Origin of the sequence: Streptomyces sp. 35G-GA-8, from assembly GCF_023534745.1 — a bacterium.
Classification (GTDB): domain Bacteria; phylum Actinomycetota; class Actinomycetes; order Streptomycetales; family Streptomycetaceae; genus Streptomyces.
Genome location: NZ_JAMHJQ010000002.1, coordinates 129432 through 244284 on the forward strand (window position 1 = coordinate 129432; position 114853 = coordinate 244284).

107 protein-coding genes and 1 pseudogene (2 of these 108 only partly in view) are annotated in these 114853 nt (G+C 69.6%); 50 read left to right on the top strand and 58 right to left on the bottom strand.

Translation table 11 applies throughout. The features are described 5' to 3' along the window. From M1203_RS03680 to ychF, 3 genes are all read right to left on the bottom strand, one after another. Positions 1-794, bottom strand: the 5' portion of a protein-coding gene (locus M1203_RS03680; RefSeq protein ID WP_249948498.1) for a restriction endonuclease subunit S. Its footprint begins 682 nt before the window's first position; 794 of the gene's 1476 nt are visible here — the first part of the coding sequence; the start codon lies at positions 792-794; its stop codon lies beyond the left edge, outside the window. Positions 795-802: 8 nt separating this feature from the next. Further along, positions 803-4405, bottom strand: coding sequence for a DEAD/DEAH box helicase family protein (locus M1203_RS03685; RefSeq protein ID WP_249948029.1), 3603 nt, complete (start codon positions 4403-4405; stop codon positions 803-805). Positions 4406-4756: 351 nt separating this feature from the next. Then, the gene (ychF, locus tag M1203_RS03690; protein ID WP_249948030.1) at positions 4757-5845 is read right to left on the bottom strand and encodes a redox-regulated ATPase YchF; all 1089 of its coding nucleotides are present in this window, start codon (positions 5843-5845) and stop codon (positions 4757-4759) included. A 308-nt stretch (positions 5846-6153) separates the two neighbouring features. On the opposite strand from ychF, the gene M1203_RS03695 reads away from it, so the two are divergent. Then, the gene (locus tag M1203_RS03695) at positions 6154-6732 is read left to right on the top strand and encodes a DUF6542 domain-containing protein (RefSeq protein ID WP_249948031.1); all 579 of its coding nucleotides are present in this window, start codon (positions 6154-6156) and stop codon (positions 6730-6732) included. A gap of 47 nt (positions 6733-6779) precedes the next feature. Here M1203_RS03695 and ppgK read toward each other — a convergent pair whose 3' ends face one another. Further along, positions 6780-7517, bottom strand: coding sequence for a polyphosphate--glucose phosphotransferase (ppgK, locus tag M1203_RS03700; protein ID WP_249948032.1), 738 nt, complete (start codon positions 7515-7517; stop codon positions 6780-6782). A gap of 102 nt (positions 7518-7619) precedes the next feature. After that, complete coding sequence (locus tag M1203_RS03705; protein WP_249948033.1) at positions 7620-8648, bottom strand: 4-hydroxy-3-methylbut-2-enyl diphosphate reductase; 1029 nt, start codon at positions 8646-8648, stop codon at positions 7620-7622. A 98-nt stretch (positions 8649-8746) separates the two neighbouring features. On the opposite strand from M1203_RS03705, the gene M1203_RS03710 reads away from it, so the two are divergent. The 4 genes from M1203_RS03710 to M1203_RS03725 all read left to right on the top strand — a co-directional run bounded on the left by M1203_RS03710 (position 8747) and on the right by M1203_RS03725 (position 12710). Next, on the top strand, positions 8747-10240 hold the full coding sequence (locus M1203_RS03710; protein WP_249948034.1) for an APC family permease: 1494 nt from the start codon (positions 8747-8749) through the stop codon (positions 10238-10240). Between the two features lie 183 nt (positions 10241-10423). After that, entirely contained in the window at positions 10424-11632 is a 1209-nt protein-coding gene (xseA, locus tag M1203_RS03715) for an exodeoxyribonuclease VII large subunit (protein ID WP_249948035.1), read from the top strand. 78 nt (positions 11633-11710) lie between these two features. Further along, positions 11711-11968, top strand: a complete 258-nt coding sequence (locus tag M1203_RS03720) for an exodeoxyribonuclease VII small subunit (protein WP_249948036.1) — start codon at positions 11711-11713, stop codon at positions 11966-11968. Between the two features lie 154 nt (positions 11969-12122). After that, the gene (locus M1203_RS03725) at positions 12123-12710 is read left to right on the top strand and encodes a malonic semialdehyde reductase (RefSeq protein ID WP_249948037.1); all 588 of its coding nucleotides are present in this window, start codon (positions 12123-12125) and stop codon (positions 12708-12710) included. A 107-nt stretch (positions 12711-12817) separates the two neighbouring features. On the opposite strand, the gene M1203_RS03730 is transcribed toward M1203_RS03725, so the two are convergent. After that, positions 12818-13402 carry a DUF4245 domain-containing protein gene (locus M1203_RS03730; protein ID WP_249948038.1) on the bottom strand — a complete coding sequence of 195 codons (585 nt, stop codon included), beginning with the start codon at positions 13400-13402 and terminating at the stop codon, positions 12818-12820. A gap of 123 nt (positions 13403-13525) precedes the next feature. On the opposite strand from M1203_RS03730, the gene glpX reads away from it, so the two are divergent. Then, positions 13526-14557, top strand: coding sequence for a class II fructose-bisphosphatase (gene glpX, locus M1203_RS03735; RefSeq protein ID WP_249948039.1), 1032 nt, complete (start codon positions 13526-13528; stop codon positions 14555-14557). Between the two features lie 119 nt (positions 14558-14676). Here the strand turns inward: glpX and M1203_RS03740 are convergent, their stop codons facing one another. Beyond that, complete coding sequence (locus M1203_RS03740; protein WP_129770557.1) at positions 14677-15051, bottom strand: WhiB family transcriptional regulator; 375 nt, start codon at positions 15049-15051, stop codon at positions 14677-14679. A 184-nt stretch (positions 15052-15235) separates the two neighbouring features. Next, positions 15236-15934 (bottom strand): DUF1707 domain-containing protein, encoded by a 699-nt coding sequence (locus M1203_RS03745; protein WP_249948040.1) that lies wholly within the window; start codon positions 15932-15934, stop codon positions 15236-15238. 198 nt (positions 15935-16132) lie between these two features. On the opposite strand from M1203_RS03745, the gene M1203_RS03750 reads away from it, so the two are divergent. From M1203_RS03750 to M1203_RS03770, 5 genes are all read left to right on the top strand, one after another. After that, positions 16133-17812, top strand: a complete 1680-nt coding sequence (locus tag M1203_RS03750) for a fumarate hydratase (protein WP_283958172.1) — start codon at positions 16133-16135, stop codon at positions 17810-17812. Between the two features lie 156 nt (positions 17813-17968). After that, a complete protein-coding gene (locus M1203_RS03755) occupies positions 17969-19366 on the top strand; it encodes an aspartate ammonia-lyase (protein ID WP_249948042.1) in 1398 nt (465 codons plus the stop codon). A 51-nt stretch (positions 19367-19417) separates the two neighbouring features. Continuing rightward, positions 19418-20092: a DUF402 domain-containing protein gene (locus M1203_RS03760; protein ID WP_249948043.1), complete on the top strand. Its 675-nt coding sequence runs from the start codon at positions 19418-19420 to the stop codon at positions 20090-20092. Between the two features lie 377 nt (positions 20093-20469). Beyond that, on the top strand, positions 20470-22347 hold the full coding sequence (locus M1203_RS03765) for an ATP-binding SpoIIE family protein phosphatase (RefSeq protein WP_249948044.1): 1878 nt from the start codon (positions 20470-20472) through the stop codon (positions 22345-22347). A 184-nt stretch (positions 22348-22531) separates the two neighbouring features. Next, a complete protein-coding gene (locus M1203_RS03770; RefSeq protein ID WP_249948045.1) occupies positions 22532-23995 on the top strand; it encodes a catalase in 1464 nt (487 codons plus the stop codon). Between the two features lie 62 nt (positions 23996-24057). Here M1203_RS03770 and M1203_RS03775 read toward each other — a convergent pair whose 3' ends face one another. Then, the gene (locus tag M1203_RS03775; RefSeq protein ID WP_249948046.1) at positions 24058-26316 is read right to left on the bottom strand and encodes a transglycosylase domain-containing protein; all 2259 of its coding nucleotides are present in this window, start codon (positions 26314-26316) and stop codon (positions 24058-24060) included. Between the two features lie 252 nt (positions 26317-26568). Here M1203_RS03775 and M1203_RS03780 point away from each other — a divergent pair, with 252 nt between their 5' ends. The 3 genes and pseudogenes from M1203_RS03780 to M1203_RS03790 all read left to right on the top strand — a co-directional run. Then, positions 26569-27516 carry an SPFH domain-containing protein gene (locus tag M1203_RS03780; protein WP_249948047.1) on the top strand — a complete coding sequence of 316 codons (948 nt, stop codon included), beginning with the start codon at positions 26569-26571 and terminating at the stop codon, positions 27514-27516. Beyond that, positions 27462-27779, top strand: a complete 318-nt coding sequence (locus M1203_RS03785; protein WP_249948499.1) for a hypothetical protein — start codon at positions 27462-27464, stop codon at positions 27777-27779. Before M1203_RS03780 ends, M1203_RS03785 begins: the two co-directional genes overlap by 55 nt. 39 nt (positions 27780-27818) lie before the next feature. After that, a pseudogene (locus M1203_RS03790) lies at positions 27819-28230 on the top strand (transposase); the annotation flags it as partial. Between the two features lie 81 nt (positions 28231-28311). Here M1203_RS03790 and M1203_RS03795 read toward each other — a convergent pair. The 5 genes from M1203_RS03795 to M1203_RS03810 form a co-directional block, all read right to left on the bottom strand. Continuing rightward, positions 28312-28881, bottom strand: coding sequence for a hypothetical protein (locus M1203_RS03795; protein WP_249948048.1), 570 nt, complete (start codon positions 28879-28881; stop codon positions 28312-28314). Between the two features lie 136 nt (positions 28882-29017). Next, on the bottom strand, positions 29018-29422 hold the full coding sequence (locus M1203_RS03800) for a hypothetical protein (protein WP_249948049.1): 405 nt from the start codon (positions 29420-29422) through the stop codon (positions 29018-29020). A 66-nt stretch (positions 29423-29488) separates the two neighbouring features. Beyond that, positions 29489-29623 carry a hypothetical protein gene (locus M1203_RS38645; protein WP_283958173.1) on the bottom strand — a complete coding sequence of 45 codons (135 nt, stop codon included), beginning with the start codon at positions 29621-29623 and terminating at the stop codon, positions 29489-29491. A 228-nt stretch (positions 29624-29851) separates the two neighbouring features. Then, positions 29852-30163: a hypothetical protein gene (locus M1203_RS03805; protein ID WP_249948050.1), complete on the bottom strand. Its 312-nt coding sequence runs from the start codon at positions 30161-30163 to the stop codon at positions 29852-29854. Positions 30164-30330: 167 nt separating this feature from the next. Continuing rightward, a complete protein-coding gene (locus tag M1203_RS03810; protein WP_308404831.1) occupies positions 30331-30771 on the bottom strand; it encodes an ATP-binding protein in 441 nt (146 codons plus the stop codon). A gap of 338 nt (positions 30772-31109) precedes the next feature. Between M1203_RS03810 and M1203_RS03815 the strand changes: the two genes are divergently transcribed. From M1203_RS03815 to M1203_RS03840, 6 genes are all read left to right on the top strand, one after another. Then, complete coding sequence (locus M1203_RS03815) at positions 31110-32438, top strand: hypothetical protein (protein WP_249948051.1); 1329 nt, start codon at positions 31110-31112, stop codon at positions 32436-32438. Positions 32439-32587: 149 nt separating this feature from the next. Then, positions 32588-33145, top strand: a complete 558-nt coding sequence (locus M1203_RS03820; protein WP_249948052.1) for a GNAT family N-acetyltransferase — start codon at positions 32588-32590, stop codon at positions 33143-33145. Positions 33146-33163: 18 nt separating this feature from the next. Then, positions 33164-33832: a YdcF family protein gene (locus tag M1203_RS03825; RefSeq protein WP_249948053.1), complete on the top strand. Its 669-nt coding sequence runs from the start codon at positions 33164-33166 to the stop codon at positions 33830-33832. Between the two features lie 152 nt (positions 33833-33984). Next, entirely contained in the window at positions 33985-34509 is a 525-nt protein-coding gene (locus M1203_RS03830; protein ID WP_249948054.1) for a PadR family transcriptional regulator, read from the top strand. Further along, on the top strand, positions 34506-35192 hold the full coding sequence (locus M1203_RS03835) for an ABC transporter ATP-binding protein (protein ID WP_249948055.1): 687 nt from the start codon (positions 34506-34508) through the stop codon (positions 35190-35192). The genes M1203_RS03830 and M1203_RS03835 overlap by 4 nt, the downstream gene beginning before the upstream one ends. Further along, positions 35189-37594, top strand: a complete 2406-nt coding sequence (locus M1203_RS03840; RefSeq protein WP_249948056.1) for an FtsX-like permease family protein — start codon at positions 35189-35191, stop codon at positions 37592-37594. Before M1203_RS03835 ends, M1203_RS03840 begins: the two co-directional genes overlap by 4 nt. Positions 37595-37625: 31 nt before the next feature. Here the strand turns inward: M1203_RS03840 and M1203_RS03845 are convergent, their stop codons facing one another. Next, positions 37626-38624, bottom strand: coding sequence for a hydrogen peroxide-inducible genes activator (locus M1203_RS03845; protein ID WP_249948057.1), 999 nt, complete (start codon positions 38622-38624; stop codon positions 37626-37628). Positions 38625-38780: 156 nt separating this feature from the next. Between M1203_RS03845 and M1203_RS03850 the strand changes: the two genes are divergently transcribed. Together M1203_RS03850 and M1203_RS03855 are read left to right on the top strand one after the other, a co-directional pair. Beyond that, complete coding sequence (locus tag M1203_RS03850; RefSeq protein ID WP_030352998.1) at positions 38781-39335, top strand: peroxiredoxin; 555 nt, start codon at positions 38781-38783, stop codon at positions 39333-39335. A 6-nt stretch (positions 39336-39341) separates the two neighbouring features. Further along, positions 39342-39890, top strand: a complete 549-nt coding sequence (locus M1203_RS03855; protein WP_249948058.1) for an alkyl hydroperoxide reductase — start codon at positions 39342-39344, stop codon at positions 39888-39890. Positions 39891-39997: 107 nt separating this feature from the next. Here M1203_RS03855 and M1203_RS03860 read toward each other — a convergent pair whose 3' ends face one another. From M1203_RS03860 to M1203_RS03880, 5 genes are all read right to left on the bottom strand, one after another. Continuing rightward, positions 39998-40759 carry a hypothetical protein gene (locus M1203_RS03860; RefSeq protein ID WP_249948059.1) on the bottom strand — a complete coding sequence of 254 codons (762 nt, stop codon included), beginning with the start codon at positions 40757-40759 and terminating at the stop codon, positions 39998-40000. Then, positions 40756-42177: an AI-2E family transporter gene (locus M1203_RS03865; RefSeq protein ID WP_249948060.1), complete on the bottom strand. Its 1422-nt coding sequence runs from the start codon at positions 42175-42177 to the stop codon at positions 40756-40758. The genes M1203_RS03860 and M1203_RS03865 overlap by 4 nt, the downstream gene beginning before the upstream one ends. A 156-nt stretch (positions 42178-42333) precedes the next feature. Next, positions 42334-43044 (bottom strand): transglycosylase SLT domain-containing protein, encoded by a 711-nt coding sequence (locus M1203_RS03870; protein WP_249948061.1) that lies wholly within the window; start codon positions 43042-43044, stop codon positions 42334-42336. A 388-nt stretch (positions 43045-43432) separates the two neighbouring features. Further along, a complete protein-coding gene (locus M1203_RS03875) occupies positions 43433-44767 on the bottom strand; it encodes a PhoH family protein (RefSeq protein WP_249948062.1) in 1335 nt (444 codons plus the stop codon). A gap of 374 nt (positions 44768-45141) precedes the next feature. After that, on the bottom strand, positions 45142-45903 hold the full coding sequence (locus M1203_RS03880; protein WP_249948501.1) for an isoprenyl transferase: 762 nt from the start codon (positions 45901-45903) through the stop codon (positions 45142-45144). A 149-nt stretch (positions 45904-46052) separates the two neighbouring features. Here M1203_RS03880 and mgrA point away from each other — a divergent pair, with 149 nt between their 5' ends. Further along, the gene (gene mgrA / locus M1203_RS03885; protein WP_308404832.1) at positions 46053-47090 is read left to right on the top strand and encodes an L-glyceraldehyde 3-phosphate reductase; all 1038 of its coding nucleotides are present in this window, start codon (positions 46053-46055) and stop codon (positions 47088-47090) included. Between the two features lie 313 nt (positions 47091-47403). On the opposite strand, the gene M1203_RS03890 is transcribed toward mgrA, so the two are convergent. Together M1203_RS03890 and M1203_RS03895 are read right to left on the bottom strand one after the other, a co-directional pair. After that, positions 47404-48228: a class I SAM-dependent methyltransferase gene (locus M1203_RS03890; protein WP_249948063.1), complete on the bottom strand. Its 825-nt coding sequence runs from the start codon at positions 48226-48228 to the stop codon at positions 47404-47406. A 71-nt stretch (positions 48229-48299) separates the two neighbouring features. After that, positions 48300-49277, bottom strand: coding sequence for an A24 family peptidase (locus M1203_RS03895; protein ID WP_249948064.1), 978 nt, complete (start codon positions 49275-49277; stop codon positions 48300-48302). 125 nt (positions 49278-49402) lie between these two features. On the opposite strand from M1203_RS03895, the gene M1203_RS03900 reads away from it, so the two are divergent. Continuing rightward, entirely contained in the window at positions 49403-49786 is a 384-nt protein-coding gene (locus M1203_RS03900; protein WP_249948065.1) for a DUF192 domain-containing protein, read from the top strand. Positions 49787-49827: 41 nt separating this feature from the next. Here M1203_RS03900 and M1203_RS03905 read toward each other — a convergent pair whose 3' ends face one another. From M1203_RS03905 to M1203_RS03920, 4 genes are all read right to left on the bottom strand, one after another. Then, complete coding sequence (locus tag M1203_RS03905; RefSeq protein WP_249948066.1) at positions 49828-50691, bottom strand: hypothetical protein; 864 nt, start codon at positions 50689-50691, stop codon at positions 49828-49830. A gap of 11 nt (positions 50692-50702) precedes the next feature. Further along, positions 50703-51230, bottom strand: a complete 528-nt coding sequence (locus tag M1203_RS03910; protein ID WP_249948067.1) for a hypothetical protein — start codon at positions 51228-51230, stop codon at positions 50703-50705. A gap of 232 nt (positions 51231-51462) precedes the next feature. Next, positions 51463-51975: a hypothetical protein gene (locus M1203_RS03915; RefSeq protein ID WP_249948068.1), complete on the bottom strand. Its 513-nt coding sequence runs from the start codon at positions 51973-51975 to the stop codon at positions 51463-51465. 49 nt (positions 51976-52024) lie between these two features. Next, positions 52025-53635 (bottom strand): polymorphic toxin-type HINT domain-containing protein, encoded by a 1611-nt coding sequence (locus tag M1203_RS03920; RefSeq protein WP_249948069.1) that lies wholly within the window; start codon positions 53633-53635, stop codon positions 52025-52027. A gap of 246 nt (positions 53636-53881) precedes the next feature. Here M1203_RS03920 and M1203_RS03925 point away from each other — a divergent pair, with 246 nt between their 5' ends. From M1203_RS03925 to M1203_RS03935, 3 genes are read left to right on the top strand one after another with little or no spacing between them, the layout of a single operon-like run. After that, the gene (locus M1203_RS03925; RefSeq protein ID WP_249948070.1) at positions 53882-54331 is read left to right on the top strand and encodes a hypothetical protein; all 450 of its coding nucleotides are present in this window, start codon (positions 53882-53884) and stop codon (positions 54329-54331) included. Further along, a complete protein-coding gene (locus M1203_RS03930; RefSeq protein WP_249948071.1) occupies positions 54328-56223 on the top strand; it encodes an alpha/beta hydrolase in 1896 nt (631 codons plus the stop codon). Before M1203_RS03925 ends, M1203_RS03930 begins: the two co-directional genes overlap by 4 nt. Next, on the top strand, positions 56220-56834 hold the full coding sequence (locus M1203_RS03935) for a hypothetical protein (protein ID WP_249948072.1): 615 nt from the start codon (positions 56220-56222) through the stop codon (positions 56832-56834). The genes M1203_RS03930 and M1203_RS03935 overlap by 4 nt, the downstream gene beginning before the upstream one ends. 60 nt (positions 56835-56894) lie before the next feature. Here M1203_RS03935 and M1203_RS03940 read toward each other — a convergent pair whose 3' ends face one another. Beyond that, positions 56895-57419: an ATP-binding protein gene (locus tag M1203_RS03940; protein ID WP_249948073.1), complete on the bottom strand. Its 525-nt coding sequence runs from the start codon at positions 57417-57419 to the stop codon at positions 56895-56897. Positions 57420-57694: 275 nt separating this feature from the next. Between M1203_RS03940 and M1203_RS03945 the strand changes: the two genes are divergently transcribed. Next, positions 57695-58546, top strand: a complete 852-nt coding sequence (locus M1203_RS03945) for a helix-turn-helix transcriptional regulator (RefSeq protein ID WP_249948074.1) — start codon at positions 57695-57697, stop codon at positions 58544-58546. 11 nt (positions 58547-58557) lie between these two features. Continuing rightward, positions 58558-58749, top strand: coding sequence for a hypothetical protein (locus tag M1203_RS03950; protein WP_249948075.1), 192 nt, complete (start codon positions 58558-58560; stop codon positions 58747-58749). A gap of 88 nt (positions 58750-58837) precedes the next feature. Here the strand turns inward: M1203_RS03950 and M1203_RS03955 are convergent, their stop codons facing one another. The 15 genes from M1203_RS03955 to M1203_RS04025 all read right to left on the bottom strand — a co-directional run bounded on the left by M1203_RS03955 (position 58838) and on the right by M1203_RS04025 (position 72497). Next, entirely contained in the window at positions 58838-59905 is a 1068-nt protein-coding gene (locus M1203_RS03955; RefSeq protein WP_249948076.1) for a hypothetical protein, read from the bottom strand. Between the two features lie 256 nt (positions 59906-60161). Further along, positions 60162-60818, bottom strand: coding sequence for an OmpA family protein (locus M1203_RS03960; RefSeq protein WP_374401779.1), 657 nt, complete (start codon positions 60816-60818; stop codon positions 60162-60164). Further along, a complete protein-coding gene (locus M1203_RS03965; protein ID WP_249948077.1) occupies positions 60818-61414 on the bottom strand; it encodes a hypothetical protein in 597 nt (198 codons plus the stop codon). Before M1203_RS03965 ends, M1203_RS03960 begins: the two co-directional genes overlap by 1 nt. A gap of 29 nt (positions 61415-61443) precedes the next feature. Continuing rightward, the gene (locus M1203_RS03970) at positions 61444-62100 is read right to left on the bottom strand and encodes a pilus assembly protein TadG-related protein (RefSeq protein WP_249948078.1); all 657 of its coding nucleotides are present in this window, start codon (positions 62098-62100) and stop codon (positions 61444-61446) included. Then, positions 62097-62336 carry a hypothetical protein gene (locus M1203_RS03975; RefSeq protein WP_249948079.1) on the bottom strand — a complete coding sequence of 80 codons (240 nt, stop codon included), beginning with the start codon at positions 62334-62336 and terminating at the stop codon, positions 62097-62099. The genes M1203_RS03970 and M1203_RS03975 overlap by 4 nt, the downstream gene beginning before the upstream one ends. A gap of 236 nt (positions 62337-62572) precedes the next feature. Continuing rightward, positions 62573-63667, bottom strand: coding sequence for a response regulator transcription factor (locus M1203_RS03980; protein ID WP_249948080.1), 1095 nt, complete (start codon positions 63665-63667; stop codon positions 62573-62575). Between the two features lie 68 nt (positions 63668-63735). After that, the gene (locus M1203_RS03985) at positions 63736-65085 is read right to left on the bottom strand and encodes a sensor histidine kinase (protein WP_249948081.1); all 1350 of its coding nucleotides are present in this window, start codon (positions 65083-65085) and stop codon (positions 63736-63738) included. Positions 65086-65162: 77 nt separating this feature from the next. Continuing rightward, on the bottom strand, positions 65163-66050 hold the full coding sequence (locus tag M1203_RS03990; RefSeq protein ID WP_249948504.1) for a DUF5936 domain-containing protein: 888 nt from the start codon (positions 66048-66050) through the stop codon (positions 65163-65165). 18 nt (positions 66051-66068) lie between these two features. After that, positions 66069-67010 (bottom strand): type II secretion system F family protein, encoded by a 942-nt coding sequence (locus M1203_RS03995; protein WP_249948082.1) that lies wholly within the window; start codon positions 67008-67010, stop codon positions 66069-66071. Positions 67011-67107: 97 nt separating this feature from the next. Further along, positions 67108-68448, bottom strand: a complete 1341-nt coding sequence (locus M1203_RS04000) for a CpaF family protein (RefSeq protein WP_249948083.1) — start codon at positions 68446-68448, stop codon at positions 67108-67110. 89 nt (positions 68449-68537) lie between these two features. Next, on the bottom strand, positions 68538-68909 hold the full coding sequence (locus tag M1203_RS04005; RefSeq protein ID WP_249948084.1) for a TadE/TadG family type IV pilus assembly protein: 372 nt from the start codon (positions 68907-68909) through the stop codon (positions 68538-68540). A 2-nt stretch (positions 68910-68911) separates the two neighbouring features. Beyond that, positions 68912-69319: a TadE family protein gene (locus M1203_RS04010; protein ID WP_249948085.1), complete on the bottom strand. Its 408-nt coding sequence runs from the start codon at positions 69317-69319 to the stop codon at positions 68912-68914. A 38-nt stretch (positions 69320-69357) separates the two neighbouring features. Further along, complete coding sequence (locus tag M1203_RS04015) at positions 69358-70614, bottom strand: AAA family ATPase (protein WP_249948086.1); 1257 nt, start codon at positions 70612-70614, stop codon at positions 69358-69360. Between the two features lie 4 nt (positions 70615-70618). Then, positions 70619-71329 carry a Flp pilus assembly protein CpaB gene (gene cpaB, locus M1203_RS04020; RefSeq protein ID WP_249948087.1) on the bottom strand — a complete coding sequence of 237 codons (711 nt, stop codon included), beginning with the start codon at positions 71327-71329 and terminating at the stop codon, positions 70619-70621. A 298-nt stretch (positions 71330-71627) separates the two neighbouring features. Next, the gene (locus M1203_RS04025) at positions 71628-72497 is read right to left on the bottom strand and encodes a hypothetical protein (RefSeq protein ID WP_249948088.1); all 870 of its coding nucleotides are present in this window, start codon (positions 72495-72497) and stop codon (positions 71628-71630) included. A gap of 393 nt (positions 72498-72890) precedes the next feature. Here M1203_RS04025 and M1203_RS04030 point away from each other — a divergent pair, with 393 nt between their 5' ends. The 5 genes from M1203_RS04030 to M1203_RS04050 all read left to right on the top strand — a co-directional run bounded on the left by M1203_RS04030 (position 72891) and on the right by M1203_RS04050 (position 77987). Next, complete coding sequence (locus M1203_RS04030; protein WP_249948089.1) at positions 72891-74438, top strand: hypothetical protein; 1548 nt, start codon at positions 72891-72893, stop codon at positions 74436-74438. Positions 74439-74481: 43 nt separating this feature from the next. Beyond that, entirely contained in the window at positions 74482-75123 is a 642-nt protein-coding gene (locus tag M1203_RS04035; RefSeq protein WP_249948090.1) for a hypothetical protein, read from the top strand. Positions 75124-75132: 9 nt separating this feature from the next. Continuing rightward, a complete protein-coding gene (locus M1203_RS04040; protein WP_249948091.1) occupies positions 75133-75555 on the top strand; it encodes a DUF3592 domain-containing protein in 423 nt (140 codons plus the stop codon). 116 nt (positions 75556-75671) lie between these two features. Continuing rightward, complete coding sequence (locus M1203_RS04045; protein ID WP_249948092.1) at positions 75672-76115, top strand: hypothetical protein; 444 nt, start codon at positions 75672-75674, stop codon at positions 76113-76115. Between the two features lie 156 nt (positions 76116-76271). Continuing rightward, on the top strand, positions 76272-77987 hold the full coding sequence (locus M1203_RS04050) for a glycoside hydrolase family 18 protein (protein WP_308404833.1): 1716 nt from the start codon (positions 76272-76274) through the stop codon (positions 77985-77987). A gap of 154 nt (positions 77988-78141) precedes the next feature. Here M1203_RS04050 and M1203_RS04055 read toward each other — a convergent pair whose 3' ends face one another. The 5 genes from M1203_RS04055 to M1203_RS04075 all read right to left on the bottom strand — a co-directional run bounded on the left by M1203_RS04055 (position 78142) and on the right by M1203_RS04075 (position 83511). After that, positions 78142-79455: an Nramp family divalent metal transporter gene (locus M1203_RS04055; RefSeq protein ID WP_249948093.1), complete on the bottom strand. Its 1314-nt coding sequence runs from the start codon at positions 79453-79455 to the stop codon at positions 78142-78144. A gap of 109 nt (positions 79456-79564) precedes the next feature. Next, a complete protein-coding gene (locus tag M1203_RS04060) occupies positions 79565-81037 on the bottom strand; it encodes a GntP family permease (protein WP_249948094.1) in 1473 nt (490 codons plus the stop codon). A gap of 196 nt (positions 81038-81233) precedes the next feature. Beyond that, on the bottom strand, positions 81234-81644 hold the full coding sequence (locus M1203_RS04065) for a RidA family protein (protein WP_249948095.1): 411 nt from the start codon (positions 81642-81644) through the stop codon (positions 81234-81236). Then, entirely contained in the window at positions 81641-82405 is a 765-nt protein-coding gene (locus tag M1203_RS04070; RefSeq protein ID WP_249948096.1) for an IclR family transcriptional regulator, read from the bottom strand. Before M1203_RS04070 ends, M1203_RS04065 begins: the two co-directional genes overlap by 4 nt. Further along, a complete protein-coding gene (locus M1203_RS04075; RefSeq protein WP_249948506.1) occupies positions 82402-83511 on the bottom strand; it encodes a sugar kinase in 1110 nt (369 codons plus the stop codon). Before M1203_RS04075 ends, M1203_RS04070 begins: the two co-directional genes overlap by 4 nt. Positions 83512-83679: 168 nt before the next feature. Here M1203_RS04075 and M1203_RS04080 point away from each other — a divergent pair, with 168 nt between their 5' ends. Further along, complete coding sequence (locus tag M1203_RS04080; protein ID WP_249948097.1) at positions 83680-85041, top strand: amino acid deaminase; 1362 nt, start codon at positions 83680-83682, stop codon at positions 85039-85041. Positions 85042-85051: 10 nt separating this feature from the next. After that, complete coding sequence (locus tag M1203_RS04085; RefSeq protein WP_249948098.1) at positions 85052-86644, top strand: amidohydrolase family protein; 1593 nt, start codon at positions 85052-85054, stop codon at positions 86642-86644. A gap of 26 nt (positions 86645-86670) precedes the next feature. Here M1203_RS04085 and M1203_RS04090 read toward each other — a convergent pair whose 3' ends face one another. Together M1203_RS04090 and M1203_RS04095 are read right to left on the bottom strand one after the other, a co-directional pair. Further along, on the bottom strand, positions 86671-87048 hold the full coding sequence (locus M1203_RS04090) for a DNA-binding protein (protein WP_249948099.1): 378 nt from the start codon (positions 87046-87048) through the stop codon (positions 86671-86673). A gap of 341 nt (positions 87049-87389) precedes the next feature. Next, entirely contained in the window at positions 87390-87737 is a 348-nt protein-coding gene (locus M1203_RS04095; protein ID WP_249948100.1) for a DoxX family protein, read from the bottom strand. A 222-nt stretch (positions 87738-87959) separates the two neighbouring features. Here M1203_RS04095 and M1203_RS04100 point away from each other — a divergent pair, with 222 nt between their 5' ends. The 8 genes from M1203_RS04100 to M1203_RS04135 all read left to right on the top strand — a co-directional run bounded on the left by M1203_RS04100 (position 87960) and on the right by M1203_RS04135 (position 95259). Beyond that, on the top strand, positions 87960-88211 hold the full coding sequence (locus M1203_RS04100; RefSeq protein ID WP_249948101.1) for a type II toxin-antitoxin system Phd/YefM family antitoxin: 252 nt from the start codon (positions 87960-87962) through the stop codon (positions 88209-88211). Continuing rightward, positions 88199-88603 (top strand): PIN domain-containing protein, encoded by a 405-nt coding sequence (locus M1203_RS04105; protein WP_249948102.1) that lies wholly within the window; start codon positions 88199-88201, stop codon positions 88601-88603. The genes M1203_RS04100 and M1203_RS04105 overlap by 13 nt, the downstream gene beginning before the upstream one ends. 151 nt (positions 88604-88754) lie before the next feature. Beyond that, positions 88755-89966, top strand: a complete 1212-nt coding sequence (locus M1203_RS04110; RefSeq protein ID WP_249948507.1) for a pyridoxal phosphate-dependent aminotransferase — start codon at positions 88755-88757, stop codon at positions 89964-89966. Positions 89967-90047: 81 nt separating this feature from the next. Continuing rightward, positions 90048-90473, top strand: a complete 426-nt coding sequence (locus M1203_RS04115; RefSeq protein WP_249948103.1) for a hypothetical protein — start codon at positions 90048-90050, stop codon at positions 90471-90473. A gap of 192 nt (positions 90474-90665) precedes the next feature. After that, on the top strand, positions 90666-91784 hold the full coding sequence (locus M1203_RS04120) for a substrate-binding domain-containing protein (RefSeq protein ID WP_249948508.1): 1119 nt from the start codon (positions 90666-90668) through the stop codon (positions 91782-91784). 37 nt (positions 91785-91821) lie between these two features. After that, positions 91822-93012: a toxic anion resistance protein gene (locus tag M1203_RS04125; protein WP_249948104.1), complete on the top strand. Its 1191-nt coding sequence runs from the start codon at positions 91822-91824 to the stop codon at positions 93010-93012. Next, on the top strand, positions 93009-94667 hold the full coding sequence (locus M1203_RS04130; protein ID WP_374401801.1) for an extracellular solute-binding protein: 1659 nt from the start codon (positions 93009-93011) through the stop codon (positions 94665-94667). Before M1203_RS04125 ends, M1203_RS04130 begins: the two co-directional genes overlap by 4 nt. Further along, positions 94654-95259, top strand: coding sequence for a hypothetical protein (locus tag M1203_RS04135; protein WP_249948105.1), 606 nt, complete (start codon positions 94654-94656; stop codon positions 95257-95259). Before M1203_RS04130 ends, M1203_RS04135 begins: the two co-directional genes overlap by 14 nt. A gap of 123 nt (positions 95260-95382) precedes the next feature. On the opposite strand, the gene M1203_RS04140 is transcribed toward M1203_RS04135, so the two are convergent. Continuing rightward, positions 95383-97218, bottom strand: a complete 1836-nt coding sequence (locus tag M1203_RS04140) for a phosphoenolpyruvate carboxykinase (GTP) (protein WP_249948106.1) — start codon at positions 97216-97218, stop codon at positions 95383-95385. A 251-nt stretch (positions 97219-97469) separates the two neighbouring features. Here M1203_RS04140 and M1203_RS04145 point away from each other — a divergent pair, with 251 nt between their 5' ends. From M1203_RS04145 to M1203_RS04170, 6 genes are all read left to right on the top strand, one after another. Then, a complete protein-coding gene (locus M1203_RS04145) occupies positions 97470-98207 on the top strand; it encodes a hemolysin III family protein (RefSeq protein ID WP_249948107.1) in 738 nt (245 codons plus the stop codon). Between the two features lie 60 nt (positions 98208-98267). Beyond that, positions 98268-98891 (top strand): TetR/AcrR family transcriptional regulator, encoded by a 624-nt coding sequence (locus M1203_RS04150; RefSeq protein WP_249948108.1) that lies wholly within the window; start codon positions 98268-98270, stop codon positions 98889-98891. Between the two features lie 131 nt (positions 98892-99022). Further along, the gene (locus tag M1203_RS04155; RefSeq protein WP_249948109.1) at positions 99023-100501 is read left to right on the top strand and encodes a hypothetical protein; all 1479 of its coding nucleotides are present in this window, start codon (positions 99023-99025) and stop codon (positions 100499-100501) included. Next, the gene (locus M1203_RS04160; protein ID WP_249948110.1) at positions 100501-101679 is read left to right on the top strand and encodes a hypothetical protein; all 1179 of its coding nucleotides are present in this window, start codon (positions 100501-100503) and stop codon (positions 101677-101679) included. The genes M1203_RS04155 and M1203_RS04160 overlap by 1 nt, the downstream gene beginning before the upstream one ends. Beyond that, a complete protein-coding gene (locus M1203_RS04165; RefSeq protein ID WP_249948111.1) occupies positions 101679-103487 on the top strand; it encodes a lipopolysaccharide assembly protein LapB in 1809 nt (602 codons plus the stop codon). The genes M1203_RS04160 and M1203_RS04165 overlap by 1 nt, the downstream gene beginning before the upstream one ends. Continuing rightward, positions 103481-104749 (top strand): CHAT domain-containing protein, encoded by a 1269-nt coding sequence (locus M1203_RS04170; RefSeq protein WP_249948112.1) that lies wholly within the window; start codon positions 103481-103483, stop codon positions 104747-104749. Before M1203_RS04165 ends, M1203_RS04170 begins: the two co-directional genes overlap by 7 nt. Positions 104750-104790: 41 nt before the next feature. On the opposite strand, the gene M1203_RS04175 is transcribed toward M1203_RS04170, so the two are convergent. The 8 genes from M1203_RS04175 to M1203_RS04210 form a co-directional block, all read right to left on the bottom strand. Further along, positions 104791-106191: an aldehyde dehydrogenase family protein gene (locus M1203_RS04175; RefSeq protein ID WP_249948113.1), complete on the bottom strand. Its 1401-nt coding sequence runs from the start codon at positions 106189-106191 to the stop codon at positions 104791-104793. 11 nt (positions 106192-106202) lie between these two features. Continuing rightward, complete coding sequence (locus tag M1203_RS04180; protein ID WP_249948114.1) at positions 106203-107963, bottom strand: asparagine synthetase B; 1761 nt, start codon at positions 107961-107963, stop codon at positions 106203-106205. Between the two features lie 114 nt (positions 107964-108077). Then, positions 108078-108611: a hypothetical protein gene (locus M1203_RS04185; RefSeq protein WP_249948115.1), complete on the bottom strand. Its 534-nt coding sequence runs from the start codon at positions 108609-108611 to the stop codon at positions 108078-108080. Beyond that, positions 108574-109482, bottom strand: coding sequence for a hypothetical protein (locus M1203_RS04190; protein WP_249948116.1), 909 nt, complete (start codon positions 109480-109482; stop codon positions 108574-108576). The genes M1203_RS04185 and M1203_RS04190 overlap by 38 nt, the downstream gene beginning before the upstream one ends. Continuing rightward, positions 109479-110519 carry a hypothetical protein gene (locus M1203_RS04195; protein ID WP_249948117.1) on the bottom strand — a complete coding sequence of 347 codons (1041 nt, stop codon included), beginning with the start codon at positions 110517-110519 and terminating at the stop codon, positions 109479-109481. The genes M1203_RS04190 and M1203_RS04195 overlap by 4 nt, the downstream gene beginning before the upstream one ends. Beyond that, positions 110516-111265 (bottom strand): cupin domain-containing protein, encoded by a 750-nt coding sequence (locus tag M1203_RS04200; protein WP_249948118.1) that lies wholly within the window; start codon positions 111263-111265, stop codon positions 110516-110518. The genes M1203_RS04195 and M1203_RS04200 overlap by 4 nt, the downstream gene beginning before the upstream one ends. A gap of 178 nt (positions 111266-111443) precedes the next feature. Then, positions 111444-113921 (bottom strand): galactose oxidase early set domain-containing protein, encoded by a 2478-nt coding sequence (locus M1203_RS04205; protein WP_249948119.1) that lies wholly within the window; start codon positions 113919-113921, stop codon positions 111444-111446. Beyond that, positions 113918-114853 carry the 3' portion of a glycosyltransferase family 2 protein gene (locus M1203_RS04210; RefSeq protein WP_249948120.1) on the bottom strand. The gene runs 309 nt beyond the window's last position, so the window shows 936 of its 1245 coding nt (coding positions 310-1245); its start codon lies off the right edge, out of view; the stop codon is at positions 113918-113920. Before M1203_RS04210 ends, M1203_RS04205 begins: the two co-directional genes overlap by 4 nt.

Genomic DNA, 114853 nt, shown 5'->3' on the forward strand with positions numbered 1-114853 from the left:
TGCACGTTCGCGACCCGAAGATAGGGGACTTCGGTGAGGTCTGGATCAAGCTGCTTCTTCTTGTCCTTAGTTACACCACCCACGACCTCGGCGATATCGCCGAGCCGCTCCCAGGACCAGCCGTATGGAATCCTGGGCAGGTTCCGGTCGATTGCGTCTGCCTCGCGTGGAAGGGGTGCGGTGGGCTGATCCGCCGGAACAGCCCTAGCGATAGCAAAGTTCGTCACGCGGGCGGCCAGAGCGCGAATGCGTGCATGATTCACCCGGAGCACTCGCTCAGCCGCGTCGAGCCGGGAGAGCTGCTCTTCGAGGGCCTCGACGATGCGGTGCTGTTCGGCGAGCGGGGGCACAGGAATCGGCCATTGCTTGAGCACGCTCTGGCTGATGTTTTGCTGCGTTCCACCCTTTCCGGAGGAAATGAGCCGTTCACGTTGGCTGCGCAAGTACCAGAACAGGTACTTCGCATCCAACACCTCGCGAAAAGGAACCGCATGTGCGATCGCCTGATTCGATGTGATCGGAATCCCGGCGATCGCCAACTTCCCGATCGAGCCGTACATTGCGATGAGAATGGCGCCTTCGGGAATCCACTTCGCGGCACTGGCAGCCAGACCGGCATCCGTGATGGTCTGCGCCGTCTCGCGAAGCACGCCATCATCCATGTCGCCAATCACTGCCCAGGGAATGGTGCCGCCGTAGTAGTCCGGAGCCTTAGCCTTCGGTGTCCCTCCACTTCCCCACTGAGCAACGTCTCCGAGCCGAGCCCAAGCCCACCCCTCCGGCAACCCGCCCATTCCCTCGCTCAAGCCAATTCCCGATTCAGCTCGTCCAACAGTTCCAGCGCCTGGTTCCTGCCACCGAAGGCGTTGGCGAAGCCCGGACCGCCGCCCTTTTCGGAGAACGGCATATGGCCGAAGTCCTCGCGTTCCATGCCCAGGTCGACCACGATCGCGTCCTTGATCCGGTGCAGCCACCACAGTTGGCCATCTGTGAATTCCGCACCGGCCTGGCTCTGCCGCAGCAGCCAACCTTCGAAGCGCTCCTCGACCACCGTACGATACGGGCGAAGCTGGTCGTCCGCGCCGAGCGTGTAGCGGACGAGGTTCATGAGATCGCCCAGGCCGGCCGTCTTCGACAACGACTCGGTCGCCTCACCGACCAGCTCGTAGTGGTCCCAGATGACCTTCGGTGTCCAGGTCCGCTTGGTCGCCTTAATAGAAGCCATCAGTTCCTTCAGGTGGGCCCGCGCCTCTTGCGGCCGGACCCGAGATCCGCTGCCGAGGATCACCTGGAGGGCGATCGCCTCCGCCGCCGCCTCGTCGCGCTTGCGGCTGTCCAGGAGCTGGCGCCATTCTGCCAGCTCCTTCGCCGCCCGCTCCTCCCTTGGGACCTCGTTCACCTTCAGCGTGACCTCGGTCGTCGCGTCGTACGTGAGGTCGTGCTGCTGTTTGATGCCGATGATCAGCTTCCGCAGTTCCGGGTGGGTGGTCAGGGTCTCGACCGAGTCGTGGACCAATCGCCGCGCGTGGTCCGCGCCGCCTTCCCGGTATGCCCGGTCCTGGGTGTCGACGTCCACCGCGTTGGTGATCTTCCGGACCATGTACGCCAGTGGCACCCCACCCGACGCCTGCTCGATCCGCTCCCGTTCCTCCTTGGTGAGCTTGCGGTCGAGCCGGGCCAGCCGGCGCCCGAGCGTCTCGGCCTGCTCGGCCGTCAGCGAGCGGCTGCCCGCCTTGTCCATCAGCTTGGCCAGGCTAAGACTGCCGCCGTCCGGTGGCAGCATCGGGCGGGTATCGACCAGCGGCGAGGCGGTGACGCCTACTGCGTCGACCAGGACGAAACGGTCCTTGGCAAGGTCGGCGGCCGGGTCCGGGGTGACCGCCTTCAGGTCGTCGGCGTCGATCGTGCGGGCGCCGCGTCCCTTCATCTGCTCGAAGAGGACGGGGCTGCGAACGGCCCGCAGGAATATCACGCACTCCAGGGCCTTGACGTCCGTACCCGTGGCGATCATGTCGACCGTGACGGCGACCCGCAGCATCGGCGAGTTCCGCAGGTCATTGACGAGCTGCTCGGGGTCGTCACCTTTGTCCCGGGAGCGGTAAGTGATCTTCTTGGCAAAGGCGTCTCCGCGCCCGAAGACCTCCTTGACCTGCTTGAGCACTTCGTCCGCGTGGTCATCGCTCGCCGCGAAGACCAGCGTCTTGGGCAGTTCGGTCCGGCCCGGGAACCAGCGCTGCCAGTTGTTCTTGTACGCCGTGAGGACGGCCCGGATCTCGTCCTCGGCGATCACTGTGCGGCCGATCTGGCCGACCGTGTACGTGAAGTCCTCGTCCAGCTCCTCATAACGCTGGGCGCGGGTTTTGCGGTCGCGGATACGGACCGTCGTCCCCTTGTCGATCTTCGCGCCGCCGTCCTCCCGTATCGAGGAGTCCATGGTGACAACGTCGAAGTCGACGTTGACGCCGTCGGCGACGGCCTGTTCGTAGGTGTACTCGGAGACCATGTTGCCGTCGAAAAACCCCTTGGTCTGCCGGGTCGGGGTGGCGGTGAGGCCGACCAGGTGGGCGTCGAAGTAGTCCAGGACGCCGCGCCACAGCCCGTAGATGGAGCGGTGGCACTCGTCGATGACGATCAAGTCGAAGGACTCGATCGGGACGGCCGGGTTGTACTCGACAGTGACCGGGCGATCGGTCATGTAGTTCTCGTCGAGGGTGGAGGAGTCCTCGCGGTCCTCTGCCTCGGTAGTGTCCTCCAGCGGCTCACCCTTGAGGAGCGCGTACATGCGCTGGATGGTGGAGACGACGACGGAGGACGTCTCCTGGAGACCGGACCGGCCGAGCGAGTCGACGTTGTAGAGGTCGGTGAACTTGCGATTCTCGTCCGGCGTCTTGTAGCGGTCGAACTCGGCCTTGGCCTGGCGGCCGAGGTTGTTGCGGTCGACGAGGAAGAGGATGCGGCGCGCACGCGCATGCTTGAGCAGCCGGTACGACTCGGTGACTGCGGTGTAGGTCTTGCCCGCGCCGGTCGCCATCTGGATCAGCGCGCGCGGCTTGTCCTGGGCGAGTGAACTCTCCAGGCCGACGACCGCCTCTTCCTGCGCGGTACGCAGGTCGTGCGACTCCAACACCGGCAGCGCGGTGCGCAGGGCGGCCCGGAAGGTGGGGGTGCCCGGGTGCTCAGTGGCGCGCTTCATCCAGGCCGCGAAGGACTCCGGGCGGTGGAAGGCAAAGACCGGGCGGGAGCGGGCGTGCGGGTCGAGGCGGTTGAGGAAGAACGTCTCGGCGCCGGTGGTGGCGTAGCGAAAGGCGAACGGTTCCTGCTCACGCCAGACCGCCATGGAGTGTTCCTTGAGAACGCCGCCCGCGTACCGCTCGTTCTGCGCGAGGGCGCCGGCCAGGGCGGTGCCCTCGCGCTTGGCCTCGATAACGCCAACGATCATGCCATCGACGTAGAGGACATAGTCTGCGCGACCGGTGGCCAGGCTGAACTCGCGTACCGCGACGCCCTGCGAGGCGAGCGGGTTGAGGTCGCCGTAGTTCTGGACCGTCCAGCCCGCCTGGGTGAGCATCTCGTCGATACGGACGCGGGCCTGCACTTCGTTGAGCGGTTCGGGCCGCTGGGCGCGCTCAACGATCGCCTCACGAGCATTGACGGTGACCGACCGGGGCTTGAGGCGCTCCTGGTCGTAACGGTCCTGGTAGGCGCGCCGGAGCCGCTCGATCTCATCCCGGTGGCGGGCCACCTCCGCCTCGGACTCGGCACGGGCCCGCTCAGCCGCCTCGGTCAGCCTCTCGGCCTCCTCCCGGCCACGCCGCTCGGCCTCCAGCCGGTCACCGACCTCGCTGAGGCGGGTTCGGGACTCGGCGAGGGTGCGCTGGTAGTGACCGAGCGCCTCGCGGAGCTCGGTCAGCTCGGCGGATCCGCCCGCCACCTCACTCGGCAGCTGGGGCGGCACGAACGCGGCAATCTCCCGTACGTTGTCGATCGCGCGGGAGAAGAACAGGCCGAGCTGGAAGCAGAGCTCGACGGCTTTGAGGGCCTTGCTGGTGTCGAAGAGATGGTTGTGCGCGGCGTCGTTGCGCCCCCGCCGGAGCGTGTCGAAGGCGTCTCTGGTGCGACCAGGGAGCAGGCCGGCGCGCTGGAGTCCGGCCAGCCGGTCGATCTGCCGGGTTCCCTCGACGCGCACCCCGGCCCGCTGCACCAACTCTGCAGCGAGCAACTCGCCGAACTGGCCCGAGGCGACGTACGAGACATTGGGGTTGGTGAACACGGACTGCTCGGCCTGCGCGCCGTAGATAGCCAACAGGGGCTGCATCGCGTAGAGCCGCCCGAAGTTGGGCGACTTCCGAGCCGCTGTCTTCAGCTGCTCCGGGACTTGCTCACGACGCCGTGCCTGCCCACTCATACGCTGCCGCTCCTCGACCAGGCCACGTCCGGCCCTCACCTGTGACAAGACCTCTCAGCCTATGTCCAACCAAGCGCTCCGCTCTGGCAAATGAACCGATCACGACAAAATCGACGGCCCCGCAACCGCCCACCCTCAAGGGTTCGTGTGCGTTCGGAATTCCAGCACGGGACAGCATCCCGGGGGTGGCCACAAGTGCCGACAGGTGCTCCGATCCGGCCCGCTGGGGCAGCGTCCAGCGCCCATTACACCGTCCGACCCTCGTCGGGGCCGCAGAAGGGCCCGTCTTGTATTGACGGGCCCCTCGTGACCTGCACCTTTACAGAGCGGGAATTTTGATTGAGCTTTCAATTAAACATTGAAGCGGAACTCGACTACGTCGCCGTCCTGCATCACGTACTCCTTGCCCTCCATACGGGCCTTGCCCGCCGCGCGGGCCTCCGCCACCGAGCCCGTTTCGACCAGGTCGGCGAAGGAGATGACCTCCGCCTTGATGAAGCCCTTCTGGAAGTCGGTGTGGATCACACCGGCCGCCTCGGGGGCCGTCGCGCCCTTCTTGATCGTCCAGGCGCGGGTTTCCTTGGGGCCCGCCGTCAGGTAGGTCCCCAGGCCCAGGGTGCGGAAGCCGACGTGGGCGAGGGTGGCGAGGCCCGGTTCTTCCTGGCCTACCGACTGGAGGAGTTCCAGGGCCTCGTCGTCGGCCAGTTCGGCGAGGTCGGACTCCAGCTTGGCGTTGAGGAAGATCGCCTCGGCGGGGGCGACCAGGGCGCGCTGCTCGTCCTTGAAGGTGTCGTCCGTCAGCTCGTCCTCGTCGACGTTGAAGACGTAGAGGAAGGGCTTCGTGGTGAGCAGGTGCAGCTCGCGCAGGGGTTCGGCCTTCTCGGTGCCCTGGAGGATGCCGGCCGAGAAGAGGGTCTCGCCGGTCTCCAGGATGGCCTGGGCCTCCTCGATGGCCTTGACCTGCGCCACGACATCCTTCTTGATGCGCGACTCGCGCTGGAGGCGGGGGAGGACCTTCTCGATGGTCTGGAGGTCGGCGAGGATCAGCTCGGTGTTGATCGTCTCGATGTCGTCCTTGGGCGAGACCTTGCCGTCGACATGGACGACGTTCTCGTCCTTGAAGGCCCGGATGACCTGGCAGATCGCGTCCGATTCACGGATGTTCGCCAGGAACTTGTTGCCCAGGCCCTCACCCTCGGAGGCGCCGCGCACGATGCCGGCGATGTCGACGAAGTCGACCGTGGCCGGGAGGATCTTCTGCGAGCCGAAGATCTCCGCGAGCTTGTCCAGACGCGGGTCCGGCACGCCGACCACGCCGACGTTCGGCTCAATGGTGGCGAACGGGTAGTTGGCCGCCAGCACGTCGTTCTTGGTCAGGGCGTTGAACAGGGTCGACTTGCCGACATTCGGCAGACCGACGATTCCGATCGTGAGCGACACGTTGGCGACTTCCTGAAGTGAGGACTGGCTGATGGCCGTGGCCGGCCCAGGGCGGGCCGATCTCCCAGTTTACGGGCGGGCCGCAGCCGCTTCGACGGGCGCCGGGCGGCTCGGTCCGGTCGCCCGGCGTCGAACTCAACGCCAAGCTCGCCCAAAGGGCGTGTCCAACGCCTGCATCGTCGTCCCGGGCCACCTACGTTGGTCCGGTGGAGCAGCACAGGACACGTCAACCTCAGCAGCGTCGACAGCGCCCCCCGAGCCCCCGCACAGGAACGGGCGCCAGGACCGCCGGCGGCTACCGCGTCCCGGTGGCGCCCCGGCCCCGGGTGCCGCCGTTGGCGCAGCGGCTGCGCAGACTGCCCAATCCCCGGTTCACCGGGCTCGGCGCGGGCCTGTTCGCCACCGCGACGATGCTGGGCATCGGCTTTCTGGACCGGCTGCTCCTGGACGGCGCGCCGCTGGTCTACGGGGTGCTGTTCCTGCCGGTCAGCGTGGTGACCGCGCTCTGGGTACGTACCGCCGACCTGGTCACTGCGCCGATCAGCGTGCCGATCGCCTTCGCCGTCGGCGCGTATCCGATCGCCGACGGCAACGGCGGCTTCGGCGGGCAGGCGATGTCGCTCGTCACCACCCTGGCCGTGCACGCGGGCTGGCTGTACGGCGGCACGCTCATCGCCGGGCTCATCGCGTCCGTACGGAAGGTACGGCAGATGGCCCGCCGCCAGAACGCCCGGGAGGCGGCGGTCCGAGCCGGGGCGATCCGGGCCGGGGCCACGGCGTACCGGGCGGCGGGCCCCCGCCCCAGCGCCAGCCCCAGCCCCCGACCCGGCGCCCGGAGCAGGGCTCCCGGACCCACCGTGCCCAGGGCCGTACGGCGCGGCGGCTAGGGCGTGTATCGAAAGCAGCGCCGTCCGGTCGGGTCAGGCCCCTCCCCTCACCTTCCCGCCGCCGTCATCGCCGCTCCCACGATCCCCGCGTTGTTCTGAAGCTCCGCCGGCAGTATCTCGGCCCTGATCCCCTCGATGAGAGGGATGAACTTGTCGGCCTTACGGCTCACCCCGCCGCCGATGATGAAGAGATCGGGCGAGAACAGCATCTCCAGATGGGCCAGATACTTCTGGACCCGGTGCGCCCAGTGGTGCCAGCTCAGGTCCCCGTCCTCCTTGACCTTCGTCGACGCCCGCTTCTCCGCCTCGTGGCCGTCCAGCTCCAGATGTCCCAGCTCGGTGTTGGGCACCAGCTTGCCGTCCATGAAGAGCGCGCTGCCGATACCCGTACCGAAGGTCAGCAGGAACACCACGCCCTTGCGGCCTCTGCCCGCGCCGAAGGCCATCTCGGCCACGCCCGCCGCGTCGGCGTCGTTGAGGAGGGTGGTCCGCAGGCCCAGCCGCTCGCCGAGCAGCTGCCCCGCGTCCGTATCGATCCAGGCCTTGTCGACATTGGCCGCGGTACGGATCACCGAGCCCGTGACCACCCCCGGGAACGTGATGCCGACCGGGCCCGACCAGCCGAAGTGCCGTACGACCTCCACCACGCCGTCGGCGACGCTCTCGGGCGTCGCCGGGTGCGGGGTCAGCACCTTGTACCGCGGCTCGACCAGATCACCGCGCTCCAGGTCCACGGGCGCACCCTTGATGCCCGACCCACCGATGTCCACTCCGAAGACGTTCATGGACACAACGTTACGGGCAGATGCTGACAGCGACTTCCCGGACGGTCGCTTTGGCCCTGCCCGTAGCCCGAGCAGTCATCCAGGCCCGGGCCCCTACTTCTCCTACTTCTCCGAGAGGGCCGCCGCCTCGGCGCGCAGGTCGCGGCGCAGCTCCTTCGGCAGCGAGAACGTGATCGACTCCTCCGCCGCCTTGACGATCTCGACATCCTCGAAGCCGCGCTGTGACAGCCACTCCAGCACGCCTTCGACCAGGATCTCCGGGACGGACGCGCCCGAGGTGACACCGACCGTGGAGACGCCGTCGAGCCAGGACTCCTCGATCTCCTCGGCGCCGTCCACCAGATGGGAGGCGCCCGCGCCCGCGCCGAGGGCGACCTCGACCAGCCGGACCGAGTTGGAGGAGTTCTTGGAGCCGACGACGATCACGAGATCGGCGTCGGCGCCCATCTGCTTGACCGCGATCTGGCGGTTCTGGGTGGCGTAGCAGATGTCGTCGCTCGGCGGCGAGATCAGCTGCGGGAACTTCTCCTTGAGCGCCCCGACCGTCTCCATCGTCTCGTCCACCGACAGCGTGGTCTGCGAGAGCCAGACGACCTTCGACTCGTCGCGCACCTCGACGTTGGCGACATCGTCCGGGCCGTCGACCAGCGTGATGTGGTCCGGGGCCTCGCCCGACGTACCGATGACCTCTTCGTGTCCGTCGTGGCCGATGAGGAGGATGTCGTAGTCCTCGTTCGCGAACCGGACGGCTTCCTTGTGCACCTTGGTGACCAGCGGGCAGGTCGCGTCGATGGTGGCGAGCTTGCGGTCCGCCGCCTCCTGGTGCACGACGGGCGCGACGCCGTGGGCCGAGAACATGACGATCGAGCCCTCGGGGACCTCCGCCGTCTCCTCGACGAAGATCGCGCCCTTCTTCTCCAGGGTTCTGACGACGTACTTGTTGTGGACGATCTCGTGACGGACGTAGATCGGCGCCCCGTACTGCTCCAGCGCTTTCTCCACGGCGATCACGGCGCGGTCGACACCGGCGCAGTAACCGCGGGGAGCGGCGAGCAGGACGCGTTTGCCGGCGCGGCGCGCGGCGTCTCCACTCGGGGTGGTGGCGGGCGACGGGCGGGACGTGTCAGTCATGGGTCCCATCGTAAGGCCGTCCAGAAGAGGCGGGACGGCGGGCGGCGGCCCGAGACTGGGCCTACGCGATCGACGGAGGGAATCGACGGAGGGACGCGATGGCCGAGACCGGCGCCGGTTCGGACGGGCCGTCAGACCGGCCGTCGAACGGGCCACCGTCGGACCGGCCGTCGTCGGACCGGTCTCCGTACGGGCCGTCGTCGGACCGGGCTCCGCACGGGCCGCCACCGGACCGGCCGTCCCAGGGCGGCGGGCTGCGGCGGACGCTCGGCTTCCGCGATCTCGTCGTCTACGGGCTCCTCTTCATCGCTCCCATGGCGCCCGTCGGAGTCTTCGGCACGCTCGACGCCAAGTCCCATGGCGCCGTGGCCCTGGTCTATGTCGTGGCGACCGTCGCGATGGCGTTCACCGCCTTCAGTTACGCGCAGATGGTGCGGGTCGCCCCGCAGGCCGGCTCGGTCTTCGCGTACGCGCGCAAAGGGCTCGGCGAAGGGGCCGGATTCATCGCCGGGTGGCTGGCGATGCTCGACTATCTGCTGATCCCGGCGGTCGCCTATCTCTTCGCCGGGATCGCGATGGAGGCGCTGGTCCCGTCCGTCGACCGGTGGGTGTGGACCGCGATCGCCGTCGTCATCACCACCCTGCTCAACCTCTGGGGGGTACGGGCCGCGGCCCAGGTCGGGATGGCGGTGCTCGCCCTGGAGATCGTCGTCCTGCTGGTGTTCGTCGTGTCGGCCGTCGCGGTGCTCGTGCGGAACGGTGGGACGCGCGGCTGGTCCACCCCGTTCACAAGCGATGTGGGCTTCTCCCTGGCCGCCGTACTGGGCGGGGTTTCGGTGGCCGTGCTGTCCTATCTGGGCTTCGACGCGATCGCGTCGTTCGCCGAGGAGGTGACGGGCGGATCGCGGCAGGTGGCGCGCGCCGTGCTGTCCTGCCTGGTGCTGGCGGGCGCGCTGTTCATCGCGCAGACCTATCTGGTGGCGCTGCTCGAACCGATGTCCTCGGCGGAGCTGGCCGCCGACCCGGCCGCGCAGGGCTCCGCGTTTTATGACGCGGTGGACACCTCGGTCGGCGCCTGGCTGCATGACCTGGTGGCGGCCAGCAAGGCGATCGGCGCGGCGTTCGCGGCGCTGGCCGCGCAGGCGGCGGCCGGACGGCTGCTCTTCGCCATGGGACGCGAGCGCCGGCTGCCGCATGTGCTCTCGCGTACGGACTCGGGCGTGCCCCGGGTGGCGTTGCTGCTGGCCGCCGTGGTGACGCTGTCGACGGCCGTGTGGGCGGCCCGGCGCGGCGACGGGCTCGACCGGCTGGTCTCGGTGGTGGACGTCGGGGCGCTGTCGGCGTTCGTGCTGCTGCACGCGTCGGTGGTGGGGTGGTTCGCGGTACGGCGCGGGGACGGGCCGGTGCGCCCGTTCCGGCATGTGGTGCTGCCGCTGATCGGCGCGGGGATCCTGATCGCGGTGATCGTGGCGGCGGCGGGCTCGGCGCGGATCGCGGGCGCGATCTGGCTGGCCGTGGGTCTGCTGGTGCTGCTGGTACAGCGGGGGCGGGGGCGGGGGCCAGGGCCCGGGGCCGCAAGAACGTGGCCGTAGGGCCTGCCCATCGAGCCTGCCCGTCGGGCTGCCGCCCGGCCCATCGAGCCTGCGACCCGGCCCGTGCCCACCGAACCACCGAACCACCGAACCACCGAACCACCGAACCACCGAACCGCTGAGCCGCTGAGCCGCTGAGCCGCTTTCGGGGCGATGTCAGAGGCGGCCGATACGCTCCCGTGTATGGCTCTCACTACATCCGCGGAGGCCCCGCTGCCCGTCGGCGAGGTGTCGCGGCTCATCGGCGGGTGGATCGACCGGCTCGGTGCCATCTGGGTCGAGGGACAGATCACCCAGCTCTCGCGCAGGCCGGGGGCGGGCGTCGTCTTTCTGACGCTGCGCGATCCGTCGTACGACATCTCGGTGAGCGTGACCTGCTACCGCCAGGTCTTCGACGCGATCGCGGACGTGGTCTCCGAGGGCGCGCGGGTCGTGGTGCGGGCCAAGCCCGAGTGGTACGCGCCGCGCGGGCAGCTGTCGCTGCGGGCCACGGAGATACGGCCCGTCGGCATCGGTGAACTGCTCGTGCGGCTGGAGCTGTTGAAGAAGTCCCTGGGGGCCGAGGGGCTGTTCGCCGCCGACCGCAAGAAGCCGCTGCCCTTTCTGCCGCAGCTGATCGGGCTGGTGTGCGGACGGGCCTCGGCGGCCGAGCGCGATGTGCTGGAGAACGCGCGGCGGCGGTGGCCCGCGGTGCGCTTCGAGGTCCGCAACACCGCGGTGCAGGGGGTCAACGCGGTGGCGCAGGTCGTCCAGGCGGTCAAGGAGCTGGACGCGCTGCCGGAGGTGGATGTGATCGTCGTGGCGCGGGGCGGCGGCAGCGTGGAGGATCTGCTGCCGTTCTCGGACGAGCAGCTGGTACGGGCGGTGGCGGCGTGCCGTACGCCCGTGGTCTCCGCGATCGGCCATGAGCCGGACGCGCCGCTGCTGGACCTGGTCGCGGACGTACGGGCCTCCACCCCGACCGACGCCGCGAAGCGGATCGTGCCGGACGTCGGGGAGGAACAGGACCGCGTACAGGCCCTGCGGGACCGGGCCCTGCGGACGGTACGGGGGCTGCTCGACCGGGAGGAGCGCGGTCTCGCCCACGCGCTGGCCAGGCCCGTGATGGAACGGCCGCACCGGATGGTGGACGAGCGCGCGGCCGAGGTGGACGCGCTCGCCGACCGGAGCCGGCGGGTGCTGCGGCATCTGCTGGACCGCGCGGACTCCGAGCTGTCGCACACCCGCGCCCGGGTGGTCGCGCTGTCCCCGGCGGCGACGCTGGAGCGCGGTTACGCGGTGCTCCAGCGGCCGGACGGGACGGTCGTACGCTCGCCGGGCGAGGTCACCGCGGCCGAGGAGCTGCGGGCCAGGGTGGCGGAGGGTGAGTTCACGGTACGGGTCGCCGAATGAGGGCTGACGCGATCGTTGTCCGACCGCGCCACCGGCGCGCATCCAAGAAGGTCAAGAAGGTCTGAGAAGGTGGATCACATGGCCAGGACGGACGAGCACGCGACGCTCGGTTACGAGCAGGCGCGGGATGAGTTGATCGAGGTCGTACGGCGGCTGGAGGCAGGCGGCACTTCTCTGGAGGACTCGCTGGCGCTGTGGGAGCGGGGCGAGGAGCTGGCGAAGGTCTGCCGCCGCTGGCTGGACGGTGCCAGGGCGCGGCTCGACGCGTCCCTCGCGGACGAGGCCCCGGAACAGGACGGCCGGAACGGCGGCGAGGCGGAAGCGCCCCTGGCCTGACTCCCCTGTCGTGACCTGCGGGGTCGTTGCGAGTCGAGTCACCCCATGTTGTGAGTCGAGTCACCCCATCGGCGATTTTTGTTGAAGGTTCACACATCCACTTGTACGGTGAATGCTGTTTACCGGATCCATCGCGCCCCCGGAAGGTACTTCCATGTCCCTCGTTCTCGACTCCACCGCTCAGGACCTCCTCTTCCGTGAGGCACGTACGGCCAATACGTTCTCCGACGAGCCGGTGACCGAGGAGCAGGTGCAGGCCATCTACGACCTCGTCAAGTACGGCCCCACCTCGATGAACCAGTCGCCGCTGCGCGTCGTCCTGGTCCGTTCCGCCGAGGCCCGCGAACGCCTCGTACCGCTCATGTCCGAGGGCAACCAGGCCAAGACCGCCACCGCGCCGCTCGTCGCGATCCTGGCCGCGGACAACGAGTTCCACGAGGAGCTGCCCCAGCTCTTCCCGCACTTCCCGCAGGCGAAGGACTTCTTCGGTGACCGTTCGGTCCGCGAGCACACCGCCGCGCTGAACGCCACTCTCCAGGCCGGCTACTTCATCGTCGGCGTCCGGGCCGCCGGGCTCGCCGCGGGCCCGATGTCAGGCTTCGACTCGGCGGGCGTCCAGAAGGAGTTCCTGGACGACGACCACACCCCGCTGATGATCATCAACATCGGCAAGCCCGGCGACAACGCCTGGCACCCGCGCTCCCCGCGCCTCTCCTACGACGAGGCCGTCACCACCGTCTGAGCCCGCACACGTAACGAGGCCGAGGACCCGTGCGGGTCCCCGGCCTCGTTACATGTGGTCAGGGTTGTGCCTGGTCAGGGGTTACCTGTGGGCAGGGTTACGTGCGGTCAGGACGCCGCGACTCCGGCCGTCTCGGCCTCCGGCTTCCCCGACTCCGGGCCCCCGGCCTCCTGCGCGTCGGCCTCCAGCGCGGCGGCCATCTCGGCCAGCCGCTCGAAGGACGCCGTACCCGTCACCACCGTCGTCGCGTCCCCGTCCGTCCGGACCAGGGCGTCGTACTTCGGCCCCTCCCAGCGCTGCCAGGTCTCACCCGCCACCTGCTGCGTCTTACCGGTGTCCGCGGCCTGCCTGCTGACCTCCGCGGCGTACTTCTCGGGAGCCCCCGTCGACTGCTCGACCGCGACGTACTGGCCGTCCGGGGCCAGATACCCGAGGTGCCAGGCGTTGTCGCTCTCACGCTTGTACGAGACGGACGTCGGCTTCCATGTCTCCGCCAGGCCCGCCGGCGCCAGCACCGGGTACGGCGCCGCGCGCCGCGCGGTCAGCAGCTCGACCCGGTAGTCGACCGCCTTGACCGGGATGGGCTCGTCGTCATGCGGGATGAACAGATAGATCCCGGCGACGACGACTCCGATGACCGCCATCGACAGGAAGAGGTCCCGCACCGTCTGTTTGCCTCGCGTACTCGCCACCGCACCATCGTCGCATCACACCCCGGCGCTCATACGTGGGGCCCTCTGCTCAATCTGTCGATGTACGGATAGAGTCGTATCACCCTCTTTTCCGGCCGTCGCCGTACAGAAAGGTGCGCTCCGATGACCGAGCATCAACTACCGCCTCCCCTTGAGGTGTCTCCCGAGGCACCCGACCGCAACCTGGCCCTGGAACTGGTCCGGGTCACCGAGGCAGCCGCGATGGCGGCCGGCCGGTGGGTCGGGCGCGGGGACAAGATCGGCGCGGACGGCGCCGCGGTGAACGCCATGCGTACGCTCGTCTCCACCGTGTCGATGAACGGCGTGGTCGTCATCGGTGAGGGCGAGAAGGACGAAGCCCCGATGCTGTTCAACGGCGAGCATGTCGGTGACGGCACCGGCGCCGAGGTCGACATCGCCGTGGACCCCATCGACGGCACCACCCTGAACGCCAAGGGCATGCCGAACGCGATCGCCGTCCTGGCCGCCGCCGACCGCGGGGCCATGTTCGACCCGTCCGCGGTCTTCTACATGGACAAGCTCGTCACCGGCCCCGAGGCGGCCGACTTCGTCGACATCAACGCGCCCGTCGCGGTCAATATCCGCCGGGTCGCCAAGGCCAAGCACTCGACGCCCGACGATGTCACCGTCGTCATCCTCGACCGCCCCCGCCACGAGGGCATCGTCAAGGAGATCAGGGAGACCGGCGCCCGGATCAAGTTCATCTCCGACGGCGATGTGGCCGGTTCGATCATGGCCGCCCGCGAAGGCACCGGCATCGACCTGCTGATGGGCGTCGGCGGCACCCCCGAGGGCATCATCTCGGCGTGCGCCATAAAGTGCCTCGGCGGTGTCATCCAGGGCAAGCTGTGGCCCAAGGACGAGGCCGAGCGGCGGCGCGCGATCGACGCCGGGCACGATCTGGACCGCGTCCTGTCCACCGATGATCTGGTCAGTGGCGACAATGTCTTCTTCGTCGCCACCGGCATCACGGACGGCGAACTGCTGCGCGGGGTGCGCTACCGCTCGGAGACCGCGACCACTCAGTCCCTGGTCATGCGCTCGAAGTCGGGCACGATCCGGCAGATCGACTCGACCCATCGGCTCTCGAAGCTCCGGGCCTACAGCACGATCGACTTCGACCGCGCCAAGTAGCCCTCGCCGTCACCGTCGCCAACGGACCGACACAACGGACCGGCGCATACGCAGAGGGCGCCCCAGCTGTGCGGCGGGGCGCCCCCTCCGTATCCGTACCGCCCGCGAACCAATCCGCTTCAACCAGCGGCTGCGATCCGGTCACCCGCCGCGGCGGCCTTCCGCAACTCCACCTCGCGCCGCCGACGACGGGCCAGCACCACCCGGCGCTCGGCCGCGGTCAGCCCGCCCCACACCCCGTACGGCTCGGGCTGGAGCAGGGCATGCTCCCGGCAGTCGACCATGACCGGACAGCGGGCACAGACGCGCTTCGCGGCCTCCTCCCGCGCCAGTCTCGCGGCTGTCGGCTCCTTCGAGGGGGCGAAGAACAATCCGGCTTCGTCCCGGCGGCACACCGCCTCCGAATGCCAGGGCCCGGCCTGATCCTCCCGAGCGGGACTCCGCTGGGGCGGTACGGCGGCGACCTGCAGGGGCTGATGCGGCAGTTGCAGCACGGTCTACTCCTGACGACGGCTTCGCGAGCGAGAGACGATGAAGCTTTCCCTACCCGCTGTACGCACGCCTATGCACTGAGTGGCAGCCAGTTCGGAGTCCGGAACGCGGTACGGAATTCCGGACGCGCCCCCACAACAGGACGCCTTTGGCCGGAAGTAGCCGAAAAGGCCCGGGTCGGGCGAGTCAGTGACCGAGGTGCTTACGGAGCTGATTGCGGAGATCGGCGATGAACTTGCCGCGCTTCGGCTTGGCCTCCACATTGCCGAACACCGAGTAACCGTTCACGACGACGGTCGGCGCGTCCTGCTCCTCGGCCTCCAGCGTGACCACCTCGAAATTGCCGAAGATTCCGGTGCCGTTGCCGCGCAGCGAGATGTTCTGGGGGACCGTGATCTCGACATTGCCGAAAATGGACGTCGCGTTGATCACGGTGGTGCGCTGCCCGAAGAGCGCCTCGGTCAGGTCGATCTCGATATTGCCGAAGAGCGAGAAGGCGTTGGTCCTGCTGCCGATGCGCCAGCGGCCCCTGCGCGTCGAGCTGCTGAAGATCGCGACAAGGTTCTCGGCCGGGGCGTCGGGGTCCTCCGGACCGTATCCGTATGAGGACGACGCGGACGCCGTCGGCCTGACCGGGCGGCCGTCGGCCCCGGTGGCCGGCAAGTCGCGTACCAGCGGCTCCAGTTCGGCGACCGTCTTGGCCCGGTAGACGGAGTCGATCCGCTCGGCATGCTCCTCGGCGTCCAGCCGGCCCTCCGCGAGGGCCTCCCGAAGGATGTCCGCGATCCGGTCACGGTCGGCGTCGGAGGCCCGGATGGCCGGAGGCTCCGCCGGCGCGACCGGCTGCTGCGCGACCGGCTTCTGAGGGTGCTTTTCGAGGTCCACGGGCCCAGGGTAGCGAAACGCGATAGATCGCGACTAGGGGCAGACCCGCCAGGCGTGTACCGGGGTCATCCCAAGCCCGTGACAAAACGACGACCACTGAGCCTTACCTCACAGCATCGCCGTCCGTGCCGCGCCCTACGCTGGAGAGCGCGTAGCGCGTCGCCAATGGAGGCCACGCCGCTGTCTGTCGAGTGAGGAATGGCCGTAATGCCGGAGTTTGCGTACTCGGATCTGCTTCCGCTGGGAGAGGACACCACGCCGTACCGGCTGGTGACCGCAGAAGGTGTCTCCACCTTCGAGGCCGACGGCCGTACGTTCCTCAAGGTCGAGCCGGAGGCCCTGCGGGCGCTCGCCGCCGAGGCGATGCACGACATCTCGCACTATCTGCGCCCGGCCCATCTCGCCCAGCTGCGCAGGATCGTGGACGACCCCGAGGCGTCCGCGAACGACAAGTTCGTCGCGCTCGACCTCCTCAAGAACGCGAATATCGCGGCCGCGGGCGTCCTGCCCATGTGCCAGGACACCGGCACGGCGATCGTGATGGGCAAGCGCGGGCAGCACGTACTGACGAGCGGCGGCGACGAGGAAGCCCTTTCGCACGGAATCTACGACGCGTACACGAAGCTGAATCTGCGCTATTCGCAGATGGCTCCGCTCACCATGTGGGAGGAGAAGAACACCGGCTCGAACCTGCCCGCGCAGATCGAGCTGTACGCCACCGACGGCGGCGCGTACAAGTTCCTCTTCATGGCGAAGGGCGGCGGCTCCGCCAACAAGTCGTTCCTCTACCAGGAGACCAAGGCGGTACTCAACGAGTCCTCCATGATGAAGTTCCTGGAGGAGAAGATCCGCTCGCTCGGTACGGCCGCGTGCCCGCCGTACCACCTCGCGATCGTGGTGGGCGGTACGTCCGCCGAGTTCGCGCTCAAGACCGCGAAGTACGCCTCCGCGCACTACCTGGACGAGCTGCCGTCCGAGGGCTCCCCGACCGGCCACGGCTTCCGTGACAAGGAGCTGGAGCAGAAGGTCTTCGAGCTGACGCAGAAGATCGGTATCGGCGCGCAGTTCGGCGGCAAGTACTTCTGCCATGACGTACGGGTGGTGCGACTGCCGCGGCACGGCGCCTCGCTGCCGGTCGCGATCGCCGTCTCCTGCTCGGCCGACCGGCAGGCCGTCGCGAAGATCACCGCCGAGGGCGTCTTCCTGGAGCAGTTGGAGAAGGACCCGGCGCGCTTCCTCCCGGAGACCACCGACGAACACCTCGACGAGGGAGAGGGACAGGTCGTCCGGATCGACCTCAACCGTCCGATGGACGACATCCTCGCCGAGTTGACGAAGTATCCGGTCAAGACGCGGCTCTCGCTCACCGGACCGCTCGTGGTGGCCCGCGACATCGCGCACGCCAAGATCAAGGAACGGCTCGACGCGGGCGAGGAGATGCCTCAGTACCTGAAGGACCACCCGGTCTACTACGCGGGTCCGGCGAAGACGCCCGAGGGGTACGCCTCCGGTTCCTTCGGCCCGACGACCGCCGGCCGGATGGACTCGTACGTGGAGCAGTTCCAGGCGGCGGGCGGCTCGAAGGTCATGCTCGCCAAGGGCAACCGCTCGAAGCAGGTCACCGACGCCTGCGGTACCCACGGCGGCTTCTATCTCGGCTCGATCGGCGGCCCGGCCGCCCGGCTCGCCCAGGACTGCATCAAGAAGGTCGAGGTCGTCGAGTACGAGGAGCTGGGCATGGAGGCGGTCTGGAAGATCGAGGTGGAGGACTTCCCCGCGTTCATCGTCGTGGACGACAAGGGGAACGACTTCTTCACCGAGCCGGCCCCCGCGCCCACGTTCACCAGCATTCCGGTGCGCGGCCCTGGTCTCGCCTGACGCCCTCGCCACGCGGGCCGCGCACGGCCCCCTCGACGCGCCCTCCCCGGCCTTCCTCCGGGGAGGGCGTTCCCGTCTCCACGACACTCACGGGGAACACAACGGGGAACACATCGGATCAGCCGGACGCTCACCCTCTCAGGAGGTACGACGACGATGACGACCGACGAGAACCAGTACCGGACCGAGTACGACTCCATGGGTGAGGTACGGGTCCCCGCGCACGCCAAGTGGCGTGCCCAGACGCAGCGCGCGGTGGAGAACTTCCCCGTCTCCGGACAGCGGCTGGAACGCGCCCATATCGAGGCCCTGGCCCGGATCAAGTCCGCCGCCGCCAAGGTCAACGCCGGTCTCGGCGTGATCGACAAGGACATCGCTGGCGCCATCCAGGACGCCGCGGCCGAGGTCGCGGACGGCCGCTGGGACGAGCACTTCCCGGTGGATGTCTTCCAGACGGGTTCGGGTACCTCCTCGAACATGAACACCAACGAGGTGATCGCCACGCTCGCCACCGAGCGTCTCGGCCGTGCGGTCCACCCGAACGACCATGTGAACGCCTCGCAGAGCTCCAACGACGTCTTCCCGTCGAGCATCCATATCGCCGCGACCGCCGCCGTCACCGGTGAGCTGATGCCGGCGCTCGACCATCTCGCCGCCGCCCTGGAGCGCAAGGCGGAGGAGTTCCGGGACGTCGTGAAGTCGGGCCGTACGCATCTGATGGACGCCACGCCCGTCACCCTGGGCCAGGAGTTCGGCGGCTACGCCGCGCAGATCCGCTACGCCCGCGAGCGGCTGACCGCCTCGCTCCCCCGGCTCGCCGAGCTGCCCCTCGGCGGTACGGCGGTGGGCACCGGCATCAACACGCCGCCCGGCTTCTCCGCGGCCGTCATCGCGGAGGTGGCCCGCGCGACCGGGCTGCCGCTGACGGAGGCCCGTAACCACTTCGAGGCGCAGGGCGCCCGCGACGGGCTCGTGGAGACCTCGGGGCAGCTCCGTACGCTCGCGGTCTCCCTCACCAAGATCGCCAACGATCTGCGCTGGATGGCGTCGGGCCCGCGCACCGGACTGGCCGAGATCAGCCTCCCGGATCTCCAGCCCGGCTCCTCGATCATGCCCGGCAAGGTCAATCCGGTGATCCCGGAGGCTGTGCTGATGGTGGCCGCGCAGGTCACGGGCAATGACGCCACGGTCGCGACGGCCGGCGCCGCCGGGAACTTCGAGCTGAACGTGATGCTCCCCGTGATCGCCAAGAACCTCCTGGAGTCCGTACGGCTGCTCACGAACGTCTCCCGGCTCCTCGCGGACCGTACGGTCGACGGCATCACGGCCCATGTCGAGCGGGCCCGTGAGTACGCCGAGTCGTCGCCGTCCGTGGTCACCCCGCTGAACAAGTACCTCGGGTACGAGGAGGCCGCGAAGGTCGCCAAGAGGTCGCTCGCCGAGCACCTGACGATCCGCGAGACGGTACTGGCGGGCGGCTATGTGGAGCGCGGGGATCTCACCCTGGAGCAGCTCGACGAGGCGCTGGATGTGCTGCGGATGACGCGTCCGTGAATGCGTGAGGTGTGCCGTGGCGCCCCGAACGACAGGCCCTAAGATCTGCGCATGACAGCGACGGTGAGGGCGACGAACGGGCAGCACTGGGCGCCCGGCACACAGATCTTGTGGCGGTACCGGGAGAACGCCGGGGACCGCGTGCACATCTGCCGTCCTGTCACGGTCGTGCAGGACACCGACGACCTGCTCGCGGCCTGGCTCGCGCCGGACACCCCGTGTGTGCGTCCGGCGCTCGCGGACGGCACCCCGGTCCACCGCGAGCCGCTGGCCACCCGCTACACCAAGCCGCGCACGGTGGTGCGCGACCGGTGGTACGGAATGGGCGTGCTGAAGCTGGCCAGACCGGGCGAGCCCTGGTCGGTGTGGCTGTGGTGGGAGCGCGGCTGGCGGTTCCAGAACTGGTACGTGAACCTGGAGGAGCCGCGTACGCGATGGGCCGGGGGCGTCGACTCCGAGGACCATTTCCTCGATATCGACGTCTATCCGGACCGCAGTTGGCGCTGGCGCGACGAGGACGAGTTCGCGCAGGCACAGCAGGACGGCCTGATGGCCCCGGAGCAGGCGCGCCGCGTCCGGGAGGCCGGGCGCGCGGCGGTCGAGGTGATCAGCGCCTGGGACGCCCCGTTCAGCGGCGGCTGGGAGCACTGGCGGCCCGAGCCGCACTGGCCGGTGCCCGAGCTGCCCGCGGACTGGGACCGTACGGCGGCGCGGTCGAGACCCTGAGGGACGTCACGGCCGGAGCGGACCCGGGCCGCCGTGAAGTGACCGATTCACGTCCGGGAACGCGCTCGGACGCATACGGCGTCGTGAGATCCTTGATACGCCCCCGGGGTTGAAACGTAGGATCGTCCTCCGGAAGACCGGAGCGGGGCAACAGACCGGTACGGAAAGCCAACTGACCTTTGGTCACACCGCACCCGGACACCACAGGTCACACTGTTCGCCCGCAACGACCGCACAACAAACGACCGTGAGCCACTACGAGGGGGTGGAGCCGTGCGTAAGGGCTGCCGCCCTGTCGACGCCGCCTGCCGCGCGGTAGTTTCGCCAGTCGAAACGATCGCATCGCACCCCCGGCCCGGACGGACGGAATCCCACGCGTGACGGAGCATCCCCCCTCCCACGAAGGCCGGCAGCCCCTGGTTGCCCGGCCGCAGGAACGCACCAGGCCGCGGCAGGAGGCCGGTGCCTCCGCCGTGCCGCAGCCCGCGGTGCCGGCGCCGGCGCCCGACCCCGTGGCGACGGCGCGGCGCGAGGGCGACCGGCTGCGCTTCGTGGGGGCCGCGACCCGGCGGATCGCCCGCGGCATAGACCTGGACGAGATCGTGCTCGGGCTGTGCCGGGCGACGGTACCGACGTTCTCCGACGCCATACTGGTCTATCTGCGCGACCCACTCCCCGTCGGTGACGAGCGCCCGGTCTCGCCGTTCGTGCTGCGGCTGCGGCGTACGGACCGGCTGCGGCTGACCGACGACGACACGGAGGGCAGCGGCGGTATCCCGCTCCAGTTCAGCGATGGCCTGCGGCTGCCGATCCTCGACCCGCAGTCGGATGTGATGCCGGCCGCCGAGCTGTGCGAGGTGCGCTCCGGCGGCGCGCTCTCCGAGGTGCTGCGGGGCGTGCGTCCGGTCTTCGGCGACTCGGCCGCGGCCCGCGCCGCGCTGCCCGAGCTGCTCGGCGCCGACCGCGCCGTACCGTCCGGGCACCGCGCGATCCTCGCGCCGCTGCGCGGCAGGCGGCGGGTCATCGGTGCCGCGGTCTTCCTGCGCAGACCGGACCGCGCCGCCTTCGAGCCGAACGATCTGCTGGTCGCGGCGCAGCTGGCGACGCATACGGCGCTGGGCATCGACAAGGCGGTGCTGTACGGCCGCGAGGCGTATATCGCGGACGAGCTCCAGCGCACGATGCTGCCGGAGAATCTGCCCCAGCCGACCGGCGTACGGCTGGCCTCCCGCTATCTGCCGGCCGCAGAGACCGCGCGGGTGGGCGGTGACTGGTACGACGCGATTCCGCTGCCGGGCAGCCGGGTCGCGCTGGTCGTCGGCGATGTCATGGGCCACTCCATGACCTCCGCGGCGATCATGGGCCAGCTGCGGACGACCGCGCAGACCCTCGCCGGTCTCGATCTGCCGCCGCAGGAGGTGCTGCACCATCTGGACGAGCAGGCCCAGCGGCTGGGCACGGACCGGATGGCGACCTGCCTCTACGCGGTGTACGACCCGGTCTCGCACCGGATCACGATCGCCAACGCCGGTCATCCGCCGCCCATACTGCTGCACCTGGGCGGCCGGGCGGAGGTGCTACGGGTGCCGCCGGGCGCGCCGATCGGGGTCGGCGGGGTGGACTTCGAGGCGGTCGAGCTGGACGCGCCCGCCGGGGCGACCCTGCTCCTCTACACGGACGGGCTCGTCGAGTCCCGGCTGCGTGATGTGTGGACGGGGATCGAGCAGCTGCGGGAACGCCTCGCGGCCACCGCGCAGCTGACCGGGCCCGACCATTCGCCGCCGCTGGAGGCGCTTTGCGACGATGTCCTCGATGTTCTGGGTCCCGGCGACCGGGACGATGACATCGCGCTGCTCGCGGCCCGTTTCGACGGGATCGCGCCCAGTGATGTCGCGTACTGGTTCCTGGAACCGGAGGACGCGGCTCCGGGCCGGGCGCGGCGGCTGGCCAGGCGGGCGCTGTCCCGCTGGGACCTGGAGGAGCTGAGCGATTCCGTCGAGCTGCTGATCAGCGAGGTCGTGACCAATGCCGTGCGGTACGCGGAGCGCCCGGTGACGCTGCGGCTGCTCCGTACGGACGTACTGCGCTGTGAGGTCGGGGACGATTCGCCGCAGCTGCCCCGGCAGCGGCGGGCCCGTGACACCGACGAGGGCGGCCGGGGATTGTTCCTGGTCAACCGGCTGGCGCGGCGCTGGGGAGCGACCCGGCTCTCCACCGGAAAGGTGGTCTGGTTCGAGATCCCCACACGGGCCTGACATCGAGCGGAACAAACTCGGCGAAATGGACCGAAACGTACATGTTGCCGACAAGGTGTCGTAGAGGTTAGCTGGGGCAGGCGGCCGTAGTGACCGCTGCCCCAGCCCGGGACAGGGCCTGTGATCACTCGCTGGTGACCTGGCCCTCCCCTCTCCCGGGCTCTCCATCGACGGGAGGCCGCTCGTGTCCGGGTCCACCCCCAAGACTCCTTACACGACCAACAACGCCGGCATTCCGGTGGAGAGCGACGAGCACTCGCTCTCCATCAGCCCCGACGGCCCCATCCTGATGCAGGACCACTACCTCATCGAGAAAATGGCCCAGTTCAACCGGGAACGGGTCCCCGAGCGAGTGGTCCACGCCAAGGGCGCTGGTGCCTACGGATTCTTCGAAGTGACCAATGACGTCAGCCAGTTCACCAAGGCCGACCTCTTCCAGCCGGGCAGACGCACCGACATGCTGGCCCGGTTCTCCACGGTCGCGGGCGAGCTCGGCTCGCCCGACACCTGGCGCGACCCCCGTGGCTTCGCGCTGAAGTTCTACACCGAACACGGCAATTACGACATGGTCGGCAACAACACGCCGATCTTCTTCGTACGCGACCCGATGAAGTTCCAGGACTTCATCCGCTCCCAGAAGCGCCACCCGGCCACCGGGCTGCGCAACAACGACATGCAGTGGGACTTCTGGACGCTCTCCCCCGAGTCCGCGCACATGGTCACCTGGCTGATGGGCGACCGGGGCATCCCGAAGTCATTCCGGCACATGAACGGCTACAGCTCGCACACCTATATGTGGGTGAACGGCGCCGGTGAGCGGTTCTGGGTGAAGTACCACTTCAAGACCGACCAGGGCATCGGCTGTCTCACCCAGGCCGACGCCGACGAGATGGCGGGCTCGGACGGTGACCACCACCGCCGTGATCTGTACGAGTCGATCGAGTCCGGGAACGCGCCGACCTGGAGCCTGAAGGTCCAGATCATGCCGTTCGAGGACGCCGCAGACTACCGCTTCAATCCGTTCGATCTGACGAAGGTGTGGCCGCACGGCGACTACCCCCTGATCGATGTCGGCCGGATGACGCTCGACAAGAATCCGGACAACTTCTTCATCCATATCGAGCAGGCCGCGTTCGAACCCTCGAATCTGGTGCCGGGCATCGGCCCGTCCCCGGACAAGATGCTGCTCGGCCGGCTCTTCTCGTACCCGGACACGCACCGCTACCGGATCGGCCCGAACTACGCCCAGCTGCCGCCCAACCGGGCGCGCTCGCAGGTGAATTCGTACGCCAAGGACGGTCCGATGCGCTACGAGGCGGCGAACGCGGCGAGGCCGTACGCGCCGAACTCGTACGGTGGCCCCGCGGCCGACGTGGACCGGTTCGGCGACCCGGCGGGCTGGGCCGCGGCCGGTGAGATGGTGCGCGAGGCGTACAAGCTGCACCGCGAGGACGACGACTGGGGCCAGGCGGGCACCCAGGTCCGTCAGGTGCTGGACGACGCGGCGCGCGACCGGCTGGTGTCGAATGTCTCCGGGCATCTGGCGCAGGGCGTGTCCCGTCCCGTGCTGGACCGGGCGCTCCAGTACTGGCGCAACATCGACAAGGAGATCGGCGACCGGATCGCCCACAAGGCGAACGGCGGCTGACGTACGGACGCGTACGGACGCGGTCGCCGGGCGCACTGATCGCAGTGCGCCCGGCGACCGGGTCAGGGAACGTTCAGCGCCGGCCCATTGCCGAGACCATTGGGGCCGTTGGGGCCGTTGGGGCCGTCATGGCCGGGCGAGGCGCCGCTCGACTCACTGGATCCCGGTCCGCTCGGGTCTCCTCCGCCGGGCTCCGTGCTCGGTGAGCTCTCCCCCGACGACTCGGAAGGGGACGGGGCCGATGCCGAGTCGGACGGGGCGGGCTCCGAGGGTGTCGGCTGCGAGGGGTCCGTGGACGGGGTGTTCTCCGGGCTGCTCTGTTCCACCGGCGCCGACGGTGTCTCCCGCACGGGTACCGGGATGTCCAGGTCGAACGTGGCGTCGGAGCCGCCGTTCAGCGCGTCGAGGGTGTAGTCGGCCCAGATCCGGGCGGGGAAGCCGCCGCCGTTGGCCCGGCCGGAGTTGGCGGTGCCGGTGAGCGTGACCTGCCCGCCGCCGTCCTTGGTGGACTCACCGAACAGCGCGACGACCGTGGTGAGCTGCGGGGTGTAGGCCGCGAACCACGCCGACTTGTTGTTCTCGGAGGTACCGGTCTTGCCCGCCGCGTCATAGGCCGAGGTGTCGGCCTCGTACCCCGAGCCGTTGTCGACGACGCCCTGGAGGACGCTGGTGACGGTGTCGGCCGTCTCCCGGCTGATCACCTGATTCCCGATCGGGTCGGGGAGCTCGACCGTACGGTCCTTGTGCTCGGCGGACTTCACGATCGTCGGCGTGATCTTCCTGCCGTGGTTGTCGAGGGTCGCGTACACCCCGGCCATGTCCCAGGTCGAGGCGTTCATCGTGCCGAGGGTGATCGCGGGCCGTTCGGGGAAGCCCTTGTCCCGCATCCCCAGGTCCAGGGCGGTCTTCTTGACCTCGGGCGGGCCGACGTCCACGACCATCTGCGCGAAGACGGAGTTGATGGACTTGTTCATCGCGTTCTGGACGCTGACCCTGCCGTAGGAGCGGTCGTCCTCGTTCTCGGGGGCGAACGGGGTGTCACTGCCCTCGACGGGCCGCTTGCTGGTGCCGTCGTACCGGGTATTGACGCCGATCTTCCGGCCGTCCTGGGTCTCGGCGCCGTTCTCCAGCGCGGAGGCGAGCACGACCGGCTTGAAGGTCGAGGCGGGCTGGTAGTCGGTGCGGGTGGCGTTGGATATCCAGTGCTCGGTGGCGCCCGTACCGCCGTAGAGCGCGACCACCTTGCCGGTCTTCGGGTCGACGGAGGTGGCGCCGGCCTGCACCGTCGCGTCCGTCTTGTTGTTCTTGCGGTCGAGCTTGCTCTCCAGCTGCCTGTCGACGGACCGGACGAGCTCCTGCTGCCGCTTCTTGTCGATATTGAGGGTGATCGTCCAGCCGCCCTTGGCGATCTCCGCCTTGTCGACGCCCTGGCGCTCCAGCTCGTCATTGGCGGCCTCGACGAGATAGCCGGCCTGGCCCTCCATCCCGGGGGCGGCCTTCGGTGCCTGGGGCACCGGGAACTTCAGCCCCGAGCGGGTGGTGGAATCCAGCCAGTTCTGCTCGACCATGTTGTCGAGGACATAGTTCCAGCGCTCGGTGACCAGCTTCTTGCCGGTGTCGGTGGCCGCCGCCCAGTCGTACTGGCTGGGGGCCTGGAGCAGCGCGGCGAGATACGCGCCCTGGGCGAGGTTCAGCGCGGAGGCGTCGATCCCGTAGTACGCCTGGGCCGCGGCCTGGATGCCGTACGCGCCGCGGCCGTAGTAGCTGGTGTTCATGTACCCGGCCAGGATCTCGCTCTTGCTCGTGTTCCGGTCCACCTTGAGGGAGATCACCAGCTCCTTGAGCTTGCGGGTGATCGTCTGGTCCTGATTGAGGTAGTAGTTCTTCACGTACTGCTGGGTGATGGTCGAGCCACCCTGCTTGCCCTTGCCGGAGAGGGTGTTGATCAGACCGCGGGTCGTGCCTTTGATGTCGACGCCGGAGTCCTGGTAAAAGGACTTGTTCTCGGCGGCGACGAAGGTGTGCTGGACGTCCTTGGGGATCTTCTCCAGGCCGACGATCTCGCGGTTGATCTCGCCGGTGCGGGTGAGGATCGTGCCGTCGCTGTACTTGTAGACGTTGCTCTGCATCTCGGCCTGCGCGTTGGCGCTCGGCACAGGGACCAGCAGATAGAGCACGAACAGCCCGCCGAGGGCGAGCAGACAGAGCCCGAAGAACGTACCGAGCAGTCTTTTCAGCGTGAAGAAGCGGCGTATGCCGCCCGGTTTCGCGGCGCGGCGCGCACCGCGCCGGCTCGCCCGTCTGGCTTCCGCTCGGCCCATCGCCGTCTCGCTCCGCTCTCCTGTTCGTCAGGACTCGTCCGTGGCTGCTCACGCACCGGAATCAGCTCAGCAAGCTAACACCGCTCCCTGTGACAAAGGGCAACCGATCAGGTCTTTTAGGACGTGACAATCAGCACCTATCCCACCTGAATCGACTCACGGGAGCGCCGGAAGGTTGCGTGAGGCATAATGTGTAATCACAATGCTAGCTACCGCCGATCGGCGGAAGCGGACCGGAAACGGGGATGGATCATGGCCTCCACCAGCACCACCGTCAGCACACCCGCGTCGGACGACATACCCGAGATGCCCGCGCCACGGGTCCGGGAGAACCCCGCCCACAGCATCGGCGGCGGGCTCGCCCTGCTGCTCGGACTGCTCGGTCTCGTCGCCGGCGTCGCCCTGATCGCCCTGGGCGCCACGGTCGGGTCGGCCGGACTGAAGGCGGCGCTGATCGTGATCGGCGTACTCGTCGGCATCGCCGCGATCTTCGCGATGTGCGGACTGAACATGGTGGCGCCGGGCGAGGCCCGGGTCGTCCAGCTCTTCGGGCGCTACCGCGGCACGATCCGTACGGACGGACTGCGCTGGGTGAACCCGCTCACCTCCCGCACCAAGATCTCGACGCGCGTACGGAACCACGAGACGGCCGTCCTCAAGGTCAATGACGCCTACGGCAACCCGATCGAGCTGGCCGCGGTCGTGGTCTGGAAGGTCGAGGACACCGCGCAGGCGATGTTCGAGGTGGACGACTTCCTGGAGTTCGTCTCCACGCAGACCGAGGCGGCCGTACGGCATATCGCCATCGAGTACCCGTACGACGCCCACGAGGAGTCCGGTCTCTCGCTGCGCGGCAACGCCGAGGAGATCACCGAGAAGCTCGCCATCGAACTGCACGCGCGGGTGGAGGCGGCCGGTGTCCACATCATCGAGTCCCGCTTCACGCATCTCGCCTACGCGCCGGAGATCGCCTCGGCGATGCTCCAGCGCCAGCAGGCGGGCGCCGTCGTCGCGGCCCGCCGGCTGATCGTGGACGGCGCGGTCGGCATGGTCGAGGCGGCACTCACCCGCCTCACCGAGCAGGACATCGTGGAGCTGGACTCGGAGCGCAAGGCCGCGATGGTGAGCAATCTGCTGGTCGTGCTCTGCGGGGACCGGGCGGCCCAGCCGGTCGTGAACACGGGCACGCTCTACCAGTGACCGAACGCAAGCAGGTTCTCCTGCGACTGGACCCGGCGGTGTACGACGCCCTCGCACGATGGGCGTCCGACGAGCTGCGCAGCGCCAACGCGCAGATCGAGTTCCTGCTCCGCCGGGCCCTGGCCGAGGCGGGCCGGCTACCCACCAACACGTCGCCGATCCCACGCCGCGGCCGGCCTCGCAAGACGGCGGAACCGGGGCCGCCCGATGGGGAAGCGGAGGACGAGACACCGGGCGGGCTGCCCACCGAGGGGACTGTTTGAGCGTCGTTCCTTTTGGCGTGATCGTTCGTCGGGCCGCGCATGAGAGATTTGGTTGAGCCGTTGGTGCCGGAGGAATTGTGGGTGCTGTTCCGACGAGTGGTGCCGCCGACCGAGGTGAAGCGTCCGCAGGGCGGGAACCGACGTCGGGCCGGTGACCGTGAGGCCTTGGCGCGATCATCTTCGTGGCGACGTTGGGCTGCACCCGGCGGCAGTCGCCGCCGGTGTTCGGACCGGCCTGGCCCACGGTCTACCGGCGCTTCACCCAATGGAGCCGGGATCGGGTCTGGGCCCGGTTCCATCGGGTCGTGCTCGACGAACTCCGTGCCCGGAGTGAGCTTGGCTGGACGCGGTGCGCGATCGACTCGGTCAGCGTCAGGGCTGCAAAAGGGGGCCTTTGACGGGACCGAATCCGACCGATCGCGGCGAGCTGGGATCGAAGATCCACCTGATCACCATAGCGGCCCTTCGTATCTGCTTCCGTCGGCTGACTACCTGATTCCCACGACGTGGACGGGGTGGTGAGCCAGTCCCGTCAGAGACCCGACGGGTGACTGGAAAGCCAGTCGGCATGCCGATCGCGCGTCTGATCACGCTCCTCGGGCGTGGCGAGGAAGACATCGGCGCCACCGTCGTAGGGGTGGTAGATGCGTCCCATCTGGGTGTCGGTGATGAGGACTCCCGCCACCTTGTCGTCCGCGAGGTCACGGAGCAGCTCGTCGAGGCAGCCGTATCGCCAGGGCCGGCGGGCGGCGAAAAGGTGGCAGTAGGTACGGAACTCCGGGTCAGGATCGTCCGCCACCAGCAGGGTCTGCCAGTAGCCGGCATCTGGCTGGAATGGCGGAACTTCGGCTTCGGTCGCCCAAACTGGGATGATCACGTAGACATCCCCACCGGCGAACAACTCATCGAGGACGGTGTTGTACCGCTCCAGGACGACGGTGTACTCGCTCTCCTCCTCCGCGTATCGCTTCGACTCCGGCAGGCTATGGAAGCGCACCCAGACATTCCGATACGGGTCGCGGAGCTTGTACCCGACCGGAGGACAGTCGGGCCAGTGCTGCTGCCACAGCTCGGTCAAAGCCGCCGTTACGCCTCCAGACATCTGCCGTACTCGTCCTCTCACACAGTGGCTTCTACCGGTGGTCATGATGCCCGGCGCCCGCTCACCAAGAGAAACGGCTTCTTAAGCGTCATGCCCTGATCAAGGCGCCGAACTTTGGCGCTCACGTGGGCCCCTGTCACCGAGCCGGGCAGGCGTACTCCCTGCGGTCACGGTGCGGACTACAAGCGATCAGGTTGACGGACAGGAACCGGCCGCCGGTCGCCCACCAACCGCCGACGATGTCTGCGCGGGTCACGAGGCGCCGGGCGATCTCGTCGGGATCGGCAATGGGGGCGTAGCTGCCGGTGAACGTCTCGCCGTGTCGTGCCAGCTGTTCCACGAACCAGTCCGCGGCCTCTTGAGGTTCGGTGAACGTTGCCTCGATCCGGGACGCGCTCTTGAGCAGCCAGTCCGCGCTTTCCAGCGGCATTACCTGCGCCGACGCGAACTCGGGATGCCCAGGGCGCCGATGCGCGTCACCCGGCTTGACCAGTACGTCGCCGTGACCGAGCCATACGTACGCGTGGTGGTGCGGCACCATTTTTCTCCTCCGCCAGGAGTGGGCGGCCCCGCCCGGAGAAGGGGCCGCCGCGTTGAGGATGTGCTGTTACCTGCGACCGCAGCCGTCGCCATCGCCACAGCCGCCGGAAGGATTGCCGCCCTGTCCGCCGTCGTCGCCGCTTCCGCCGCTTCCGCCGTTGCCCTCTCCGCCGTACTTGACCAGGTCAATGAGGTGTCGCATGGTGACCTCCTGTGCCGTGTCGGCATCCGGTCCGTCCGGACAGCCCGACTGGTGCAGTGCTGGGCCCTGGTGGCCCGAACCCGTTCCGGCCGGCCTTTCCTTCGCCGGGAGTCCGGCCGGAAACGGGGGTCTATGGGTCGAACTGATCGCTGGCGATCGTCAGAATGAACATGAGAAGCGCGGACAGCGCGATGATGAGAACCATCGACGGAGGCCGGTGACGTCTCCTCACCAGCGGGTTCGTACGCCGGTGGCGCCCACGAGCGCCCTTCCGGCCGTGGCGGACCGCCGTATGTACGTGTCGATGGCGTCCTGGCTTGCGCCCAGCGGCACGGAATCGAGTCCGATGGTGATGCATGCGAGTCCGCCCCGGGTCAGGTGGGCGCGCCAACGAGGGCCGGGGGCCGGGAGGCGTAGGAGACAGTCGGGGTGTCCGTAGTCGAGAGCGGTGATCGGGCCCCGGATCAGCAGGCGTTCACCGACGTACGGCACGCTCTCGATGACGCGCCGCAGCCCCATCACGGCGGCAATGCTCCGCAATCCGGCCTCGACACTCCCCGTCGTCTCAACGGGGCGACGCGGCGCTGGATGTCCGAGCAGCAACCACGCAACTGGGCCCGCCGGTGTGACGTCGAGCCATGTCGAGACGACACACCCCGCGACGAACCCTGGGCCCGGGACAGTGGATTGGCCGGTCGGCGACTCCGTCACCGTGTCACCACTGCCCATACGGTCTTGCCGAACGGCTGGTCGACCACACCCCAGCACTCCGCCAGCGCCTCGACGATGAACAGCCCACGCCCCCGGACGCGTTCATGGGAATCGGGCTTGAAGGACGGCCGCCGCCGTACGGGGTCCCGCACCTCGATACGGACACGGGCGGCCACGCCGAACAGCTCGACGAGCAAGCAGTCGCCGGGCTCAGTCCCGTATCGAACGGCGTTGGTGACCAACTCCGAGACGACAAGTTCGACGTTGTTCGCGTGGTCAGGTGCTAAATCCGGCAGGTGGTACGCGATGAACTCACGCGCGTAGGCGCGAGCGACCCGGACGGACTCCGGGGCACCGACAAGCATGAGCTGGGGCGGAGGCCCCGCCGGTGGCCGACAACCGGCTTCTTCGTACTGCTTCGGGAGCATGGTCACCATGCGATTCCCCTCGTAGTCCTGTACTGACCAGCACTCGACACACCCGCGCTTCGGTTACTTTCCGTGGCGAAATGGGCACATGAGGTGGTGGGTGTCGATCGTCGCAACGCGGCTAACGCAGATCTACCGACAGATCCACGTCATTCCTGCGCGAGCAGAGCGGGGAAGGAGACAAACCCTCGACAGAGTGACGCCAGAGTTCCGACAGATTCGTCAGGAACCCAATGGACAGGCTCAGTTGCAAGCATCATGGGCGTAACGTCGCCCTATCGCGCTGAACAGCAGAGGGGGATTCCATGCCCACGCTCCTCCGGTGTCTGATCGACGAAAGGGGATGGATGGACTATCGAACCTTCATCGATCAGTACCACCAGGCAGCACAAAGCCTGGCTGGCAAGGTTCGGGACTCCTCTCTCACCACGCACACGGTCTCGGACAGGACCTTTGAGCGTTGGTACTCGGGGAGAGTGACGCCTCAGAACGATGCCCGGAGAATTCTCGCGCACCTTTTCATGAGGCCGATCCATGAACTCCTCTCAGAAGCCCCAGCCAAGGAACATCTGCCGGTGGGGAACAGGTCTTCTCGGCAGTCCAGCTTGTCGGACACCAACGTCGGCGCCGCTTCCGGCGCGGAACAGCAGAAGATGGGACGGGACGCAGCTATGGCCGCACGACGCGCCATTGAATTCGCCATGGGAGCGGAGCACAACGAGGTAGGGCCGGAAACCATGGCCTACCTCCAGGATGAGACCCGACGCATTGCCGGCATCTATACACGCGTCCCTCTTGGCGCTGTCTTGGACGACTTGACCCAACTCCAGGATCGCGCCTTCCGGTTGCTGGAAAGCGGCCGCGCGAAGCCGTCGCAGACCAGGGATCTCTACTTTCTTGCCTCACTGCTGTCCGGAATGCTGGCCAAGGCGAGTCACGACCTCGCTGACCCGGCGTCGGCCATGATGCAGGCACGAACAGCGGCTGTGTGCGCGGACAAGGCCGAGCACCTCGGCATGAGCGCTTGGGTTCGAGGGCTCCAGTCCCTCATTTCGTACTGGGCCGAGCGTCCTGGGGACGCTCTCCACTTCGCTCGCCAAGGAGCATCAGCCGCGACGGGCCTCACGGGAAGCGTGACCGTATGGCTCGCCGGCCTGGAGGCCCGAGCCGCTGCCGTGCTCGGGGACCCGGAGAGCGTGGCCGCGGCAAACCTCCGTGGACGCGAAGCCAGAGACCGGACGGCGAGCGACGACCTCGACGAATTGGGCGGCAACTTCGTCTTTCCCGCTTGCCGACAGGACTACTACGAGGTGGAAGCGACCGTGCTCCTCGGTCACTCCGACGCCATGCCGGGCCTGGTAACTCGTGCGGAGCAAGCCGTACGAGGGTTCAGCGATCCGGGCGATCCGCACTGGGCATTCGGCGACGCGGCGGGCGCGCAATCCAATCTTGCTCTCGCGCGTCTCGGGTCGGGCGATGTGGAAGGGGCCGCCGCCGCGGTTCAGCCCGTGCTGGATCTACCTCCCTCGCAGCGCAACGTCGGCATCATCGGCTCCGTGGACCGTGTACGGGTATCGCTCCTGCGTGAACCGGTGCGTGACGCCGTGGTCGCGAGGGATCTGCGCGATGAAATCGCCATGTTCGGTCGGCAACCCCCACTTGCCCTGCTCCGTTGAAGCACGCCTGCCGAAATGCCTGCCGGCGCCGCCGTGCCCTCAAGCGCGGAAGCGTCGGCGGGCTCGTACGCTCTCTGAGCACAACGGCTGAACACCCCTCGCATCAAGCGCCGCTTGGACGCCCTCAGCCTGCATTAGCATCGGTCAGCATGTATCCGGTCGATCGTAACGGCGCGCGTCTCTCGCTCCGCGAACTCATCATCGATGACGTGGAAGCGGTCCATTCCATCTACGGCAACGCCGAAGCGACCGCACACCTGAGCTTCACCCCCCGTTCCCGCGAAGAAGTCGGTGGGATCGTCAGCCGCTCCATCGCTTCGGCCGCAGATTCGCCTCGGGTTGAGTACGCCCTCGGCGTTGTCCAACGCGACAGCGGCGACGTCATCGGATTCGCGCGCCTTGCGATGGACCCGCACCAGCAGCGCGCCGCGACCATGGGGTTCGCACTGCGACCGGACAGTTGGCGAGTGGGATACGGGCGCGAGACGGTGCGGCTGCTCCTCACCTTGGCGTTCATAGACCTTGACCTCCATCGCGTCTGGGCCGCTCGCGCTCCGATGAACACCGCGTCCGCGAAGACGCTCCTGGCCTCAGGAATGACCGAGGAGGGAGTAATCCGCGGACACGTCCATGTCCATGGCGCCTGGCGGGACTCCATCACCTACGGAATCCTTCGCGAAGAGTGGTCGGCAGGCGAAGAGTCGTAGTCGCGAGCAAGGAGCGCCGTGATCTCGGAACAGGCATGGGCGGACGCCCGGCGGCTGTGGGAGTTCCACAGGATGCGACACGAGCCCCGGCCGTGCTCGGTCGCTGTTGGCCTGGGCAGCCATGACCTGGGGGTGGCCGACGCGTCGGTGGAGCTGTACCGGAGCGGGATGATGCCGCTCATCGTCTTCACCGGGGCGACCAGTCGCACGACGCGCGAACTCATGCCCCGAGGTGAAGCGGTCCATTACCGGGAACGGGCCCTCGCGCTCGGCGTTCCCGATCACGCCGTACTCGTGGAGCCCCGTGCCCGTAACACCGGCGAGAACATCCGCTTTTCGCGAGCACTGCTCGAAGGGGCCGGCATCGACGTCTCGTCCGTGCTGCTGATCAGTAAGCCGTACGAGGAACGGCGCGCATACGCCACGGCGCGCAAACTCTGGCCCGGTGTCGACATTGTCAGCGCATCCGTCCCGATGGCCTTCGAGACGTATACGGATTCCATCGGCGACCCGCACCGCGTCATCGACATGCTGGTGGGTGCGCTGCAACGACTCCTGATCTACCCCGCACACGGATTCATGATCCGACAACCCGTCCCCACCGACGTCACCGCAGCATACGAACGGCTGTGCCGCCAAGGCTTCACGAGTCGCCTCGTGAAGGAGGACACGAACACCGGCACCTGAGCTTCACTGCCCGCTCCATCGCCTCGGCCGCGGCCTCGCCCAAGGTTGAGTACGCCCTCAGTGCAGTCCAACGGATGCGGGGCCCTGGCCCCGTCGCACAGCCGTGGGAGGGGCGTCTTCACGCGCCTATACACTGTATGTATAGTGCGGGTATGTCAATCGGGCACACTCTTCTCGGACTCCTGGAGTCGGGGCCGCGCCACGGGTACGACCTCAAGCGGTCCTTCGACGACCGATTCGGCCGCGACCGCCCCCTGCACTACGGACAGGTCTACTCGACCATGTCCCGGCTGCTGAAGAACGGGCTCGTCGTGGTCGACGGCGTCGAGGCCGGCGGCGGACCCGAGCGGAAGAGATACGCGATCACCGAGGCCGGTGTCACCGATGTCGCCGGATGGCTCGCGACGCCGGAGAACCCGGAGCCGTATCTCCAATCGACCCTCTACACCAAGGTCGTCATAGCGCTGCTCACCGGCCGCAGCGCCGCCGATCTGCTCGACGCCCAGCGCGCCGAGCATCTGCGGATGATGCGGAGCCTCACCGCGCGCAAACGCGAGGGCGACCTCGCCGACCAGCTGATCTGCGATCACGCGCTGTTCCATCTGGAGGCCGATCTGCGCTGGCTGGAACTGACCACGGCGCGGCTGGACCGGCTCCGCAAGGACATGGGCCGATGACGCCCGCCGGCTCCCTGCTCATCGCCGAGGATCTGCGCAAGTCGTACGGACCGACCCCCGCGCTCGACGGTGTGACGTTCTCGATCCACCCGGGCGAAGTCGTCGCCGTCATGGGCCCCTCGGGCTCGGGCAAGTCGACGCTGCTCCACTGCCTCGCCGGGATCGTGCCCCCCGACTCGGGCACGATCACCTATCACGGCCGGGTGCTGACCGAGATGCCGGACGCCGAGCGCAGCGCCCTGCGCCGGAGCGAATTCGGCTTCGTCTTCCAGTTCGGCCAGCTGGTACCCGAACTGACCTGTCTGGAGAATGTGGCGCTGCCGCTGCGGCTCACCGGTGTCCGGCGCAAGGACGCCGAACGCGCCGCGCGGGAGTGGCTGGAGCGGCTGGAGGTCGCCGACGTCGGGCCCCAGCGCCCCGGCGAGGTCTCCGGCGGACAGGGCCAGCGCGTCGCGGTCGCCCGTTCCCTGGTCACCTCCCCGCGCGTGATCTTCGCCGACGAACCGACCGGCGCGCTCGACTCCTTCAACGGCGAGCGGGTGATGGAACTGCTGACCGAGGCGGCCAGATCCACCAGCGCCGCCGTCGTCCTGGTCACCCATGAGGCGCGGGTCGCGGCCTACTCGGACCGCGAGGTGATCGTGCGCGACGGCAAGGCCCGCGAGGCGGAAATCTCCGTATGACGCTCCTCGACCAGCGCCGGCCGCCCGCATACGCTCCCCCGGTCCCGAAGCGGACGCCCGGCCGGCTGCGCACCTGGGCCGGTGATCTCGGGCTCGGGGTGCGGTTCGCCACCACGGGCGGACGCGAGGGCTGGATCCGTACGCTGCTGACCTCCTTGGGGGTCGGACTCGGTGTCACGCTGCTCCTCCTCGCCGCGTCCGTACCGCGGGTGATGGACGCGCGCGCCGGGCGGGAGGGCGCCCGCGTCACCGAGGCGGCCTGGGGCGAGGCGCCGGTGCCGCGCTCGGACACGACGCTGGTGTGGATCGACGCCGGGACCGAGTACCGCGGCGCCACCGTCGGCGGCCAGTTGCTGCGTCCTGACGGCGGGCGCCCGCCGCTGCCTCCCGGTGTCGCGAAGATGCCCGCGGCCGGGGAGATGGTGGTCTCCCCCGCCCTGCGCGAGTTGCTGGACTCGCCGGGCGGCGCGCTCCTCAAGGAGCGGCTGGGCCACCGCGTCGTCGGCACCGTCGCGGACGCCGGTCTCCTCGATCCGGAGGAACTGCGCTTCTACGCGGGCAGCGACACGCTCACCGAGGCCAAGGGCGGCCATCGGACGGCCGGTTACGGCACCGCCATGAACCCCTCGCCGATCGACCCGTACCTGATCGTGCTGATCGTGCTGATCTGTGTGGTGCTGCTGGTGCCGGTGGCCATCTTCATCGCCACCGCCGTCCGCTTCGGCGGCGACCGCAGGGACCGCAGACTCGCCGCGCTGCGGCTGGTGGGCGCCGACATCGCGCGGACCCGGCGCATCGCGGCCGGGGAAGCGCTCTTCGGCGCGGCGCTCGGCCTGCTCGTCGGGGGCGCGCTCTTCCTCGCGGTCCGGCCGCTGATCGGCGGGGTGCGGCTGTGGAGCCTCAGCGCCTTCCCCGCCGATCTCGTCCCGGCTCCCTCGCTGGTGGCGCTGATCGTGCCCGCCGTACTCGTGGCGGCGGTCGTGGTGACGCTGGTCGCGCTGCGCTCGGTCACCATCGAACCGCTGGGTGTCGTACGCGGCGCCCGCCCCCGGCGCCGGCGGCTGTGGTGGCGGCTGCTGCTGCCCGTCGCCGGTGTCACCGTACTGAGCACGGTCGGCACGGTCGGCGAGGCGACCGCGGTCGATCCGTACCCCATCGCCGCCGGCGCGGTGCTGGTGCTGGTCGGTCTGAGCACGCTGCTGCCCTGGCTCGTCGAGGCCGTGGTGGCGGGGCTGACCGGCGGACCGGTGCCGTGGCAGCTCGCCGCGCGCCGGCTCCAGCTGAGCAGTGGCCCGGCGTCCCGGGCGGTCAGCGGCATCACCGTGGCCGTGGCGGGCGCCATCGCCGTTCAGATGGTGTTCGCGGGGATGCACGATGATTTCGTCAGGATCGTCGGTCAGAACCCGACGCGGGCGAACATCATCGTCGAGGCGTCTTACGGCAGCGCGCGGCTGACCCAGGAGATGACCGACGGCTTCCGTGACACCAAGGGCGTCACGGCCGCCGTCGTGGTGGCCGACGGCTATGTGGTCAGGCCGGGGCCCATCCCCCGGCACGGGATCAGGCCCACCACCACCCTGACCATCGGCTCCTGCGCCACGCTGCGGCTCCTGGCCGAGCTGCCGTCCTGTGCGGACGGTGACACCTTCGTGTCCCATGTCGCGGGTCGCGAGGAGCAGAACGACTGGGTCGACGAGACCGCCCGGCGCGGTGAACCGGTCCTCCTCGGCTCCCATGAGGTCGATGGCGTTCCGACGCCCTCGCTCTGGACGCTGCCCGTGTCCGCGCGCACGGTCGAGGCCAGGACGGACCCGGTGGGCGTCAGGACCGACGGCATCCTCGCCACCCCGGGCGCCCTCGACCCGGGGCGCCTGCCCGACGCGCTGACCCGTGCCACGATCCGGACCGACGAGCGGGTACCGGACGCCGAGGAGTACGTACGCAACACCGCGGCGGCGATCGACCCGACGACACGCGTGAGGACCTTCAAGGCCGTCGAACGCGACAAGCAGTACGCGAGCGTGGGGACCGGCCTGCTCGTCGGCGGCACCGCCACGATGGCCCTGATCGCCGCGAGCATGCTGGTCTCCCAGATCGAGCAACTGCGCGAGCGCAGACGCCTGCTGTCGGTCCTCGTGGCCTTCGGCACCCGCCGTTCGACGCTCGCCTGGTCGGTGCTGTGGCAGACCGCGCTGCCGGTCGTGCTCGGTACGCTGCTGGCCGTCGCGGGCGGGCTGACCCTCGGTGCCGTACTGCTGAACATGATCACCAAACGGGTCGCCGACTGGTGGGTCTTCGTGCCCTTCGCGGGTGCGGGCATCGCGGTGATCCTGCTGGTGACGTTGGTCAGCCTGCCGCCCCTGTGGCGGATGATGCGACCGGACGGCCTGCGGTCGGAGTGATCCGGCGGTACGGGTGACGGAGGGCGCGGTGTCAGCCCTGGCGCGGCACGCGCGTCGGTTCCGGCGGCGCGGCCGGACGTACCGGAAGGGCTCGCAGGGACTCACGCAGCGCGTCCGCGAAGGTCTCGAACTCCCCGCCCCGCGCCGCGCCCGTACGCATCGCCAGCGCGATCCTGCGCGCCGGGGCGGGTTCCGCGAAGTAGCCGGTGGCGAGCCGGTCGTTGCGGCCGGTCTCGACCTGTACGGCCGTACGCGGCAGCAGCGTGACCCCGAGGCCGCCCGCGACGAGTTGCACCAGCGTCGAGAGGCCGGCCGCCGTGGTCGTCACGGGCAGACCGTCGACGCGGCCCGCCTCCCGGCAGATGTCCAGCGCCTGGTCGCGCAGGCAGTGGCCCTCGTCCAGGAGCAGCAGCGGCAGTTCCCGCAGCGCCTCGCGCGGCAGGTCGTGGCAGCCGCCGAGGGGGTGGCCGTCGGGGGTGACCAGGACGAAGTCCTCGTCGAACAGCGGCAGTTCGGTGACCGAGGGCTGGCCGAGCGGTACGGCGAGCAGCAGCAGGTCGAGCCGGCCGGCCGCCAGACCGTCCAGCAGGGACGAGGTCTGCTCCTCGTGCACCTGAAGGTCCAGCTCCGGGTAGCGTTCGTGGACCAGCCGGAGCACGGTCGGCAGCAGATACGGCGCGACGGTCGGGATCACGCCGAGCCTGAGGACCCCGGTGAAGGGCGCCCGTACCGCCTCGGCCTCGTCCACCAGCGCGCCCACCGCGTCCAGTACGGCCATCGCCCGGCCCGCGAGCCGTTCACCGGCCGGGGAGAGCAGCACCTTGCGGGTCGTACGCTCCACGAGCTGTACGCCGAGGACCTCCTCCAGCGCCGAGAGGGCGCCGGAGAGCGCCGGCTGGCTCATCCCGATCGCGGCGGCCGCGTCCCGGAAGTGCAGATGCTCGGCCACCGCCGCGAAGGCGCGCAGTTGGGACAGGCTGGGCTGTTTGCCCCGCGCACCCGACTGCCTGATGTGCTGCCCGACGGACACCGATCCCACTGAACCGACCTCACTGATAGGTACCTCCGATCACGGCGACCGAGTCTAGCTATTTCTTTGATCAATGCCGACTGTGCCACCATCGGTGAGCCGTCCAACCACCCGGAAGACCCCAAAAGGGACTTCCTACCCTCGCAAGGAGCGCCCGTGCTCACCGTTGGTGACAAGTTCCCCTCGTTCGAACTGACTGCTTGTGTCTCGCTGGAGAAGGGCAAGGAGTTCGAGGAGATCAACCACAAGACCTACGAGGGCAAGTGGAAGGTCATCTTCGCCTGGCCCAAGGACTTCACCTTCGTGTGCCCGACCGAGATCGCGGCCTTCGGCCGGCTGAACGACGAGTTCGCCGACCGTGACGCGCAGATCCTCGGCTTCTCCGGCGACTCCGAGTTCGTGCACCACGCCTGGCGCAAGGACCACCCGGACCTGCGCGACCTGCCCTTCCCGATGCTCGCCGACTCCAAGCACGAGCTGATGCGCGACCTCGGTATCGAGGGCGCGGACGGCTTCGCGCAGCGCGCCGTCTTCATCGTCGACCCGGACAACGAGATCCAGTTCACGATGGTGACCGCCGGTTCCGTGGGCCGTAACCCCAAGGAGGTCCTGCGGGTGCTCGACGCGCTCCAGACCGACGAGCTGTGCCCGTGCAACTGGAACAAGGGCGAGAACACCCTCGACCCCGTCAAGCTCCTGTCGGGCGAGTGATCCCCGATGGCCCTCGATGAACTGAAGTCGGCCCTGCCGGACTACGCCAAGGACCTGCGGCTGAACCTCGGTTCGGTCATCGGCAACAGCGAGCTGCCGGCGCAGCGGCTCTGGGGCACCGTGCTGGCCTGCGCGATCGCCTCGCGCTCGGCACGGGTGCTGCGCGAGCTGGAGCCGGAGGCGAAGGCGAATCTGAGCGCGGAGGCGTACACCGCCGCCAAGTCGGCCGCCGCGATCATGGCGATGAACAATGTCTTCTACCGGACCCGGCATCTGCTGTCGGACCCCGAGTACGGGACGCTGCGGGCCGGTCTGCGGATGAACGTCATCGGCAACCCGGGTGTGGAGAAGATCGACTTCGAGCTGTGGTCGCTCGCCGTCTCCGCGATCAACGGCTGTGGCCAGTGCCTCGACTCGCACGAGCAGGTGCTCCGTACGGCCGGTGTGGACCGCGAGACGATCCAGGAAGCCTTCAAGATCGCCTCGGTGATCCAGGCGGTCGGTACGACCCTCGACGCCGAGGCCGTGCTCGCCGGGGACGTACTCGCCGAGTAGGGCCCGGCCGCATCACCGCGCCACCGGTACGTACGTGAGGTTCGGCCCCCTGTCACCCACCCGGCCGTGGTGGGCAGGGGGCCGAACGCGTCAGCGCGGCTCCCCGGTCACTTCTTGACCGCGGCCATCAGCTTCTTCATGTCCTCGACCAGGGCGAGTTCGAGGGCGTCGGGGTCGACCCGCTCCGGTTTCGCGGGTGGTCCGGTGCCGTGCGGGCCTTCGGCGATGTACTCGCTCCTGACCTCGATCGAGAACACGGCCCGGCCGTCGAGGACCTTCAACTCAGGGGTGTATCCGGCGGAATCCGTCATCAGATAGGCGCGCTCGCCCAGTTCCGGAATCCGTTTGGTCTTGCGGTCGACGATCCGGGAGAGCGCGAGCGGAGTCAGTGTCGCGTCGAACTCCGGAGCCGGGTCGGTCTCCTTGTGCAGGGTGTAGTTGACGACGACGGACGAGTACGACGACGGCAGGGCGTCGTCCTTCACCTCGTGCGGCCGTCCCTTCATCATCGTGACATCGCAGAAGGACCGGTCTATCACCCGCTGTTCCTCCACCGCGGGCTGCGGGGAGCGCTTTCCGCCGAGGAGTTCGGAGAGCGCGGACAGATCGGCGTCCAGGCACAGGTCCTCGCTGATCCGGTAGCCGCGCAGATCCGCTCCGGTCCGGTCGTACGCGTACAGCCCGCCCGCCCAGACGGCGGAGGCGACCACCGCGCCGCCGAGGGCCCAGATCCACCGGACGCCGCGCGGGGGCTCCGTCGGCGCGTTCCGTCGACGCGCCGCGTCGTCGCCGACCACGACCGTCTCGGACCGGTCGGGCGGCCGGGGAGCGCCGCCGTCCTCGCCTTCCAGCTCCGGCTCGGAGATCACTCCCGGCCGTCCCCGGCCTCGGCTGTAGCGGTGGCGGTGGCAGGCCTGGCCGACGGCGTCGCGGCCGGCGGTTCCGGCGCCTCCCCGGACGACGAGGACGGAGACGAGGACGGAGGCGGGGACGGGGAAGCCGACGCGGCCGAGGGGGGCGACGACGGCGTGGCCGGGTCCTGCGCCGGTGGCTTCGGCAGGGCCCGCTCCGCGCTGTACGCCCGGAGATAGCCGACGACCGTGTTGGTCACCGCCACCAGCGGCACCGCCACCACCGCCCCGCCGATGCCGGCGACCAGACTGCCCATGGCGACGGAGAGCACGACGGCGAGCGGATGCACCCGTACCGCACGGCCCAGGATGAAGGGCTGGAGCACATGCCCCTCGATCTGCTGGACCCCGAGGACCACGCACAGGACCATCAGCGCCGTGAACACGTCCTGCGTGACCAGCGCGACGACCACGGCCAGCGCGCCCGACACCAGCGCGCCCACCAGCGGGATGAAGGCACCGAGGAAGATGAAGACCGCGAGCGGCACGGCCAGCGGGACATTCAGGAAATAAAGCCCGAGCCCGATGAAGAGCGCGTCGATCAGCGCCACCAGGACCGTGCCGCGCACATACGCGGTCAGGGTGCTCCAGGCGCGCGGCCCGGCTCCCGCGACACCCTCACGGGCCTGGGCGGGGACGAGCTTGAGCGTCCAGTGCCAGATCTTCCTGCCGTCGTACAGCAGGAAGAGCGTCGAGAACATCGCGAGAACGATCCCGGTCAGCAGCTCGACGATCACGGTCAGGCCCTGGAGCCCGGCGGATGTGATCTTCTCGGTGTTGGAACCGACGGCATCGCTCAGGGTCTTCGCGATGTCGTTGATCTGCCCCTCGGTCACATGGAACGGGCTGTCGAGCAGCCAGCGCTTCAGCTCGTTGATACCGTCCGTGACCCGGTTGGAGAGATCGTCGATGTTCTCCATGACCTGCCACACCACGAACCAGCCGACCAGCGCCATGAGGACGAAGCCGGCGACCGCGGTGAGGGCCGTGGCCAGCGCGCGCGGCATCCCGTACCGCTTGAGCCAGGCGACCGTGGGCTGGAGGAGCGCCGTGATCAGCAGACCGGCGGCGAAGGCCATGACGACCAGTTGTACGGCGCCGATGACCCGCATCAGCACCCAGAGCAGCCCGGCGAGGACGAGCAGCCGCCAGGCCGCCTCGCCCGCGACCCGCATCCCCCAGGGGATGGCGGCGACCGGGTCGGGCTTGGCGCCGACGGAGGGTGCGTACACCGGGGGCGGGGGGACGCTCTCGGGCGCGGTCCTGGGGACCGGCCGCTCCTCCTCCTCGGCCTCGGCCCTCCGCTGGTCCAGGCGCTCCCCTATACGGGTCAGTTCGGCCCCGACCTGACCGAGCCACGCGGGCACTTTCGACATGAAACTTCCTCTTCCCCCCTGTGCTGTCCCCAACTCACTCCCCCGGAGCACGTTCGAATCGACCGTACACGCGGGAAGCCCCCTGCCGTAGGACGGCGGGGGGCTTCGTGAGGTTGAGCGCCGGCGGGACCGGTTTCGGCAGACCTAGGGCGTGGCCTAGTACCAGCCGTTGGCCTGCGAGAACGACCACGCGCCGCAGGGGCCGCCGTAGCGGTCGGCCATGTAGCCGAGGCCCCACTTGATCTGGGTGGCCGGGTTGGTCCGCCAGTCGGCACCGGCCGAGGACATCTTGGAGCCGGGCAGCGCCTGGACAAGACCGTAGGCGCCGGACGACGGGTTCTGCGCCTGGTAGTTCCAGGTGGACTCTTTGTTCACGAGGTTGCTGAAGCACTGGAACTGGTCCGCGGGGACCATCTGCCGTGCGATCGCCTTGACCTCGGCGACGGTGTACGACGCCTGCGTGGCGAAGGAACTGGCGGAAGCCGTCTGGGAACGGGCCGCGTCACGGCTCGCGCGCTCCTCGGCCTCCTTCGCCTTGCGCTCACGCTCGGCCGCGTCGTCGGCGGCCTCCTTCTTCGCCTTGGCGTCCTTGGCAGCCTGGATACGGGCCGCTTCCTCCGCCGACTTCTTCGCGGTCGCGTCGGCGGCGGCGGCCTGTACCTCGGCCTGCTGCGTCAGCGACGCGGTCTGCACCTGGGCCTGCTGGCCCGCGGGGATGTCAGCGAGGAGCGTCATGTCGGCTGCGGCCGTTTCGAAATTATCGTCCGAGACCTGGGGGTCGCCCGAGGCAACACCCACGACAGCGCCAACGGTGGTGACCGCAGTGGCAGATGCCACGGCGAATCCCCGGACCGAGATCCGGCTCACACGGTGTCCTTCCAGCAACATCCGCACACGTGACCTCGCGGACGCGATCGTGCCCCTGGCACTGGTCTCCGTACTGCTGGGTCACGGGAGACACGGGCCCGCTGGGCAACCCCCGTGCGGGGACTGCCGCGTGGTGCGCGGGCGACATGCGGCGGCAGTTGTTGAGTTGTGTGGTGCCACATCTCGGAAGATGCGCGTGTGCCGCATGCGGGGCCTGACGGAAGCAAGACTCTGCCGGAAGGTAACGGCGGGTGGCAATTCTTCGTTGGGTGGGAAAGCTCACACCTTGTTTGCCTCAGGAGAATCACGGAAATAGCGGCGCGGCACAGCGCCGCCCGGCTAAGCTGCTGCGCTTTCGCCGGGCGGCGCCAAGTGTGGTGATACGGGGTTAGATCTGACCGTCCTCCAGCATTTCGGTCACGAGCGCGGCGATCGGTGAACGCTCGGAGCGCGTGAGCGTGACATGCGCGAAGAGCGGATGACCCTTGAGTTTCTCGACGACCGCGACAATTCCGTCGTAACGCCCGACACGGAGATTGTCGCGCTGGGCGACGTCATGGGTGAGCACAACCCGGGAGTTGGCCCCGATACGGGACAGAACGGTCAGCAGTACGTTCCGTTCCAGGGACTGGGCCTCGTCGACGATGACGAACGCGTCGTGCAGCGACCTGCCGCGGATATGCGTGAGCGGCAGCACTTCGAGCATGCCGCGCCCCAGCACCTCCTCGATGACCTCACGGCCCGCGACCGCGGAGAGCGTGTCGAAGACGGCCTGCGCCCACGGGCTCATCTTCTCGGCCTCGGTGCCGGGCAGATAGCCCAGCTCCTGCCCGCCGACCGCGTACAGCGGCCGGAAGACCATCACCTTCTGATGCTGCCGGCGCTCCAGCACCGCCTCCAGGCCCGCGCAGAGGGCCAGCGCCGACTTGCCGGTGCCCGCCCGGCCGCCCATCGACACGATGCCGATGTCCTGGTCGAGAAGGAGATCGAGGGCGATGCGCTGCTCGGCGCTGCGGCCATGGATCCCGAAGGCCTCGCGGTCCCCGCGGACGAGCCGGACATGGCCCTCCGCGGTGATCCGGCCGAGCGCCTTGCCGCGCTCGGACTGGAGCACCAGACCCGTATGTACGGGCAGGTCGCTCACCTCGGGTACATAGAGGGAGTCCTCGGTGAACAGAAGGTCCACCTGATCCGCGGCGAGTGACAGCTCGCTCATCCCCGTCCAGCCGGAGGAGCCGGCGGATTCGGTGATGGCGAGCTCGGCGCGGTACTCCTCGGCGAGCAGTCCGACCGATGACGCCTTGATCCGCAGCGGCAGATCCTTGGAGACGACCGTCACGTCGTACCCCTCGGCCTGCAGATTGCGGGCCACCGCGAGAATCCGTGAGTCGTTGTCCCCCAAGCGGAAGCCGGCGGGCAGGATGCCGGGATCAGAGTGGTTGAGCTCGACGCGAAGCGTGCCTCCCAGGTCGCCCAGGGGGATGGGGGCATCGAGACGGCCGAACCGGATACGGAAGTCGTCGAGCAGGCGCAGCGCCTGCCGGGCGAAGTAGCCGAGCTCCGGATGGTGTCTCTTGGCCTCCAACTCCGTGATCACCACGATCGGGAGCACCACTTCGTGCTCCTCGAAGCGGGACATGGCGTTCGGATCGGCCAGCAGGACGCTGGTGTCGAGAACGTAGGTGCGCCTGTCGGGCATGCGGCGCTTTGTGCTGGTCACCACGGAAGGACGTACCCCCTCGGATGAGGTCGGGGTGCGACGGCGTCGCGGGCGGGTGGGCCGGGTCCTGACCCCATGCGCGGGCCGGACTCCGGCCCTCCATGTCGCCCGTACGACTCGGCGCACGGTCGTCCTGGTGCAAAGGGCCTCCCGGGCGGACGGCCCCATGCCGTCCGCTGAGATCCGACGCCCACTGACTTGTTTTGGACGTCGACCTGGGGGAGGTATTCCCTCGAACACGCGCCGCCATGCCAGGGCGTAGGGCGGACGGTGGATGAACCGTGGGTGAAGCGAGCGGGCCGGCCCGGCGGAATCGGCCGGGCACCGGGCGGCGCCAAGTGGTCGGCTCTCGGCGTCCTTACGGGAGAAGGGGGAGGTCAGGTCCCGTAGCGCCGGTGACGTGCGGCGTAATCGCGCAGTGCGCGCAGAAAGTCGACTTTACGGAACGCCGGCCAGAAGACTTCGCAGAAGTAGTACTCCGAATGGGCGCTCTGCCAGAGCATGAAGCCGGAGAGACGCTGCTCACCGCTGGTGCGGATGACCAGATCGGGGTCCGGCTGGCCGCGGGTGTAGAGATGGGACGAGATCAGATCGACGTCGACGATCTCGGCGAGGTCCTCGAATGACGTGCCCTTGCTCGCGTGGTCCAGCAGAAGGGAGCTGACCGCGTCCGCGATCTCCTGTCGGCCGCCGTAACCCACGGCGACATTGACGAGTATTCCCTCATTGCCGATGGTGGCCTGTTCCGCCTCCTTGAGAACGGTCTGCGTATGGGCGGGGAGCAGATCGAGCGTGCCGACGTGATGCACGCGCCAGCGGCCGTCGGCCGCCAGATCACGGACCGCGTTCTCGACGATGCCGACGAGGGGGGTCAGCTCGTTCTCGGGGCGGTCGAGATTGTCCGTGGAGAGCAGCCACAGGGTGACCACCTCGACATTGGTCTCGGAGCACCAGCCGAGCAGCTCCTGGATTTTGTTGGCGCCCGCCTTGTGTCCTTGCTCGGCCGTGCCACCGGCCGCCCGCGCCCAGCGACGGTTGCCATCGAGGATGACTCCGATGTGCTTGGGCACCTGGGTGTGGTCGAGGCGGCCTTCCACCCGGCGTGCGTAGAGCCGATACACCAGGTCGCGCAGGTTCACTGAGTCCACCCTCTCGATTCCATGGGGACCGGCGCGTCCACTGACGGGATCCTGGGGCCGGCCCGGGGACCCCGAAGCCGTCACATTACTGCGCGGGCCCCACAGGGACCCAACCCGGTCTGTCACAAGTACGTGATAAGCAGAGAAGCGTGACTGATTTTCCCTCTTACCTCGCAGCCGACGACCGGTACGACTCCATGGAGTACCGGCGCAGCGGACGCAGTGGCCTGAAACTGCCCGCGATCTCGCTCGGCCTCTGGCACAACTTCGGCGACGACCGGACCCTCGATTCGCAGCGCGCGATCCTGCGCCGCGCCTTCGATCTCGGCATCACGCACTTCGATCTCGCGAACAACTACGGCCCGCCCCCGGGATCCGCCGAGCTGAATTTCGGCAAGCTCTTCGCGCAGGACTTCTCGGCCTACCGGGATGAACTCATCATTTCGACCAAGGCCGGTTATTTGATGCATCCCGGCCCATACGGCGAATGGGGTTCCCGTAAGTATCTGCTGTCCTCGCTGGACGCGTCCCTGAAGCGGATGGGGCTCGACCACGTCGACATCTTCTACTCCCACCGATTCGACCCGAACACCCCGCTGGAAGAGACGATGGGGGCGCTGGCCTCCGCCGTGCGGCAGGGCAAGGCGCTGTACGTCGGTGTGTCGTCGTACACCGCGGAGCAGACCGCCGAGGCGGCCGGGCTGCTCAAGGAGATGGGCGTGCCCGCGCTCATCCATCAGCCCTCGTACTCGATGATCAACCGCTGGACCGAGGACGACGGGCTGCTGGACACCCTGGAGGCGGCCGGGATGGGCTGTATCTCCTTCGTGCCGCTCGCCCAGGGGCTGCTGACGAACAAGTACCTGAAGGGCATCCCGGAGGGGTCGCGGGCCACCCAGGGCAAGTCCCTGGACCCGGATCTGCTGTCGGACGAGGTCATGCGGCGGCTGAACGGGCTGCACGAGATCGCTCGGCGACGCGGTCAGTCGCTGGCGCAGCTGGCGCTGACATGGGTGCTGCGTGATCCCCGGATGACGTCCGCGCTGATCGGGGCGTCGAGTACGAAGCAGTTGGAGGAGAACGTCGCGGCGCTGGCGGGGCCGGAGCTCACCGCCGCGGAGCTGGCGGAGATCGACAGCTTCGCGGTGGACACGGCGGGCACGAACATCTGGGCCGGCCGGGGCTGACACCCTGCTGTGCGGCTGTGCGGCTGTGCGGCTGTGCGGCTGTGCGGCTGTGCGGCTGTGAACAGAAAACGGGCCGGTCCGTGGGGGGGGATACGGACCGGCCCGAGGGGGGGTTTCCACCATAACCCTTCATAACTCGTGGTGGGCGCCGCGACTGGCCGTGCCGGCGCTCCGAAAACGGCGGCCGGCCGTGCGAGGCCCGTAGTACCAGGCATTTCGGGGGTTCCGGCGCTCGGAGTGGCGAGTAGATGCCACCCCGCGCCGTGACCCTCGGGAGCGACCTCCGCGCGGGAGCCGGCTTGACGTCGGCGGCTCAGAGACCGGGGCCGGGCTTGACCGCCTCGATGAGGAAGCGTGTCGTGGTCGCCACGAAGGGCCCCTCGGCCTCGATACGGAGATGCAGCGCGGCGAGCCGGTCGCGGTACCGCTCGACGGTGAAGCCGGGCACCATCCAGATCACCTTGCGCAGGAAGTAGACGACGGCCCCGATGTCGTGGAACTCCGTACGGAGGGAGGCCGTGCGCAGATCGACCACGTCCAGGCCCGCCGCCCCGGCCGCCTCCCTGGCCCGCTCGGGGTCGCGGGCGGACCGTACCTCGGGAGGCTGCGGTCCCAGGAAGTACTCGACGAGTTCGAAGACACTGGCCGGGCCCACCTCCTGGGAGAAGTAGCGGCCCCCGGGGCGCAGGACCCGCGCGATCTCCTTCCACCAGGCGTGTACGGGGTGGCGGCTGACGACCAGGTCGAAGGCGCCGTCCGCGAAGGGCAGCGGTGGCTCGTCCGGGTCGGCGACGACCGCGACGCCGAGCGGGTGCAGCAGGGCGGTGGCGCGGGTCACGTTCGGCGGCCAGGACTCGGTGGCCACGGTGAGCGGCGGAAGCCTGGGTACGGACGCGAGGACCTCGCCCCCACCGGTCTGGATGTCCAGGGCGGCGGTGGCACGGGCCATCCTGTCCGCCATCGACCGGGCGTAGCCCCAGGCGGGGCGTTCCTCGGTGGCCCGGCCGTCCAGCCAGGAGAAGTCCCAGCCGTCGACGGAGACGGCCTCGGCCTCGGCGATCAGCTCGTCGAAGGTGCGGGAGTCGGCGTGGGAGTCGGCGTGGGAGTCGGCGTGGGCGCCAGGGTGGTGGTCGGACATGAGGTGATCGTGGCAGCGGCGCTCGGGGCCCGCGAACGCTTTTCGGGCGGCTCGGGGCGTACGGCCGTCCGTCACGCGGCGGCGAGTGCGCCGAGGACGAGACCGACCAGCGCGCCGACGATCATGAAGGGGCCGAAGGGGAACGCGGACTTACGCCCGGCCCGGCGCAGCAGGATGAGCCCGACCCCGTAGAGCGCGCCCAGCAGGAACCCGACGAAGGCCCCGACGAACAGGACCGTCCAGCCGTACCAGCCGAGCGCGACGCCGAGCGAGAGGGCGAGTTTGACATCGCCGAAGCCCAGGCCGTTCGGGTTGATCAGGAACAGCACGAAGTAGCAGGCGCCGAGGACGAGTCCGCCGAGCAGCGCGGTCGGCCACGAGCCGCCGGGGCCCGTGCCGCCGTCTCCCCCGCCGGGAACCAGCGCGGCCAGTCCCAGCAGGACGACGGCCGCCCCCGCGAGCGGCAGGGTCAGCTGGTCCGGCAGCCGGTGGACGGCACGGTCGACGAGGGCCAGCAGTACGGCGAAGGGCGCGAGCAGCAGCCATACGGCGAGTTCGGGGCGGGGGCCGGTGGCAGCGGCGAGGACCGCGCAGACGAGGGCGGTGAGGAGGGGTACGAGGAGGGCGGGCGCGTAGCGGACGCCGGGACGGGAACCGGTGCGAGTGCGGGAACCGGCACTGGCACTGGCGCTGGCACTGGCACTGGCGCTGGCACCGGCACTCGTACGGGATTCGTCGGCCGCCGCGTCGACGGAACCGGCCGCTGATCTGGTGTCGGCACCGGCGGCGGTGCGGCCGGTGCCGACGCCAGGGCTTTTGACGTCGGCACCGGAACTCTCCGCCGTACCGGACGGCTCGGCCACCCCGCAGCTCGTACACGTCGCGACGCCCAGCCACCCTCCGGCGGGCCCCGTGATCGGGTGTCCGGCCGGGCAGCTGTCCCGCCACGGGTCCTCCGGCTCGACGGAGAGCCGGTAGGCGGCACGCGGAAGGAGCACTCCGGTGGCGGCGCCCCAGAGCACGGCGACGACGATCAGCGTGGCGTACACAGCACCGACCCTAGAGCCCCCGCCGGGCCCGGTCATGGGTCCAGGGGCCCACTCTCGGCGCGCGGGGACCCATCCCCGGCGGCCGGGGGCGCGCGGCCGGACTCCGGGCGCTACGGTCTACGGCCATGGGCACTTGGCGTAACGGCACAGGGCGTTTGACGGTCGCGGGGCAGGACGTTCCGGTGGAGCTGGAGATCGCCGCGTCGTACGGGACACGGCGGCGCGGGCTGCTCGGACGTGACGGGACAGCGGGCGCGCTGCTGATCACCCCGTGCAACAGCGTGCACACCTTCAGGATGCGCTTCACCATCGATGTGGCGTATCTGGACAAGGAGTTGCAGGTCATCGAGGTCCACACGCTGAAGCCGGGCCGGATGCCCCTGCCGCGCTGGCGGGCCCGCCATGTGCTGGAGGCGGAGGGCGGGGCGATGGAGCGGTGGGGGGTGCGGCCGGGGGTGCGGCTGAGTGTGAGCGTGGACGGGGGCGGGGACGCGCACTGCTCCGCGTAGGTGGGCTTGGTGGATTTGATGGGCTTGGTGGGCTTGGTGGCTTAGGTGAGCTTGGTGGCCTGGGCGGTGAGCAGGGCCGGCGGCATCGGCGGTGTCGCGCCGCTCTCGAAGTTCGCCGTGTAGAAGGTGGCCACCGTGCCACCCACCCGTACGAGATGGAAGACGAGCGGGACCGGATCGCCCTCGAAGTCCCCCGTCAGCTGATAGGCGAGCGCGTCGTCGCCCGCCTTGACCGGGCTCAGCGGCTTGACGCCCGTGTACTTCGAGGGGCCCTCGCCGCCGGAGGCGGTAAACCCGTCCGCGCACGCCGTGACGGCGGCCCGCAACCGGTTGAGCAGGGTGCTCGCGTCCCGTACGCCGTGGGTGGTGAGGAACTCGGAGACGGCGGGGCGGTCGTTGTCGGGGCCGACGAGTTGACGGTACGCGACGGCCTTCCCGAGCGGTTCCGGCTTGCCGTTGAGTACGGCGGTGAGGGGCAGGCACTCGCTCCGGTCGGCGGTCTCGCCCCGTGGCGGCGGAGCGTCCATCGGACCGGACCTGAAGCCCGGCACATCGCCGTCGACGAGAATCGCGCGGTCCAACTCGCCCTTGGTGAGGACCTTTCCGTCGCTCGCTCCGATGCCGGTGAGCCCGGGGCGGGGGGTCGCGGCGACGGAAGAAGCTGCGGGCGAGGACCCGGCCGGCGAGGAGGCAGGGGAAGAAGAGGAGGCGGGGGGTGGGGTGGCCAGGGCCTCGCCGCCCGCTTCCTTGGCGTCACTGTGCTCACCGCCTCCGCAGGCGCCCATGAGCCCCAGCGCGAGCGCGGCGGTCACGGCGGCCAGGACCCCACGCCGTACCGTGCCCGGCGCGTCCTGCCCCGGGCCGGGGATGTCCCGCTCCCGGCTGTCTTCGGTGCGCGTGCTCATCCTGTCGCTCCTCACTGGGTCGTGTCGCTCGGGGCGTTCAGGACGGCCGACTCGCCGAGCGGCGTCACCTCGGCGCCGGGGAAGGCGGCGACCGCCGTCTCCACGGCGTTCACGGTGTACACCGGCCGCCCGTCGGCCGAGGAGGCATCCGAGGCCGCCAGCCGCGCCCGGGTCACCACGGTGTCGGGCGATCCGCCGGCCGGGGCGGCCAGCCAGTACGTCTCGGGGTCGACGCCGGCGTCCGGATAGAGCACCGCGACCCCCGTACGGGCGGCGAAGGCCACGGCCAGCTCCGCCTCCGTCTCGGGCGCGCCGTACGCGGCGGTCGCGGGCTGCACCTGTACGTCCAGGCTCATCACCACATCGCCCCGCACCCGGTGATGGGTACAGAGGACGAACGCCTCCCAGTCACGTGCGTCCTGACTGTCCACCTCGGCGCACACATCCACCTGGCCGGGCCGCACCCCCGTCGCGTACGCGAGCGCGGCGACGAGCTCGGACGGTTCCAGCCGCTGGCTGATCAAGAAGTTGCAGAGCATGTGCACGTTCCCCCGTCGACGACTCCGGCGGCTCGCGCGTGGGCGTCCGGCTTCCGTGTCCCGGCCCGGACGTACGCGACTCCAGCGAAGGGGACGCTATGCGGTCCGGGGCACGGGGTCATGGGCCCTGGGACCCCGTGCACGCGTGGGTCCGGGCCCAATCGCGTCCGTGTCCGCGTCCGCGTCCGTGTCCGCGTCCGTGTCCGCGTCCGTGTTCGTGTCCGTCCATCCGCTATCCGCCCCGCACGAGCGTGGTCTCGACTCCGCAGGCACCGTCCCCGTACAACTCCACCCAGCACTTCTCCTGCGCCTCGTTGCCGAGCCGGATGCCGAACGTCCAGGTGGGGTCGAGGAAGAGCGTGTGACCGCCCTCGAAGTCCAGCGCGAGACATCTGCACTCCGCCCCACCGCCCGGATAGACCCGGAACCGCGTACAGCGCCACTCGCTCCTGCCGTCGCCGAAGAGCTGTTCGCCGTACGAGGCGACGATCACCTCGTCCTCGGCGTCGGCCAGCACCCCGATGTCCGCCCAACCGACCGCCGGCACCAGGGCGGAGGCCAGCCGGTCGTACTGGCCGGCGGACTCGAAGCGCAGCAGTCCGTCGTCCAGCCGCAGCCATACGACCATCGGCTGCGGCCTGAACTCCGGTACGTCACCGTCCCGGTCGATCCAGCCGGGGACGAGCACATCGCGGACATGGTGGGCGCGGAGCGCCTCTTCGACCGCCCGCCACTGGCTGCTCATTCCGGCCCGTCCCCTTCGTAGCCTGCTGCTTCGATCACTTCTTCTTCGATCAATTCTTCTTCGGCACCTTCTGGGTGATCTCGATCGAGGTGTCGAGTCCTTCGCCGCTCTTGAGCGCCGTCCAGAAGTCGCCGTTCTCCCGCAGGACGACCGTCACGCCCTTGCCACGATAGATCAGCCCCTCCGGCTCGCCCTTCTTCAACGTACCCTTCCCGACCAGCTCGAATGTGCCGTCCTCAATGGCTTTTCCGACGTCCTCACGGAACCGGGGGCCGTCCTCCTTCAGCTTCTTGTACTTCGTCCCGAGGGCGTCCTCGATGAGCTTCTTGTGGCGCAGGAAGTGATCCTTGAACTTCTTGGCGTCGCCCTCGCCGACGTTCGGCTTCCTGGCCGCCTCGACGTCCTCCGGGGACATGTCGCAGTCGTTGTTGTGGACGAGCGCGGCGGCGGAGCCGATGCCTACGTAGTAGGTGTGGATGCCCGCGACGGTCAGGTCGTAGGTGGTCTGCCGCTGGGTGTAGCGCGATACGGCGGTGACCGTACGCGTCGAGCCCGTCGGCGTCCGCAGTTCGTCGCCCGGGGAGAGCGTGCCTGCCTCCGCCCAACGGCGCTCGTCGCTCAGCCAGAACGGGTGCGTGTCCGTGGCCGTGAGGCGGGCCGGTACGCCGCCGTCCAGGACCGTGAGCCGGGTGAAGTGCTTGTCGTCGTACGTGATGATGGTCCGCTCGACCGCGCGGGGCTCCGTCACGCCCGTCACCGGGTCGGTGGCGAGGACGCGTGTGCCCACGGGGATACGGTCGATGGCCCTTCGTGTGCCGTCGGCGAGCAGCACGGGCGTACCGGGCAGGAAGCTGTGCCGGACGGGGCACGTGGTGGGCTTCTTCTCCGGTGGGTCCTTGTCGCCGTCCCCGTTCTTGTCGCCTTCTTTGGGTTTGCCCTTGTTCTCGGCGTCGAGTTTCCGCTTCGCGTCCGCGAGTCTGTCCTCGGCCTCACTGACGCGTTTGCGGTTCTTGATCAGGCCCTTGATGCCGTCGTACAGATCACCGCCGTGCTTCTTCAGCTTTCTGATCAGCTCGACGGCCTTCTTCCACTTCCAGGGCGCCCCGTACTTCGCGGCGAGCTTGCCCACGGCCCCGCCGACGAGGCTGAGCAGCACGTTGACCAGCGTCTCCGTACAGGCGCCCATGTCGCCCTTGGTGACACAGTCCAGGGCGTCGGTGATCCCCAGCTCGTCGGCCAGGATCTTCGCCAGCTCCTTCGCGGCCTCCTTGGCCTTGTCGGAGTCGGCACGCTCGGCGGCCTGGGCGTCCTGGAGTTCCTTGAGGGCGGCCTCGTAGTCGATCTGGGTCCCTGGCTTCTCGCCGCCATCGGTGCCGCCGGTGCCGCCGGTGTCATCGGTGTCATCGGTGTCGGAGGCGGGATCGTCCTGGCCGTCCGGGGTCGCGGTGGTATCTCCCCCTCCCCCGCCACCGCAGTTGTCGCCGCCGGTGATCCGGCACACCTGCGTGCTCAGCCCCTCGGCGATCGTCGGCCCCACACCGGTCATCACCAGCGTGGCGACGATGGCGGCGACGACCGCCACGAGACCGACGTACTCGACGGCCCCCTGCCCCCGCTGCGCCCGGCGCAGCCCGAGCAACCTGGCTTCGGTACGCGGCACGGACATCCGCGCGCGACGGCGCACACGACGAAACTGACGCACTACCCCCGATGGCGACATAGGCACGAGCTTATCGGCGCAAACCTCCCCGGTCTTGGGCCCCTGGACCTATACAGGATTCATTCCCGGCAGACAAGTCAAGTACGTGAGTTCTGAAGGGACTTGGCAGGTCCCATTCGATAACTTGATCCGGCACGGAGCGCAGCACGAAGACACCGGAAAACGGCGACACGGGGAGGGGCGGGCATGGCGACCGAGGCGTACTCGGAATCCTGGCAACAGCTGATCGACCTGACTGGTCAAGAAGGAGAGAGCGCCGCGAACGCGCGGATGTCGTTGGCATCGGCGGGCGGATCGAGCAACACCGCCTCCGAAGGCGACCTGAAGCACACCGAGCGGCCGTGGACGACCGCCGCCGGCGTCGCCGAAGACTTACGGACGAGCACCGCGACGGCCAAGAGCAAGCTGTCATCGGCACATACGGGGGTCGCGGCGGGTATCGAGGGCCTGGCGAGCGCAGGCGTGCTGACGTCGGTGCTCACCTCCTGGGAGGACCGTCTGGGGACCGTGCGGGACGAATGCGGCTCTCTCGCCCCGAAGTTGCGGCAGGTCGGCAAGGACCTGGGGGAACGGGACGTGAAGGTGGAGTCCTCGCTTCAGGGAATCGACACGCCGAGTGACCCGGGGGAGAAATGACCGCTGTGCTGACGTGGCAGCGATTACGCGATCTGAAGTGGTCGGAGCTCCAGGACGCGGCGGACGGCTGGGGCGAGGCCAGTAACCGGGCCGACGCGGCTCGCGACCGTGTGAGCAACGAGATGACGAACCAGCTCGCGAAGTCGCAGAAGGGAGAGGCGGCGACGGCCGCACTCGGACGGCTGAAGCGGCTGGACCGGAACTTCGAGTACATCTACACGGAGTGCGGACTGGTCCGTACGACCCTGAACAGCCTCGCGTTCGAACTGAGCGGCGCGCAAAGGCGGTTGAAGGACGCGCTGGAGGACGCCGCGAACCTGAGGTTCACGGTGGGCGCCGACGGATCGGTCAGTTACCCGGCCGGTGGCGAGAACGTCATCGACGGCAAGGAACTCCCGGGCGGCAGCACGAGCGGGTCTTCCCTGGGCACACCGTACGGCCCCTCGCTGGGCGCTTCCTCGGGGACACCACCGCTGACCCATCCCAACCCGAACCACGCCAAGGCCCAGGGCATCGCCGATCGCATCCTGCGTGCGGTCAACGAGGCCCAGGACATCGACAGCCGCTTCAGCGAAACGCTGGGCAAGCTCAAGGCCGCCCCGGGCCTCACCGTCGATACGAAGACCTGGACGGACGCGGCGGCGGACGCCGCGGCCGTACGGGGCGCGGCGGACGACTACCTGAAGAAGGACATCCCCCACGACAAGTCCCCGGCGGAGCGCAAGGCATGGTGGGGGTCCCTCACGCAGGAACAGCGTGAGGAGTATCTGGCGGTCTACCCGAATGAGATCGGCAACTTGGACGGCATTCCCTCCGACGTGCGCGACACGGCCAACAGAGACAATCTGCAATTGCTGATCGGCAAGTTGGAGGGGCAGGAGAGCGAGAAGGCGCGGGCCCAACTGGCGGGCCTGAAGTCGATCGACGAGCAGTTACGGGCGGACCCGGAGCGGGGCGTGCCCCGGATGTATCTGCTGGGCATCGGCGACGAGGGCAACGGCCGCGCGATCGTGTCGTTCGGCAACCCGGATGCGTCGAGGAACGTGTCCGCTTACGTTCCGGGTCTCGGGACGTCCTTGGACACGGACTTCGCCCGTAACGATGTGCAGCGCGCTCGCGACACCGCCAAGGGTGCGATGCGGTACGACAAGTCCAGCGCGGCGATCGTATGGCTCGGATACGACGCACCGCAGATGCCGGCCGAGAAGCTGCTCGACAACGCGGGCGTGATGTTCGAACGTGACGGCAAGGTCGGGGCGGTCGCCTACAACGACTTCATGGCGGGAATCTCGGCCACAAACCAGAACCCCGATCCGCATGTCACCGCCATCGGCCACTCGTACGGCTCATTCACCGTGGGACAGGCGGCGCAGCGGGACGGCGGCATCCCGGGAGCCGACGACATCATCCTTCTCGGCAGCCCCGGCACCGGCGCGGATTCCGCCGAGGACCTCGGGGTTGGCAAGGGCCATGTGTACGTCGGCGCCGCCGACAACGACCCCGTGACCATGCTGCCGAGCGAGGACGAGGCGAGTGCGATCGGCGCCGGGGCGGTGGGCGGCGCCTCCGTCGGAGCCTCGCTGGGGCTCGTAGGAGGCCCGTTCAGCGGCGCGGTCGGCGGCGCGCTGGGCGGAGTTGTCGGCGGCATAGCCGGATACATGTCGTCGAAGGACGAGAGTCAGCTCTGGTTCGGTACGGATCCGGCCCACGAGGACTTCGGGGCGCAGCGCTTCAAGGTGGACGACGGGCCACGTCCGTTCATCGATGGGGAGGGTGCCACACCGGCCCACTCGAACTACTTCAACCCCGAGAAGGACTCGGAATCCGCCCGTAACATCGCCAAGATCGTCACCGGTCGTGGCGACAAGATCACGGCCGAGGAGCCCCGATGAGGATGCTGCCTGTTGTTCTGCTAGCAGCGCTCGCAGTAGTCACCACCGGATGTTCGAGTCCGGGAACATCCGGAGAGCGGGGAGAGGAAAAGCACGTGGTCAGCAAGATCAGTCTGCAGGAGGCGGCCGAGAAGGCCGACACGATCATGCTGGAGACCATGTCTTCGGTACAGCCGGCGTTGAACTGGGTGCATGACGGGTCTACGGCGAGTGGATGTGGCGACTACACCATCGATGGCAAGCAGACGGGGGCTGTAACACGGCGCGTCGCAGTGATGACCATCGTCTCGGAGGCCAGACGCGGGAGCCTGCTCGGTGTGGTGGAACGGCAGTGGAAGAAGCAGGGCTACGAGATCACCAGCGTGGACAGCGACAAGGAGTTCCCAGCCGTCGACGCCCGAACCTCGGAGGATTTCCGGATGAGCGTCGCGGTCGGCGACAAGGGCCAGTTCTTCTTCGATGTCGTCACTCCGTGCTTCATCGATTCGGAGGTCGCCCCGCCCAAGACGACGGACAACGGGACCCCCTTCGAGGGGGTGGAGGTCCCGTATCCCTCCGTCCACTCCGACTTCTGGTCCGCGAACACCCCGATCCCATCCCCTTCCTCCTGACAGCAACACCACACGGACGGTGATCCTTCGGGCCCCGGGACCCACCCGACGAAGGCCGGTTCAGAGGCGCCTCTCGCCCCCATGGGGGCGCCGACACGGCAGTACCGCCCATGACTTGACTCCCCGCTGCGGCGGCTCCGCCTCCGCCGTGCCCCACTCGCCCCCGCAGTCGCTGACACATGCGGCGAGCAGCCAGAGCGCGCCCCGACGGCGTTCCGCGCAGACGCTCACGTCGTCGGGGTCGGTGTGGCGCGGGTGCTGGTCCCAGAGGACGAGGCGGAGGGCGCCCGCGCGGTGGCGAAGGGAGAGGTAGACCTCCCGGCCCGGCGTCAGTCCGACCGCTGTGCCGATCAGTTCCGTGGCAGCGAGTACGGCCAGGTCCGCGTACGGGGCGAGCCCGTGCACGTCCAGCGCGGACCGGATCGCGGTACGCGCGGTGGCCGCGCAATGCGGTTCACCGGGAAGAGTGAAGCTGTAGGCCAGGCCCTCAAGACGGGGCGGCCGGTTGCGGCGTCGGCCGGCGAGGCCCGCGTTAGCGAGGACGGGCTGGGCCACCGGGCAGTGCGTGGCGCGCGTGAGCGGCATGGGTGTCTCCCTTGGACGGGGCGGGTCGGGTCGTCTTCCGCGACGCGGCTGAGCGGTGGCTTGTCTCCCTGACGCGGGACTGCCCCTCCCAGGGAAGGAGTTGTGGGCAGGACCGCGTGATGCACTTCCAACTCATCTGCGTGAGCGATGCGTTACTCAACGTAGAGTAGAGAGTGGAACATGTGCCACTCGGATCCACACATTGCCTCCCATTGGGTGGACCCTGCGGGTCGTGCCGGGGCAGACTGGCCGCACCAGGCAGAAGGAAGAGACGTATGCCTACGAGAACAACACCGACCGAGCGTCAGAGGCGGCTGGGTGCCGAACTGCGCAGGTTGCGTACAGCGGCGGGACTGACGACGGAATACGCTGCTGGCCTGCTCGGCCTCGACCGTACGAAGGTCTCGAACATGGAGTCCGGTATCCGGGCGACTTCGCCTGAGCGCGTGCGCATACTGTGCAGCAACTACGACTGTCCGGACGAGAAGTACATCGCCGCCCTCGCCAACATGGCCACGAATCTCCAGCCGGGCTGGTGGGAGCAGTACCGGGGCAAGTTGCCTCAGGGGCTGCTGGACGTGGCCGAGTTGGAGTGGCGTGCAACGCGTCTGCGCACGCTCCAGACCGTCCATCTTCCGGGACTGCTCCACTTGAGCGGCTACGCGCGCGCCGTATTCGCTTCGGCCATCCCTTCGCTGCCCACTTCTGAGATTGAGCTACGCGTCTCCCATCGCCTCCAGCGTCAGCAAGTACTGGAGCGCGAGACCCCTGTCCACTACATCGGATACGTACACGAAGCTGCCCTCCGCATGCAGTTCGGGGGCCGCCGGGCCACGCGTGAGCAGCTTGACCATCTATGCGCCGTGTCCGAACGCGCGAACATCGAGGTGCGCGTACTGCCGGTTGCCGTCGGGGAGTTCCCAGGTGCCGGGCACGCCGTCCTGTATGCCGAGGGGCCGGTGCCGCAGCTGGACACCGTCCAACTCGATTCGGCGCACGGCCCGGAGTTCAGTCACGCCGAGGCACAACTCGCCAAATATCGAGGCCACTTGGACTGGATGGAGAAGCACACACTGGACTCCGCAAAGTCGCGTGACTTCATTCGCGAGATCGCACACGAACTCTGAGAGAGGTCAACATGCCAGAGATCCACTGGGAAGAGCCATTCTGCGCCGAGGGCAACAACTGCTTCCGCATAGGCACGGACGAGGACGGCAACGGCTATATCTCCGTACTCGGCCAGGAGAACCACTACCTCACCGACAGCCGCGACGCCCTGCGCAGTCTGATCCGCGAGATCAAGGCCGGCAAGGCCGACCACCTGCTCTGAACCTCCGAACGCGCACACACTGAGGGGGCCGGATCCACAAACCGACTGTGGACCCGCCCCCTCACCGCGTGGCAGGCATGGACCGCCTTCACTCCCCTGTCGGCAGGCGCAGGTCCGTACAGTTGTGCCGCTTGGCCGACCGCTCCGCGAACTCCCGGAACGCGGGCAGTCCAAAGGTCTCTTCGCCCTTCTCTCCGGGGAGCCACACGGTGGCTGCCTCGCGCGGCACGATCCCGGTGAACCGCGCACGCTCGGCATCGCCGGGGCAGCGGGCGCTCGCCCACAGCCCGCGGCCGTTGGCTCCGGCTTCCGCGCGCGTGCTGAGGGTGTCACGGTCCCCCGTAGGCAGTGCGTACGGGCCGAAACCCGCGGAGAAGAAGTACGTGTCGCTGAAGTAGTGCGAGGCCCCGACTTCACAGATCTCGTACAGGCTATTGCTGCTGGTCACAGTCTCCTCGACAGTGTCCAGCCGCTGGTCACGGGCGAAGGGAAGGCCCGCACAGGTGCCGTCCGCGCCCGCGATCGACTCAGGTCCGGAGCGCGCGGGCAGCGCCCGGAGGGCTTTACCCCCCTCGGCCTCGCAGCCCCAGTGCGCCGAGGCCTTGACGGCCGTCGCCGCGGCGAACCGGCCCCAGTACAGGTCGCTGTCGAGCCATCCGGTCTCCTGCTCCAGCCGCTCCTCGGAGGTGTACGAGCCGACCGTCACTGAGACGAGGTCCTCATCGTCCCGGCAACTGAGCAGGACCCGGATCGAATCACCGTCGGCCGCACCGCGCCAGCCGCCGGTCAGCGGCACGGGCAGCATGCTGCCGTCAAAGGGCGGCAGGATCCGCTCCAAGTCCATGTTCCGGTCATCCTCGGCGTCGGCGGGAAGCAGCGCTACGGTCACCTCCGTCAGCTCTTCGCCGAGCAGGCAGAAGTGCGCGTTCGGACCGAGGGCATTGTCGTTCCGCAGTTTCGCGTAGGGCCCCAGACCCTCGAACAGGGAGCTCTTCTCGTAGGCGAGCACACCTCCGCAGAAGGTCTCCATGGCATCGTCAAAGCGCCAGCGGGCCGCAGTGTCGCTCTCCCGCCACCAGATCCAGGCCGCCAGCAACCCGAGGACCAGTACCCCCGCTGTCCATCCCGTCCACCGGACCACTGTCGTACGTCTCATGCCCGACCTCACTTCTCTTGCCAAGAGCTCGACGCATACCTCAGCCACACTTCGATTTCTCGTGCGGCCAAGGTGCCCGCGCAGCGAACGCGAGCGGTAGCGGTAGCGGTACGGATCACGGCCCTCGTCAACCGAGTTGGTGACGCTCCGACCCACGAGACTCACGGCGGCGGCACAAGTGCCGCCGCCGTGCGGTTCTCGCTGAGATTGTGCGGCGAGTCTTGGGACCCGCCCCCTCAGCTGGCGGCTCGGAAGCCTACTGGCCCTCTCCGCGCGGGAAGGAGACCTCCACGCGACGGTTCTTCTTGCGGCCTTCTTCGGTGCTGTTGTCCGCGATCGGGTACTGCTCGCCGTAGCCGCGGATCTCGAACGTGATCCCGCCGGAGGTCAGTTGCCCCTGTAGGACACCGTGCACGGCATCGGCGCGCTGCTTGGAGAGCACGTCCCCGTGCGCGGCGGAGCCGAGGTTGTCCGTGAAGCCGAAGACCCGGACCTTCGTCGCGCCCTGCTTCTTGATCTCCTCGGCGATGGCGGCGATACGGGAGTTCGCGGCGGACGACAGCCTGGCGCTGTCCTTGCCGAAGAGGACCTCGGCCTGGAGCGCGAACTTCACGTTCTCGTTCGTGTCCTCGCGACGCTCTTCACCGCCCTCGGACTCGACGACCGAGATGATGTCGAGCACCTTGGCCGGCGCGAGGGTGGCGCCCGCGCGAAGCTTGAGGCCGGAGGACTTGCCGTCCACCTCGGGTGGTGGCGAGGTGGACTCCGTACCCGGCGGGGTACTCGGAGTCTCGTCGGCGCGCGCCCCGGCGGCCATGGTGAACTGGGCACTGGTGAAGAGCACAGCGGCGGCGACAGCCGTCACCGCCGGGCGCCTGGAGACCCTGCGTGCGCGGGACGTCGTGGCACCCATCAGGAGATCTCAATCGTGGCGGTGGGCATCATCGGGAGCTGAAGGTCGACCTGTGTGGTGGAGTCAGGAGGGGCGGGGAACTGAGCGAAGATGGCGACCTTCTCATCGGGCTTGACGTCCACGACGCCGGTGGTGGTCAGCGGATAGCCGTCCGTGTCACGCAGCACGTAGTAACGCTTCTTCTCCGCCTTGTCCACGACCGTGAACCCGGCGAAGGACCTTCCCGTGCGGGCTACTTGGGTTTCCTTGCCGTTCCAGCTGACCGGCGCGTACTCCTGCTTGGAGCCCGTGTTCGTGAGGGTGCCGCTCACGGTGAGAAAGCCGCCCTCGTCGCGCTCGGCGGAGTGGATGATGATTTCGAGCCCGTTCGCGGCGCGCATGGTCGCCAGGACCTGGCTGGTGTCAGGTGTCTCACCACCGGCGCCGTCGTCCTTCGGCGTCCCCGTGCTCGGGTTGGCCGACGCGGAGTTCCCGCCATCCTCCTTGGCACCGTCCCCCCCGCCACCGCCACAGGCCGTCAGAGAGACGGTCAGCGCGGTGGACGCGAGGGCCACCGCCGCAGCCCTGCGCGCCTTCGCTCCGTGCCACATGCTCATGAGTGCCATTCCTTTGCGTTCGCTCGCGGTCAGTCCTGGGCCAGTCGGACGGAGAATAGATCAGCCATGTCCGGGAGAAGGTCAAGATGTTCCGGATCGATGTCCCAGCCCGGGCGGCCGTCGCACTGAAGGGTGCCCGGGGACACCGGCTCGGCGTCGTCCGAGTCCTCCGACTCCTCCCCGTCCTCGGACTGCTCCTCGTCCTCGGCGGGCTCGAAGCTGCACCGGGGGACGACGACCGCCGTGGCATCTGCCTCGGCGTGCTTGTCCTCGGTCTCCGAGAGGATGTTGGGGCCCATCGGCTCCTGAGTGCGGACAGCGACCCTGAAGCCCCAGCGGCCGTCATTCAGCGGCACGCATTCGCCCGGCACCACATCGGCGCCGTTCTGGTCGGCGAACCGGGTCGCGGCATCGCAGCCGCCGGCAGTGCCGATCGGGTTGCCGTTGAAGACGTCATCCAGAAAATCGGGGTCCAGCAGTCCCGCCAGCAGACCGTCACGGAACAGATCACGTGACTCCTGGGCCGCCGCCAAGGCAGCGGCGTCCGCGGCTCCCTGAGCCTCATTGCGTGTCGCACCGGCCTGACCGACCGCGAAGAACGCGAGCGCGAGAAAGAGCAGGCCCGCCACCATCGTGATGTAGATGGGAGCGGCCTGCCCTGACTCGCTGGAAGTGCTACGCGTCACTCCCCGCCACCGAGGATCTCTCCGACCTTCTCGGTCAGGCCATCGGCGATGGTCGAAGCCACGTCCGTGCCGACGATGGCCGCGATGATCAGCGCCACCAGCACGATCACACCCACGTACTCGACAGCACCCTGACCCTTGTCGCGACGGGCCTTCATCGCCGTGACGGCCGTGTTCGCCCAGGTGCCGACGTAGACCTTGGTGGCGGTGGCGGCCTTCAGCGTGATGTTCGACATGGTGTTCTCCTCCGGTGTCGGCCGGCCGTGTACCGGCCGACTCGTACGAGTCTTTGATGTCGTTCGCGCTGCCGGCTTCCTCCTGGCCGGTGTCGCTTGCGACATGAGAAAAGTACGTCGGGGAGGCATCCTCTGCCATGGGCCTCAGGGCCCAACCAGGGGCCCAATCAGGGGATTGGGTCCTGTCCCTCACGGTGCCGTCCGGTGCCCCTGTGGTCCGGGGGGCGTCTGTGCGCTCAGCCATGGTCGGCCGCCCGTCCCCGGGCTATCCCGTGCCAGAGAGCGATGGCCTCGCCGCGGCTGCCCGCGTTCAGCTTGGTGAAGATGCGGTTGATGTGGTTCTTGACGGTCTTCTGGCTGATGAAGCAGGCGGCGGCGATCTGCTGATTGGTCATTCCCGACCCGATCAGGTCCATGATCTCCACCTCCCGCTGGCTCAGTTCGGAGTACAGCCCCTCGGGGTGCCCCGACTGTGGCCCCCGAGATGAATGTCCCACATTTCCTTGCGAAAGCAAAGGCTCTGGAGGAGATTGTTGCGCGTTCAACACTGGATCAACGTGCCCTGGCTGGGCGTTCATTGAGGGGAGGGGCGGCTGCGGGCCAAGCGGTGCACCATATGCAGGTGCAGATGATTGAATCGGTGCCGCGGGGCGATAACCGGAGCCTGTGAACGCCGTACCCAGGCCCTCCGGCAGGCCCACCGGTCCGCCGTCGGCTCCCGGGCCGTTCCGTACCGTCGCCAGCAGCGCGCTGGAGGCGGAGTAGGTGAAGTGGGCCCGGCCCTGCTTGATGTCGCGTACGGCGTGCACCAGTTGGTCCGCCGTGAACTCGCCGTGGACCAGATAGCCACCCGCGCCCAGTCTCAGCGCCTCGTGGACGATCTCGCTCTCGCGGCTGTACGTCATCATCAGAACCGGTGCCAGCCGCACCAGATGCGGGAGCGCGGAGATGCCGTCGACTCCCGGCATGCGTACGTCCAGCAGAATGACATCGGGGCGGTGCTGTACGGCCTGTTCGTACGCCTGGCGGCCGTCCGATGCCTCCGCGACGACCTCCAGGTCGTCGCGTCCGGAGAGCAGGACGGTAAGTCCCGCCCGTACCACCGGGTTGTCGTCGGCGACCACGACGCGCAGGGGCGGCGCCGCCGGCATCGTATGGGGGAAGTCGGGGAGTTCTCCGGATGCCGCCGGCGGTGCGGATGTGGGTGTGGGTGTGGGGACTCCGGCGGTCTGTTCCGAGCTGAGCGGTGTGGCGTGCGAGGACGTGTGCTGCGAGGCATGGGCCTGCTGTGTCCAGTGCTGCCCGGAGCTTCTGGAGGTGTCGTCCGGCATTGGCTGCGGCCTCCTCTCAAGGTGTGGGAGCGGCGGATGGGTCAGTGCTGTGTATGTGGCCTTCGCGGTCAGTTCAGTTGGGGTGCGGGGTGTGGGTGCGGGTGCGGGGCGAACTGCCCCTCTTGACTGGGGTGCAGGGCGGTGAGCGGCAGTTCCAGACGTACTTCCGTGCCCTTCGCGGCCCGGCCCTTGCCGATCCGGATCCGGGCTCCGATGGAGGCCGCCCGCTCGACCATGCCGACGAGGCCGAAGTGGCCTGCCCGCCGCAGATCGTCGAGGGTGGTGCCGGGCGGCAGGCCCTGCCCGTCGTCGTACACGCTGATCCGCAGGAGATCGCGGACGACCCCGGCCGAGACCTTGACAAAGGTCGGGTTCGCGTGACGCTGCGCGTTCTCCATCGCCTCGCCGGCGATCGTGAGGGCGTGCCGGGCGACGGCGTGCGGAATGGGCGGCACGGATACCTCACCGAGCCGTCCGAAGGTCGCCTCGACACCGTGCCGGCGTGCGAAGTCCGCTGTACGGGATTGCAGTTCGGCCAGTACGTCGACCCCGCCGTCCAGTCCGGATTCACGCCGCAGATCGGAGAGCAGTTCCCGTGACTCCGCGGCGGCCCGACGAGCGGAGCGTGCCACCAGCTCCGCCTGATGCTTGACGGTCAGGGGGTCCATCCGGTCGGCCGAATGCGCCAGACCTTCCGCAGCCAGGGCAAGACCATGGAGCGTCTTGGCCACCGAGTCGTGCATCTCACGGGCGAGCCGGGCGCGCTCCTCCTCGACGGCGCCGTGCACCGCGAGCCTTGCTCGGGCCTCGGTCAGGGCCTGGCTGGCGGTGCCGAAGCCCAGCATCAGACTGCGCAACGTACTGCCGATCGCTCCCGCGATCACACAGAACCCCGGCAGGAGAAGGGCGCTGAATCCCGCCTCCGCCTGGGTGTTCACGGTGTACGCGACGGCCACGATCAGGGACTGGAGTACGGCGAACAGCGCGGCCCCGCGCCAGCCGTACACCAGCCCGGCGAGCAGCGGGGTACACATGGTGACGTACGCGAGCGTCGAGTCCGGGGACGCCGTGACGAGCAGGAGCGCGCCGAAAAGCATGTCGGCCGCCAGCAGCACGGGATGGCGCAGCAGGAAGGGCCCGAATCGCTCCCAGTCGCGCAGCAGGACGTACGAGACCATGAACGTCACGACCACGGCCGAGCCCACGAGCCAGGTGGCGACGCCCGGTACGGTACGGGCGAGGGCGAAGGGAGCGGCGAGCGCGATCATGGCGAGCCGGAAGCCGAACACCTGGCGGCACAACGCCTGAAGAGCGTTGACCTGGATCGGGAGCGAGGGCACATGGCTCGGGGCCGCTGTGGCCGAACGCGGCACCTCATTGGTGTTTCCGCCGGTGAGCGTGAGCGTTTTCTGACCCATGGAGATCACCTCCCCTTCGGACGAGTGCGGTCGGATGGTCGGACATGTGAATGGCTACGAGGTGACGTCCTGTCGAACTACCCGGAGAGAATGCTCCCGAAATCGACGTTGGAACCGTAGTAGAAGCTCAGAACGATCAGGATCATGGTGGCGGGCAGCATCACCATGGTCACCACGAGCGTGCTCTTCGGTACCGCCTGAGCGGCGCTGCGCCGGGAGTTCTGCGCGTCCGCGCGGCGCATGTCATTGGCGATCTGTATCAGGGTGTCCACGATGGGCGCACCCAGCTCCTCGCCCTGCTGGAGCGCCGTGACGAACATCGACACCTGCTCGGAGGCGTTGCGTTTGCGGAGCTGCTCAAAGGCCTCCCGGCGACTGACGCCCATGTCCATCTGACGCAGGGTGATGCGGAGTTCGTCGGACCAGGGACCGGTGTACTTGTCCGCGACACGCTCCAGCGCCTGGCGGAAACCGAGCCCCGCCGAGACGACCACGGCGAGGACGTCCAGGAAGTCGGGCAGCGTGCGCTCGATGTCCGACTTACGCCTGCGGATGGCAGCCCAGATGATCACATCGGGCCAGGCAAGACCGTATGCCACCGCGACGAGCGCGACGACCGTCTGCCCCCGGGTGACCATCGCGAGCGCCGCCAGCACACCCAGGGCTCCATAGACGGCCCGGCGGGCGGCGAAGCGGTCGACGGTCATACCACCCGGGTTGCCTGCCATGTCGAGTCGACGGCGCAGGGTTTCGACCCGCTTCGGGCCCATCATGCGAAGCACGTTGGGGGCCCAGCGCATGCCGAGCCGGTCGATACCGGATCCCACAGCGGTCGTCCGCGTGGCGCCGACCTCCAGCGCGATCGCCAGGTCTCCCGGGAGCTTGGCGTCCGCACGGTACATACGAATGCCGTGGAAGACGCCGTACACGGCCAGCCCCACGGCGACCGAGAGCAGAAGTCCCATCATGTGTCCTCTCCCGCCTCAGACCTGGACCCGGGACAGTCGCCCGATCAGGAGATAGCCGACCGCGTACATGGCGAAGGCGATGCCGGTGCCGATCTGCCCCAGCGCCGAGCCGGTCATCTTGTCCAGCGCGCCCGGCGTCGTGGCGTTGATCATCAGCAGAAAGCCGAGGCCGAGCAGAGGGACCGCGAGAGCGGTGACCTTGACCTGGGACAGCATCGTCGTGACCTCGCGCCGGGTCTCCTTGCGCTCCTCCAGGGTCTCGGTGAGGTTGCGCAGGGAGGTGACCACCTGGCCGCCGGCCCGGCTGGAGAGCACCAGTGTGGTGACGAGGACGACCAGCTCGCGGGACGGAAGGCGGTCGGCGAGTTCACCGAGCGCGTCGTCCATGGTCTGTCCGAGGGCGAGTTGGTCGGCGACCCGGCGAAGCTCCTCGCCCGCCGGGTCGTCGAGTTCCTCCGCCGCCATCGCCAAAGCGGTGCGCAGCGCGAGACCGGCCTGAGTCGCGTTGGCGAGCACCCGGGTCAGCTCGGGCAGCTGACCGATGAAGGCTTCCGTGCGCTTGGTGCGCTGCCAGTTGAGGAAGGCGTTACCGCCCCAGACGCCGATCAGCGCCGCGAGTACGCCGAAGAACGGCGCGAATATCGCGCCGATCACGAAATACAGGGCGAGCAGACCGGCGATCACGTAGACGATGTACTCGCCCGGCGTCAGATCGAGGCCCGTGGCGGCGATTTTGTGTTCGGTGCGCTTGCCCAGCTTGGTGGTGCGCAGTCGGCGGTCGATGGCGACGAAACGACGGCGCCGACCGATCACGTTCGCGATCTGTCCCGTTTGGGACATACGGTCGACGAGCGCCTCCCGCTGGGCCTTGCCCGACGAGTAAACGTGCACGCCGATGACCGCGAGCACACAAGTGAGCAGTGTGACACCGATCGTCAGGAGCGGGAGATTATCCATGTCGTGCGGGGACCTTCTCGATGGACGGGGGAGGGCTCTGGGCTCTGGGGCTCTGGGTGGGGTCGGCAGGGACGTGGTGTGGTGTGTGCGCGTGGTGTCAGGCCGCCGTCTTCCGCACGGCCAGTTCCGCCTCCGACTCCGCGGTCCCGAAGGCCGGTGGTACGGGTTCGCTCTTCAGATGGAGGCGTTCGGCGATCCTGCGCGGCAGCGGGTAGTACTCGAACTCCCCGTGCACCCGCCCGTCCGGAGACATGGGCTGGGCGATGAAGCGGCAGACGGAGACGATGCGGTACTCCTCGCGGCCGTGCGAATCCACGATGGCGATCTCGGTCACCCGGCGGGAGCCGTCGGCGTGCCGGGTGAGCTGCACGATGACATCGACGGCGCTGTTGATCTGGTCCTTGATCGCCACGAACGGGATCTCGACCTCCGACATGGAGGCCAGGGTCTGGAGTCGCATCAGCGCGTCCTCGGCACTGTTGGCGTGAACGGTGGCGAGCGAGCCGTCGTGACCGGTGGACATCGCCTGGAGCATGTCGAGCGTCTCTCCGCCGCGGACCTCACCGACGATGATGCGGTCGGGGCGCATACGCAGGGAGTTGCGTACGAGGTCGCGGATGGTGACCTGGCCCTTGCCCTCCACGTTCGAGGGGCGGCTCTCCAGCGTGATCACATGGGACTGCTGGAGCTGGAGCTCGGCGGAGTCCTCGATGGTGACGATGCGCTCGCCGTCGGGGATGAGTCCGGAGAGGGAGTTGAGCAGCGTCGTCTTCCCCGTACCGGTGGCCCCGGAGACGATCACGTTGAACTTCGCGCGCACCAGACCGGCCAGCAGGATCATCATCTGCTCGTCCAGCGAACCGAGGCTAATCATCTCCTGGAGAGAGAAGGCCCTGGGGAATCGCCGGATGGTGAGGATGGGGCCGGTCAGCGAGAGCGGCGGAATGATCACGTTCACACGCTCACCGGACGGCAGTCGGGCGTCGACCATCGGGTTCGCCTCGTCCACACGGCGGTTGACCGTGGAGACGATCCGCTCGATGGTCTGCATCAGCTGCTCGTTGGAGGTGAACCGCATCGGCAGCTGCTCCAGCCGGCCGCCGCGCTCGACGAAGACCTGGTCCGCGCCGTTCACCATGATCTCGCTGATGGAGGCGTCTTCGAGCAGGGGCTCCAGGATGCCGAGGCCGAGGGCCTCGTCGACGACCCGGCGGATGAGCTGGGACCGCTCGATGGTGGAGAGGACCGGGCCCTCCCTGCTGATGATGTGGCTCAGGACCCGTTCCAGACGGGCCCGGCGCTCCGCCGCGGCGAGCGCGGACATCTCGGCGAGGTCGATCTCCTCCAGGAGCTTGGCGCGGTAGACCCCGACGAGGAGACTCTCCTCGCTCTGCCCGTTCGTCGGCTCGGGGCTGTTGATGCGCGCCCGCAGGCTCATGTCCTCAACTCCCAGGTTTTGCTGATGTGCTCGGGTGGTGCGGTGGTGATGCGTAACGTCCGTGACCGGCATACGGCCGGACTGCCGGGTCAGTCGAGGGGCATGGTGGCGCTCCTCCTGGCCTCACCGAGATCGAGAATGGCGGGCAGGATGGCCGGGATCGTGACCTCCGCGGTGATCGTCACCTCGTCACCGTTCCTCTCCTTGCGGAAGACAGTCCCGTCTGCCAACCACTCGCTCATCGACGCCGATCCGGCTTCCTGGTAGTCCATGGTCGCCTCGTTGTACGTCTCGGCGCGGGCTGCCGCCCGTGCCGCCGTACTCGCCTGCTGTACGGCGTACGCGGCGATCCCGAGCTGGATGGCGATGATGGCGACGGTGATCAACAGGGTGATGACACCGACGAATTCGAGGGCGACCTGTCCCCGTTCGCGCGCGTCGTGCGCGGTGCGCTGCACCATGGTCAGCTCTCCCTTACGGCCGAGGCATGGCCCGGGACGGTGATCGGGATGTTGAGGCCGGGGAAGAGCACCGGCATTTCGAGGTCGACCTCGGCCTTCACCAGATCCTGGCCGTCGTTCTGGCATCGGATCTCGGCGTTCCAGGCCCCGGGAAGGTGCTCGGTCCCGGCCCGCTCGCACGCCTCGTTCCGCGTCTCGTACTCCGCCACCGTCCCCGCCCGCACCGCCTCGTCCGCCGCGTTCCCCGCCAGCGAGAAGGTGTAGCCGACCAGGGCGGCCTGCCAGAGCAGGATCACCGTGGCCAGAATGACCGGGACCATGCCGACGAACTCGATGGCGACCTGCCCTCGGTCATCCTCGATGGCGACCTGCCCTCGGTCATCGCGTATGTCTGTTCTTGGGACACTCATGCGTCAACGCTCCCCCTCCGGCTGGTGGGCTGGCCTCATCAGTCCTGCTGTCTCGATCGTCCGCGCAGGACCCCGACCGATCCGCGGTCCCCCTTGAGCTTGGTGTTCTTCTCCCCGCCTTCGGGCGCTCTCACCAGACCCAGTTCCCCGGCCAGCCCCCACATCGCCTGCTTCACCGTGGACTTGGACTCCAGATCCTGCATCCGGCCCGCGTCGACGGCGGCCTGGAGTTCCTTGAAGTTGGCCGGGATCGTCACCCGCGCGACGCGGGTGCTGGTGATCCGTTCGATCAGCGGCGGCTGGATCTCGGTGCTGCGGTTATGGCGGTTGACCACGATCACGGTCTCCTCCGCCTTGCGGATCTGGAGCCGGTCCCACAGCCGCACCATGCGCTTGGCCGCCCGGACCGACACCACATCGGGGGTCGTCAGCAGCAAGGTGGTGTCGGCCATCTCGATCGCCGCGGCGTTGGCGCTGTTCATCTGGGTGCCGCAGTCGATGACGACGACCTCGTAGCGGTTGCGGAGCGCGCTGACGATCTGTCGTACCGACCGTTCGTTGACCTCCTCGCCGCGCTCCCCCTCCCCCGGCGCCAGCAGCATCCCTATCCCGCTCGGGTGGAGGTAGACGGCGTCCTGGAGCACCCGGGGAGATATGTCCTGGATGGAGGCGAGGTCCACGATGGAACGGCGGAACTGCACATCGAGGTACGAGGCGATGTCGCCGGCCTGGAGGTCGAGGTCCGCGAGCGCGGTGTTCATGCCGGACGCCCGTGCCGCCAGCGCCAGTTGGACGGCGACCATGGTCGTACCGACGCCGCCCTTCGCGCCGCTGACCGTGATGACCGTGCCGCCGGGGCCGGTGAACACGTCCGCGCCCTGGCCGAGATGGCGTCGTACCCCCACCGACCAGGCCGCCGCGGCCTGTACGCGCTGGGCGAGTTCCTCGTACGAGAGCGGCAGCCCGACCAGACCGCGGGCGCCGGAGTCCATGGCCGCCGCGAAGAGGCCGGGACCGGCGTCCGTGGTGACGAGGATGACCCCGACGGCCGGGAAGCGCAGGGCCACTTCCCGGATCAGTTCGAGCGCCGGTACCGGACCGATCCGCTCATGGACCAGGACCACTTCCGGCAGTTCGTCGATCGACTCGGCGGCCAGCCTCGCCAGGGTGTCGATCAGTGAGGTGGAGTCACCGACAGGTGCGGCCGGCTCGGCGTCGGGGAGCTGGCTGAGCAGCGTCGTGATGGACCGGGCGGCATCCGCGTCTCCGACTACCGGCAGGATTCTGGTGCTCATGCCCTCACTTGTCCCCTTCGAGGGTGTAGGTGTTCTCCCCCGGGCGCAGCGTGGTGGGGCTGCCGTCGGCGAGGAGCGCGAGGCGTACGTGCTTCGCGAAGGACTCGGCGTACGCGACGCGCTGGGCGTCCTTGGTCTTCAGCGCGAAGGTGATCGGGACGGCTTTGGTGGCCGCGCTGCGGCTGCTGTTGCTCTCGTCGGGCTGCAGCGCGGTGAGCTTGCCGACGTCGAGGACCTTGGCGTTGGGGACGATGATCCGGGACTCGGCTGCGGCGTCCCGGCTGTCGCCCGCAAAGGTCGCGAAGATGTTCACCAGGTCGCCGGGGAGGATCTTCCCGGCGACACCGGTCGACGCGTCGATCATGATCGCGATCTCCTGCTCGTCATTGGCGAGCGCGGGCCGATTGACGATCATGTCGTCCTGAAGGAGCGAGCCCTGCTTGAGCTGGGTGACGGCGATCTTTCCGTTGACGACGGCCAGATCGGTCACCGCGTTCTCGGAGAGCCAGCGCTTGGGCATGCTGATCTTCTCGAACTGGCCCTCGTTGAGCGGGGTGTACGGAGCGACATCCGCCTTCAGGCGGTACGCGTCCACCTCGGGTCCGACCTTCGAATTCACGTCGCTTATCACGGAGAGGACACCGGCGAACGCGGCGAAGGCGCAGAGGACCGAGAGAAGAAGGAGTATGACGCCGCGGCGTTGCCGTGAATTCATGAGCGGTACAACCTCGTTCGGTGACGTGAGTGTGAGGGACGTGAGTATGGGGGCGGGGCGTGAGGACGGGGTGTGAGCACTCGGTGTCGCGGGCTCGGGGTGGGAGCCGATGGTGAAGACCGAGTGTGCGGTCGGTGCGTGAAGTCTGGGTGAGGAGTCGGACGTCGGATCGGCGGGTATCTGGAGTTCGGCGGGTGTCCGGAGTCGGGGGAGGCGACGGAACCCCGGGGCCGGAGGGACGCGTAGAGAGCGCTTCCGGTCGCGCGCGACGTTGCGCGTGGTGTTCCGTCCAGGTGATCTAGGTGGATGTTCCCTGGTTCAAGACAGCCGCAGAGCCCATTTGGTTCTCCGGCGGCGCGAGCGGAGCGGAACAGAATCCGCAGCGGTCACCTATGAGTTCGATACCGCACCAGGAACACACCTCTCTTCGTACGGAGGAGACCAGCTGATAGAGCACGGAGATATCAGGCAGAAAGGCGGCGAACTCGACCATCTTGGAAGTCCCCCACCAGCGTGGTGAATCCGCCGGGAGGGCGCTCTCCTGGATGCCCTGGACGCGCCACGCGGGCGCGAGGGTCTTGGTCACCCAGTCGGATTGCGACTGCCCCTTGCCGACGATGAGTTGGGTCCCGAAGTCGGGGCCGGCCAGTTCACCGGACCCGCCGATCTTGATCAGTTGGGGTGACGGGTTGGCGAGCACCCCGAACTGGGACCCGGGCACCCAGGACTTCGCATGGGTCTTGAGGCTCACGGGCACCCGGTCGAGCCTGGTCACGGAGTTGAGGAGCGCTCCGGCGTAGATGTAGTGCGAGAGCAGCCGGGCCGCGGAAGCGACGATTCCGGCACTGAAGTCACAGATGGACAATTGCCGCAGCTGGCGCACGAGTACGGCCACGCCGAGCGGCGGCAGATCAAGTTTGAGAAGCGCGATCCGATCGGTTTCCAAAACCGACCGGACGGTGTGCAGGCGTCGTTCATGAGCCGCCGTGATCGACGCGGGATAGAGCGCCACGACATAGCCGTGCTGCTCCACGAGGACCTGCATGTCGGCGAGCGCGGCGTCCAGTGGCTGGGCGTCGGGTGACTGGAGCAGCGCCGCGGTCGGCGTCTGCTGGTCCGTCGGTGGTAGCACCAGGTCAGGACTGGTGACAGCAATCGCGGTCGGCACGCTGGTTCCCCGTTCGGCTCCGGCCGCCGGAGTCCCGACGGCCGCAGTTCTCCCCTGCTGGGCGCTTCTGCTTCAGCACTTTATCCACCTCGTACTGTGCAGAGAACACCTATCAGATGACGATGCCAAGGGCTTGGGCGGCTCCCTCCGGCAAAGCCGGACGAAGCAGTCAGCTGTTCACTGCCGTTTCAACTAATATTTCATTTCGTCGAATTCCGCATCCAATCGCTCGGCTTTGGGCCCGAGTTGGGCCCACGGACCCACGAACGGGCATGACCCGCGCCCGTACGCTCCCTTTCCGATTCCGCGTGCGAAAGGCACTCGGTCACGGAGGGGGACGGGCCGATGAGACGCCGGACGGGACGCCCAACGGGCCTCCCGACGTATCACTGGATGAGACGCCGGGCGGAACGACGGACGCCGCCGGGCCACGGGCGGGACCGAGGGGCCACGGCCACCGAGTACGCGGGTGTGATCGTGGTCGTGGCGGCGGTCGTCGGGGCACTGGTCGGTACGGGAGTCGACCAGACCCTCGCCGACGGGCTGCGCTGTCTGGTCACCTTCAGCGGCCCCTGCGACGCGGGCGGCGGCGGAGGGCGGAACCAGTCCGCGCCCAAGACCGACGCCGATTACGAGCCGCCGCTCTGTCAGATCTCCTCCGTCACCGACAAGGCGGGGGCCAAGGCGAAGGTCCTCTTCATCGAGTGGGGCGAGGAGTACGGCTTCCAGCAGACGACGTTCCAGTCCAACAAGGACCTCAACAAGGACGGCAAGGTCGACGCGAACGACCAGCAGGTGATGATGACGTTCACCGACGCCGCCTCCGTCGCCGCCAAGAAGGACTGGAAACCGGGCGCGAAGATAGGCAAGTTCGGCGCGGACAAGGTCGAACTCGGCGCCGGGATCAAGGTCACCAACGGCGACACCTGGGTCTTCGACAGCGAGGAGCAGGCCAAGTCGTTCCGGGACGACATCGAGGAACTCAAGACGTACGAGCTGGCCAATCGGAACACCAACGCGCGCGGCGGCGGCCTCGGCAACAGCATCCTCTATCTCTTCGGCAAGGGCCCGATGGCCAAGGAGGAGGAGCTGCGCGACCGGATCGAGGAGAAGCTCGGCAACCGCCACATCAGCTACGGCAAGGTCGGACTGGAGGCCAGTGCGGCGGGCGGGCTCAAGCTCTCCGCCGGTGACGAGAAGAAGCTGAGCGCCACCCTCGGCGGGAACTTCAAGTTCTCGCCCGAGGTGACCTGGACCGACAACGACTTCAAGGGCACGAAGGCGTACACCTACAGCGCGGCGATCGAGTACGGCGGCAAGGTCGGGTACGAGGCCGGGCCCCTCAGCGGGGAGTCCTCCGCGTCCACCACCCAGACCGGCACGATCACCGTCACGCACGACAAGAAGACCGGTGAGCTGCTGCGCATCGACATGACCCGCACGGTCGAGAAGGGCGCCACGAAGGACGGCGCGAAGGCCGGCGGGGACAACGGCAAGAGCGGCGACGACAAGCGCGGCGGCAGCGGCGGGGCGAAGGGCACCGACGGGTCCACCGGTATCGAGGTGGTCACCAACTCGGTGGTCATCCCGCCGGGTTCCGACGGCGACGAGCAGCGCCGGATCGCCCAGGAGTGGCTGGACGGCCACGGCGACAACGCCGCGCCCTTCACCTACATGTTCGACGACCACGCGCCGACGAAGCGCCCCGGCGCGGACGATCCGTTCGGTCGGCTGCTCTTCGACGAGGGGCTTTCCAGCCGGACGAACTACACCGGGCAGACGGAGGCCGCGGAGTACGGCTTCGAGCTGAACCTGGGGCTCAGCCTCGGCTTCTCGGTCTCCACCGAGAAGAAGGAGGAGACGCTCGACAAGGCGCAGTTCCTGGGGGCACCCCATGGGGACAGCCGCACCTACCTCCCGTACAGCTACTGTGCGAACTGACCCGGCCGGCGACAGGAGCACACCAGCCATGAGGACACCCGCCATGACCACCCCGACCGGCGCGACCGGCGCGACCGGCCGGACGATCCCGAACAGCCCGAGCAGCCCGAACACCCCGAACACCCTCGACAGCGGGAAGGCACGCCGGTGGCGGGCGGCGGCCTCCGCCTGCGCCGCCTCCGCCGTCGTCGCGCTCGTGGCCGGGTGCGGTACGGACTCGACGGCCGGCGTGGTGCCCGAGGGCTGGGGCACGCTCAGGACCTCGTCGGTCACGGTCGCCCATCCGCCCGCCTTCACCCCGCAGGGCGCCGGTGAGCGGAGCGAGTACAACGCGGCGGCGGCGACGCTCGCGGAGGGCGGCAAGGACGTCGGGATGATCACCGTCCAGCTGGACTTCACCAACGCGGACTCGGTGGAGGAGGCGGCGATCGGCGCCGAGGCGGGCATAGCCCTCGGCTCGACGCTCGGCAAGCAGCGGGAGATCGAGGTCGCCGGTCCTGAGGGCAGGACGGACGCCAGACGCATCGACTTCGAGTTCACCGAGAAGGGCTCCCGGATCAAGGGCGTGATCGTCGCGGGTCTGGACTCCGCGAACACGTCCTACGCGGTACGGGTCGACGCGGCCAAGGGGAGACTCGGCGACGGCGACCTCACGAAGATCATCGACTCGATCACGCTCAAGTAGGCGGCTGTCATGGACATCCCAGGCGGTGACTATGTCTTCTTCGGGGGCATGACCCTGCTGTTCGGCTGGCTGGCGGCCCACTACGCCCGGCGGCTCGCGGCGGTGGCACGCGCGCTCCGGGCGGGCGGCCGGGCGGCCGGCACCTGCGTACGGATCGAGAGCGAGCCGTACAACCGCTCGGACGCGCGCCGGTACGTCTTCTCCTTCCGCACCCCGGACGGGCGGAGCGTCGAGTTCGAGGATCTGGCGACGGGTGCGGTGCGGGTGGGTACGCGGGTCACGGTGGCGTACGATCCGGCGGCCCCCGAGCGCACCGCGACGGTCGCGGGGCGCGGCAACTGGTCACCGGTGGCGCAGTACGTACTGCTGGTGGCGGGGTGCGGACTGGCGACGGCCTGCTTCGCGGCGGTGCTGGTGTTCACCGCGACATGAGACACATCGGGGTGCTGGGTGCTCCCCGGTCCTGGAAACCGACAGCGAAACGATCTGAAGCACGGGGATTTGATGCACGGCGAACTGTTCACCCGTCCGTTCGGAGGCGAGAGGCGATGACGCGGTACGACTACCCGAGGGCGCCGGCGCGCCGGGGCGACGGAGGCGGTGCGCCGGTCCTCGCGATCGTGCGTGCCTGGGCGGCCGGCATCGTCATGCTGCTCATCACGGAATACCTCCAGGCCACACTGGTCTACGACCACCTGGTCTCGGACGAGAAGCTGGAGACGTTCCTCGGCCGCCTGCTGCTGATCCATCTGCCGAACGCCACCTGCATCGCCGTCGCCGCCTGGGCGGCGGGACGCGCCCACCGGGATCCGTTCCGCGACGCCATGGCGCAGCATCTGACGGCGGTCCTGACCGTGCCGGTGGCCGCGCAGGCCCTCAACCTGTCGCTCCAGTGGGACGACCTGGTGGCCGAGGGGCTGCTGATGTCGAACGCGGTGCTGGTGGTCGGGTGCGTGACCGGTTACGCGGTGGAACGTCTCCAGGAGGACTGAGGGCGGGCTTCCGGGGCGCTGCCGCCGCCCCTCCGTATACGACCTGTTGCCAGAGGTCTTGACAACTTGATTGGTCTGGACCAGTTTTACGCCCGACGGTGGCCACCGTTCCCCCTCTCACGTACCTCCATCCCCGAACCCCACCGGAGGCAGCAAGTGGAACGCGCACCAGGCGGCAGAGGACGTATCAGAACCTGGATCGGCGGGACGGTGGCCGTGCTGGCCGCCGGCGCGCTGAGCCTGACCGGGCTCACCGGCACCGCGCAGGCCGCCGACATCAATGTGGCCAAGAACGCGGGCTTCGAGTCCGGGCTCACCAACTGGACCTGCTCCGCGGGCAGCGGGGCCACCGTCGGATCCCCCGTGCACGCGGGCGCCGCCGCGCTCCGGGCGGCCCCCGCCGGCCAGGACAACGCCAAGTGCGTCCAGGCGGTCGCCGTACAGCCCAACTCGACCTACACACTGAGCGCCTGGGTCCAGGGCGGCTACGCGTATCTCGGGGCCGAGGGAACCGGCACCACCGATGTGTCGACCTGGACGCCGGACAGCTCCGGCTGGAAGCAGCTCACCACCACCTTCAGGACCGGCGCCTCGACCAGGTCCGTGACCGTCTACACCCATGGCTGGTACGGGCAGAGCGCCTATTACGTGGACGACGTGTCCGTCTTCGGCCCCGACGGCGGCGGGGGCGGCGACCCCGAGCCCCAGATCCCGGGCGCGCCCTCCGGGCTGGCGGTCGGGTCGGTGACCTCGTCCTCCGTGACCCTCAACTGGAGCGCGGTGTCCGGCGCCACCGGCTACAACGTCTACCGGGGCGGTACGAAGGTCCAGTCGGCGAGCGGCACTTCCTCGACCGTGACGGGGCTGGCCGCGGACACCTCGTACGACTTCCAGGTGACCGCCACCAACGCGGCCGGTGAGTCGGCGAAGTCCGCGACCGTCACCGGCAGGACCGCCCAGAGCGGCGGCGGCAACCCGGGCAACCCGGCCGTACCGAAGCACGCGGTGACCGGCTACTGGCAGAACTTCAACAACGGCGCCGCCGTCCAGAAGCTCCGTGACGTGCAGTCGCAGTACGACATCATCGCCGTCTCGTTCGCCGACGCGACCACCACGCCCGGCCAGATCACCTTCAACCTCGACCCGGCCGTCGGCTACGCCTCGGTCGCCGACTTCAAGGCGGACATCGCCGCGAAGAAGGCCGCGGGCAAGTCGGTGATCATCTCGGTCGGCGGCGAGAAGGGCACCATCTCCGTCAACAGCGACGCCTCCGCCACCGCCTTCGCCAACAGCGCCTACGCCCTGATGCAGGAGTACGGCTTCAACGGCGTCGACATCGACCTGGAGAACGGCCTCAACTCCACCTATATGACAAAGGCCCTGCGCCAGCTGTCCGCGAAGGCGGGCGCGGGCATGGTGCTGACGATGGCGCCGCAGACCATCGACATGCAGTCGACGGCCGGTGAGTACTTCAAGACCGCGCTGAACGTGAAGGACATCCTCACGGTCGTCAACATGCAGTACTACAACAGCGGTTCCATGCTCGGCTGCGACGGCAAGGTCTACTCCCAGGGCTCCGTCGACTTCCTCACCGCCCTCGCCTGCATCCAGCTCGAAGGCGGACTCGACGCCTCCCAGGTCGGCCTCGGTGTCCCCGCCTCCACGCGCGGCGCGGGCAGCGGCTACGTGGATCCGTCCATCGTGAAGAACGCGCTGGACTGCCTGGCCAGGGGCACGAACTGCGGCTCGTTCAAGCCGTCCAGGACCTACCCGGGTATCCGGGGCGCCATGACCTGGTCCACCAACTGGGACGCGACGGCGGGCAACGCCTGGTCCAACGCGGTCGGACCGCACGTCCACGGGCTCCCGTAGTCACGTCCTAGCCCCGCCGCGGTCGCGTCGTAGCCCGTCGCACCCGCCGGGCAAGTCCGCACCACCACCCCGAGCCCCCCACAGGGCCGGCAGCGCCGTCGAACCCCACCCGACGGCGCTGCCGTGTGTCCTGGCCCGGCGAAGCCCTGCGCCCCTACCAGGGAATGTCCCGCACCTGCTGCACGCACAGCACGATGAACAGCAGCCCCGCCGCCGACAGCATCACATTGCTCAGAACGCCGTTGCGCCATTCCTTCGGCGTACGCGAGGAGTTGAGCAGCCACACCAGCGTCAGCGCCAGGAACGGCATGAAGAACGCGCCCAGCACGCCGTAGACGACCACGAGGCCGAACGGCTCGTCCAGGAAGAGGAGCGAGATCGGCGGGAAGGTCAGCCAGAGCAGATACGCGCGGAACGGCACCGAGCGTTCGCGCTCGCCCGCGGCGACCTCCTCCGTCGTCTTCCTGGACTCGTCCGCCGCCGCCCCCACGCGGTCCTTGCGGATCCGTTCCACGAAGTCCGCGAACATCAGGCTCACGCCGTGCCAGACACCGATGAGCGACGAGAACGACGTGGCGAAGAAGCCGACGAGGAACAGCTTGGCGGTGGTCGCGCCGAAACGGTCCTCCAGGATCACGCCGAGATCGATCAGACCGCGGTCGCCCTTGGTCAGCGCGATCTGGGAGGAGTGCAGCAGCTCGGCGCCGATGATCAGCATGGCGACGACGAAGAGGCCGGTGGTGATGTAGGCGACCCGGTTGTCGAGGCGCATCACCTTCATCCAGCCGGTGTTGGTCCACCCCTTCGCGTTGACCCAGTAGCCGTACGCGGCCATGGTGATCGTGCCGCCCACCCCGCCGATCAGGCCGAGTGTGTAGAGCAGCGAGCCGTCCGGCAGGACCGGGAGCAGGCCCGCGAAGCTCGCGCCGAAGTCGGGGGCGACGCGGATCGCGACGTACATGACGACCACGAACATCACGCCGATCAGGACCGTCATGACCCGCTCGAAGACGGCGTACTGGTTGAACCAGACGAAGACGAGCCCGATCAGCCCCGTGATCACCGCCCAGGTCTTGAGCCCGGGACCGTCCGGGAAGAGCGCGACGATCGGGAGCGCGCTTGAGGACATCGCCGTGGCGCCGTAGACGAATCCCCAGACGACGACGTACCCGGCGAAATACACGGTGGTCCAGCGGCCCAGGCTGCGCCAGCCCTCGAAGAGGGTGCGGCCGGTGGCGAGATGCCAGCGGCCGGCGGCCTCGGCGAGGGAGATCTTGACGACGCAGCCGATGACCGCCGCCCACATCAGGGTGTAGCCGAACTTGCTGCCCGCGATGAGCGTGGCGACGAGATCGCCCGCGCCCACACCGGTCGCCGCGACGACGATGCCGGGGCCGATATACGTCCAACTCGACTTGCGCGGACGGGAGACGGCCTCATTCGTGCCGGTGTCCGTGGTGTCTGCCATACGTGTCGTCGCCTCCCGCTTGTCTCCGTACGTGACCCGAGTCACCAAAGCGGGGTCACGATGATCGCGCAAGAGGGCCTGCCGTGAGGGTTCGGTGGCGGGACAGGATCTAAATGATCAGGCTCAGCAGCGCCGCCACCACGAAGCCCGCCACCGACAGCACGGTCTCCAGGACCGTCCAGGACTTCAGCGTGTCGCGCTCCGATATGCCGAAGTACTTCGCGACCATCCAGAACCCGCCGTCGTTGACATGCGAGGCGAAGATCGAGCCGGCCGAGATCGCCATGATGATCAGGGCGAGATGCGCCTGCGAGAGATCCTGGCCCTCGACGAGCGGCACGACGATACCGGCCGTGGTGACGATCGCGACCGTCGCCGAGCCCTGGGCGACGCGCAGGACGACCGAGATCAGCCAGGCCAGCAGGATGACCGGCAGGCCGACGTCGTTGAAGGTGTCGGCCAGCGCGTCCGCGATCCCGCTGCCCTTGAGCACCGCCCCGAAGACACCGCCGGCGCCGACCACGAGCAGGATGTTGCCGACCGGCTTGAGCGAGGCGGTGGAGACCGTCTCCAGGGACTTGCGGGACCAGCCCCGCCTGATGCCCAGCAGGTAGTACGCGAGCAGCAGCGCGATCGTCAGCGCCACGAAGGGGTGGCCGAAGAACTCGATGACCGAGCGGACCGTCGACGGGTCGAGGGCGATGGACGAGAAGGTCGCGAGCAGGATCAGGAGCAGCGGGGTGCCGATGATCGCGAGGACCGTGCCGAGCGCGACCGGCCGCTCCAGGGGCGTGACACCCGAGGCGCGCTGTTCGGCGGCGACCGCGGCCTTGGCCTCCGCCGCCGCCTCGACCATGTCCTGCGGAACGTCGACGAAGACGCGCTTCCCGATCCAGGCGGCATAGGCCCACGCGGCGAGGACGGCCGGGACGCCGACGACGACACCCATCAGGATGACCCAGCCGAGGTCCACCTCGAAGAGTCCGGCCGCGGCGACCGGGCCCGGGTGCGGGGGCAGGAAGGCATGGGTCATCGAGAGACCGGCGAGCAGCGGCATCGCGTACAGCAGGATCGATTTGCCGGACCGCTTGGCGGCGGCGTACACGATCGGCGCGAGCACGAAGATGCCGACGTCGAAGAAGACCGGGATACCGAAGACGACACCGGTGACGCCCATGGCGAGCGGGGCGCGCTTCTCGCCGAAGAGGTTCAGCAGCCGGGCGCTCAGCACCTCGGCGCCGCCGGACACTTCGAGGATCGCGCCGAGCATGGTGCCGAGTCCGATGATGATCGCGACATGGCCGAGGATGCCGCCCATCCCGCTCTCGATCATCGAGACGGCGGCGGACTTCTGGACCGTACCGAAGAGTTCGGTGACGGACAGGCCCGCCGCGAGGCCGACGGCTATGGAGACACCGAGCAGCGCCACGAAGGGCTGGAGCCTGACCTTGATGATCAGGAAGAGCAGCAGGACGATGCCGAGGGCGGCGACGGTCAGCAGACCGGCGGTGCCGTCGATCAGGAGCAGCAGACCCCCCGTGTGGGGTGGGGTCTGCGGTGGTGCGTCAGCGGCGAGCAGCATGGGGAGCCTCTGGTCGTGGGCATGGGGGGATCACGGCACGGCGCCCGGTCGGCGGGCGCCGTGCCGTACGGCGGCGCGGATACGCGTGAGACGTTCAGCGGTGCGGGTTCTCGGGACGGGTGCAGGGACAGCGACGGGGACGACGGGCGGGGACGACGGGCGGCAGGGGCCGGACAGGACCTATGGCTCAGCCGGCTCAGCCGAGGACGGCCAGCGCGTCGATCTCGATCAACAGCCCCTTGGGCAGGCCCACATACACCGTGGTACGCGCGGCGGGCGCCTCCTTCAGGCCCTGCTCGCCGAAGTAGGCGTTGTAGATCTCGTTCATCTCGGCGAAGTGGTCGACGTCCGTGAGGTAGACGCGCATCATCATGACGTCGTCCCAGCTCGCGCCGCCCTCCTCCAGGATCGCCTTGACGTTGGCGAAGGTCTGGAGGGTCTGCTCGCGCAGGGTCGGGCCCGCGACGGTGGGCGCCTGGCCCTCGACGGCCGGGAGGAAGCCGACCTGGCCCGCGACCTGGAGGATATTGCCCTTGCGGACGCCGTGCGAGAACTTCGCCGGCGGGGTGGTGTGGGTCGCGGGGGTCAGTGCGGTCTTGGCGGTCATGAAGCGTCCTTGCTGGGAGGGGTGTTGCCGGAATACTCCCTGCTGATCGCGTCGGCGGTACGACGTACCAGCGGGAGCAGGGTGAGAAGTTCCTCGGCGGTGACGACGACATTCGGCGCGGAGACCGACATGGCGGCGACGACCCGGCCGTCCGCGCCGCGGATGGGCGCGCCGACACAGTTGATGGACTCCTCGTGGCCGCCGAGATCGGTGGCCCAGCCCTGTTCGCGCACGGTCGCCAGCTCCTTGAGGAAGGCGGCGGCGTTGGTACTCGAACGGGGCGTGTACATGGGGTAGTCGAGGCGTTCGGCGAGCGCGCGGCGCTCGGCCTCGGGTAGGTCGGCGAGCAGCAGCTTGGCGACGGCGGCCACGGTGATCGCGACCGGCTTGCCGATCCGCGAGTACATCCGGACCGGGTAGCGGCTCTCGACCTTGTCGATGTAGACGACCTCGCCCTCCTCGTACACCGCGAGATGGACGGTGTGACCGCACTGGTTGTTGAGCGCGACCAGATGGGAGTGGGCGATGTCGCGCATGTCGAGGTTCTCGACGGCTTCCTGGGCGAGCGCGAAGAGGCGCGCGCCGAGGCGGTAGCGGTTGTCCTGCTGGCGGTAGACGAGCCCGTGTTCATGGAGCGTACGGAGCAGCCGGAGCGCGGTGGACTTGTGCACGCCGAGCCGGTCGGCGACCCGCCCGAGGTCGGCGGGGCCCTGGGCGAGCAGCGGCAGAATGCTCAGTGCCCGGTCGACGGTCTGGCTCATGGGGTACGTACCTCCTGCTCCGTGGCCGCCGTCCAGCCGGGGCCGAGACGAAGTGTCCCCCAGGTGGCCTCGTCGAGGCCCACGAGCCGGTCGGCTTCCGCCCGCGAGGGTGGTGTACCGAGGTCTTCGGGCACGGTGAGGGTCGCCGCGGCCATCAGATGGCCGTGCCGGAGCCGGGCGGCGGCGGGCAGACCGCGGAGGGTCGCGGAGAGGAAGCCGGCGGCGAAGGCGTCCCCGGCGCCGACGGGCGCGACGACCTCGACGCGCAGCGCGGGTACGGACGTCACGGTGTCGCCGCCGCCCGCCCCGGCAACTCCGGCAGCCCCGCCGACCGCGCCGGCCCCGCCTTCCATGCCCCCGGCCCCCGAGCCCGCGCCCGCCCCGCCCCGTTCGTACACCGTCGCCCCCGCGCCGCCCCGCTTCACCACCAGCGTCGCCGGCTCCGGGAGCGCGGCCCGGATCGCGTCCCCGCCGTGCAGGTCCCACGCCTCGGCCGCCTCGTCCTCACCGACGAAGACCAGATCGGCGCCCCGGGCGAGGTCCAGCAGAACGCGGGCGCCCGAGCCGTCGCGCCAGAGCCCGGGGCGGTGGTTGACGTCGAAGGAGATCAGCGGGCGTCCCGGCGCGGGGGCGGTCAGCTCGCGCATCAGGGCGAGGCAGTCGTCCGAGAGCGCGGCCGTGATGCCCGACACATGCAGCACGCGCCCGGCCCACAGGTCGTCGTACGACAGGGTCCCCGGCGCCATCGCGGAGGCGGCGGAGCCCGCACGGTAGTAGGCGACCTCGTGCGCGTCGGTGGCGCGGTCCGTCGCCGTACGGAAGTAGATGCCGGTGGGCCGGTCCGGGTCGCGGCGTACGCCCGAGGTGTCGACGCCGTACGCGGCGATCGCGTCGAGGAGATGGTCGCCGAAGCCGTCGGCGCCGACCCGGCTGACCCACTTGACGGTGTGCCCGGCGGCGGCCAGCGCGCAGGCGACATTGGATTCGGCGCCGCCGATCGTACGGGCGAAGGAGGGGACGTCGGCGAGGCGGCCCGGGAGCGAGGGCAGGAAGGTGACCATGGATTCACCGAGGCAGACGACCTCCACGCCGGGGTGGAGGTCCATGTCTACGGTTCCGGTCACTGTGGGCTCCTCGCCGCTCGACCGGCCCTGGGCCGGTCACCGTGCCGGGTCACCATTGACCCGCTGTCGGCTCGGATGTTAGACAGCCCTCAGCGATATGCGCAATGGCCATTGCATGTAGTGCAACGAGATCGATATTGGGGAGGCTCCATGGCCGCCGGCCGACGAACGGACGAGCTCAACGGACTCAGCGGGTCTCAGGAAGTCAGCGGGCTCCAGGAAGTCAGCGGGCTCCAGGAACTCAGCGGGCTCCAGGAGCTGAGCGACGAACGCGTCGACCACCGCTTCAAGGCCCTCCCGCCGGACGCGGACGGCCTGACCGTCGGCGCGCTCGCCGCCGAGCGCCGCTCGCTGTTCACCGGTGGCTTCACCACCCCGGTCCTCGCCCTCTCCGCCGAATCGGTCGAGCACAACCTCACCCTCCTGGAGACCTACTCCGAGCGGCACGGCCTCGCCTTCGCCCCGCACGGCAAGACCTCCATGTCCCCCCAGCTGTTCGCGCGCCAGCTGGAGCGCGGCGCCTGGGGCATCACCGCAGCCGTACCCCACCAGGCCCGTGTCTACCGCGCGTTCGGCATCCAGCGGATCTTCCTCGCCAATGAAGTGGTCGACGCGGCGGCCCTGCGCTGGCTCGCCGCCGAGCTGGACCGCGATCCGGGCTTCCGCTTCGTCTGTTATGTCGACTCCGTACGCGGTGTCGAGCTGATGGACGAGGCCCTGCGGGCCGCCGGCGCCGCCCGTCCGGTGGAGGTCGTGGTCGAGCTGGGCGCGGGTGAGGGGGCGCGCACCGGCGCGCGTACGGAGGCGGAGTGCGCGGCGGTCGCGGACGCGGTGGCGGCCGTACCGACCCTGCGGCTGACCGGGGTCGCCGGTTACGAGGGCGAGGTGCCGGGGGCCGACGGCGAGTCCGTGCGCGCCTGGCTGCGCCGACTGGTCGCGCTGGCGGTGGAGTTCGACGCGGCGGGGCGGTTCGGGGACACGGACGAGATCGTGGTCAGCGCGGGCGGCAGCGCCTGGTTCGACGCGGTCGCCGATGTCTTCACCGAGATCCCCGCCCTCTCCCGGCCCGTGCTGAAGCTGCTGCGCTCAGGCGCGTACGTCTCGCACGACGACGGCCACTACCGCCATCTCACCCCCTTCAACCGCGTCCCCGAGGAGGGCTCCCTCCAGCCGGCCTTCCGGCTCTGGGCGCAGGTCGTCTCCCGCCCGTCGCCCGGGCAGGCGTTCGTCAACGCCGGCAAGCGGGACGCGGCGTACGACCTCGATCTGCCGGTGGCGCGGGTGGTACGGGACGGCCGCACCGGCGAGATCCGCCCGGCGACGGGCATCACGGTGACGGGCCTGTCCGACCAGCACGGCTGGCTGACCACGACATCCGAAGCCGCTCTGGAGGTCGGCGACTGGGTCGGGATGGGGCTGTCCCACCCCTGTACGTCGTTCGACAAGTGGCAGCTGATCCCGCTGGTGGAGGCGGACGGCACGGTCACCGACCTCATCCGTACGTTCTTCTGAGGAGCCCGACATGGATCTCGTCATTCGCGACGCACGGGTCATCGACGGCACGGGCGGGCCTTCGTACCGCGCCGATGTCGGCCTCGAGGACGGCCGCATCGCGGCGATACGGCGCGAGGGCGAGCCGCGCCCGTCCGGCGCCCGCGTGCTCGACGCCGCCGGGCTCGCCCTCTCCCCCGGCTTCATCGACATGCACGCGCACAGCGATCTCGCCCTGCTGCGGGACCCCGACCACTCCGCGAAGGCCGCGCAGGGCGTCACCCTTGAGGTGATCGGCCAGGACGGGCTGTCGTACGCGCCCGTGGACGACGCGACCCTCGCACAGGTCCGGCAGGCGATCACCGGCTGGAACGGCGACGGTTCGGATATCGACTTCGACTGGCGCACGGTCGGCGAATATCTCGACCGGCTGGATCGGGGCATCGCGGTCAACGCCGCGTATCTGATCCCGCAGGGCACGGTCCGTATGTACGCGGTCGGCTGGGACGACCGGCCCGCGACGGACGCCGAACTGGACCATATGAAGCGGCTGGTGGCCGAGTCGATGGAGCAGGGCGCGGTCGGGATGTCCTCGGGGCTGACCTACACGCCGGGCATGTACGCGGCCGATGCCGAACTCACGGAGCTGTGCCGGGTGGTGGCGGACTACGACGGCTACTACTGCCCGCATCACCGCTCGTACGGCGCCGGGGCGCTCCAGGCGTACGAGGAGATGGTGACGCTCACCCGGCAGGCGGGCTGCGCCCTCCATCTCGCCCACGCCACCATGAACTTCGGCGTGAACAAGGGCAGGGCGCCCGAGCTGCTCGCGCTGCTCGACGAGGCGCTGGACGCGGGCGCGGACATCTCGCTCGACACGTATCCGTACACCCCGGGGTGCACCACGCTCGTGGCGATGCTGCCCAGTTGGGCGAGCGAGGGCGGTCCCGACGCCATCCTGGAGCGGCTGCGCGACGAGACGACCGCCGAGAGGATCCGCCACCACATGGAGGTGATCGGCGCGGACGGCTGTCATGGCGTGCCCATCGAGTGGGACACCATCGAGATCTCCGGGGTCTCGGCCGCCGGTCTCGCCGGCCATGTCGGCAGGACGGTCGCGGACTCGGCGGCGCGGGCGGGCGAGGCCCCGTGGACCACGGCCCGCCGGCTGCTGATCGAGGACCGGCTCGGCTCGACGATCCTCCAGCATGTGGGCCACGAGGAGAACGTGCGGCAGATCATGCGCCACCGCGTCCACACGGGCGGCAGCGACGGCATCCTCCAGGGCGCCAAGCCGCATCCGCGCGCCTACGGCACGTTCCCGCGGTATCTGGGCCGGTACGCGCGGGAGTTGGGCATCCTCTCCCTGGAGGAGTGCGTGGCCCACCTCACCGCGCGCCCGGCCGCCCGGCTCCGGCTGGCCGACCGGGGCCTGGTCCGCGAGGGCTACCGCGCGGACCTGGTCCTCTTCGACCCGGACACCGTCGCGGCGGGCTCCACCTTCGAGGAACCGCGCGTGCCGCCGGTGGGCATCCCGTATGTGCTGATCGACGGCCGCTTCGTGATCGAGGACGGCCGCCGCACGAACGTGCTGGCGGGCCGCGCGATACGCCGTACGACCTGACGTACCGGCCCCGGCCCTGCCGTGGCTCAGACAGCCACGAGCGCCACCCGCGCCCCGCAGAGCCGGGCCATGTCATCCACATCCGAGGTAAGCATCACCACCGGACCGGGCTGACGCATCGCGGTGACGGCGACCATCGCGTCCAGGGCGTACTTGTGCCCATGCAGCCCGGTCTCCTGGAGCAACTGAGCGGCTTCCTTGGCCCACCCCACGCTCAGCGGCTCCAGACGCACCTGAGACAGGACGTAGTTCCAGCGGGCGTGCTTGATACGCCCATGCTGGACCTCGATGAGAGTCGCACCGCTGACCACCCGGTCCGCCCCCCGATCAACCGCCGACCGCACGAGATTCATCACAGCCCGGTCCTGCTCCAGGTAGAGCGAGAGACCTTGGCTGTCGAGCACCGGACTGCCCCGCCCGTCCGACGGCCTCGCGCCACTCCCCCTCCCTACGCTCGGCCCGCGCCCAGACGTCCGCGGCTTCCTGCTTCTCCACGGGAGTGAAGGCGCCGTGCTCCCGCTCGTACTCCCTCAGGTACGCCAATGTCGCCTGATTACGCAGGTGTTCCTCAACAGCCGCGGCCACTATGGCGGACACGCCACGACCACCCGCACTGTCTCGCAGTGCCCGCACAGTGCCCTCGGGGAGCGACACACTGATCGCCTTCGCCGGCCCCTCACCGATTCCTGGTCCCGTTCGCTCATCCGCCATGAGACATGTTTAACAAACGGTTTCAGGATTGCCCTCAGGCCGAGGCCAGCCGCAGCACCAGCGCCGCGACGGCGAGCAGGAGGAGGACGACGACCGGCGCGATCGCGTAGTCCTTGGCCCGCAGGTGCGCGACGGCGGCGCCGATGAAGTAGAGAATCACGCCGATCGCGGCGGCGACGCCGAGCAGCGGCACCCAGAGCCCGACGACCAGCCCGACCGCGCCCGCCGACTTCAGCGTGGCAAGACGCGGCAGCCAGCTCTCGGGCACACCGAGCCCGAGCATCGAGCCGACGATCTTCTCCTGCCGGGTGAAGGTACCGACGGCGGAGCCGGTCAGGGCGGCGGCGAGCAGGATGCCGACGACGGCATAGGCGATGAACACGATGACCTCTTGAGGGAAGACGTGGGCGGCAGCGACAGGCCCCGGATCCACTGGAGCGACCCGGGCGGGACCGCATGGGCAGGGCTGCCATCGGCCGAGACTCGGCCGAATTTCTTCAGTACCTTACTTTAAGTAAGCCAGATTGCCCAGACCCGCCCCCCTCTTCGCCACGGGCAAGCACTCGACACCGCCCAGAATCAGAGAATCAGATACACTGGACTCATGAAGGTGATGACCGCAACCGAAGCCTCCCGGAACTTCGCCGGCGTTCTGGACATGGCCGAGCACGGCGAGACCATCATCGTCACGCGTGGCGGTAGGCGCCTGGCGATAATCTCGCAGGCCCCGACCGCCAACGGCGCGGATCTCGCAGACCTCCTCGACCGCTTCGTCGGCACACTGGACGACTCCTTCGAAGACGACGTTCTGGGTACCCGCGACCTGCTGACGACGGAGGACCCGTGGAGCGAGTGATTCTGGATGCGGGCATCCTGATCGCCGCAGAGCGCGGCAACGCCGACCTGTCCGACGAACTACGCAGGTCCAACGACGACGTCTGCATCTCCGCCATCTCCGCCGCCGAACTCCTTCAGGGCGTCGAACTCGCCGACGGGCAACGCCGCGAGAGGCGCCAGGCGTTCATCGAAGGCGTACTGGCACTGGTGCCTGTGGAGGAATACACGCTGACAGTCGCGCGCACGCACGCCCGACTCCTCGCCCATGTACGGCGTGAGGGCAGGCCCCGCGGGGCTCATGACCTCATCATCGCCGCCACGGCAGCGGCAACCGCCCGCACCGTCGTCACGCTGGACGCGAAGGCCCGCTTCGGCGACCTGCCCGGCGTCAGCGTGCGCGAGGTGGGCTGAAGCGGGCGCCGGGCGAGGTCGCGGGCCGTCGTCCGCTTCACCCCCCGCGACGGTGTCGCACGGGGGCGAAGCGGTCCGGTGGGGGCGAAGTGGGCCGGACGTGGCCAAAACCACCGAGCGGCCCCGCCCGCACCGCCGTAAGGTGGCCGCCATGCAGGTCATCCAGTCGACGAAGCTCGCCAACGTCTGTTACGAGATCCGGGGCCCGGTCCTCGATGAGGCGATGGCGCTCGAAGCAGCGGGCCACCGCATCCTCAAGCTCAACACCGGCAACCCCGCGGCCTTCGGCTTCGAGTGCCCGCCGGAGATCCTTGAGGACATGCTCCGCAACCTGTCCGGAGCACATGGCTACGGCGACGCGAAGGGGCTGCTGTCCGCGCGGCGCGCGGTGATGCAGCACTACCAGACCAAGGGCATCGAGCTGGGCGTCGAGGACATCTACCTCGGCAACGGCGTCTCCGAGCTGATCCAGATGTCGATGCAGGCGCTGCTGGACGACGGCGACGAGGTGCTCGTACCCGCCCCGGACTATCCCCTGTGGACCGCGTCGGTCTCCCTCGCGGGCGGGACGGCCGTGCACTACCGCTGCGACGAGCAGGCCGACTGGATGCCGGACCTCGCCGACATCGAGCGGAAGATCACCGATCGGACCAAGGCGATCGTGATCATCAACCCGAACAACCCGACCGGCGCCGTCTACGGCGAGGAGATGCTCGGCGCGCTCACCGAGATCGCCCGCCGCCACAACCTCATCGTCTGCTCCGACGAGATCTACGACCGGATCCTGTACGACGGGGCCACGCACACCCCGACCGCCGCCATCGCGCCCGATCTGCTCACCCTCACCTTCAACGGGCTGTCCAAGAACTACCGGGTGGCCGGGTTCCGTTCCGGCTGGCTGGCGGTCTGCGGCCCCAAGGCGCACGCCGGCTCGTACATCGAGGGCCTGACGATCCTGGCCAATATGCGGCTGTGCGCCAATATGCCCTCGCAGCACGCGGTGGCCACGGCGCTGAACGGCCGGCAGTCGATCCAGGACCTGGTGCTGCCGGGCGGCCGGATCCTGGAGCAGCGGAACACCGCGTACGACCTGCTCACCTCGATCCCGGGCGTGACCTGCGTCAAACCCAAAGGCGCGCTCTATCTCTTCCCTCGGCTCGACCCCAAGGTCTTCAAGATCAAGGACGACCGGCAGCTGGTGCTCGATCTGCTGCGCGCCGAGAAGATCATGGTCGTGCACGGTACGGGGTTCAACTGGCCGGAGCCGGACCACTTCCGGATCGTGACGCTCCCCGCGGTACAGGATCTGGCCGACGCGGTGACCAGGATCGGCACGTTCCTGGACGGTTACTCCCAGCCGTAGGCCGACATTTGCCGGACTCCACTCAACTTTAGACTGAATCCAAGGTAGGATGGTCTCCTGACCACGCCAGGAGGCCCTCCCATGTACGAGCCGATCCGTACCAAGTCGGTCCACTCGCTGGCCGGCACCGCCGACGACTTTCCCCACCGCAGCCGCGAGGAAGAGCTGAACATCCAGCTCGCCGGGCATCTCTCCGCGCTGCTCGCCGTCACGGACGAGCTGGGTCTCGACGCGGCGGCCGAGTCCATCGCCGGACAGATCGCCAGGCTGCGCGGGGCCCCGCCGGCCCGGCACGCGGGGCTCACCGGCGCCGATCCGGCCGCGCTGCACCGCCGCGCGCTCGCCCTCGCGGGCCGCGCCCTGGTCGTCGCCGCCTCGCGCGCCGACACGGCGGCGGCGATCCTCTCCGCCGAGCGGATGGACGCGCACACCGCCGCGCTGCACGAGCCGCACGAATCGCACGAGCCGCACGAGTCGCACGAGCCCCGGCTCGTCGGCGCCCGCTGACGGCCCCGGTCCACGGGCCGCGGAGGCGCGCGGACCGGGCGCCCCACCCGACGCGGCCCGGCTCAGGTCCCGCTCAAGACCCGCTGAGGACTCGCTCCGGACCCGCTCCGCTCGCGTCCCGGGGAGCGGATCCCTCCGGTTCCGCACCGGGATAGGCCCTTCACCTTCCGTACACCCAACTCCCCCCAGAACATAGGCTTCTGGGAGCACGCTTCCCTCGTGAAACGCATCGTAGGAATCGTTCTGGCGGTGCTGCTGATCGGCGGCGTGGCAGCGGCTGTCGTGGCAGGCTGGGAATCCCGGGGAACGGGCGAGGGCACGGCAACGAAGACCGTGCGGGGGGTGATCGGTTCGGAGAAGGGTGAGTTCTTCGCCGATCCCGATGTGGTGAAGGCCCTGGCGGACAAGGGCTTCACCGTCAAGACGGAGACATCCGGCTCCTGGGCGATGGAGGAACTGCCCCTCACCGACTATGACTTCGCGTTCCCCGCCTCCCAGGCCCCGGCCAAGGAGCTGGACGCGAAGTACAAGGTGCAGGGCGGCCCGCTGCGGCCCTTCTACTCGCCGCTGGTCGTCGTGGCGCACCGCCCGGTCGCCCAGGTCCTGGCGCGCAACGGGCTGGCCGCCCTCGAAGGGAAGCCGGGCGAAGAGGCGCACGGCACGCTCCGGATGGGCCCGTTCCTCGACGCGGTCCGCGCGGACCGTACCTGGCAGCAGCTCAAGGGCGCCTCGGCGCACGCCGAGCTGAACGGGACGGTCTTCATCAGCAGCACCGACCCCGAGACCTCCAACTCCGGCGCGCTCTATCTCGCCGCCGCGTCCTTCGTCGCCAACGGCGGCCTCGTCACCGACGCCCGCGCGGTCGACCGTACGGCGCCGCTGCTCAAGAAGCTGATCGCGCCCCAGGGCGCCCAGCAGACCAGCTCCGACGCGCCGTTCCGTGACTTCATCAGCGGCGCCGGAAATCCGCTGGTGCTGGTGTACGAGTCGCAGGTGGCCTCGCTGCTGCTCCAGAAGCAGGACGTCGGGGACCTGGTCGTGCTCTACCCGGACACCACGGTCAACAGCGACCACACCCTCGTCCCGCTCACGGCCGACGGCCGCGCGCTCGGCGAACTGCTCACCACCGACAAGCGGCTGCGCGAGCTGGTGGTGCGCCACGGCTTCCGCCCACAGGGAGCGGCGGCCGAGTTCACCGCGGCGACCGCCCCCCACACGGCCTATCTCAACCAGACGCTGACCGGCGTCCACCAGGCGCCCGTGCCCACCACCCAGTGGCTCCAGGCGATGGCGCGGCGGAGCCGGTCCTGATGCCCAACCGGCGCAGACACACACCCAGGGGGACCAGATGACCACCGAGAACACGGCGGGCGCGCCGAACGAGCTGATCCTCACCCCGCCCGAGCCCGTCGCCCCGGTCCGTACGGAACAGGCGGCGGGGCTGGTACCGCTCGATGCCTCCGTACGCGACGAGATGACCCGGCGTGCCACGGACTATGTCGGCTCGCTCGCCGGTCTCGACGCGCGCTCGCCCGAATTCACCACGCGCATCGGGGAGATCGCGGCCCTCGGCTCCGGTGAGATCCGCGGCGCCGCGCAGCAGTCCAACCGGATGCTGGACCGCACGGTCCGCTCCCTCGCGTCCGGCGGCGAGGACGCCCAGTCCCGGGTGTCGTCCTCGCTCGTCGAACTGCGCCGTACGGTCGAGGACCTGGACCCGCGCGACACCCCGGGCAAGGGCGCCCGCCGGTTCCTCTCCAAGCTGCCCGGCGGCAACAAACTGCGTGACCACGCCGCCAAGTACGCCTCCTCGCAGTCCACTTTGAACCGGATCGTCAGCTCGCTCAGGGGCGGCCAGGACGAGCTGCGGCGCGACAACGCCGCGCTGCACACCGAACGCACCCGCCTGTGGGAGACCATGGGCAAGCTCCAGGAGTACGCGGTCCTCACCGACGCGCTCGACACCGCGATCGGGGAGCGCATCGCGGCGGTCGACGCGACCGATCCCACCCAGGCGGACGCGCTGCGCGCCGATGTCCTCTTCCCTGTCCGGCAGAAGCACCAGGACCTGCTGACCCAGCTCGCGGTGTGCGCGCAGGGCTATCTGGCGATGGATGTCGTGCGGCGCAACAACGAGGAGCTGATCAAGGGCGTCGACCGGGCCGCGACCACCACGGTCTCCGCGCTGCGGATCGCCGTGATGCTGGCCTCGGCCCTGGACAACCAGCGCAAGGTGACCGAGCAGGTGAACGTTCTGCGCTCGACCACCGAGGATCTGATCCGGGGCAACGCCGAGATGCTCGCCACCCAGAGCGGTGAGATCCAGCGCATCGCGGCGGACCCGGCGGTCGGGGCGAAAACGCTGCAGTCGGCATTCCAGCAGATCTACCGGACGCTGGACGCGATCGACACATACAAGATCCAGGCAACGGAGTCGATGGCGTCGACCGTGGAGGCGCTGACGGCGGAGCTGGAGATCGCGAGCACGCATCTGGAGCGGACCCGTTCCGCGTCCGCCCTGGAAGGCGGCCTTCAGTGACAGGAAAGACGGGAAAGACGGGAGAGCCAAGAAAGCGGCCTTCGGGCAGACGACGGCGGCTGAAGGTGACGGCCGCGCTGATCGCGGCGCTGCTCACCGCCACCGCCTGCTCGACGGGCGGGTCGGACGGCGGGTCGAAGGACACCGGCGGCGGCTCCGACACCGCCTACCGCCCGGGCACCCTGCGGGTGCTCGCCTCCAGCGAACTCGCCGACACACAGGGCGTGCTGGACGAGGCGGAACGGAAGACAGGGGTGAAGGTACGCCCCACCTGGACCGGCACGCTGGACGCCGCCGAACTGATCGCGTCCGGCAAGGCGGACGGGAAGTACGACGCGGTGTGGCTGTCGTCCAACGACTATCTGCGACTGCACCCGGACACGGCGGAGCGCCTCACCAACGAGACACCCCTCATGTCCTCCCCCGTCGCCCTCGGTGTCAAGGCGGCCACCGTCACCCGGCTCGGCTGGCGGCCGGACGAGGTCACCTGGTCACAGGTGCACCAGGCGGTGCTGGCCGGGAAGCTGACCTACGGGATGACCGACCCCGTACGGTCCAACTCCGGTTTCTCCGCGCTGATCTCGGTCGCCTCCGGGCTGTCGGGCGCGCAGTCCGCGCTGACGGACGCGGATGTGCGCCGGGCGACGCCCAAGCTCAAGGAGTTCTTCACCGGGCAGAAGCTGACCTCCGGCTCCTCCGGCTGGCTGGCGTCCGCGTACACCCGCAACGGCAGTGTGGACGCGCTGGTCAACTACGAGTCGGTGCTGCTCTCCATGAACCGCGACAGCCACACCGGACTCACCGTGATCCGCCCGAAGGACGGGGTGGTGACCGCCGACTACCCGCTGACGCTGCTGACTTCGGCGTCGCCCGAGGCGCGGGAGTCCGGCCAGGCGCTCACCTCGTATCTGCGCGGCCCGGAGGCGCAGCGGGCGCTGACCGAGGAGACCTTCCGCCGCCCGGTCGTACCGTCGGTGAAACCCGCGGCGGGTCTTGACACCGAGAAGCGGCGCGAACTGCCCTTCCCCGGCTCGCGATCGGTCGCGGACGGGCTGCTCGACTCGTACGAGAACCAGCTGCGCCGGCCCTCGCGCACCGTGTACGTACTGGACACCTCGGGCTCGATGCGAGGCGACCGGCTGTCCCGGCTGAAGGCGGCACTGGCCGGGCTCACGGGCACGGACGACTCCGCGACCGGGGAGCGCTTCCGGGACCGGGAGGAGGTGACACTGATGCCGTTCGGCTCGTCGGTGAAGCGGGTGGATACGCATACGGTGGACCCGCGCGACCCGGCCGCCGCGCTGAACGGGATCCGTACGGACGCCGGTTCGCTGACCGCGTCGGGCGAGACGGCCATCTACAGCAGCCTGCGGGAGGCGTACACGCACCTGGGCACGGGCAAGGCCGACGCCTTCACCTCGATCGTGCTGATGACGGACGGCGAGAACACCACCGGGAGCGGTCCCGGCGACTTCGACGCCTTCTACGCGAAGCTGCCGGCCGACCAGCGGGCCACGCCCGTCTTCCCGATCCTCTTCGGCGACTCGGACCGCGCGGAGCTGACGCATATCGCGGAACTGACGGGCGGGCGGCTGTTCGACGCGACCCGCGGTTCGCTCGACGGTGCCTTCGAGGAGATCCGTGGCTACCAATAGATTCCTCGGCTATCTGGAGTCCCGCAAGAACCTCGCGGGCAGCGCGGCGGGGCTGGTGGGACTCGCCCTCACCTTCACCGGACTCGCGGGCGCGTACTGGCCGGTGGTCGTCGCGGGGCTGTACGGCGCGGGCGCGCTGATCGCCCCGCCCGAGCGCCCGGACGCGCCGCCCTTCACCGATCCGTCGGAACAACTGGGCGAGCTGCGCGGCGACTTCGATCAGCTCATGACCTATCTGGGCGAGGTGGACCTGCCTCCCGCGGCGGCCGGCCGGCTGACCGAGCTGACCGAGACGCTGGGCGCCCTGCTGGAACCCGGCTGGGTCACGGACGCCCTGGCCCGGGATCCGGAGGCGGTCCACACCCTGTCCAGGGCGGTCCGCCAGGACATCCCGGAATCGGTGGACACCTTCGTACGCACCCGCTGGTGGACCCGTCTCCAGCCGGGCACCGAGCCGCCGGAACGCCATCTGGAGCGCCAGTTGACGGTGCTGTACGACGAGGCGCACGCGCTGGCGACGGCGCTGCGCGAGGCGGAGGCCCGCAGGCAGGAGACGCATACGCGGTACTTGGAGGACCGGAACAAGCACTGACCGGGGCCTGCCCCGACCGGAACGAGCACCGGCCGGGGCAGGCACTGACCGGGGTACCGGGGGCCGTTCGCCGACGCACCCCGGAGCCGTGCGGGGGCTCCGGGGGTGCGGTTCGGCCGGCCGTCAGCCCAGGCGCTGGACCAGTGCGTGGTATTCGTCCCACAGCTCCTTGGGCGCGTGGTCGCCGAAGGTGTTGAGGTGCTCCGGGACGAGCGCCGCCTCCTCGCGCCAGACCTCCTTGTCGACCGAGAGCAGGAAGTCCAGCTCGGGGTCCGACAGCGGCAGGCCCTCGGTGTCCAGGGCCTCCTTCGTCGGCAGGATGCCGATCGGGGTCTCGACGCCCTCGGCCTTGCCCTCCAGGCGCTCCACAATCCACTTCAGGACGCGGCTGTTCTCACCGAAGCCGGGCCAGACGAACCTGCCCGCGTCATCCTTGCGGAACCAGTTGACGTAGTAGATCTTCGGCAGCTTCGACGCGCGCCCCTCCGATGCCGCGTCACTGCCGACCTTGACCCAATGGCCCATGTAGTCCCCCATGTTGTAGCCGCAGAACGGCAGCATGGCGAACGGGTCGCGGCGCAGCTCGCCGACCTTGCCCTCGGCGGCCGCCGTCTTCTCGGAGGCGACGTTGGCTCCGAGGAAGACGCCGTGCTGCCAGTCGAAGGACTCGGTGACCAGCGGTACGGCGGAGGCGCGGCGGCCGCCGAAGAGGATGGCCGAGATCGGGACCCCCTTGGGGTCCTCCCACTCGGGCGCGATGATCGGGCACTGCCCGGCCGGGACGGTGAAGCGGGCGTTGGGGTGGGCGGCGGGCGTGCCGGACTCCGGTGTCCAGTCGTTGCCCTTCCAGTCGGTGAGATGGGCGGGCGGTTCCTCCGTCATGCCCTCCCACCAGATGTCGCCGTCGTCGGTGAGCGCCACATTGGTGAAGACCGAGTTGCCCCACATGGTCTTCATGGCGTTGGCGTTGGTGTGCTCGCCGGTGCCGGGCGCGACACCGAAGAAGCCCGCCTCGGGGTTGATCGCGTAGAGCCTGCCGTCCTCGCCGAACCGCATCCAGGCGATGTCGTCGCCGATAGTCTCCACGGTCCAGCCGGAGATGGTGGGTTCCAGCATCGCGAGGTTGGTCTTGCCGCACGCGGAGGGGAAAGCGGCGGCGACGTACTTCGACTCGCCCTGCGGGGGCGTGAGCTTGAGGATCAGCATGTGCTCGGCGAGCCAGCCCTCGTCACGCGCCATGACGGACGCGATGCGCAGCGCGTAGCACTTCTTGCCCAGCAGCGCGTTGCCGCCGTAGCCGGAGCCGTACGACCAGATCTCGCGGGACTCGGGGAAGTGCGAGATGTACTTGGTGGAGTTGCACGGCCACGGCACGTCCGCCTCGCCCTCGGCGAGCGGCGCGCCCAGCGTGTGGACCGCCTTCACGAAGAAGCCGTCGGAGCCCAGTTCGTCGAGGACCGGCTGTCCCATGCGGGTCATGGTGCGCATGGAGGCCGCGACATAGGCGGAGTCGGTGATCTCGACGCCGATCGCGGAGAGCGGTGAGCCCAGCGGGCCCATGCAGAACGGTACGACGTACATGGTCCGGCCGCGCATCGAGCCGCGGAAGACGCCCTCGTCCCCCGTGAAGATCTCGCGCATCTCCGCCGGCGCCTTCCAGTGGTTGGTCGGGCCCGCGTCCTCCTCCTTCTCGGAGCAGATGAAGGTGCGGTCCTCGACGCGCGCCACGTCGGACGGGTCGGAGGCCGCGTAGTAGGAGTTCGGCCGCTTGACCGGGTCGAGTTTGGTGAAGGTGCCCTTGGCGACGAGCTCCCCGCACAGGCGCTCGTACTCGCTCTCGGACCCGTCGCACCAGACCACCCTGTCCGGCTGCGTGATTGCTGCGATCTCGTCGACCCAGGAGATCAGCTCCTGGTGGTTGGTGGGGACGGTGGTGGGAGCCGCGATGTCGCGCGCCACGATTGCTCCTTGGTGAGGGTTTCTGAGGTTGTGCCCCTTGGGGGCTGCGACCCGGATGCTTCGTAGCCGCTCATCCGGTGCCGACCGCACTCATTTGATCATCCGACTCATTCGCCCATATGTCCAGAGGGCCTCACACGTGAGCATCGCCACTCGCGCGGCACGCCCACGTCATCTCGACGGCACACACATGGCACCTGGGATCTTCTGTACCGGGTCGTAACTTACGGCTCCGTAGGTAGCATGAAGTCATGACTAACGCCGCTCCCGATCCGCTCGACAACCTCTCGAACCTCTCGCGGACAGACCCCCCGCGTCCGGCGGAGGGGCCGGTCGAGATCCAGCCGCCGAGCCCGGTCAAACCGAAGCTGCGCGGCTGGCTGCACGCGGGCATGTTCCCCGCCGTGCTGATCGCGGGGCTGGCCCTGATCGTCCTGACCGACTCGACCCGGGCGCGGATCGCGTGCGGAATCTACGTACTCACAGCGTGCCTGCTCTTCGGCGTCAGCGCGATATATCACCGAGGTGACTGGGGCCCGCGCGGCGAGGCCGTCCTGCGCCGGCTCGATCACGCCAATATCTTCCTGATCATCGCGGGCACCTACACCCCGCTGACCATGCTGCTGCTGCCCGACTCGACGGGCAGCACCCTGCTCTGGGCCGTGTGGGCCGCCGCCGCGGCGGGCATCGCCTTCCGGGTCTTCTGGGTCGGCGCGCCCCGCTGGCTCTACACCCCGTGCTATATCGCGATGGGCTGGGCCGCCGTCTTCTTCCTGCCCGACTTCATGCGGGCCGGCGGGATCGCCGTACTCGTGCTCGTGATCGTCGGCGGGCTGCTCTACAGCGCGGGCGGCGTGATCTACGGGCTCAAGCGCCCCAACCCGTCACCGCGCTGGTTCGGCTTCCACGAGGTGTTCCACTCCTTCACCCTCGCCGCGTTCGTCACACACTTCGTCGGCATCTCGCTCGTGGCGTACCAGCACTCCTGACGCACATGGATCCCGGTCCGCGCATGGTCCGGGCGGCGGGGGATGCCCGACAATGAGAAAATGGCCGCCATCTCTCACACCCCCCTCACGGCGCAGCAACCCCAGCTCGGTCTGCGTGCGCGCAAGAAGCTCAAGACCAGGACCACGATCCGCAGGGCCGCCTTCGGGCTGATCGCGGACCAGGGGTACGAGGCGACGACCATCGAGCAGATCGCGGAGGCGTCGGAGGTCTCCCCGTCCACCGTCTTCCGCTACTTCCCGACCAAGGAGGACATCGTCCTCACCGACGAGTACGACCCGGTCATGGCGTCCGTACTGCGCTCGCGGCCGGCCGGTGAACCCCCGCTCGAATCCATCCGCTTCCTCTTCGACCAGACTCTCCAGTCCATCCTGACCAGCGAGTACGACGAGGCGATACAGCGTACGAAGCTGATGGTCGAAGTCCCGGCCGTCCGCGCCCGGATGACCGAGACCATGTCGGTGTCGGCGAAGCTGCTCGGCGACGTGCTCGCGGAACGCACCGGCCGCGCGCCCGACGATCTGGAGCTGCGGATCTTCATCGCGGCGATGCTGAGCGTGGTGCGCGAGGTCACTCTCTACTGGGGCGAGCGCGGCAACCAGGACGATCTGCTCGTCCTGGTCCACCGCGCCCTGGACACCGTCGCGGACGGTCTGCGCCTCTGAGCCCCGGGCCCTGAACTCCTCCGGCGCGTTCAGGCGTTGGCCTGGAGGCCCTTGCCGAGATCGCCGGAGCCGTCCGGGACCTACCGATCCCAGGTTTGGCACCGCCTCGCCCTCCCTCTTAGCCTGACGTCATGCGGACAGAGGCGGGGGCGGTCGGCGGGACGGGTACGGAGGCGGGCGCGGGCGCGGAGGCGGGCGCGGAGGTGCCCCACGCGCGCGCTCCCCGGGGCGCCGCCCGCCCCCGGGCCATGGTCCTGGACGAGGTGTGGCGCGAGCTGGACGGCGTCGGTCCGCTCAGCGGGCCCCAGGGCGGACCGCTCAGCCGTACGGTGAAGCTCCTCCTCGATCCGCTGGTGATCCGTCCCGTCCTCCACCCGCAGTGCGCGGGCGCGTTGGTGACGGCCGAGGGCGCGGCGCTGCTCGCCGCGCTGATACACGCTTCGGCCGACGCGCTGCGCGCCACGGCCGCCTGGTTCACCCTGCTCAAGCAGGTGCGCCGGGGACTGCGGATCACCGAGGGCAACCCTCAGGACCTGTACTTCCAGCTCTGTTTCGAACTGGCCGCCACCCAGGGCCCGCCCGCCCCGGCGACCGGCGGGCGGATCGCCGAGGAGGCGCTGCGCGAGACGCACGGCTCGGCCCAGGGGCGTACGACGCGGGCGCTCAGGGAGTATCTGACCGACCCGGCGCACACCGGCGCGCTGACCTCGGCGCTCCATGCGTCGTGGGCGGCCAGGACCGTTGAACCCGCGCCCGGCGTACGCCCCGACGAGGGGCGGGACGGCGGCACCCCGGCGGTGGTGCGGACCGTACTCGACGCCTGTCCCGTCGGGCAGCGGTCCGGCGCGGGCGGCGGGGCGGCGTTGGCCCGGCTGGTCACGGACCACGCGGGTACGGCGGCGGGCCTGGCCCTGTGGGACGCGCGGCCTGAGCCCGCGCCCCGGGCCGGGGAACTGGGCCTGACCAGACACCCGGTGCCGGTCAGACCCGGTCTCGGCGACGGCTCGGCCTCCACGTCCGCCTTGGGGCTGCCGTTCGACCGCACGGTCCACGAGCGGGTCTTCACCGTGCTCCAGACATCGCACGACCGCGCGGGGCTCGCGCCCGTACCCGAGTTGGTCCGCCGGGAGATCGGCCGCTGCTGCGCCCCCTGGGCACTGACCGACGAGTCACTGCGGGTCGCCGCCACCGTGGGGGTTCAACTCGCCCTGGGACTGCGTCCGTTGGGCGGGGAACCCGGAGCGGGCGGCGAGACCGGCGCGCATCGCGCGATCAACAGCCGCTGGCGCCGGGAGGCGTACGTCCTCCAGGCCCGCCGGCTCGCCGTGGACCTCGACGCGGACAGCGACCCCGCCGAGGTCTCCGATGCCGCCACCGTCGCCGAGCCGCTGGCGCGGATCGCGCGGGATCTGCGCGCCCCGTGGCGGGCGTATCTGCGACGGCTCTGGGTACGGCTGCACGGACGCGATGTACGGGACGCCCCGATGACCGGCGTCGAGGAGCTGTGGAACGTGCTCGACGGGGTGGCCCGTTCGGTGATCCTGGACCACCGCGACCGGGTCAGACACGCCCTGAGCGCCCGGCCCGCCGCCCCCGGGGGGAGTTCCTGATGACCGCCGTCGTACGGATCGGACAGACCGAGGGCGGACTGGCGCGCTTCATCGCACCGCCGCCCGGTGCCGGTGCCGGTGGCGCCGCGCCGAGCGTGCTGGATCACGCGCCGGGGGTGGACGTGGCCGTGCTGGAGGTGGCGGGCGGGCTGCTGACCTGGAGCGTGCTCGCGCTGGATGCCCCGCCCGTAGCGGTACTCGACGATGCCGATCGGGCCCAGGAATGGGTCTGGGCGATGTACGGCGAACAGGTCGCGCTGGCCCTGGCCGCCGACACGGCCGCGGAAGCGGCGGCTGAGCGGGTCGAGGTTTCGGCCGAGGTGCCGGTGCTGCCCGCCCTGCCCGCGCTCGTGACGAGCGCCCGCCAACTGGCCTTCGCGCACTGGGCGTCACGGTGGTGGCCCGCCTCGGTGATCGACGGCATCCCGCCGCTGGACGAGCGACAGCTCGACCGGGAGATCGGCGAGCTGACCGAGGAGTGCGATCTGCTCTTCGCCGGTGAGGAGACCGCCGACGCGCGCCCGCCGGGCGGCCCGGACGCCGAGTTCCCCGCCGACGGCTCACCCGCCGCCGAGGAAGCACCGCGCGCGACCGACTACGCGCTCGCCGCCGGTCCCGGGGCCGGGACGGCCGGTTCGGCGGACGGACTCACGCTGGCTCGCGGCACGGGCGGTTCCGACTGGCGCCGCTACCCGCCGGGGCTGGTCGACGCCTCCGAACGGGCCGTCTCCTGGGAGGTCGTACGGGCCGCCGCGCGCACCACGGTCTCCGTCTCCGTCGTGGCCGCGCCCGGACCGGTCGCCGTTCCCCACGGGTTGACGCCGCGCGCGACCGTCAGTGGCGCGGCCGATCCCCTCGATCTCGCGCTGCGGCGGGTGGACGACACCTGGCTGGGGAACGCCCCGTTCGACACCGCCGGGACCGGAGGCCCGGCCCCTGGCGGCGCGGGTCCGGCCGTCGACATCTACCTCCCGGGGTTCGGTACGTCCCGGACCCGCGCCCACGACGACGAGGCGACGGCCGAGACCCGGGCCCGGGTGAGAGCGCTCGTGCGATCGCGGCTCGCCAGGGCCAGGAACGGGCACGGGAACGGGCATGGGGACGGGAACGGGCACGACGGCCCCGGTCCGCTGCTCCGTACCGAGATCGCGGCGGCGACCGCCGAGACGGACTTCTGATGACGACCACCGGCCCAGCCCCCGGCGGTCCCGACGGCCCCGGCGACCCCGACGACGCGCGACTCGCCCGGATCGCCGCCCTCGTCGACGCGGGCAACGACGCCTTCCTCCAGGGCGAGTTCCGCACCGCCCACGCCCTGTTCGATCAGGCCGTCGAGGCGGCGGCGCCGTTCGACCAGGCCCTCTACGTCCATACGAGCGCCCTGGTCAACCGGGCGAGCGCGGCCGACCGGCTGGGCGATCACCCGGCGGCGATCGCCTCGTACCGCGAGGCGCTCGGCCTCTGCGACCGGCTGGCGGAAGCCGTCACGGGCGCCCCGGAGGGCACCGAGGTCGTGGTGGTGCTCCGGGCCGGCGTACTGGTCAATCTCGCCCAGGCCCTCCAGAACACCGGGGACTTCGACGCGGCCAGTACCTCGCTGGAGCGGGCCCGCGCGCTGCTCGTGCCCCGGGACGAGGGAACCGACGACAACAGAACCGACCACGACGGAACCGACGACGGCGCGACGGCCTTCCGGCTGGACGCGGACACCGCCGAACTCCTCGTCGGCTGTCTGGTCTCGCTCACCGCCCTCACCATCCAGCGCGAGCAGTGGGCCAGGGCGCACGAGCTGGCGATCGAGTCCCTGGAGGTGGTCACGCGGCATCACCCCGGCCTCTCCGGGCGGCCGTTGCTGAATCTGGCCACGATCCACGAGGCCACCGGACGGCCCGACCTCGCCGAGGACTTCGCGCACCAGGCGGTCGCCGCGTTCCTGGCGTCGGACACACCGGCCGGAGTCACCGAGGCACGGCAGAGTCTGGCCCAGACGTATCTGCGCTCCGGCCGCCTCGACGAGGCGGCGGAACTGCTCACCGCCTGCCAGGAGTACTTCGAGCGGACCGGCATGGGCGCCCAGAGCGCCCTCGGCCTCGATCTGCTCGGGCTGCTCGCCGTGCTGCGCGGGGACCCGGTCAAGGCGGACGAGCTGTACGAACAGAGCGTGGCGCGGTTCGAGGAGTCCGGGGCGGTGGTCTCCGCCGCCGAGGTACGCGTACGGCTGGCGGCCGGCCTGCACGCCGAGGGCCGCTACGAGGAGAGTGAGGCGCATATCCAGGCCGCTCTGGCCGTGTTCGCCGCGAGGGGGCTCGGACTGCGCTGCGCCCAGGCCGACTTCTTCCACGCCACGCTCCTGGAGGACCGCTGGGTCAACGGGCAGGGCGCTTCCACCGACCCCGCGCTGCCCGGCCGTGCCGTGGGACTGGCCGTGCCGGCGGCGCTCGCCATCGACGCGGTGCGGTTCACTCTGGCGAGCGGCGGGCAGCGGGAGCGATGGCATCGCGAGTTCGCGGCGCCCGCCATGCGACTGGCGTTCCGGCTCGCCGCCAGGGCCGGCGCCGCCGACTTGGTGAGCGAGCTGATCGAGTCGCAGTGCGCCGGGACCCCGCTGATGGACGGCTCCCACGGCTCACACGACTCCCACGGCTCGGAAGGTTCGGACGGCTCGGAAAGCTCACCGGACGCGGATACGGGCGCGGGCGCGGCCGACAGGGGCGCGAGCGACCGATCCCTCGCGCCCCCGCGGTTCCTGGGCCCCTCGGCCTTCCCCGAGCCGTCGGCGCCCGGCGAACAGCCCGGCCCCATGGACACCTTCCGGCTCGGCACCGCCCTCGCCGGGGTCGCGGCGAGCGCCGGCCTGCGGGTCTCACCGCCGCCCCGGCTGGCGCTGAACCCGGCGGGACCGGTGGCGCTCGATCCGTATATCCGGCACGCCGAGACCCGCTACGGCGGCCGGATCCGGGAACGCCGGGTGGTACCGACATGGTGAGCACACGCCCCCTACCGGACCGCCCGACGGCCCTCATACGGATGGCGGACGCCGGGGATCTCTATATCTCCTGGCGGTGGACCCATGAGCTGTCCGCGACGGGCGTCGGGCGGGTACCGGCCGCCCAACTCGCCTCCGCACTGGCCGCGTTGGCCGACGCCCTGCCCGGCGACGCGCTGGAGCCCGCGCTGACGACCGGCGCTCTCGCCTCGTACGAGAGCGAGCTCGCCCTCGCCGAGACGCTGTCGCGCACCCTCCTGCCGTACGGGCTGGCCAAGCAGCTCTACGAGCTGTACCAGCGCGGGGTACGGCCGCATCTGCGCATCCAGCCCTCGCCACGCGTGGCGCAGGTCCCGTGGGAGCTGCTGGCGCCCGACCCCGGGGTGCGGCTGGTGGAGATCGCGGACATCAGCCTGCTGGCGCCGGTGAGCATCGTGCACGCCCCCGCCCGCCCGGCCAGACCCTGGGCGGCCACCCGGCGACTGCCCGTCGTGGGCGTCCTCGATCCGCGGGTGCCGGGGTTCCGCGCGGACTCCGCCCTGGGCTCGGTGCTGGGGCGGATACGGGAGGACGCGCCGGTCGCGCGGATGGTGGGCCGGTACGCGGCCGAGGGCCGCTGGTGGCCCGCCGTGGACGATCCGGTCGAGGCGTTCCGCCGTACCGACCTGGACCGGGACCGGCTGGGCGCCGCCTTGCGCGCGGGCGCCTCACGGCTGCTGTACGTCGGCCATGTGACCGCCGCGCCACCGGCCTCGGGGCAGAGCGAGAGCGCACAGCTGCATCTGGCCTGTACGGCGGGGACGGCCGGCTTCGCCGATCCCCTACGGGCCCATCGCCCGCTGTCCGCGAAGGACTTGCTGCTGGGGACCATGGGCCTCGCCGACGACCCCGAGGCGGGCGGGACCCGCTGGCCGATCCCCAGCCGGGTCGCGCTCATCGCCTGCGAGAGCGGGGGCGATCTGCGCTTCGCCGAGGCGCTCGGCCTGGCCACCGCGATGATCCACGGCGGCGCCGAGACCGTCACCGCAGGGCGCTGGACGCTCCCCACCGATCTGGCCTTCCACCGCCTCGCGGACGCCGACGCGTCGGCGCGACCGCTCCAGGACGCGGTCTGCGCGATCGACGCCGCGCACGAGCGGGAGGACGCGGTCCTCGCCCATGGTGACTGGCAACGGGAGCGGCTGGCCGCCTGGCGGGAGCTGCGTACGGTCGAGCACTCCCCCGTCCTGTGGGGCGCGTTCGCCACGATCAGTACGGTCTGACGGCCGACGCTTTCTCTGACGTTTCCCTCAGCGGCTGCCTCTCAGCGGAAGCGGGGCGTGAGCGTCAGACGCGCCGTGATCGTCTTCGGGCGCTGGTACTCGTGCAGGGCCAGCGTGCTGAGGTCCGTGCCGTGGCCCGACGAACCCCGGCCGCCGTGCGGCAGCTCCGCCGTCTGGACGAGATGGCAGTTGAGCCACGCCTCGCCCGCGTTCAGCCGTCCCGCCAGGTCGAGCCCCGCCGCCAGGTCCCGGGTCCATACGCTGGCGGCCAGCGCCTGCGGCACCCCGTTCGCCAGCGCGACGGCCTCCGGCACACCCTCCGCCGCCTGCACCGTCAGCAGCGGGCCGAACACCTCGTCCACCACCGCCGGATCGTCGTCCGGCAGCTCCGCGAGCACACCGGCGGGCCGCCAGAAGCCGCCCTCCTCGCCGGTGCCGGGCGCGGTCCCGGCCGTGACCGTCACCTTCGCCGCCGAGGCGGCCACGATCCGGTCGTAGCGCGCCGCCTGGTCCGCGTTGTTGAGCGGGCCGAAGTCCCGGCCCGCCAGGCGCTCCCGCATCGCGTCGCCGAGCAGGGACACGGCCGACTCGTAGTTCTCGCGGAGGGTGATCACCCGCGCCGGGACGGCGCAGCTCTGGCCCGCGTTGTACGTGGTCGCCAGCGCCAGTTCCGTCCAGGTGTCCTCGGGAGCGTCCGGCAGGACGACGACCGGGCTGTTGCCGCCGAGCTCCAGGCTGACGCGTCGGGTGCCCGCGCGCGCCGCGACATCGGCCCCGGCGGCGGCGCTCCCGGTGAAGGCCACCATGTCGATCGCGCCGCCCACCAGCAGCCGCCCGGTCTCGCGGTCGCCGGGCAGGGTCCCCAGGACCGACTCGCCCAGCGCCTGCGCCGCGTGCTCGGCGAGCAGCAGCAGCGAGTCGGGGGTGGTCTCGGCGGGCTTGACGACGACGGTGTTCCCGGCGGCGAGCGCGGGAGCGGACCGCCAGGTGGCCATCATCAGCGGGTAGTTCCAGGGGACGACGACCCCGGCCACGCCGAGCGGTTCCCAGCGGACCCAGCTCTCGTGCCCGGCGACAAAGCCTCCGGCGGCCGGGGCGGGCTGGGTGCGTGCCGCCCAGGCGTAGAAGCGGAAGAGATCCGCCGCGTTCGCGACCTCGCCGGCCGCCTCGTGCGCCGGTTTGCCGGTGCCCGCGCGTTCCAGGGCCGCGTACTCGTCGGCGTGCTCCTCGATCAGCCCGGCGAGCCGGTCGAGCGCCCGGGACCGCTCCCTCGGGGTGCGCGCCCGCCAGCCGTCGAAGGCGCGTCGGGCCGCGCCGACGGCGGCGGCGACCTGCGGTCCGCGGGCGACGGGCGAGCTGCCGCGTATCCGGCCGGTACGGGGGTCGATGAGCGACACGGTGTCGCCCGATGCCCGCGGTGAGGTGGCGGACTCTGTGTTCAAGGGGGTCTCCATCAGCGGACGTCGTAGGCGCGCAGCCACAGTTCGAGGGTGAGTACGAGCCACAGCTTGCCGCCCTGCCGGGGCAGCAGCGTGCCCTCCCCCCGCATCCACGAGCGCACCGTGTCCGGCCGGAACAGCCCCCGGGCGCGCGCCTCGCGGCCCAGCAGCAGATCACCCGCCAGCTCCCGCAGGGGCCCGCCGAGCCACTGCTGCACAGGCACCCGCATGCCGCTCTTCGGCCGGTCCACGACCGTGTCGGGCAGCAGGTCCCGTACCGCCTCCTTGAGCACCCACTTCTCGACCGCGCCGTTCAGCTTCCACCGGGGCGGCGTGGCGAAGGCGTGGTCCACCACCCGGCGGTCGAACAGCGGGGCGCGGCCCTGGATTCCCTGGGAGGCGGTGAGCCGTTCGACCTTGGTCAGGATGTGGTGGGCGCCCTTGGTCCGCAGATTGCAGTGCAGCAGCTGGTTGAGGAGGTGGTCCATGCGGCCGTCCCGGGACGCGGGCCGCAGATACGGGGCGACGAACCGCTCAGGGCCGGGCGCTGCGGCGAGCGCGTCCAGCGCGTCGGCGGTGAGCAGCTCGGGCAGATCGGTGAAGCATTTGCGGTACGAGCGCAGATACGCCGTCTCGCGCGCGTCCTCGGCGTCGCCGCCCGCCACCTCGCCGCGGTGCATCTCGTACACCAGCATGGGCAGGTTCTTCGGCCCGCCGAACACCGGGTCGCCGCCTTCGCCGTTGAGCACGACGCGGGGCCCGTCGGCCGCCACGGCCTCGGCGAGCATCAGATTGGGCACGGTCAGCGGGTCGCCCACCGGGCTGTCGAGCAGCGCGGCGGCCTCCGCGAGCCGCGCGGCCACGGCGTCGCCCGACACGGTGAGCACCTGGTGGCGAGTGTGGCAGTGCTGGGCGACCAGACCCGAGTAGCCCAGCTCATTGGGGAGTTCGTCGCCGAAGCTGATGGAGTACGTGTGCACGGGATGGGCGTGCAGCTTGGCGGCGAGCGCGGTCACCAGCGAGCTGTCGACCCCGCCGGAGAGCAGCACGCCCACGGCCTCCGCCTCGGGCAGCCGGCACGCCGTGGCCTCCTCCAGCAGCTCGCGCAGGCGCAGTGCGTAGCTCTCGGGCGGCGCGCCGTCGTCCTCGATCAGCTCCTGGGGCTCCCAGTAGTGCTCTTCGGTGACGCTCCCGTCGGCCGCGAGCCGCAGACAGCGCCCGGGGAGCACTTCGCGTACGCCGCGCAGCAGCGTCTCCTCGCCGGGGAGGTAGGCGAAGGTCAGGAAGGAGCGTACGGCGGCCAGTTCGAGACCGGTGCCGAGCGCGGGCCAGCGGCGCAGGGCGCGCAGCGAGGTGGACGCGGCCCAGCAGTCGTCGGCGCGGGCGTAGAACAGCGTCCGGGCGCCCATGTGGTCGCGGATCAGGACCAGTTCCGCGTCGTCGTGCACGGCGAGCGCGAACATGCCTTCCGCCGCCCGGATCCCGGCCGCGCCGAGCCGTACCCAGCAGCGCAGCAGCAGTTCACCGTCCGGGCAGCCGGGCGGCGCGTGGTCACCGGCGCCCGCGAGCGCGGCGAGCAGTTCGGACCGGTTGTGGAGGGTGACCTCGCCGACGGCGGTACGGCCGTACGCGGTGAACGGGCCGGTGGCATGGCCGGGTTCGTCCCGGAGCAGCGCCGCGCCCGGCGCACCGGCGTCCACGACGGCGCCCATCGCCGCGAGATGTCCCGCCGCCCGTTCGGGTGTCGCCGCCAGGCAGGCACAGAAGCGTGCCATGGTCGCCCCTCCTCTCTGTTCCGCTCGATGCGCGTATCCCCGCGAATCGTCGTCCCGCGGCTCGTCGTTCAGCCCGTCCGACGACCCGTCCTTCGGCCCGTCCTCCGGGCCGGATCATCCGAAGTCGTCGTCGCTCCAGCCGCCGTCGTCGTCGGAGTTCCATCCGTCACCGGAGTCCCAGTCACCGCCGTCACCGCCGCCCACGTCACCACCGCCGGAGGAGGAGTTCTGGGCCGAAGCCTGCTGTTGCTGGCGCAGTTCCTCCTCCTCTTCGGGCGTCAGCTCCTCCGGCGGGAGCTGGGCGGCCGTGATGGCGAGGCCGGCGAGCCCGAGCCCGCCCAGCAGCACGCCCATGCGCCCGCCGAACGAGGTCCTGTTGACCAATATCGTCTCGCCCCGGTCCCAGAGCGTGCGGCCGTAGCCGATGTCCCTGCCGTAGGTCACCCTGCCGTCGGAGTACTGGCGCTTGATGACACGTCCGCCGAGCAGTTCATCGGTGCCGGAAGCGCCCTGGTTGTCGTGCCAGCGCACGCGCGTGCCGCCGTCGCGCCGCCGCCACTCCTCACGTCCGTCCCGGTAGCGGCGGTGGACGCTGTGGTCGGCGAGCAGCTCATCCTTGTACTCGGTCTCGCGTGGCCGGTTGATCACCTTTGGTCCCCGTATCCCCTGGTTGGTTCGTCGGCCATGTCATGAATCCCGCCGTACGCAGCTCACGCAGCCCGGTCCAGACCGAATGGCTGGGCGTTCTCGGTCCGCGTACGAGCCGCAGCACGGTGCGCAGCAGCCGGGCGGGCGGTACGGACTCCACCTCGGCGAAGCGCCCTTCGGTGAGCCAGTCCCGCTCGCGGGCTTCGAGGCCGGCGGGCAGGGTCCCCGGGCCGGGTCCCGGTGCCGGGCCGCGCGGCGAGATCAGATGGAGCGCGGTGGCGTGCCGGGGTACGAGGCCCATCGAGGAGACCCGTACGCCGGGGTGCGCGTCGCGCACGCGTGCGGTGAGCGCGATGCCGTCCACGCTCGCGTCGTGCAGCACATGCGCCGTGGCGCCGTCCACCCTGCCGAGCCCGGCCACCAGCCGGGGATCGAGCGGCAGGTCGTCGGCGGCGAACACCGGGCAGGCGGCCTCCAGATGCACATCGTTGGCGAGGAGCATCCGGGCCACCTGGCGGCTCTGGCAGACGAGCAGCCGGGGCAGTCCGTAGTCGTAGAGATCGGGCTCGGAGGGCTCGCGTGACGCGCCGCCCGGGGCCGAGGCGGCGGCCGGAGCCGGCTCCAGCAGTCCCGGCACCGCGCCGTGCCGCCGCAGGGCCTCTTCGAACCGCTCGTACCGCACGGGCGGCGCGGGCGTCAGCGGGAGCCTGCGCGGGACCATGTGCGGCGGACGCAGGACACGGCACATCTCGTAGTACAACTGCGCCTCGGTGAACCGGATCCGGCCGGGCGCGCCCGCGCGTCCGACGGCGGTGGCGAGGGCGCGGTCGAGCAGCCGGTCGCCGATGCCCACGGCGACGCGTGGGGTCACCGGCCCGCCTCGCCGGGCCAGGTGAGGAACCCGACGGCCTCCGCCTCGCGGCGCTCGGGATCCGCGGGGGTGGTGGCGGCGAGGCGTTCGACGGTCCTGCCGACGGCCGCGAGCAGCTTGGCGGGGCGTACGGCGGTCAGGGGGACGGTACAGCCCCTGGCCAGCCACTCCAGCTCGCCCTTGGTGAGCGTCCCGCTCTCGCCCAGCCACTCGATGAGGTCGTCCGCCGGCCTGTCGCCGTACCACACCGGCGCACCGAGCGTGTTCATGACGGCGCGCGGCGGCAGTCCCGCGTCGATCACCGTACGGCCGGGCAGCGCCTCACGCGTCCGCACGACCGAACGGCAGCCCGGCGCGCTGGCGTCGTGCAGGACGAGGACGGGCAGCGCGTCCGGCACCTGCTCGACCTCGGTGGCGATGACGGCTCCGTACCGCTCCGGTATCCCGTTGGCGACGAGGAAGGCGGCGATGCCCCGGTCCCGGCAGAGCACCGCGAGGCGTGCCCCCTCCGGTATGTAGACGCGGCGGGACGGGAAGTCGTCCACGATCCCGGCCGGGAGCGCGCCGTAGACCCCCACCCAGTCGCTCAGCAGAATCGAGCGGAAGCCGCTGAGCGGATGCGGCGTCCCTCGCTTCTTCCCACCGCTGATCGCGGCGATGGTCATGCCGAGGACGAAGATGCCGATCAGGATCGCGCCGAAGACGGTGAACGGGCCCACGTCATCGGCGCTCACCCCGGCGACGACCATGATGATGCCGATCAGCAGGGGCACCCACAGACATCCAAGGGCCTCCACGACCGGGCTCCGGCTCTTGGTCGGCGTCGACTTGGGCAGCGCCGCGGCCCCGAGCTGATGGGCCGAGATCTTCAGCCGGCCGCCGTCGGTGAGCTTGGCGAGGAGACGGTGGACCCGTGCGTCGCTCAGCCCCAGCGAGTTGGTCTTGGGGTCCAGTGCGTAGCGCCGCTTGCAGTGGGAGCAGGTGCGGTTGGGCCGCTCTCTGAGGAGCAGGTTCCGGTCGCAGAACGGGCAGATCATCGCGGGCCCTCCAGTGCGGACGCGGCACGCCGGAGCCCGGCGGCGAGACGCTCGCGCACGGTGGTGGCGCCGATGCCCCTGACCCGCTGGATACGTTCGATGTCGCGCAGCGCGGCGGCCAGCAGTCCGTAGTCGGTGTTCACGCGGGTGACCGTGCCGAGCGCGCCGCGGCCGTGCCGTACGCCGTCGTCGCTCGCGTCGTCCACGGCGCGGCGCTCGGCCTCGTCGGCGGTGATCGCGTAGTCCTCGTGGTCGATACCGAAACCGGTGTTGGCGGCGAGGATGTTCAACGGTTCCGTGCCGCGGTTGGCGAAGGAGTGGGGCATCATCTCGGGGATCCGGATCATGGCCCCGGGGAACAGCCTGATCTCGGTGACCCGGCCGCGCGGCGCGTCGTACAGACCGCAGGCGGCGTGGCCGAGACTGAGCACGATGTGCTCGCCGCCGTGCGCGTGCGGGGTGAACGCGCTGCGCGGGCCGACGACCCCGAGCTTGAACGTGGCGTTGGAGGGGCGCTCGGGCGAGGTGCGCGCGTCGCCGACGAGGTAGTGGGCGAACTGCCCGTCGTCGATGAACCGCAGGAACTCCTCGCTCGGGCCCAGCTCGCGCGCGCCGTCCCGGTCGGCGAACAACACGCTGCCCTCGGGCTTGAGATGGAACAGCTCCACCCCGTGCGGCAGGTCTCGCGACAGCCGTTCCATACCCCGCAGTCCGGGCGTGCCGGAACGGGAATCCACGTCGGACATCAACGCCCCCCTCGCGTCGTGGACCACGATCGCATCGTAGAACCGCGACCGGGAACACCTTGGACAGATGATATTGCCGAGCACCGACATCGGGATGAAGTGACGGGGCGTCGCGCGTACCCGGAGGCCGCCGGAGGGGCTCCGGGTACGCGCGCCGTTCGAGATCGGGCCCCGGTGCTCAGCGCCGCCGCACGTCCCCCTTCCCGCACGCCACTCCGTCCCCGTCCGGGTCCAGCCGGAGCGGATCGTCCCGGCCGTTCACCTTCAGCCGCCCGTAGTCGTTCGCCGCGAGCCAGTCGCAGCGCGCCCTTGTCGTCGCCGCCTTCGTGCTTCCCCGCACCGTCTCGGGGAAGACCGTCGGTACGCAGACGTCCGCCGAGCCGTAGTGCCGGTCGCATCCCGCGATCCGCGGACTCACCGGCGCCGAGGCCCGCTTCTTCCGCGGCTTCTCGGGGCTCTTCGCGAGCGCGCCCGCGAAGTCATGGACGTGCGCCGACTCCGCCGCCTTCTCGGCGAGCGCGGGCGGGCCGCCCAGCCGCACCCACTCGGCCACCGAAGGAACGCCGTTGGCGTCGACCGCGAAGAGCATGTACCAGCCGGGAGGCGCCAGATTCGGGTTGCTCGTGACATTGAGGTCGACGGTGTTTACGTCGTTTCCGTCGTTTCCGTCCACCGACAGCGGCAGGTCGACGAACCGCTGGTTGGGGTCGGAGGAGTGGGTGACCGCGGCCGGCCTGATCAGTTCGGCCTTGGCGATCGGCCGGTCGACCGTGATCCGCTGCGTGTCCCCGTACAGCCACTGATTGTCGACCAGTGAAGTGATCCGCGGGCGTGGCCCCTTGAGGAGATACGGCGGGGTGTACAGCGACACCTGATGGTTCCAGGAGCCGTTGCCCGGGTTGTCGCCGGTCGTCATCACCCGGCCGTCCGGCAGCAGGAAGGCCGACGAGTGGTAGCCGCGCGCCTCCGGGTCCGCCGCCACCGGATCGAAGGTGTCCGTCACCGGGTCGAACAGCGAGGACTCGTACACGGGGTTGGCGCGGTTGTGCAGCGCGCCGCCCGTCTCCGGGACCTTGCCGTCGGGCAGCAGCACGGCGGAGCCGTACATCTTGCCCTGCGCCCCGGTCTGGGGCTGGGGTCCGTTGCCGAGGTCGACGGTGCCCTGCGGCAGCAACGGGCCAGGTGTGTACCGGGGGTCGGGCTGCTTGAGATCGATGAGATCCGTCAGCCTGTTCGCCTCCGGGTTGGAGTCGATGTTGCCGCCGCCGATCGTCAGCACCCGCTGGTCCTGCGCGGGCGGCAGCAGCACGCTCGCCGACTGGTCGCGCTCGTCCTTGTTCTGGAGCCCCGGGATCTCGGTCACCGTGTTGGCGTCGTAGTCGTAGACCGACGAGCCGGTGCCGGGCGTGCCGTTGCCGAAGACATGGCTGCCGGAGTAGAAGAGCCGCCCGTCCTGCATCAGGATCATCGACGGGTACAGGCCCCAGTACGACCAGGTCTGGTTGACCTGTCCCGTCGGCAGCCACTTGTCCTGCGCCGCCGACCAGCGCTCGGCGGTCACCGAACCGCTGGAGTCCTCGCGCAGCCCGCCGAAGGACATCACATCGCCGTTGCCCATGATCGTGGCCGACGGATACCAGTGTCCGTCGTTCATGTCGTTGGTCCTGGTGTACGTCTCGGTGGCGGGGTCGAAGACATACGAGTCCTTGAACCCCTGGTAGCCGACCGTGCCGTCCGCCGACGGATAGCCCTTGTTGCCGCTCATCACCAGCACCCGGCCGTCGGAGAGCTGGACATGGCCGGAGCAGAACATGTCGTCGGGGGTGGGGACCGTACGGTACGAGCCGTCCGCCGGGTCGTACACCGCGGAGGTGAACGTACCGGCCGCGAACATCTCCGGGTCGTTGCCGGAGCCGGCGATCAGCAGCACCTTGCCGTTGTGCAGCACCACCGAGTGCATCGAGCGCACCGGGTTCTCCGTCGGCAGCACCTCCCAGCGGCCGTTGGCGCACTCCTCGGCGGTGCCGGTGCACTCCGGTTCGACGGGCGGCGGGGCGACCTCCTCCATCACATAGTCGTCGGTGGTCACACTGCCCGTGCCGTACACCGACACGCCCCAGGTGATCCGGTCGGTGCCGGGCGGAATCACGGGCGTACGGACCTCGGCCCGCTGGTAACCGGCGCTCAGGTCCAGGGTTTTGAGATCGGTCCAGTACTGCCAGCCGGCCGTGGTGTCATGGCGGAAGAGGGTGATCGCGGCGTCGGGGGTCGTCGACCTGTACCAGAGGGACAGGTCGTACTGCCGCTCGGGCACCACCGCGGGCGCGCACTGCGCGGACTCCGTGATCAGCGCCTTGCGGTCGCCGTCGGTCCTGCGGGTCAGCTCCACCCTCATCGCGGCGGTGCCGGAGTGGGCGTCGGCGACGGTGTCGAAGGAGAAGTCGTTGTCGCCCCAGCCCGACCGCGCCCAGCAGTACGGCATGCCGTCCGTGCCCGGTGTCTCGAAGCCGGGGTTCTTGACGAGGTTCGCCCCGGCCATCGCGGGCCGCTCGGTGGCGAACAGCAGGCCGCCGGCCAGCGCGAGGAGGGCGAGGAACGCGGTACGGCGCGAGGTGCGGAAGCGGCGCGGCGAGACGCGCGGACGGACAGGGCTCATCGGCGCGCGCTCCCCTCGGTACGCGCGGCAGGCGCCTCACTCGTGACGGGGGCCTGAGCGCGCCTGCCCGGCCGCTGCCGCTTCCGCCTCGGCAGATAGACCAGCGCCTCCGTCCCCACGAACCGCAGCACGAACGTCGCCAGCAGCGCGCAGGCGGTCGCCGTCAGCACCCCCATCCCCAACTGGCCGACCAGCAGCGCGATCAGCGGGATACGCAGGAGCAGATCGGCGTTGGCGAGCAGCGCGAACCGGCCCACCCGGTCTGCCCAGTGCCGGTGCGCCCGCCGGTCGCGGAAGAGCAGCGTCTCGATCAGGAGGAAGTTCCACACCACACCGAGCTGGTTGGCCAGCACCTCGGCCGGCAGATAGTGGACCCCGGCCGCCATCAGCCCGTGCAGCGCGAGCAGGTTCGGTACGAAGCCGCTGAGTCCGATCAGTCCGAAGGCGATCATCCTCGCGAGCGGCGCGGCCGTACGCAGCTCCACGAGATGGCGGAGGAAGCGCATCCCCTCCTTCGCCGTCGACTTGGACTCGCCCGCGAACCGGTCGCGGAAGACGAACGGCACCTCGGCCGGCTGTTCGGGCCGGCAGCGTACGGCCAGTTCCAGCAGGATCTTGTAGCCGAGCGGACGCAGCGCCTCCGGGGTGACGGCGGAGCGGCGGATCGCGAAGAACCCGCTCATCGGGTCGCTGATCCCGCGCAGCCTGGCCGGGAAGATCCCCTTGGTCAGCCAGGTCGCCGCGCGGGAGACGGCGACGCGGTAGCCGCCGGCCAGACCCGCGCGGCTGCCGCCGTCGATATAGCGGCTGGCGACGACGAGATCGGCGCAGGTCCGTTCCCCGGCGGCGACCAGATCGGGGACGAGCGCGGGCGGATGCTGGAGATCGGCGTCCATGACCACGATCCAGTCGGAGCCGGCGGCCCTGAGCCC

Excerpts from the sequence above, each read along its gene's own strand:
- M1203_RS04125 (WP_249948104.1), top strand. The coding sequence starts at position 91,822 with ATGACCACCGAGAACACGGCGGGCGCGCCGAACGAGCTGATCCTCACC.
- M1203_RS03890 (WP_249948063.1), bottom strand. The coding sequence starts at position 48,228 with ATGTCCGACCACCACCCTGGCGCCCACGCCGACTCCCACGCCGACTCC.
- M1203_RS03865 (WP_249948060.1), bottom strand. The coding sequence starts at position 42,177 with ATGTCGAAAGTGCCCGCGTGGCTCGGTCAGGTCGGGGCCGAACTGACC.
- M1203_RS03940 (WP_249948073.1), bottom strand. The coding sequence starts at position 57,419 with ATGCCGCTCACGCGCGCCACGCACTGCCCGGTGGCCCAGCCCGTCCTC.
- M1203_RS04055 (WP_249948093.1), bottom strand. The coding sequence starts at position 79,455 with ATGGCAGACACCACGGACACCGGCACGAATGAGGCCGTCTCCCGTCCG.
- M1203_RS04170 (WP_249948112.1), top strand. The coding sequence starts at position 103,481 with ATGGTGAGCACACGCCCCCTACCGGACCGCCCGACGGCCCTCATACGG.
- M1203_RS04040 (WP_249948091.1), top strand. The coding sequence starts at position 75,133 with ATGGACATCCCAGGCGGTGACTATGTCTTCTTCGGGGGCATGACCCTG.
- M1203_RS04045 (WP_249948092.1), top strand. The coding sequence starts at position 75,672 with ATGACGCGGTACGACTACCCGAGGGCGCCGGCGCGCCGGGGCGACGGA.
- M1203_RS03835 (WP_249948055.1), top strand. The coding sequence starts at position 34,506 with ATGACGCCCGCCGGCTCCCTGCTCATCGCCGAGGATCTGCGCAAGTCG.
- M1203_RS03820 (WP_249948052.1), top strand. The coding sequence starts at position 32,588 with ATGTATCCGGTCGATCGTAACGGCGCGCGTCTCTCGCTCCGCGAACTC.
- M1203_RS03840 (WP_249948056.1), top strand. The coding sequence starts at position 35,189 with ATGACGCTCCTCGACCAGCGCCGGCCGCCCGCATACGCTCCCCCGGTC.
- M1203_RS04100 (WP_249948101.1), top strand. The coding sequence starts at position 87,960 with ATGAAGGTGATGACCGCAACCGAAGCCTCCCGGAACTTCGCCGGCGTT.
- M1203_RS04155 (WP_249948109.1), top strand. The coding sequence starts at position 99,023 with ATGCGGACAGAGGCGGGGGCGGTCGGCGGGACGGGTACGGAGGCGGGC.
- M1203_RS03975 (WP_249948079.1), bottom strand. The coding sequence starts at position 62,336 with ATGTCGAACATCACGCTGAAGGCCGCCACCGCCACCAAGGTCTACGTC.
- M1203_RS04000 (WP_249948083.1), bottom strand. The coding sequence starts at position 68,448 with ATGAGCCTGCGGGCGCGCATCAACAGCCCCGAGCCGACGAACGGGCAG.
- M1203_RS03800 (WP_249948049.1), bottom strand. The coding sequence starts at position 29,422 with ATGGTGCCGCACCACCACGCGTACGTATGGCTCGGTCACGGCGACGTA.
- M1203_RS03755 (WP_249948042.1), top strand. The coding sequence starts at position 17,969 with ATGACGACCGACGAGAACCAGTACCGGACCGAGTACGACTCCATGGGT.
- M1203_RS03995 (WP_249948082.1), bottom strand. The coding sequence starts at position 67,010 with ATGGATAATCTCCCGCTCCTGACGATCGGTGTCACACTGCTCACTTGT.
- M1203_RS04015 (WP_249948086.1), bottom strand. The coding sequence starts at position 70,614 with ATGAGCACCAGAATCCTGCCGGTAGTCGGAGACGCGGATGCCGCCCGG.
- M1203_RS04195 (WP_249948117.1), bottom strand. The coding sequence starts at position 110,519 with ATGATCTGCCCGTTCTGCGACCGGAACCTGCTCCTCAGAGAGCGGCCC.
- M1203_RS03810 (WP_308404831.1), bottom strand. The coding sequence starts at position 30,771 with ATGGTGACCATGCTCCCGAAGCAGTACGAAGAAGCCGGTTGTCGGCCA.
- M1203_RS03985 (WP_249948081.1), bottom strand. The coding sequence starts at position 65,085 with ATGGGTCAGAAAACGCTCACGCTCACCGGCGGAAACACCAATGAGGTG.
- M1203_RS03720 (WP_249948036.1), top strand. The coding sequence starts at position 11,711 with ATGGCCAGGACGGACGAGCACGCGACGCTCGGTTACGAGCAGGCGCGG.
- ppgK (WP_249948032.1), bottom strand. The coding sequence starts at position 7,517 with ATGAACGTCTTCGGAGTGGACATCGGTGGGTCGGGCATCAAGGGTGCG.
- M1203_RS38645 (WP_283958173.1), bottom strand. The coding sequence starts at position 29,623 with ATGCGACACCTCATTGACCTGGTCAAGTACGGCGGAGAGGGCAACGGC.
- M1203_RS04205 (WP_249948119.1), bottom strand. The coding sequence starts at position 113,921 with ATGAGCCCTGTCCGTCCGCGCGTCTCGCCGCGCCGCTTCCGCACCTCG.
- M1203_RS03760 (WP_249948043.1), top strand. The coding sequence starts at position 19,418 with ATGACAGCGACGGTGAGGGCGACGAACGGGCAGCACTGGGCGCCCGGC.
- M1203_RS04060 (WP_249948094.1), bottom strand. The coding sequence starts at position 81,037 with ATGCTGCTCGCCGCTGACGCACCACCGCAGACCCCACCCCACACGGGG.
- M1203_RS03925 (WP_249948070.1), top strand. The coding sequence starts at position 53,882 with ATGGCGACCGAGGCGTACTCGGAATCCTGGCAACAGCTGATCGACCTG.
- M1203_RS03725 (WP_249948037.1), top strand. The coding sequence starts at position 12,123 with ATGTCCCTCGTTCTCGACTCCACCGCTCAGGACCTCCTCTTCCGTGAG.
- xseA (WP_249948035.1), top strand. The coding sequence starts at position 10,424 with ATGGCTCTCACTACATCCGCGGAGGCCCCGCTGCCCGTCGGCGAGGTG.
- glpX (WP_249948039.1), top strand. The coding sequence starts at position 13,526 with ATGACCGAGCATCAACTACCGCCTCCCCTTGAGGTGTCTCCCGAGGCA.
- M1203_RS03910 (WP_249948067.1), bottom strand. The coding sequence starts at position 51,230 with ATGCTCTGCAACTTCTTGATCAGCCAGCGGCTGGAACCGTCCGAGCTC.
- M1203_RS04180 (WP_249948114.1), bottom strand. The coding sequence starts at position 107,963 with ATGGCACGCTTCTGTGCCTGCCTGGCGGCGACACCCGAACGGGCGGCG.
- M1203_RS04030 (WP_249948089.1), top strand. The coding sequence starts at position 72,891 with ATGAGACGCCGGGCGGAACGACGGACGCCGCCGGGCCACGGGCGGGAC.
- M1203_RS04080 (WP_249948097.1), top strand. The coding sequence starts at position 83,680 with ATGGCCGCCGGCCGACGAACGGACGAGCTCAACGGACTCAGCGGGTCT.
- M1203_RS03965 (WP_249948077.1), bottom strand. The coding sequence starts at position 61,414 with ATGAGCATGTGGCACGGAGCGAAGGCGCGCAGGGCTGCGGCGGTGGCC.
- M1203_RS03980 (WP_249948080.1), bottom strand. The coding sequence starts at position 63,667 with ATGCCGGACGACACCTCCAGAAGCTCCGGGCAGCACTGGACACAGCAG.
- M1203_RS04005 (WP_249948084.1), bottom strand. The coding sequence starts at position 68,909 with ATGGTGCAGCGCACCGCGCACGACGCGCGCGAACGGGGACAGGTCGCC.
- M1203_RS04065 (WP_249948095.1), bottom strand. The coding sequence starts at position 81,644 with ATGACCGCCAAGACCGCACTGACCCCCGCGACCCACACCACCCCGCCG.
- M1203_RS03930 (WP_249948071.1), top strand. The coding sequence starts at position 54,328 with ATGACCGCTGTGCTGACGTGGCAGCGATTACGCGATCTGAAGTGGTCG.
- M1203_RS03775 (WP_249948046.1), bottom strand. The coding sequence starts at position 26,316 with ATGGGCCGAGCGGAAGCCAGACGGGCGAGCCGGCGCGGTGCGCGCCGC.
- M1203_RS03855 (WP_249948058.1), top strand. The coding sequence starts at position 39,342 with ATGGCCCTCGATGAACTGAAGTCGGCCCTGCCGGACTACGCCAAGGAC.
- M1203_RS03955 (WP_249948076.1), bottom strand. The coding sequence starts at position 59,905 with ATGAGACGTACGACAGTGGTCCGGTGGACGGGATGGACAGCGGGGGTA.
- M1203_RS03915 (WP_249948068.1), bottom strand. The coding sequence starts at position 51,975 with ATGAGCAGCCAGTGGCGGGCGGTCGAAGAGGCGCTCCGCGCCCACCAT.
- M1203_RS04200 (WP_249948118.1), bottom strand. The coding sequence starts at position 111,265 with ATGTCCGACGTGGATTCCCGTTCCGGCACGCCCGGACTGCGGGGTATG.
- M1203_RS03705 (WP_249948033.1), bottom strand. The coding sequence starts at position 8,648 with ATGACTGACACGTCCCGCCCGTCGCCCGCCACCACCCCGAGTGGAGAC.
- M1203_RS03960 (WP_374401779.1), bottom strand. The coding sequence starts at position 60,818 with ATGGGTGCCACGACGTCCCGCGCACGCAGGGTCTCCAGGCGCCCGGCG.
- M1203_RS04035 (WP_249948090.1), top strand. The coding sequence starts at position 74,482 with ATGACCACCCCGACCGGCGCGACCGGCGCGACCGGCCGGACGATCCCG.
- M1203_RS03815 (WP_249948051.1), top strand. The coding sequence starts at position 31,110 with ATGGACTATCGAACCTTCATCGATCAGTACCACCAGGCAGCACAAAGC.
- M1203_RS04085 (WP_249948098.1), top strand. The coding sequence starts at position 85,052 with ATGGATCTCGTCATTCGCGACGCACGGGTCATCGACGGCACGGGCGGG.
- M1203_RS03795 (WP_249948048.1), bottom strand. The coding sequence starts at position 28,881 with ATGTCTGGAGGCGTAACGGCGGCTTTGACCGAGCTGTGGCAGCAGCAC.
- M1203_RS03710 (WP_249948034.1), top strand. The coding sequence starts at position 8,747 with ATGGCCGAGACCGGCGCCGGTTCGGACGGGCCGTCAGACCGGCCGTCG.
- M1203_RS03830 (WP_249948054.1), top strand. The coding sequence starts at position 33,985 with ATGTCAATCGGGCACACTCTTCTCGGACTCCTGGAGTCGGGGCCGCGC.
- M1203_RS03945 (WP_249948074.1), top strand. The coding sequence starts at position 57,695 with ATGCCTACGAGAACAACACCGACCGAGCGTCAGAGGCGGCTGGGTGCC.
- M1203_RS04150 (WP_249948108.1), top strand. The coding sequence starts at position 98,268 with ATGGCCGCCATCTCTCACACCCCCCTCACGGCGCAGCAACCCCAGCTC.
- M1203_RS03935 (WP_249948072.1), top strand. The coding sequence starts at position 56,220 with ATGAGGATGCTGCCTGTTGTTCTGCTAGCAGCGCTCGCAGTAGTCACC.
- M1203_RS03685 (WP_249948029.1), bottom strand. The coding sequence starts at position 4,405 with ATGAGTGGGCAGGCACGGCGTCGTGAGCAAGTCCCGGAGCAGCTGAAG.
- M1203_RS04110 (WP_249948507.1), top strand. The coding sequence starts at position 88,755 with ATGCAGGTCATCCAGTCGACGAAGCTCGCCAACGTCTGTTACGAGATC.
- M1203_RS03780 (WP_249948047.1), top strand. The coding sequence starts at position 26,569 with ATGGCCTCCACCAGCACCACCGTCAGCACACCCGCGTCGGACGACATA.
- M1203_RS04145 (WP_249948107.1), top strand. The coding sequence starts at position 97,470 with ATGACTAACGCCGCTCCCGATCCGCTCGACAACCTCTCGAACCTCTCG.
- M1203_RS04075 (WP_249948506.1), bottom strand. The coding sequence starts at position 83,511 with ATGGACCTCCACCCCGGCGTGGAGGTCGTCTGCCTCGGTGAATCCATG.
- M1203_RS03950 (WP_249948075.1), top strand. The coding sequence starts at position 58,558 with ATGCCAGAGATCCACTGGGAAGAGCCATTCTGCGCCGAGGGCAACAAC.
- M1203_RS04165 (WP_249948111.1), top strand. The coding sequence starts at position 101,679 with ATGACGACCACCGGCCCAGCCCCCGGCGGTCCCGACGGCCCCGGCGAC.
- M1203_RS04070 (WP_249948096.1), bottom strand. The coding sequence starts at position 82,405 with ATGAGCCAGACCGTCGACCGGGCACTGAGCATTCTGCCGCTGCTCGCC.
- M1203_RS03900 (WP_249948065.1), top strand. The coding sequence starts at position 49,403 with ATGGGCACTTGGCGTAACGGCACAGGGCGTTTGACGGTCGCGGGGCAG.
- M1203_RS04160 (WP_249948110.1), top strand. The coding sequence starts at position 100,501 with ATGACCGCCGTCGTACGGATCGGACAGACCGAGGGCGGACTGGCGCGC.
- cpaB (WP_249948087.1), bottom strand. The coding sequence starts at position 71,329 with ATGAATTCACGGCAACGCCGCGGCGTCATACTCCTTCTTCTCTCGGTC.
- M1203_RS03990 (WP_249948504.1), bottom strand. The coding sequence starts at position 66,050 with ATGGGACTTCTGCTCTCGGTCGCCGTGGGGCTGGCCGTGTACGGCGTC.
- M1203_RS04115 (WP_249948103.1), top strand. The coding sequence starts at position 90,048 with ATGTACGAGCCGATCCGTACCAAGTCGGTCCACTCGCTGGCCGGCACC.
- M1203_RS03750 (WP_283958172.1), top strand. The coding sequence starts at position 16,133 with ATGGCCGTAATGCCGGAGTTTGCGTACTCGGATCTGCTTCCGCTGGGA.
- M1203_RS04010 (WP_249948085.1), bottom strand. The coding sequence starts at position 69,319 with ATGAGTGTCCCAAGAACAGACATACGCGATGACCGAGGGCAGGTCGCC.
- M1203_RS03905 (WP_249948066.1), bottom strand. The coding sequence starts at position 50,691 with ATGAGCACGCGCACCGAAGACAGCCGGGAGCGGGACATCCCCGGCCCG.